Origin of the sequence: Streptococcus suis (assembly GCF_019794555.1) — a bacterium.
In the GTDB taxonomy this organism is placed as follows: Bacteria; Bacillota; Bacilli; order Lactobacillales; family Streptococcaceae; genus Streptococcus; species Streptococcus suis_AB.
Genome location: NZ_JAIMEP010000007.1, coordinates 1 through 106,610, shown reverse-complemented (window position 1 = coordinate 106,610; position 106,610 = coordinate 1). Strand labels below are relative to the sequence as shown.

The following is a 106,610-nucleotide window of genomic DNA, read 5'->3' as shown; positions in this document are numbered from 1 at the left end:
CCCTTCCTCTCCCCGCTACCTCACGATAGTCAGGCTTGGGAGTCGCTTTGGGGTTCACCGGTAGCGGGTGTCCACAGAGGACTTTCACCTCAGATGTACGACATGCCCGTCGTACATAATAAAAGAGGGAACCACTTCCCTCTTTAAAACACATCTACCAAATAGTGAAATAGCTCTCTATGCTGTTTACAGTTATTGTACAAAAATTCTGGATGCCACTGTAGACCAAACAGAGCCTGTTTGCCTTTACTTTCATAAGCCTCAATCGTACCATCTCTTGGATCTAGACCAGTCGCGACTAATCCGGGTGCCAAGTCTTTGATCCGCTGATGATGAAAGGAATTAATTTGACTTCCTTGAGCAAACAACTTACCGACGCGACTTCGTGGTTTGACTTGCAAACGATGGGAGGTGCCCACCAAATCAGTTTGCCAGTGATTAGCAACTTCTTGCTCCAAGCTACCACCAAGTGCGACATTCAGTAACTGCATCCCACGGCAGACTGCAAAAATCGGTTTTCCCTGACATAAGGCTTCAGCAATCAAAGCTAACTCAAATTCGTCACGCTCCAATAGATAATCATCACTGTCAATTAAACGTTTTTGCCCATATAGACTTGGATCAACATGTTGACCTCCTGAAAGGATCAACTTATCAATCATGTCAATGTAATCTTTGGCTAAATCAGGAGTTCCCATAGGAATAACCATTGGTACACCACCAGCCTGACGAACACCGTCTGCCAATTCACGCGCAACAGTCACGTAAACTCGACCAGATTTTGTTGGAAATTCTTGTTCATTTCCTGAAATTCCAATAATCACTTTTCCCATAAAAAGCTACTTTCATTTATTTCGTTCATTGTAGCACGGCTCACTCGCCTTGTCTAATATAGAAGATTTATAGACTGATAAAAATTATTTATCAGCAGCCTGTAATACGAAATGGTCACCGCTGATTTCTTTCCATTCGCCTTCCGTAATGAAATCCTTTAGGAGACCTGTCTGTGACAACTCCTGCAATTGAGTTCTTGCCTGATGAGGATCTAAACTTAAATTGGATTGCAAAAGATAGCGGGTGTAGGGATGTTGGGGATCTTGAAAAATATCCTGCGCAGGTCCAATTTCAACCAAACTACCCTTGTACATGACCGCAATCCTATCAGCAAAATGCCGCACCAAATTTAGGTCATGAGAAATGAAAAGATAGGTTAATCCTAAATCCTCTTGAAGCTGGTTAAGCAAATCCAAAATGGTTGCCTGAATCGAAACATCCAGAGCAGAAGTCGGTTCATCACACACGATAAATTGCGGATTGGATACAACTGCCCGAGCGATTCCAATACGCTGACGTTGGCCTCCACTAAAGGATTTTGGGCGTTTATGTACAGCATCTCCCTGTATACCTACCCTTTCCAACATTGCTAAAGCCCTCTCTTCTGCCTCCTTCTTTGGTAACAAATAAAGCGGTTCTTTGACAAGTTCTAAAGCTGATAGATAGGGATTGAGGGAGGAGTAAGGATCCTGATAGATCACCTGAAGCGCTTGATTGTTTAGTTCCTCAGCTGTCAAACCAGGAAAGTCTACCTGTCCCTGACTTGCTTTTTCCAGTCCCAAAACAATTTTAGACAGTGTCGATTTACCACTGCCAGATTCACCAACCAGACCGAGTGTCTCACCTTTATAAATGGACAAATCAACACCATTTAAAGCATCGACGCGTTGTTCTTGACCTAACCAATTCTTCTTGGAATAGGTCTTTCTCACATCCGAAACTTGTACCAATACTTCTTTAGCCATTTTTCTCCTCCTTTCTCACCCAGTGTTCTGGACCAATTTGAACCAACTGACTGTCATCGCGATCAGCAGGTACAGGACCTTGACTTGCTTCTAAGCGGGCCGCCTTCAATAAAGATTGCGTATAGGGATGCAAAGACTGTGCAAAAATCGTATCAACAGGTGCATGTTCCACCACCAGGCCGTTTCTCATCACATAGACCTGATCACAAATACCAGCAATTACACTAAAATCGTGACTCACAATTACAACTGTCAATCCTAATTGCTCTTGCAATTCTTTAAGCAAAGCCAAGATTTGAGCTTGAATTGTCACATCTAATGCCGTTGTTGGTTCATCAGCAATTAACATGTCTGGCTTGGTCAATAAGGCCATAGCAATCATGATCCTTTGACGCATCCCACCTGAAAACTCAAAAGGAAATTGTTTGAGACGAAGTTCTGGATTAGAAATTCCCACCTTATCCAACATCTCTAAAATGGCCACTTCCCGCTCTTCCTTGGTCAATTTCGGCTGAAAGCGACGAAGAACTTCCCGTAAATGAAACCCAACGGTCCGTAATGGATTCAAAGAGGTCATTGGATCTTGAAAAATCATAGACAAAGGCAAAACCTTTGGATTACGAACTTGCTTTCCATCCATTTCAAATCGATCATAGCTTGCTTCCAAACCTTTTGGTAAAATCCCCATCAAGGATTTCATTGTCAAACTCTTACCCGAACCAGATTCTCCAACAATTCCAACAATTTTTCCTTTGGGAATGGAGAGATCAATCCCTTTGACGAGAATAGTTTGTTCTTTACTTTTTTGATTGATAATGGTGAGGTTACTGATTTCTACCAAGTGCTTTGACATTAGTACACCTCTCTTTCAAGGCAATCACGTATGAGATCACCGATATTATTAAATGAATAGATGGTCAATAGGATAAAAAGTCCCGGTAAGATAGCCATATGCGGAGCACTCTGTAAGGTAGACTGGGCATTTTGTAATAGACTACCCCAGGATGCTAAGGGCTGTTGAATCCCCATTCCTAAGAAACTAAGTGCTGATTCTGTCATAATGGCTGACGAAATACTGGTTGATGCCGTTACAATCAAGGTCGGTAAGATGGCTGGCAGGATGTGTCGCCAAATAATCAATGGTTTCTTTAAACCTATAAAGGAGGCGTAGCCAACATAATCTGCCACCTTTGCTTTTAAGGTTTCAGCCCGTAACATCCTAGCAATACTCATCCATGAAAAACCTCCAATCACAATAATGATTGTGGATAAACCAGGCTTTAAAAAGACACTGAGAACAATCACTAAGACAAGCCAAGGAATGGATGACAGCACATCTACTACCCGCATAATGGCATTATCCCATTTTCCTCCCAGATAGCCTGCTGTGATGCCAACCAAGCTTCCAATGGTCACTGATGCAGCCATTGCCAACAAGCCAACTAAAAGAGAAATCCGTCCCCCATAAATAACCCGAATAAAATAATCACGCCCTACTTGATCGGTTCCAAACCAATGCTCAGCACTAGGCCCTTGGTTCATTTGACTGACATCCGTTACATTTGGATCAATAGGAATCAGCGGTGCAATGAGAGATAAAATAATCAAGAAAAGAATAAAAAGAAGAGAGAAAAGATAGAGTGGCGAACTCTTCAAAGTCTCCTTGAATTGCTTTAGAATCATTGTCCCTCTCCTCCTTTCCAAATACGTGGATCGACGACAGCATAGAGAATATCTGATAAGAGATTCCCGAGTATAACTAAGGTCGCAGACAAAAGCATGACAGCCATAATCACTGGATAGTCCAAACTCTTAGTAGCCGCTGTCAAATAAGGACCTACACCAGGCCAAGCAAAAATAGTCTCTGTGATAATAGCACCCGTTACCAACATTGGTAAGGCCATCCCAACTTGAGTCACGACAGGAATTAAAACATTGCGGGCCACATGTTTCCCAAAAATTTCAAACCGTTTAGCTTTGAAAGCTTCTTGAACGGTTACATAATCTTTTTCAACCTCTACAATCGCTGACGCTCGAATAAACCGAATCAACTCAGGTAAAAATGCCATGGTCAATGTAAGATATGGTAAGGCAAAATGAGATAGAAAATCAAGAATATCTCCTTCCTTTCCCAAAGTGTACATTCCGATAAACGGAAACACCCGCCACTTATAACCAAAGAAATAGATTAAAATCATAGCAAACCAGAAAGTTGGTACCGCAATGCCCACAGATGCAAAGGCATCAATGACTTTATCAGCCCATTTGCCACGTTGGGAAGCAGAAACAAGCCCAAGTGTAATAGCTAAGACAAGAGCCGTCAAATATGCTGGTAAAACCAAGGAAATCGTGTTGGGAATTTTTTCGGCCAAATCTGCCCCAATCGAGTGTTGAGTCATGAGGGAAAACCCAAAATTTCCCGATAAAATACCCTTCAACCATACAAAATATTGAACTAAAAATGGCTGATCCAAACCATATTTTACCTTCAACAAATCAATTTGTTCTTGACTCATATTTGGTGTTGTCATTGAATCAATGACATCAAAAGGGGCTAACTGAATCAACGAAAACACAATGAAAGAAATCAACAGCAAGAGGGGAATTGCCTGTAAGATTCTTTTTAAAATATAACGAAACATACATCCTCCAAAAACGAGAAAAAGAGGGGAGGAGTTTTCGGCAATTTGCCACTCCTTCTCCTCTTTGGGAACAAGGAAAATCCCTCTCCCATCCCATATTATACTTATTCAATTGTTAATTTAGACGGATCTTCAAATGTATAAATTGGAATTAATCCAGCTTCTTCAACATTTTTTACACGATTGTTAACTGCCAAAACTTTTTTGTTATCTACGATAGGGTAGATGGCGGCTTGATTAGCCAATGTTGCTTGCAAATTATCATAAATTCGCTCACGTTTTGTTTGATCCAATTCAACAGCACCTTGTTCAAAGAGACTGTCAACCTCGCTTGATGCCAATTTAAAGTAGTTTGAAGCACCACCAGTTTTAAACAAACGAGCATACTGATCAGGGTCATTTCCCATGATGTAGCCACCCAAGAAGAGGTCATATGCTGTAGAACCTTCTTTTTTCAACTCTGTAAAGAATGCTGTAGAGTCTCCACCTGCCAATTCAACAGTAACACCAATTGCTGCTAATTGTTGTTGAATCAAAGTAGCTTGCAAGGTTTGGGCCGCATCAGATGATGAGTAACCAAGATTCACAGTCAGATTGCTGACACCTGCTTCTGCTAAGAGTTGTTTTGCCTTCTCAATATTTTGTTCATATTTCTCAACATCTTCTGTCACATATGGATTGGCAACATGTAAGAATGAATATGGCGTTTCATAGTATTTCTTATCAAGATAGGCCGCTTGGTTAAACTCTTCTTTATTCAACGCATAAAGTAAGGCTTGACGAACTCTCACATCTTTCAATTCTTCAGTTGAGGTATTGAGACCAAGATAGCCAACACGGTTTTCACTATAAGCATAAGTTGTAATAGTATCTGTGCTCAAATCTTTAATATCTGATGGAAGCACAAAGGCCGCATCTACTTCACCAGTTTGGAGTGCTACTTTTGTAGTATCTGCACTTTCAATGATACGAAGAACGAGGTTATCAATTTCAGCTTTCCCTTTGTAGTAATACTCATTCGCCGCTAATTTGATGTATTCACCATGTTTGTACTCCACAAACTTGTATGGACCTGTACCTACGGGGGTTGCTGTCAACTGACTAGCAGAAAAGTCGGCTTCATCCTTGAACACATGTTGAGGGATGATGTAGGTTTCCGTCACAATATTGTCCAAAGCTGGCGCTGAAACAGCTGGAAGAACAAACTTCACAGTGTAATCATCCACCTTCTCGACTGTTACAGGTTGACCATTGATATATAAACCATCTGATCCACCATTTTCTTCTTTAATCTTTTGTTCATAAGTAAAAACAACATCATCAGCTGTAAATTCTTCACCATCAGACCATTTTACATCTTGACGAAGTTTCACTGTGATACTAAGACCATCTTCAGCTACTTCATAAGAATCTGCCAATTCGTTGACATAAGTACCATCAGCCTCTACACGAATAAGTGGAGAATAGATAAAGTTTGTCAAGGTCAATCCCCAACGATCGCTTGTATTAATTGGGTTGGTTGAACTTGGATCTCCATTAATAGCATATGTAAATGTTTCTGTATCAGCTGATGAGCTAGAACTTGATGTAGTCGTTGATGAACCACCGCTTGCGCAAGCTGCCAAGGTTATCACTGCAACCGTTGAAAGCAAACCTGCAAGCCATTTCTTTTTCATTACATTTTCCTCCATTTTTCAAAAGTAGTACTAGTCTATCAAGGAATACCCTATTTGACCAATATATAAAATTTATCACGACTTAAAGAAAAACTATGGCCTCTGTTTAGTCACACCATCATTCTACTAGCAAAAATAAGCTATCATTTTTAAGTCATTAATATAGAATAAAAAATTAACCTTGGTCTCTTAAAAAAACGATATAGCTAAAAACTATAACTTCCTCTAATTTTTTACAATTATACAAGTGTTCTTTTTTTTGTTAGGATAGGTGCATAAAAATATTTTGGAGGAACTACCATGACGACTACCATTATCGGCTTCCCACGAATCGGAGAACACCGCGAATTAAAATTTATTACTGAAAAATACTTTAGAAATGAAATTCCACAGGAAGAACTTTTGCTTGCTGCTAAAGATCTGCGCGCTAAACATTGGAATATTGTAAAAGAGGCAGGCATTACTGAAATCCCAAGCAACGACTTCTCTCATTATGACAATGTTTTGGATGCAGCTGTTCTCTTCAACATCGTACCTAAAGCAGTACAAAACCTTGATTTGACTGACCTTGAAAAATACTTCGCTCTTGCACGTGGTTATCAAGGTGAAAAAGGGGACGTTCGTGCTAGACCGATGAAAAAATGGTTCAACACCAACTACCACTATATCGTTCCAGCTATTGAAAAAGACACAGAAATCAAACTAGCTGGTCAAAAGATTTTTAATGAATTCCAAGAAGCAAAAGACTTAGGTATCACAACTCGACCAGTCTTAATCGGACCATTTACTCTCTTACAATTAACTGATTTTGAAGAAGGTTTAACTGCTACTGATTTCGCTGACAGCTTAGTTGCAGCCTATGGGCAAGTTTTTGAAAAATTGGCAGAACTTGGCGCTGAAAAAATCCAGCTGGACGAACCGAGCTTGGTCAAGGATTTGACTGCTGAAGAAAAAGCCCTTTTCCTACGTATCTACCAAACACTCTTGGCAGATAAGAAAGGTTTGCAAATCCTCATCCAAACCTACTTCGGTGATGTTCGTGATATTTACACAGAATTGACCAGCCTACCAGTTGATGCCATCGGTCTTGACTTTGTAGAAGGTAAGGAAACTGCTGCACTTGTTGCAACTGGTTTCCCAGCTGACAAGACCCTCTACGCTGGTATCGTCAACGGTAAAAATATCTGGCGCAACAACTACGAGAAGAGCCTAGCTGTTTTGGATGCTATTCCAGCTGAAAATGTTGTCATAACAACTTCTTGTTCCCTTCTTCATGTGCCTTTCACAACAGCAAATGAAGAATTTGAGCCGGCTATCCTCAACCACTTTGCCTTTGCAGTTGAAAAATTGAACGAATTGCGTGATTTGGATGCCATCCGCAACGGTCAAGGCGAAGTTGCTCTCACAGCTAACAAGGAACTCTTCGCCCTTGAGCGTGTTGGTCGTGATGCAGCCCTTGCAGACCGTCTTGCAGGACTGACAGACGCTGACTATACACGCCTACCAGTCTTTGCAGAACGTGAAGCCATTCAACGTGAGAAATTGAACTTACCACTTCTTCCAACAACAACGATTGGATCTTTCCCTCAAACAAAAGAAATTCGCAGCACACGCTTGGCTTTCCGCAAAGGAAATATCTCAGAAGAAGAATACGATACCTTTGTTAAAGCTCAAACAGACGAATGGATTGCATGGCAGGAAGAAGTTGACTTCGATGTCTTGGTTCATGGTGAGTTTGAACGAAACGACATGGTAGAATACTTCGGTGAAAACCTTTCTGGTTATCTCTTCAGTAAGAACGGATGGGTCCAATCATATGGTATGCGTGGGGTAAAACCACCAATCATCTGGGGGGATGTGACGCGCTTGAACCCAATCACTGTTAAATGGTCAAGCTATGCACAAAGCCGTACAAACAAACCAGTTAAAGGTATGTTGACAGGGCCAGTAACCATCCTCAACTGGTCATTCCCTCGTGAAGATATTTCTATTAAAGAATCAACTCTTCAAATCGCCCTTGCTATCAAGGAAGAAGTTCTTGACCTTGAAGCAGCGGGTATCAAGATTATTCAAATTGACGAAGCAGCTTTACGTGAAAAATTACCACTTCGTCGTAGCGACTGGTACAGTGAATATTTGGATTGGGCGATTCCAGCCTTCCGCTTAGTTCACTCAACTGTTGCACCAGATACACAAATTCACACTCACATGTGCTATAGCGAATTTACAGACATCATTCCTGCCATCGACAATATGGATGCGGACGTTATCTCCTTTGAAGCCAGCCGTTCAAATCTCGTTATCCTAGATGAACTCAAGGCTAAGAATTTCCAAACTCAGGTAGGTCCTGGTGTCTATGATATCCACTCCCCACGTGTTCCATCTGTAGAAGAAATTTCTCATACGATAGAAGCCATTCTTGCTAAAGTACCAAAAGAAAAAGTGTGGATTAACCCCGACTGCGGGCTTAAAACTCGTGGTGAAAAAGAAACAAAAGCCAGCCTTATCCATTTGACTCAAGCAGCTAAGGCAGCCAGAAAGGAACTCTAATTTATGATTGGTCAAGCCCCAAGTCTCTCATTTGAAATTTTTCCTCCAAAACCAGAAGTAGGCAATGAAAAAATTATCCACGCACTTAATGAGATGCAGGGTTTGGCCCCTCACTTTATTAGTGTGACTTGTAGCAACAACAATTTGAATGTTGAGGAAACAACTGTTAAGTTGGCAAACCATGTGCACAATGAGTTACATATTCCAACCATTGCACACTTACCTGCGGCTTATCTAACAAAGGAAAAAGTTCGGTCAGTTCTTCATTCTCTCGACGAAATTGGTGTCCATCAGATTTTAGCCCTGCGTGGAGACATTATCAATGGACTTTCTCCAAAGGAGGATTTCAAATATGCAACTGATTTAGTTTCCTTTATCAAGGAAGAAGCTCCTCAATTTGATATCATCGGAGCTTGCTATCCAGAAGGACATCCTGAATCGCCAAACGCAGTATCAGATATCAAGAACCTAAAAAAGAAAGTGGACGCAGGTTGCTCGACATTAGTAACACAACTCTTCTTCGATAATGAAGCCTTCTACAATTTTCAAGAGAAATGCATTCTAGCAGACATCGAAGTGCCTATTATTGCAGGTATTATGCCTATTATCAACAGGAATCAGGCACTTCGACTCTTGAAAACGTGTGAAAACATACGCTTGCCCCGTAAGTTTAAAGCCATTTTAGAAAAATATGAGCACAATCCTGAATCACTTCGGGCAGCAGGTCTTGCCTATGCTGTGGATCAAATTGTTGATTTGGTCACCAATGATGTGGCTGGTGTCCATCTTTATACAATGAATAATGCTGAGACAGCCAGGACTATTCATGAAGCAACTCATGCCTTATTCAAACATTATAGTTAACGCATTCCCCTTGGACCTTTTTTAAGGGGTTTTCTATTTACAAATTTCCTCATATAGCTAATACAAACCATTTTCATTTCTCTAATTTGTCTCAAATTATACTCAATGAAAATCAAAAATAGCCTAGGAAACGAAGCCGATGATAGAACTGGAGTTCATCAAGGCAAGTTGACAACGGATAATTTTGATTTTCGAAGAGTATTAGTCGTAACCCGCTTCCTACATTCTAAATATTTGACAAAAAAACCTGGCTTCTTAGAAACCAGGTTGAGGTATATAAACCATGTTAGATAATGGCCAAAATGATAAAGTTTAAAATAAACAGTGCTGTAGCACCCCAAAGAATTGGGTGAATTTCTTTTGCCTTACCTGTTGAAACTTTTACCAAGCAATAGAAGATAAAGGCTGCTGCAATACCGTAAGAGATAGAGAAACATAGTGCCATAAAGAAGGCTGCAAAGAAGGCTGGAAGCGCATCTTCAAATCGGCTCCAATCCACATCAAGGAATGAGGATACCATCATGACACCGACAACAATCAAGGCTGGAGATGTCGCTGCCGCTGGCACGATTCCAATAAATGGCAAAATAAGAATAGAAAGAAGGAAGAGAACTGCTGTTGTGACAGCTGTCAAACCTGTACGCCCACCTGCTGAGATACCTGCAGCAGACTCAACATAGGTTGTGGTATTTGAAGTACCAAAGATGGCACCAATAGATGTACCAATTGCATCTGCAAAGAGCGCTCTATCCATTTTTGAATTGAAACCTGTACCATTTTCAAGTGCTTTTTCATCTTCAGCAGAGAAGATACCAGTCTTACGACCTGTACCAATGAACGTACCCAAAGTATCGAATGTATCTGACAAACTGAATGCAAAAATGGTCATCAATACTAATGGTAAACGGCTTGAATCAGCAAATAGTGAGCCGATTCCTCCAAAGGCTGCAAGGAAGGTTGTCCCTAATTCTCCAAAGGCTGAACCAATATGATTATCTGCAAAACTAATAGAAGATAAATCAACTACACCTGCTGGAATACCTGCTACAGTTGTTGCGATAATACCAATCAAGATAGCTCCACGTACATTTTTTATAACCAAAACAGCTGTAAGAATCAGACCAAATACAGTAAGAAGTACACTTGGATCAGTGAAGGTTGAGATAGAAGGAACTACACCACCGCCAGCTAAGACAGAGAAAACACCATTTGAGAATGTTTCTGCTGTTGCATCCGCCGGTGCAACACCATTGACTGTAATGATATCTGAACCAGATGTTAGGAAAGTAATCAAGTTAGAATTTTTGAAACCAAGGTAGGCTACAAATACCCCAATACCTCCACCAATAGCATGTTGCAAGCTAACAGGAATCGCCTTAATAATACTTTTACGAACTTTTGTAACTGTGATAAAGATATTAAACAAACCACACAAGAATACCATACCAAGTGCTTCTTGCCATGTGAAGCCCAAACCAATAACTACTGTATAGGTGAAGAATGCATTCAACCCCATACCTGGTGCCAAAGCATAAGGTACATTTGCAAAAAGTCCCATTACTAATGTAGAGACCGCACTGGCAATAATGGTCGCCAAGAAAACAGCTTGTGTTGGTATACCCGCAACACTCAAAATGCTTGGGTTGACAAATAAAATATATGACATTGCAAAGAATGTCGTAAGCCCTGCCATAATCTCTGTCGAAACAGTCGTATTATGTTCTTTTAGTTTAAAAAACTTGTCCATTTTTCCATTTTTCTCCTTTATTCACGAACAATAAACTTATTATATCGGAAATAAAATAATTTTTCAATAGGAATGAACGCTTTTTACAGTATTTTTTACAAAACACTCTTAAATATTTGTTAAAACGTTCGCTTTAAGCGAACTATGTTGCGTTTTCTACCATTAAATAGCTGAACTATCAATTTTTTGATTATCTTACTTGTTTTTGATATACTGTCACTTATTAGCTATAAAACGGAGTAATATTAACATTAAATGATGAAGAAAAAAATGATTGCAATTGATTTGGACGGGACGCTTTTAAATCAAGAAAGCCAATTATCCGAGTACACAATCTCTACAATTAAAAAAGTAAGAAAACAGGGACACCTAGTTTTAATTGCTACTGGACGCCCCTATCGGATGGCTGAAACATTCTATCAACAACTGGAGTTAGATACACCGATGATTAATTTTAACGGGTCATTGGTACACATTCCGAATCGAAGATGGGAATGGGAAAAGAATGTTTTAATCGATAAAAGCTATCTATTAGAATTTTTAAAATCTGAAGATGCATTTGAAGCCGATTTTATTGCTGGTGAGTATAAAAATAAATTCTTTATTACACAAAATCATCTGGACCGAGTTGATCCTACCTTGATGGGAGTTGAACAAATAACTCCTGACACACTTATTAAACCTGAATTAATCACTTCTGACCCACATTCAATCCTCATGCAGACAAGAGCAACTGATAAATACGCACTTGCGGAAGAAATGAGATCTTATTTCAATAATGAATTAGAAATCAATACCTGGGGTGGACCTCTCAATGTATTGGAAACCTGTGCGAAAGGTGTTACTAAGGCTTCAGCTTTGACTTATTTATTGGATATATTTCAATTTGATGCAAAAGATCTGATTGCATTTGGGGATGAACATAATGATGTAGAAATGCTTGACCTCGCTGGAAAAGCATATGGCATGAAAAACTGCAGTGACACACTTCGCCCTCATGCTGATCAGATGACTGAATTTGCCAATTTTGAAGATGGTGTCGCAAAAGAATTAGAAAAATTATTTTTATAAAAAATTATAGGCTCTGAAAAATGATTTTCAGAGTTTTTGTTTTGTACAAAAGCGATGATATCAGGAGTTCTGAGACCAATAAAACATATGTAAAACAATATTGTTTTATAGTTTTTCTGAAATTTTCCCAAAACTTTTCCTAAACTTTTTTTATATTTACTTGACAATCTTATGTAAGCGATTTATAATATACAAGTTCCAAAAAATATGAAAGCCTTTTCCGGTTTTCAAAGGATCAAGAAAAAATTTAGGAGGATCAATAATGAGTATTGGAATCATTATTGCAAGTCATGGCGAATTTGCTGCTGGTATTCATCAGTCAGGTTCAATGATCTTTGGCGAACAAGAAAAAGTACAAGTTGTTACTTTTATGCCAAGTGAAGGTCCAGATGATTTATACGCTAAGCTAAATGCTGCCGTGGACGCATTCGATGCCGATGATGAAGTTTTGGTTTTGGCTGACCTTTGGAGTGGTTCACCATTTAACCAAGCAAGCCGCGTAGCTGGTGAAAATCCAGACCGCAAAGTAGTAATCATCACAGGTCTAAACTTGCCAATGCTTATCCAAGCCTACACAGAGCGTATGATTAATGCTTCTGCAGGTGTGGAAGAAGTTGCGGCAAACATTATTAAGGAAGCTAAGGATGGGGTCAAAGTTCTTCCAGAAGAACTTCAACCAGCTGAAGCTACTCCTGTTGCCGATGCTGCTCCTGTTGCACTACAAGGTGCTATCCCTCCAGGTACTGTTATCGGTGATGGCAAGTTGAAAATCAACTTAGCCCGTATCGACACTCGTCTCTTGCACGGTCAAGTGGCGACTGGTTGGACTCCTGCTTCCAAAGCAGATCGTATCATCGTTGCATCAGATACAGTTGCCAAAGATGAATTGCGTAAACAACTCATCAAACAAGCTGCACCTGGTAACGTAAAAGCGAACGTTGTCCCAATCAAGAAATTGATTGAGGTTTCTAAAGACCCTCGATTCGGTAACACTCACGCCTTGATTCTTTTCGAAACACCTCAAGAAGCTCTTGAAGCAATTGAAGGTGGTGTTGAAATCAAAGAATTGAACGTTGGTTCTATGGCTCACTCAACTGGTAAAACAATGGTCAACAACGTATTGTCAATGGACAAAGATGACGTTGCAACATTTGAAAAATTGCGTGACCTTGGAGTGAAATTTGATGTTCGTAAAGTACCAAACGATTCGAAAAAAGACTTGTTTGAACTTATCAACAAGGCAAACGTTCAATAAATCGATCTGTTAGTATAGAAAGGATTACAACATGTCAGATATTACATTTATTTCTGCAATTCTCGTTGTCATCGTTGCCTTCTTCGCTGGTCTGGAAGGTATCCTTGACGAATTCCAATTCCATCAACCATTGGTAGCTTGTACCCTTATCGGTCTTGTGACTGGTAACTTGGCTGCAGGTGTTATGCTTGGTGGTTCTCTACAAATGATTGCACTTGGTTGGGCAAACATTGGTGCAGCTGTTGCTCCTGACGCCGCTCTCGCTTCAGTTGCTGCTGCTATCATCATGATTAAAGGTGGCGACTTCTCAACTGAAGGTATTGCCGTTGCTACTACAACTGCTATTCCACTTGCAGTAGCTGGTCTTTTCCTTACTATGATTGTACGTACAATCTCAGTTGGTCTGGTACACGGTGCTGATAATGCTGCAAAAAGTGCTAACTTTGCTGCAGTAGAACGTTACCACTTATTTGCTCTCCTTCTCCAAGGTTTGCGTATCGCGATTCCTGCTGCTCTTCTTCTTGCAATTCCTGCAGAAGCTGTTCAATCAGTACTTGAAGCAATGCCAGCATGGTTATCAGGTGGTATGGCCGTTGGTGGTGGTATGGTTGTTGCCGTTGGTTATGCAATGGTTATCAACATGATGGCAACTCGTGAAGTTTGGCCATTCTTCGCACTTGGTTTTGCATTTGCTGCAATTAGCCAATTGACACTTATCGCACTTGGTGTTATCGGTGTTGCAATTGCCTTTATCTACCTTAACTTGTCTAAACAAGGTGGTGCTGGTAACGGTGGTGCTTCATCAAACGACCCAATCGGCGATATTCTTGAAGACTACTAAGAGAAGGGAGATTTAACCATGTCAGAAAAAATTCAACTTTCCGTAAGCGATCGTAAAAAAGTTTGGTGGCGTTCAACCTTCCTTCAAGGTTCTTGGAACTACGAGCGTATGCAAAACTTAGGTTGGGCATATGCCATGATCCCTGCTATCAAAAAACTCTATACGAAAAAAGAAGACCAAGCTGCTGCTCTTGAGCGCCACTTGGAATTCTTCAATACTCACCCATACGTTGCTTCACCAATCCTCGGTGTAACACTTGCCCTTGAAGAAGAGCGCGCAAACGGTGCTGAAATCGATGACACAGCAATCCAAGGTGTGAAAATCGGTATGATGGGACCTCTTGCAGGTATCGGTGACCCAGTCTTCTGGTTTACTGTTCGCCCAATCCTCGGTGCCCTTGGTGCTTCACTTGCGATGACAGGAAATATTGTTGGCCCGCTTCTATTCTTCTTTGGTTGGAACGCAATCCGTATGGCCTTCCTCTGGTATACACAAGAATTTGGTTACAAAGCTGGTAGCGAAATCACTAAAGACATGTCAGGTGGTATCCTTCAAGATATTACAAAAGGTGCTTCTATCCTTGGTATGTTCATCCTTGCTGTGCTTGTTCAACGTTGGGTTTCTATTACTTTCTCTGTAAACCTTCCTGCTAAACAATTGTCAGAAGGTGCCTACATTGTCTTCCCAGAAGGTACAGTTACTGGTACTGAGTTAAAAGGTATTCTTGGTCAAGCTCTTAGCGGACTTAGCCTTGAACCAACTCAAGCACAAACTTTACAAGGCCAGTTGGACAGCTTGATTCCAGGTTTGATGGGACTTCTCCTTACTTTCCTCTGCATGCATTTGCTTAAGAAAAAAGTAACACCAATCACAATGATTATCGGTCTCTTCATCGTAGGTATTCTTGCTCGTTTCTTCGGAATTATGTAATCATGGACCCTGCAAATGCGGGGTTTTATGATATAATGAATATCTAAGAAGGGAGCACTATGGCACAATCACAAAATACAAGCGTTGAGCTACAAACCACAGGAGTTTCTTACATGGGATTTGGTGGTAAGGTTGGCAAATTTTTACTTGGTGACAAGGCTCTAGAATTCTATCCTGATAGCAACGTTGAGCGCTATATCCAGATTCCTTGGTCAGAGATGACTAGCATTGGTGCAAATGTTTCTGGAAAAACAATCAGTCGACATTTTGAAATTTACACCGAAAAAAGTCGCTTCCTGTTTGCTTCCAAAGACTCTGGTAAGATTCTCAAAGTTGCTCGTGAGCATATCGGTAATGAGAAAGTCGTCAAATTACCAACCCTCATACAAACAATTGGAAGAAAAATTTCTAATCTATTTGCCAAAAAATAAAAATTCAAGTATAATAGTAGCAACGGATAAGTAGCATCTGGCTCCTTCCAGAAAGTCTGCGGTCGCTGTGAGCAGATAGGAAAAAGTTGTGAAATTCTACCGTTATGAAATTATCAACATACAATCAAGTGCACAGAATGTGAAGCTGGATGGAACCGCGGTAAATATCGCTCCAGCATCTCTCATTCTGTGTTTTTTATTCTAAAGGAGACATCTATGCTAGATATCAAACGTATTCGTACTGATTTTGACGGAGTGGCTGCCAAATTAGCTACTCGTGGTGTGGCTGCCGAGACCTTGGCAGACATCAAGGAATTGGATGCAAAACGCCGTGAAATCTTGGTTACTGTAGAAGAATTAAAAGCTGAACGTAACACAGTTTCAGCAGAAATTGCCCAAGCAAAACGTAACAAAGAAAATGCAGATGATAAGATTGCTGCTATGCAAAAATTGTCTGCAGATGTGAAAAATTTAGATACAGAACTCTTGGAAATTGATGAAAAACTAAATGCCATTCTTGCAGTTCTTCCAAATACTCCTCATGATTCTGTTCCTGTTGGTGCAGACGAAGAAGAAAACGTGGAAGTTCGCCGTTGGGGGACACCGCGTGAATTCACTTTCGAGCCAAAAGCTCACTGGGATTTGGGCGAAGACCTAGATATTCTGGACTGGGAACGTGGCGCAAAAGTAACTGGTGCTCGCTTCCTCTTCTACAAGAATTTAGGTGCTCGCTTAGAACGTGCCCTCTACAACTTCATGTTGGACGAGCATGTCGCAGAAGGCTACCAAGAAATCATCACTCCTTACATGGTCAACCACGACTCTATGTTCGGTACTGGTCAATATCCTAAGTTCAAGGAAGATACTTTTGAGTTGGCAGACACTAACTTCGTCCTCATTCCAACTGCGGAGGTACCATTGACCAACTACTACCGCAACGAGATTTTGGAAGAAAAAGACTTGCCAATCTACTTCACAGCCATGAGCCCATCTTTCCGTTCTGAAGCTGGTTCTGCTGGTCGGGATACCCGCGGTCTTATCCGCCTCCACCAATTCCACAAGGTTGAAATGGTCAAATTTGCCACACCAGAGCAATCTTATGATGAATTGGAAAAAATGACAGCAAATGCAGAAAATATCCTTCAAAAATTAGGCTTACCTTACCGAGTCCTTGCCCTCTGCACAGGCGACATGGGCTTCTCTGCCGCTAAGACCTATGACTTGGAAGTTTGGATTCCTGCCCAAAATGCCTACCGTGAAATTTCGAGCTGTTCAAACACTGAAGATTTCCAAGCTCGCCGTGCCCAAATCCGCTACCGCGATGCTGCTGACGGCAAGGTCAAATTGCTCCACACCCTCAATGGTTCTGGTTTAGCAGTTGGACGTACCGTGGCTGCCATCCTTGAAAACTACCAAAATGAAGACGGCTCTGTTACTATTCCAGAAGTACTCCGTCCATACATGGGTGGGGTAGAAGTTATTAAACCTTAATCTCTACGGGAGATAAAAATGAAAAAGATTATGTTACTTACCGGAGTTCTCTTGAGCCTGCCCTGCCTCTCTGCCTGTCAAAAGGAGACAAACTCTACTAACAGTACTTCAACCAGTCAAGAAACCTCTAGTACCACTACTATCAGCTCTGAAACTAGTACTAGTTCGAGCAGTCAAGATGAAACAACACAAACTTCTTCCAGCCTTCAAGCCCAGCCTGTCCTTGATATCCTCGGCATTCAAGCAGGCGATTATTCTAGCCTAGTTGGCACTTGGAGAGACAACCTTGGAAATACATTGACTTTCGATAAATATGGAGCGTTGGCAGAATATCCTACTGTAAAAATGGGACCAAATTCCAACATTCGCAACAATGTTTTGGAACTATCTGTCCAAAACTCCGAACAAACGGGTAGCTTCAGGATGGTCTTTATCCCTCAAAACATCACCTACTCTCCTACCTACGAAGATGGCACAAGTAGTCCAGATGCTTCTGACACTAGTAAAGATCGGATCCTCATCGGACAAAATATTATCAATTCAAATCCAGACTATGTCTATTATCGTGTTGACACACCGTAGAAAAGTAAACAATCAGCTCTTCCACCTGAGAAGAGCTGATTTTCTTATGACTTATAAATAGTAAAATGCCACCACCGCCCAGGCATTATTGATAAAATGCACTGCAATAGGGTAAATCAGATAATCTGTCTTATAGTACAAGTAAGCCAAGATAAATCCTGGGCTAGCATAAATAATCCATGAACCCAAATCTGTTGGTCCATGTAGGAAAGCAAACAACAAGCCAGATACCACAATTCCCAAAATCTTGTATTTTTCAAAAAACTTTTTGAATAGATAGCCTCTGACAATGATCTCCTCTGAAATCGCTGCCTGACAGGCAATTCTGACAAAGGCTAACCCAAAGGGAATGGTTCGCAAAGTCTTTTCAATACCAATCTGATTAGCCGTATCTTCAATCCCTTGAAGGTCCATGATAGTATGCCCTAAGACAGTAGAAAGGCTGGTAAATAGTACGGTCAGTGCAACCAACCCAAGTCCCTTCCAGGTCAGGAATTTTCTATCCCAAATGGCAAGCCCTTTCCTTTATGCCAACCAACACATAAAGACCATTATTCCAATAGAAGATAGGCCGGCAGTCCATTGAGCGACTGGCGAGGTGGATTTTTGCAATATGAAAGTTGGAATGAGTTCAAGAAGCAATAATAGAAAGGCCTGCAATAAAATCCAGATTTTCCGACAAAGCCATTCTAACTTTTGACTGAATGATTCTAGCATTTCCAAACTCCTATCCTATCCACTTCTCCATATAGACCATATCCATGCCTTCTTGTTCAGGCTCTGTTTTGAAGGCCTTATAGCCGAGTTTTTCGTAGAAAGCGACCAATCTAGGTTCCTGCAAAACTGTACAGAGTACCCACTGCTTGACTATCGGATAAAGGCTTTCCAATTCGAGCATAGCCTTATGACCATAGCCTTTTCCTCTGTGGTCTGGATCAATGCCAATCAGACCTAGCCAGCCCTGGTCAGCATCTTCAGCGACCGTTGTTCGCACTAAACCGACTGTGTGCCCTTCCTCAACAATCTTGTAGTAGCTGCAATTTGGTCGTGCAAAGCGTGATTGGAAATAGTCCATAGTTTCAATGGCAGGGTTGTACTGGTCCTGATAGGTTTCATACAAAGCTGCAAAGGCTCGGTGCTGAATAGGTAGCAATTCTTCTGCGTTTGATAGATCTGCTTTTACTAACATGGAAAACCTCCTGAAATGATTTTATCCATTGTATCAAATCTAGCAAAAAAATACTAGGTCTTCCTAATATTTTTTTGTTTTTTCACTATCCACTATAAGGGGAGTATATCATCTGAAATGAAGAATCTATCGAACTATTTAAGGCAGTCCTAATCATACGAAGATTTCAAAAAGGCTTTTTATTACTCATTGATGAACGTTTGGTGTTTGGTTTATCTAAATGATGAATATCCCACATAGCCCAGAATGCAATCATCAGCATGATAATGGCAACCCAGACATGAGAAGAGAATTCTAAAACCTTTAAAAAAGCTAATAAGAGGGCTATAAAAAGTGCTACCAAAACAAATACTGCAACCATGAGATTAATGGTTCCTCGAATATTGTTTGGTGCTGCAAAGATATAGAATAGCACCAGCAACATGGCTAAGATTAGATAAAACATGCCTCTCCTTTTTCTTATCCTTCTTCAGTCGCTAATTTTTTCTTTTTAGCAGCCTTATCACGCTCTGCCTTGTTCAAGACTTGCTTACGAAGACGAATGGATTCTGGTGTGACTTCCATGTACTCGTCATCATTCAAGAATTCAAGTGATTCTTCAAGAGTCAAGATTCGTGGTGTCTTAATAACCGCTGTTTGATCTTTCGTCGCTGAACGAACATTGGTCATTTGTTTAGCAGTCGTGATATTAACAGTCAAATCATTTTCACGAGAGTTTTCACCGATGATCATTCCCTCGTATACTTCAGTACCTGGGTTGACAAAGATCGTACCACGTTCTTCGATACGCATGATAGAGTAAGTCGTTGCCTTACCTTGGTCGATAGAGACAAGTGCGCCACGGTGACGACCACCAATTTCGCCAGGAACAACTGGCAAGTATTGGTCGAAAGTATGGTTCATGATACCATAACCACGTGTCATTGAAAGGAATTCTGTAGAATAACCAATCAAACCACGCGCAGGAACGAGGAAGACAAGACGAGTTTGACCATTACCTGTTGAAACCATATCTAACATATCACCCTTACGCTCAGAAAGGGATTGGATAACAGAACCTTGGTATTCTTCAGGAGTATCGATTTGCACGCGCTCAAATGGCTCCATTTTCACGCCGTCGATTTCTTTGATGATAACTTCTGGACGTGATACTTGAAGCTCATAGCCTTCACGACGCATGGTTTCAATCAAGATAGACAAGTGCAATTCACCACGACCTGAAACAGTCCATTTATCTGGTGAATTGGTTGGATCTACACGAAGAGATACGTCTGTCTGCAATTCAGCCAAGAGACGCTCTTCAATCTTACGTGAAGTTACCCATTTCCCTTCACGACCCGCAAATGGTGAGTTGTTCACCAAGAAAGTCATTTGAAGAGTAGGCTCATCGATACGAAGAACTGGAAGTGCCTCAACTGCATCTGTCGGTGTTACTGTTTCACCAACGAAGATGTCTTCCATACCAGAAACGGCAATCAAGTCACCCGCTTTAGCTTCTTGGATTTCTTTACGCTCAAGGCCGAAGAAACCAAAGAGTTTTGTAACGCGGAAGTTTTTCGTTGTGCCATCTAGTTTAGAAAGGGTAACTTGGTCACCAACTTTAACAGTACCACGGAAGACACGACCGATACCGATACGACCTACGAATTCATTGTAGTCCAAAAGTGAAACTTGGAACTGCAATGGCTCATCTGAGTTGTCCACTGGAGCTGGGATATGCTCGATGATGGTATCAAAGATTGGTGCCATTGTTTCTTCTTGGTCATCTGGATTGTCAGACAATGAAGAAGTACCATTAATCGCTGACGCGTAGACAACTGGGAATTCCAATTGATCGTCGTCTGCCCCAAGTTCGATGAAGAGTTCAAGCACTTCATCCACTACTTCTTCAGGACGAGCAGATGGTTTGTCAATCTTATTCACAACCACGATAGGTGTCAAGTTTTGTTCAAGCGCTTTTTTCAATACGAAACGAGTCTGTGGCATGGTTCCTTCATAAGCATCCACGACAAGGACTACACCATCAACCATTTTCATGATCCGCTCAACCTCACCACCAAAGTCCGCGTGTCCTGGTGTGTCCATGATGTTGATACGAGTACCGTTATAAGCTACGGCAGTATTTTTTGCAAGGATGGTGATACCACGCTCTTTCTCAATATCATTTGAGTCCATGGCACGCTCATCCAATTGCGTACGCTCATCCAATGTTTGGGATTGTTTTAATAGTTCATCAACGAGGGTTGTTTTTCCGTGGTCAACGTGGGCAATAATAGCAACGTTACGGATGTCTTCTCTAAGTTTTGTCATAATATCCTCTGTATATTTTAATTTAACTAAAAAAGTATATCATAGATTGGCGTAAAAATCACAGATAATCATGTTGTAAATGTTTTCAACAATGAATTGCAAGTATTCAAAAAGAGAATGAAAACAAAAAAGTTTGGAACTTCTAAAATAAGTCCAAACATTTTTATCATTTTCCTATCGCTGGCAAGGCCATTTTGCATGATTCTTTATCCTGTTTTTAAAGAATATTTTCAAAGGTGTCACGAACATCTTGTGGCCAAACACTTGATTGCACTTCACCGATATGTTTCTTACGAAGTAAGAACATAGCCAGACGTGATTGACCAATCCCTCCACCGATTGTCAATGGGAACAAGCCATTCAAGAGTGCACGGTGCCAGTCATATTCTAAACGGTCTTCATCGCCTGTAATGGCAACTTGACGTTTGAGTGCTTCTTCGTCAACACGAATTCCCATTGATGAGATTTCAAAAGCTGACCCAAGTGCTTCGTTCCATACCAAAATATCTCCGTTAAGGCCTTTATAGCCTGCTTCAGATGGGCTTGTCCAGTCATCATAGTCAGGTGCACGGCCATCATGTGGTTTACCATCTGCCAATTCACCACCGATACCGATTAGGAAGACTGCACCGTATTCCTTGGCAACCACATTTTCACGCTCTTTTGGTGTCAAATCTGGGAAATTTTTCACCAAGTCTTCTGTGTGAATAAAGGTAATTTTCTTCGGTAAGACAGATTCGATATCGTAGCGTGCTTCAACTGCAAGCTCTGTCAATCGAATGGCCTTATAGATTTGTTCGACCGTTTCCTTCAAATAAGCCAAGTTGCGACGGCCATCAGGGATGACCTTTTCCCAGTCCCACTGATCCACATACACCGAGTGAATCGGATCCAAGGAATCCTCATCTGGACGCAAGGCTTTCATATGTACAAAAAGACCTTCTCCTTCGTGAAATCCAAAGCGAGCCAAGGTATGACGCTTCCATTTTGCAAGCGAATGAACCACTTCATAAGTAGCATCTGGTATCAGCTTCACATTAACGGTAACTGCATTCTCCACACCGGACAAATTATCCTGCATACCATCCCCGACACGACTCAAGATCGGTCCTTGCACTTCTACGATTTCTAGCTTATCTTTTAAATACTGGGTAAATGTATTTTTGACAAAAGAAATCTCCTCTTGCTGATGAATGAAGCTTTTCTTCATACCTACTCCTCCTTAAATTTTAATAGTCTTATTATACCGCTTTTTTTGCAGATGTAAAGATTTTTATTAAATATTCTGATAATTTAATAAACATTTATCACTTCCGATGTCAGAACGTCTATCAACTCCTTTGTGAGACGTCTAGGACCACGTACCGCCTTGACACCTAAGTCCAACATACGCTCCCTCGGTAAGACTGCATCAGATAGCTGGGCAATCAATTCCACTTGCATGACTTTCTTCTCTGTAGGAATGTCTGATTCCCCGCGATTTTCTAAGTTCGCCCCCAAGACACGGCAGACATAGCGAATAGCCTGTACAGGCGCCGTCACATAGATGGCTACAATATCTCCAGCTTGAATGGTTGATTTTTGCGGCCAATAGACTATCTTATTTTCCGCAAACTCTGTATCAATATCATAGACCTTTGGATTGGCAGGAATGACCCAGTAATCAGGCCCTTGCTCCGCCTTGTAGGATTTGGGACCAACCTGATAGCGACTTTTCTCAAGGAGGGCCAAAATCGCCTGATCCTCCACAGTATCATCCAGCAAGACCGACACCCAGGTCTTCTTTGACATATGGTAGGCAGGATAGATGCCCGACTGGCTTAGCAACTCTGCTATTTCCCGACCATCGACCTTGAGATTAACAATCTCCACCTCTTCTTGAGAACCGTTCCCGTCTAGCTTGTCCCTCGGAATCTGACTGACCAGGGCGTACCACTTGTTATTAGAAGGATGGCGAAATGCCCCATAGGTCGGCAACTTGGCAAAGGGATAGTCAGGCAGGTCACCCCACTTCTCCTTGATGAGCTGGGCTATGCGGTTGCTTTGGTCCTTGGAAAATGGCAGAGCGACACAACAAGCCTCCTCTACCCGAGCCAAAATGGACTGATAGCTTTCTCTCACCTGCCCCACAAAAGCCCCAGCTGGCGCAGTCACCAGATGGGCGGTATAGACCTCCTCCATCTCACAATCCCAGACAAAGGACGACAACTGCCCAGCCTCATCAACCTCCACCACCGCCTCAAACTGCCCCTCCATGAACACCTCACGGTAGGTGTAACGATTGTCGGCAAAGATGAAACCGAAAGGGATGAGAGAGGGGAGGTGTGCAATTTGTCTAGACATTTTAACCCCTTTAAAGTAATATATATAGAAAGTATAACAAAATCTGTTAAAGAATTTATTGTGGAGGTCAAATCTTGTCAAAAAAAATTATTAATGTCGTAGCAGCGGCAATCGAAAAGGATGGAAAAATCTTTTGTGCCCAGCGTCCTGAAGGAAAAAGTTTAGGAGGATACTGGGAATTTCCAGGAGGAAAGCTTGAGCAAGGTGAGACACCTGAACAGGCTTTAATTCGCGAAATAAAAGAAGAATTTGATTCTGAGATTGAAATCATTTCCTTCATCAACGAAGCCTCCTATGAGTATAATTTTGGTATTGTTACAATGAAAACCTACCGTTCAAAATTAGTTAATGGTGATTTAACGTTATTAGAGCACCAAGATTCAAAATGGCTTCCAATCGAACAATTAGATGAATTAGAATGGGCACCAGTAGATATTCCTGCGGTCAAATGTTTGCAAAAAAGATAGAGATTCTTCCCGAATCTCTATCTTTTTATTGATCTGTCAGGTATTTATACAAGTTTGTCTCCACTGGTGAATCCAGCTTAAATAACATTTGGACTACAGAGTCCCCATTTTTCATCATCTCACTTGCACTATTTTCAACGTATCTTAGTGGACCAAGATAATAAAATTCTCCACCTTCTGAATCATCTTTTATGACAAAAAGTTCTAACCTCAATTCATTTTCATTAGATTGAATAATTGTAGATACATCATTAGAATCTAATGTACGTTTGTTCTTTGAAAACCACTTCAAAGTCGACTCATTCAGCAGCTCATCCTCGTATTTTATGGTATCACTAATGTCTTCACTTTTATGATAAGTGATGAAGATCGGACAAGAATTAGTTTCCTTATCAATTTTGTATCCACCAATATTTAAAGGCGGCTCATCTTTTGCGACATTCATTAATTTAAGCACGTCACGTCGAGTGTATTTCTGCCCTAGTGTAAAAATTTCAGGATACTCTTTTGATTTTAAAATACCAGTTTTAATTGTATCAATAAAAAGTTGAGCAAAAATACTGTTATTTTCTAGTGATTGATAGACCGCATTATTCAATCTATACATATCCCCATCAAAATCAACTAACGGATCACTACCATATTTCTTTTGCTCCTGTGCTTTTAGAAATGATAGGTCCAACACTCTTGTTACCGAATCCAAAACATCTGTTTGAAAATCTAAATCATGCTCAATAATACATTCAAACCATTTATCTGACGAAACTAGTCCCTCATTTTCGACAAGCAAGTTCAACAAATACAGTTCATGTTTTCGTTTGCCATTCAAGATTTCAAATGTAATAAAATTCAAAAATCGCTTTTCAACTTCTGATAGAAGGATTGTTTCTTCTGAAAACTTATTGATGACTTCTCCGTAATTTTGAAAACTAGAGTTTTCAAAAAAGACAAGCGGATCAATGCTGTTTAATTTTACGAAATCTGATAGATACGGAACTCAACCCAACTTATTCTCTAAGTCTTTAAAAGCATCTCGTAAAATTTTAATTGATGAGAGTGTCGTATTTGTGATAGAAGAAAAAATCTGTTCTTTGGCAATCTTTTCAAAGTTAATTGTCGTCAAACCTTTTAAGATATTTGGTTCTCTAACCTCGCGACGATAATTATCTTTGTTCATAGATTGGTCCCCAAAGAGTGCAACTGGAATTAGATAGTTGTTTTGATAGTTTCCAATAAAATCAATTATGGTAACATATTCTTTCGAATCGTGCTTTCGCAAGCCTCGACCTAATTGTTGAATAAAAATGATACTCGATTGGGTATTGCGAAGCATGACTACCTGATTAACACTTGGAATATCAATTCCTTCATTGAAAATATCAACTGTGAGTAGATAATCTAGTTCACCCTTTTCAAGTTCTTGCACTGCCTTTTCACGGACTGTTTGACTATCATCACCTGTCAAGGCCTGTGTACGAAAACCTTTTTGATTTAAGAGAATAGACAACTCTCTTGCTTCATTCTTACTGGAACAAAACATCAAGCCACGAACAGACGCTCCGCTATGTCCATAATAAGTAATTTTATCAATAATATGATTGATACGCTCATCGGAAATTAAATGTGAAAAATCTTCATTCTCACTAATGAGCTCACCATCTACTAGAATATCAGTCACGCCAAAATAGTGGAACGGACAAAGCAAGTCGGCATCCATGGCATCTTGCAGACGAATTTCATAGGCGATATTGTAATCAAATAACTCATAAATATTTTGCCCATCTGTCCGCTCAGGTGTCGCCGTCATTCCCAAAAGAAAATCTGGGGCAAAGTAATTCATCACCTTCTTATAAGACTCTGCACCAGCCTTATGAACTTCGTCAATCAAAATGTAATTGAAAAATTCAGGCGAAAAGCGCTGTAAATGCTCATCACGCGATAGGGTCTGAATGGTCGCAAAAATATATTTTTTCCCTGAAATGTCCACTCCTGACTTATAAAGGCAAGCCTCATCGTCAGAAAAGCCAAGAACGCGTTGAAAACTTTCCAAAGACTTGCTTAAAATCTGTTCGCGGTGCACAATAAAGAGCACGCGTTCCGGATTGACCTGGCGAACATCAAAGGCTGACAAATAGGTTTTTCCAGTCCCTGTCGCAGAAATCACAAGAGCTTTCTTGGCACCATTATCACGCACCTGCTGTAAACCAACCAACGCTTCTTTTTGCATTTTATTTGGCTCAATCTTGCCGACTTGGTAGTCTGCTTTTAGCTCTTCCTCAAAGGTCGTTACCTGAATAACAGACTTCCGTTTTCGTTTATAGGATTCAATAATCTCAACTGTCAATGGTCTAGATAATTCCCAAATCCGGTCAAATTCTTGCTTGGTCTGATAAAGCAAATCCCCATTATCCGTTGAATTGAGCTTGATGTTCCACTCATAATTTTGTTTCAAGGCTGTCGCTGTTAAATTAGACGATCCAGCAATCAAAACCTGCTTGTTTTCCTGCTCAAACAAATAATATTTGGAATGCAGCTGCATGAATTCCTGGGAAATCCAGGCTTCCACATTTGGCAATTTCAACAAGTCATACATGGCTAAAGGGTCATTAAAATCAAGATAAGGTGAAATCAAAATTTTCCCCTGAACCCCACGCGCCGCTAAATCAGCCAATTGCGCCTTAATCATGGAAATCCCAGACTGAGTCACAAAAGCCACCGAGAAATAAAATGCTGAGCTCTTAAGTAATTCCTCCTGTAAATCCGTCAGGATAAATCGCTTCTCCTCAGCATTATTAATCAAAATCTTGGGCGCATAAGTCACATCCCGAAACCGCACCCGGTCAATAAAGCCAAACTGCATCGACTCCAACAACTGAGCCTCAAAAGCTGATCCCATAAAAAATAGTCCTATCTAGTTGATAGAACTATTATCTAATATATTGGGAAGGATGTAAAGATATTGATCGAATTATATACTCTCACAACTGTGAATAATAACCTATTTTTGCATCAATTCTTCTATCAATAATCGTGAATTGCCAAATTCTTTTTCAAACATCTGGTCGATAATATCCAAACATCTCTCTGCAATAGCATTTCCTTTATGTTCATCGTAAAGATTGAGCAATAATCTTACAAGGAGCTCTTCAGTCAATCTATCATAATAAGACTCATTTTCTAATTTAACCTCTTTAGACGTCATATTTGATACCGTTTCAAAAATAATTCCCTCATATTCTAAAATTGATACTTGTTTTTCAAGAAATTTTAAAAAATAATAATACAATTTTCTTTTATATCTAGATGTCAGTAGATTAATAATTAAATTTTTATCTTCCTTGACATCTAATAAATCATCTATAAATAATCGTGACAAAATATTTTCTAAATTCACATCGTCACATACTAAATAATAAGATATAAGTTCCTTCGCTTTTTCCTTACTTTCTTTTCTCTTTAAATAACTAACTGCTATCTGACAAATATTTTCTGCTTGAAGTCCACGTCTACCGTAAACATTCGATTTCATATCTCCTTTATTCAAGTAAATTTCTGTAATCAAAGAAGATGATTTTTTTATAATTAGTTTATCATTTGAGTTAAATCCCAACTGCAATAAACCCTGAATTTTATCCTTATAATCATCATAAAATCTGTACATGATATAGTTACTATTCCAATGTGCTAACATACGCTCATCTCCAGTAAAAACTATTTCAAAAAGCTCTTTAGCAAATTCTTTGTCTATTTCTAAGATAGTAGTAATAAGAAAAATAGAATTAAATCTTACATAGTTATTCCGATCTGCAGCAAGTGAATATATAGTATCTTTAAAATATGGAATAGAGTTGGGTGAAGCTATTATCAATTTATCTAGAGCATGAATCCCATATCCTCTTAACGTTGAATACGATTGTCTTGCATAATCTTCTAAATTTTCGATTTTACTAAATTTATCTAAAGTATCTAATTTTGTTTTTTTAAGATAATCTTTCACTCTCTCTAATACACTGATAGACCAATTAACCTCTGGATGCTTCTCTATTATGGTAAAGAAGTGATATAGGCTATCGTAACTTTCTGAATCAATGTGATTCAGAAGAATCACCTCAATATCAGATAATAAACTATCTGAAATCTCTTCCAGATCTTTGATACCTCCCAACAGACCATAAAGAAAATGTTTATTTATTTTATGCTTATAGGATAATTTTAAAAATAAAGGTACGTAGGTATGAGGTTCTTGAGAAACTACATCTCTAAAATTTCTTGATAATTCAGAAGGTGAAGATTCAACAAAAACATGACGTTTTTCATCCCATTTAGATCGTCTCCTATCTTTTTTATTAATAAGAATCTTCTCCCATGACTTAGTAGAGACTACTTTCCCATTTAATGGCGAAATTACACTTCCACTCCTTGACTCATAAAAAGAATCTTGAAAATTATTACTACGTTCTAAAACTTGCAATAATTCAGTTGCCTCTTTACTCACTCTTTCTTGAGGTAAAATCGACAACAATCTATATTGAAGCTCTCCCCAAAATGGCCAGTAGGCTACATAATCATTTTGCATTTTATTAGTATCAATACGTGATTTAAGCCTTCGTAAAGCTTCTGGTGATGTGTAGTGAATAATCCTATATTCTAATTGATGATATAATTCTGCCGAACAATTTATTGATACTTTACCAATCAGTCGCTTAGCTAAGATCATTTTTCTTTCATATCCTTCTGACTGCTCAAATAGTGTTTTATTAAAGTCGGTTAGTAAATATTCAATGCATTTATCAGCATAATCATCCGGTAAATAGTAAAGTGCATCTAAAATTAATTCATTATAAAAACAATCTCCTTTTCCCATGTAATCTTTATAACATACAAAAAAGTTTTTTGGTTCTCTATAACTAAAATATTTATTTGCCTCATGGAGTAGACTAATATAAAATCTCTGTAACCCATCTCTTTCTATTAACGCAAAATTATATTTCGATACATTAATTTTTGAAAATTTGCTAGCAAACGGCAACAACAAAGAAATAATTTCAGTATAATTTTTACTTATATATTCTTTAGAAACTTCGTCAAATTGTTTAGATTCACTATAAAATCTATCTTTGTTATCTTCCTCTTGATACTGTTCTAGGAGTAAAACTAAAATATCAATCGTATATCTATTAATATTTTTATAAACATCGTCAAGCCAGTCTATATTACTCACACAAGTTTTCCAGTATTCTAATCTTACTTTGAAAAACTCTTCCGAGTCATTATGATAATCACTATAAAAACAACCGCGCCACTCATCTTTATTGTCAGAATTTCTAATTGATTGAGAAATAAATTCAATACTATCACTCGTATAGATTGGTGAAATACTGCTTAACAAATTAATGACTAATATTTTATTTTGACCTAACCACTCAGATAAAATTCCTTCCTTTACTAAAAAATTAACATATGGTGGATGTCCACTAATGACAGATTGACACAAGTGATTTCTAAATTTTGACTCTTGAATTAATGTCCCTAAATATTCTAATATCTTTTCAGAGGGTTCTTTTATACTGCTCAGAAGTTCAAAGAAAACAAATTTAAAATTAAATCTTATATCATCATTCTTTATTAATCTATTTCCGAAATCCAAAAAATCTTCTTCTGATTCTTCCATCAATGATTGAAGGAAAATTTGAAATTGATAACGCCTCATGGGATTTTGCTGAGATTTATCTCCAACTATCTTATCAATATCATCTCCAGAGTAATAGTTATTAACCATCTGAGCTGCAACAAAACAATCTAAAAATGATTGGTGTACAAATAAAATTTTATTTTTTCGTTCCACCAACAATCCTTGACTGATTAAATATCGTAACGCTCTCTCATGATTGAATATTCTTCTCTTACTAAAAACAACGCTTCCTGTTTCTATGAATAACTTGATAAGATTATTTTTAAACTCATTTAATTCACTTTCATTTAAACCAGCTCCTTGACAATTTGCTGATAAATCTCTCCACCACTTATCTACTAGATTATAAGTGCTTGTTATCTGATAATAATCGGATTCATTGCTAATTTGTTCCCAAATATAGAGATTGCTTGGAGTTCGTAATAATTGTCTTAATTTATTTGGATATTCCTTATATCGACTTCCTAAAAGATTTTCAACTTCATCTTCTGAAAATTCATTAACCTCAATTTGATACCAGAATTTAGTCTTATCTTCGGACTTATTCTCAAAAAGTGATTTTATCCCATTATCATTCTCTAAATCATAGCTTCGACAAACAAAAACAATCGATATATTATGTTCTCTTTCCAAATTAATAGTCTGTATTTCTCGAATTAAGTCCAAACAGGTTGCAATAGAATTTTTCGAATTTCCAGCTGTCCACCTTAGTGCATCTAATTGATCTAATATCAATACAGCATGACAATTTTTAGAAAGTGCATCTAAACAATGACTGATACTGGCCGTAAACCCTAATTCTCTTCCCCAGGATTCTGCTGATTTTTTGGGAATATGGCTATCAAGTTTTATATCTAAATGTAAAATATGATTTTTATCACACCAATCAATAATATTCTCTGTTAAACCGCTTTTCCCATTCCCAGCTTTTCCATGAATAACAATAGATTTACCTTCAAGAATATATTTCTTACATTCTTCTAATTGTGAACGAATTTTTAATCCATACTTTAACGAATGAAAACGTTTTCTATAATCAGCATTTAAAGACTTCATTCTAGGTAATATTCTGTCATCTTTGGATAAATTTCGAAATTCAATTTTTTCACTTTTAAAAAATGCGTCTAAATCCGAAAGTGAGATCCACTTTCCATAAATTTCACCTTGTAAAATTAAATTAACAAGTTTCGACTTGATTGTGTTAGCATCACCAGCAAGGTATCGCCTGATATTATCTGTAATAAATTCTTCATTCTCTGGATAAGGTTCTTGCCTGATTTCTGTCCTACTCAGAAAGTTAATAATTTGTTGGACATCAGTTTCAATCGAAAGCCCCAAATATTGAACATAACTTGCAAATATTTTTTTTATCTCTGGTGACCGATTAACTTGGTATTCAAGGAAAGTCTGAACATTGTCATTCGTCTTAGCTCTATAAATCAAATCTGAAAAATTTGTAAATGGAAGTGGACTAACCAGTGAAACTACACTTGAAGAATTTCTTTCTAAATGCTTTTTCCAATTCTCTAAAATACCTTTCTGATGTAAATCAGAAAGTGTCCAGTGTTCTTTACTAGCATTTCTCCCTTTACATTGTTGGGCTTCTGTATGCCCATCCTTATATTTTAACCAAACGTCAATTCCTTGCTCCTCATCACCAATTGCTTCAATTTTAACAGCTTCAATTTTTTCAGAAATAATATCAATGAATTTTAACACTATCCAATTAAATTCATATCGATTTCCTAATTTATCTGATCTTCCTCCTGACTCAAATGGCATAACTAAATCTCCTTCCAGATAATATAAGTACCATCATTATACCAAAAACCCAGCCTTTTTAGGCTGGGCATTTTGTTTATAAACTACCTTACTTCACCAACTTCTCCATCTCTTTAATCCGCTCTACTGTGGCGTCATATTTAGCTTGGTAGTCAGCTTGTTTGGCTTTTTCTTTTTCGACGATTTCTGGTTTGGCGTTGGCGACGAAGCGTTCGTTGCTGAGTTTTTTGCCGACCATATCGAGTTCTTTCTGCCACTTGGCCAGTTCTTTGTTGAGGCGCTCGAGCTCTTCTTCCACGTTGAGCAGGTCTGCGAGTGGGAGGAAGATTTCAGCGCCTGTGATAACGGCTGACATAGCCAGTTCTGGGTTCGCAATACTTGATGAGATTTCAAGTGTTTCTGGGTTTGTGAAACGTTTGATGTAGTTGACATTGCTGTTGAAGAAGGCTTCCAAGTCGCTGTTGCTTGTTTTCACAAGGATTGTGATTGGTTTGCTTGGGGCAACGTTCACTTCCGCACGCGCATTTCGCACGGTACGAATCAAGTCTTTCAGGCTTTCCACGCCTTTGTGCGCAGCTTCATTTTCAAACGCCGCATCAACCGTTGGGTAGTCTGCTGTTACGATAGAGCCTTCAGCGTATTGACCAAAGATTTCTTCCGTCACGAACGGCATGATTGGGTGGAGAAGACGAAGAATCTTATCCAGCGTGTAGAGGAGGACAGAACGAGTGATGACCTTCTCGTCTTCGTTGTCGCTGTAAAGGACTTCCTTAGTCAACTCAACGTACCAGTTGGCGAACTCTTCCCAGATAAAGTTGTATAGGATATGACCTGCCACACCAAACTCAAACTTGTCAAAGTTCTCAGTGACCTTACCGATAGTCTCATTGAGGTTGTGGAGAATCCACTTGTCCGTCACGTTTCCAGCCTCACCACTCGCCACTTTCGCCACATTTGCCGTCGCATCTGCCAGCGTCAAGCCCTCATTGTTCATAAGAATATAGCGGGAAATGTTCCAGATTTTGTTGATGAAGTTCCATGACGCGTCCATTTTTTCGTATGAGAAACGGACATCCTGTCCTGGAGCAGAGCCGTTAGACAAGAACCAACGAAGGGCGTCGGCACCGTATTTCTCAATGACATCCATTGGATCAATACCATTTCCAAGGGATTTAGACATCTTACGCCCTTCTTCGTCACGGATAAGTCCGTGGATAAGGACGTTTTGGAATGGCTGACGACCAGTAAATTCAAGCGATTGGAAAATCATACGAGACACCCAGAAGAAGATGATATCGTAACCTGTTACCAGGGTTGACGTTGGGAAGTAACGTTGGAAGTCTTCTGAGTCCACATCAGGCCAACCCATGGTTGAGAATGGCCAAAGGGCAGAGCTAAACCAAGTGTCAAGCACATCTTCATCCTGTTTCCAGCCGTCGCCTTCTGGAGCTTCCTCACCAACGTACATCTCACCCGCTTCATTGTACCAAGCAGGGATTTGGTGTCCCCACCAGAGCTGACGAGAGATTACCCAGTCATGGACATTTTCCATCCATTGAAGGAAGGTATCGTTGAAACGTGGTGGGTAAAATTCTACCTTGTCATCTGTGTCTTGGTTGGCAATGGCATTCTTCGCCAATTGGTCCATTTTAACGAACCATTGTGTTGACAAGCGAGGCTCAACTACCACACCTGTACGCTCTGAGTGACCAACGGAATGCACACGGTTTTCGATTTCAACAAGGGCGCCCAGTTCTTGTAACTTAGCAACCGTTGCCTTACGAGCTTCAAAGCGGTCCATACCTGCAAATTCACCTGCCAACTCGTTCATCGTACCGTCGTCGTTCATGACATTGACTTGTGGCAAATTGTGGCGTTGACCTACGAGGAAGTCATTTGGATCGTGGGCAGGTGTAATTTTCACAACCCCTGTACCAAATTCTGGGTCTGCGTGTTCATCCGCAACGATTGGGATGAGCTTATTCACGATTGGAAGAATAACGTTTTTGCCAATCAAGTCCTTGTAACGTGGGTCTTCTGGGTTAACCGCCACCGCAACGTCACCGAACATGGTTTCAGGACGAGTTGTCGCAACTTGAAGGGCACGAGAGCCGTCTTCCAACATGTAATTCATGTGGTAGAAGGCTCCTTCTACGTCCTTGTGAATCACTTCGATATCAGAAAGAGCTGTGCGAGCCGCTGGATCCCAGTTGATGATAAATTCGCCACGGTAGATCCAGCCTTTTTTGTAGAGTTCTACAAAAACCTTACGAACAGCTTTTGACAAGCCTTCATCAAGTGTGAAACGTTCACGTGAATAATCCACAGATAAACCTAGTTTACCCCATTGCTCCTTGATGGTTGTAGCATATTCATCTTTCCATTCCCAGACTTTATCGAGGAATTTTTCACGACCAAGATCATAGCGTGTGATACCTTGCTCCCGCAAGCGCTCCTCAACCTTAGCCTGTGTGGCAATCCCCGCATGGTCCATACCTGGAAGCCAGAGGGTATCAAAGCCCTGCATGCGTTTCTGGCGGATAATGATGTCTTGAAGGGTGGTATCCCAAGCGTGTCCCAAGTGCAATTTACCTGTTACATTTGGTGGCGGAATGACGATAGAATAAGGCTTCGCCTCCGCATCGCCTGACGGCTTAAAGACATCTTGGTCCAACCAAGTTTGGTAACGACCAGCCTCAACCTCGGCTGGATTGTATTTTGGTGATAATTTTTTTGACATTATTTTTTCTCCTTTAGTATTCTTTAAGAAAATTGGTTTATACTATCCTCAAGCTAGAAATAGCCCAATTCTTTTTCATATAATCTCCTAGAAATAGTCAGTCCCTTGGGCTGGCTATTTCGTTTGTTCTTGCTCAAGTTCTTCCATTTTTTGGATAATCAGTTGAGCTACTTCATTGGCAGAAAGATGGGTATTATTAATTTTATGATAATGGTCAAGTTGCTTCGGCACAAATTCTGGATTAAAGTTTGCAAACTTTATTGTATCTAAAATATCTTTTTCAGACCACTCAATATTTCTTTTCCAAGGTTTATGTTGCAAACGATTTTCGGTCACATTTCTTCTTAAACGTTCTTGCAGCTCTGTTTCCAATTCAATAAACAGAACAGCTTGATTCCTACTGTGATAAATCTCTTGAATATTCTCTAAAAAAGAAATATCTGCTGGATCATTAAAGTCAATAACAACTGTAAAAATCAAACCCAAATCAGTTTTCGCAGAGGTTTCAAAAAACTTCATACGAATATCATTAATAAGTTCTCTCGCTTCGTCAGACATTGGAAAAATTTTGTTACGAAATCGATTGATTCATGATTATGAAACAAAACCAAATCTGTTAATCTTTCAACCTCCTGCCCAATGGTCATCTTGCCAGAAGCTTGTGCTCCAATAATAATTAGATTCATCTTGCCTCCCCCACCAACTCTATCTTAATCCCATCTGGGTCTTCCAAATAGAGGGCATAATGATCTGGTCCTCCAGCGTGGGGATAGCGGTCATCGTAGAGCAGTTGGACTCGTCTGGTCAAAAATTCCTTCCGCCATTGGTCAATGTCATCTGGTGTTCCCGCATGAAAAGCTAGATGATTGAGACCTGTACGGCACCGGTGATAGCCTGCTCCTAGGAAGTCCTGTGGCGTTTGGACAAAGACCAGGTACTGCTCTGCTTTTTTATAAGATAGCCCGTCCTCCCACTCCTGATAGAGCGAGTAGCCCAGCTTGGTCAGAAGAAAATCGTAGAATGCACGTGACGTTTCCAAGTCTGAAACGTAAATTTCAACATGATGTAGCATATTTCTCCTTTCCAAATGAAAATCCCTGCCTAGACTTGCTAGACAGGGACGAAGTTATTCCGCGGTACCACCCTTGTTCAGATAATTTATCTGCACTTTACTTATTCGATTCACATCATCAGCAACCAGTTTTGACATTTGTGCGGATTTCTCAGTACCACCGCTTCCTGTGACAAATGGGGCTCAAAACACCTCTGATTGGCTTTATTCTATCAAAATATTTTAGAAAAAGCAATTAATTCTCTTTTTTGAAAACAACACCATTTTCTTTTAATTTTTTGACCGTTCCTGGGCCAATTCCTTTTATAGACAAAATTTCCTTCTCTGTCTTTTTCTTAAAATCCGCTTCAGAAGCCAACTTTTGCTCCGTAAAAATACGAACCAAGTCCATTCGAATACCTGCAAATTCAGGTTTATTTAAATTTGAAAACCAGTCATTCGCATGGCTAAGTGTCCTATGTAAGTGTGAAATATTTCGGTGATATTCTACTTCGGAGAAATCATCCTCAAAATCACAATCATTATCCCAATCGTCTGAACATCTCGTCAGGTATTTCTCTAAAATCATATTATTATTTAGAAAATCAAACAGTGGATAAAGAGCTGTTTGCAAGGATTCCTCTGTGAATGGAATATAAACTTCTTTTTCTTCGATTTCCAAAACTCTATCCAACCAATCCACTTCACCAAAGAACAAACTAGTCTCTCCGTTCATTTTTTCAAGTTGGACAAATAGCTTATCCGCTTCATCCCATTTCCCTTGCAAAACTTTCGAAATCAATAAATGTAGCAGCGCCCCGTCATCCTTATTTCCCTTTTGAACTTCTGCATAATAGGCTTGTTCGACCTTGTCGTACTGTCCTAATTGGTTATACAAAGAGAACATGATTGGTAAAAAGTTAGGAGGGAAGCGACGTAACCCATGCGAACGGAATGTTTCAATAATTTCCACGGCCAAACCATAAAAGCCCTCATCAATAAAATATTCCAAACAGTACATCAGCCCCTGATGAATTGGTCGTGTTTCAAAACAACTCCAATCCGCGTAATCTTCAGCCTTCCATAAATCCAGCGCCTGCTGATAGAACTTATATACCTTCTCAAAATAAGAACGTTCAAATGGTTCTTCCTCGATTAAAAGCAGGTGGAAACGTGCCGCAAAAAAATCTGAATTTATCGCCAAAACTTCCTTCAACAGTTTCTTCCTAGCCCTAGCATTTGGAGTGTGCATTGCTTTCCTAAACAAAGCATAGTCTTCCGAAAAAGAAAACGTCCCATCTGCCAACTGATGATTGATCTGCCTATAATCTGGTTCTACACCCGTTCTTTCAAACTCTTGAAATATGGCTGTTTTTTGATCATCATAATTTTGTATCGTCCGCCGCTCAACAATAGTTGGTTTTTTATGGAAAAATTCAAATAATTCCGCTTCCTCTTGTTTCAGGACCTTGATATCCAACTTTTGTTGTTTCTTTAATTCTTTCTTCCTATTTTTCTTCTTTGCCATAAGCTTTTCTCCTTGGATATTCTAATTCCATTATAGCAAGAGAACAAGAAAAAACCAACTCATTTCAGTTGGTTTCTGTTATATTAAGCTTTCAACTCAATCCCTTTTTCTTTCAACTGCTTGATAGTTGCAGGACCGATGCCTTTAAGAGCCAAGAGATCCTTTTCTGTATGGTTTGCAAAATCAGCTACAGATTGAATTCCTGCTTCGTAGAAGGTTTCCAAACGTGCTGTCGCAATGCCTTCCAACTCAGGAAGTGCCAAAAAGTCTTCCAATGAAGCCGCTGAAGAAGTCACCTCTGCTACAACTTCTTTCACTTGTTCCACAGCATGTTCTACGAAAGTTTCAGCCTGATGTGCGACTGTCTCAACAGCTCCGCGAGCAGTTTCAAGACCGACACGCCCTGCTCGTCTCAAGTCTGCTAGTTGTTTTTTCAATTGTTTTTTACGATTTGCTTTTTTCTTTGACAATGCTAAATCCTCTCCTTAATAATTCCGTTGACCAAGCAATTCATCTGGTAAATCATGAAATCCTTTACCAGCATGGTAGTTGGCAAATTTTCCTTGAATAAAGCGATAAGCATCCAGCTTGCTCTCATAACGAATATATGCATCCGCAGCACGCTCATCCTTATCTTCTTCCAAAACACGGCGACTTTCTTCAACAGCCATTTCATTGACCATGATTTGAGTGTTCACCCAAGCTTCAAATTCTTTTAAAAATTCTTGTTCTTTTGTCATTTTTTCCTCTTTCGTCTGTTTCAATTGAAACACACCGACATATTATACCATAAAATCACCATTTGGAAAGTCAAAAAAAATAGTCATTTTTTTTACACAAATATAATTACAACTCTATCAATTGGTGATGAGATAGCATCTAATTGATAAAAATAGGAAAGAGGAATCCACTGAAATCCTGTATTCCTCTTCAACATGACAGTTATTTGTTTTCAATCGCTGCCGTAACAAAAGCTGTATACAAACCTTCTGGACGATTTGGACGAGATTGCAGTTCTGGATGGTATTGACAAGCTACAAAGAATTTATTTTCAGGAATTTCAACAATTTCCACCAAACGGTTGTCAGGTGATACTCCTGAGAAGACAAATCCTGCTTTTTCAAATTGCTCACGGAATGCATTATTAAACTCGTAGCGGTGACGGTGACGACGTTGCACAACCTCTTGGTTATCATAAGCAGCAGCAGCTTTTGAGCCACGTTTGAGTTTACTTGGATACAAGCCTAAACGAAGTGTTCCGCCAAGGTCTTCTACTCCAATTTGGTCACGCATGATGTCAATGATCGGATATTTAGTTTCTGGGTTTAATTCAAAGCTATTAGCACCTTCCAAACCTAGAACGTTCCGAGCAAACTCAACACAAGTCAATTGCATTCCCAGACAAACACCTAGCATTGGCACATCATTTTCACGCGCATATCGAATAGCTTGAATCTTACCTTCTGTTCCACGTTGACCAAATCCACCAGGAACGATAATCCCTTGGGCTTGGCTAAGACGCTCCTCTACATTTTCAGCTGTTAAATCATTGGCATTGACCCAATCCAATTCGATAGCAGCATCATTAGCATACCCGGAATGTTTCAAAGCTTCGACAACTGAAATATAGGCATCCTGAAGTTCAACATATTTACCAACTAGGGCAATTTTCACCGTTTTCTTCAAGTTCAATACCTTGTCTACCATTGCAGTCCACTCTGTCATATCTGCTGGTGGCACATCTAATTTCAAATGGTCGCAAACGATTTGATCCATATTTTGGGCTTGCATATTGAGTGGAATTTGATAAAGATGCTCAACATCCAGTGATTCAATCACAGCTTCTGGAGCCACATCACAGAATTGAGCCAATTTATTTTTAATTCCTTGACCTGCTGGTTGCTCAGTACGAATCACCAACATATTTGGTTGAATTCCCAGACCACGCAGTTCTTTAACAGAATGCTGGGTTGGTTTTGTTTTCATTTCACCAGCCGCCTTAAGGTAGGGTAGAAGTGTCGTGTGGATATACATGACATTATCTGAACCCACATCCGCTTTCATTTGACGAAGCGCTTCAAGGAAAGGCAGACTTTCAATATCACCAACTGTACCACCTACTTCCGTGATGATGACATCCGCATCTGTAGTACGGGCAGCTCGTTTAATTTTATCTTTCAAAGCATCCGTAATATGTGGAATAACTTGAACAGTTGCGCCCAAATACTCACCTTTACGCTCTTTACGAAGGACTTCGCTATAAATTTTACCAGTTGTAACATTTGAATATTTATTGAGGTTGATATCAATAAAACGTTCATAGTGACCTAAATCCAAATCAGTTTCTGCACCATCATCCGTCACAAACACTTCACCATGCTGGTAAGGACTCATGGTTCCCGGATCAATATTAATATATGGGTCAAATTTTTGAATGGTTACTTTCAGTCCACGGTTTTTCAATAGTCGACCAAGGCTGGCTGCCACGATCCCTTTACCAATAGATGAAACCACACCACCTGTTACAAAAATATATTTTGTCATGCAAACTCCCTTTCTACAAATCAAGCTAATCGAAAGATCTTGGGGAAGATCCTTTTACTAACCTGACGAAAAAACAAAAATAGCTCCCTATGAACTAGGGAGCTCCGACCTCAAAAGAGGTGCCCGATATTATCTTATCGCAATTTAGCTATCTTGTCAATGGATTTTAATCTTCCAAATTTTCGTCGTCAGAATAATCATCATCATCGTCATCTTCAGCCAAATCAACATCCTCATCAACTATGTCGTCTTCCGGAATGATTTCATTTATTTCAGAATCGTATGATTCCACTTCATCTTTTTCATCATCAGGATTTTCATCGTCATATCCTGATTCATCCGTATCTTCGTAACCATCTTCATCTTCTGGATCATCATTACCATAATCAATGGCATCATCATCTCCATCCATGAAGGCATTGACACGTTTTTTCTTACGTTTTGGTGCATCATCATCTTCTTCAAGAGTAATCACTTCTTCGTCGATCTCATCGATAGCATACCATGAACGAAGACCCCATTTATTATCCCCAAGTGGGATAAAGCTACCATCCACATTCAAATCTGAATAGAAGATTGGAAGGGCTGCACGAATATCGCTATTTGATTTTTCTAGGTAATTTTGAATTTCATTGACCAAGTCGTTGAAATACATTTCATTGTCACGTCCACGTTCTTCCAAAATAGCACGAGCTACTTCAATCATGGAAAGTTCGCTTTTTTCTTGTCCTGCAAATACGTTAAGTTCCAAGGCTTTTCTCCTTTTTTGTCTTTCCTTTCTATTTTACGCTAAAATAAGCAAATAGTCAAAGAAACTGATGAAATTTTTAGAAAAGGAAAACTCGAATCCATTCGAGTTTTCCTTAATCATCACTATCTATTCGTTGTTAACTGCACTTACTGCAGTCGATTCTTGATGAGCTTCTTCCTTGGTTTTCTCGGGCACAATTGCCTTTTCATCGACAATGTTTCGAGCGCTGTCCTCTTCAGCATGATTCGCCAAAGCGTTTTCTTCACTCTCCTTTACAACTGCTGCTGTAGCATCTTTTGTTGTCCTTTCTGTAGGTGTTTGTGGAGCTGTTTCAGCGGTTTCATTCGTAACTTGGGCATCTGTTTCAGATGGACTTGATTGAGTTGATGGAACTGCTGATTCGGAACTTTCGGATACTTTTGTTGGTTCAGAAACGGTTTCTTTTACTGTTCCCCATCCTTCACTTGAAGCAGGTCGTTCTTGTGGATGAGTCATATAGTATTTTACAGTCGCCAGAAAATCTTCCAAACCATATCCTTGTGGCACTTGGTATTTACCTTGATCAAACCATAAGAAATCGATATAGTGATTGTGATTGTTGTGTGGAATAACTAAACGACCATCTTTCACTTCACTAGCATACCCTGACTGGTAAGGCAGTTGCTCAAAAGGCACAATCTTTTTCGGTGTAACCCTGTTAAAGATGGATGCTGCCGTTTCTTTAACAACTTGTGCTGCATCAGCTGTACTCGACTCACTTGTACTTATGGTTGATGTAGCAGCTGGTTTTTCCAATGAACCCGTAGCTGAGGTTGAACTTGTCGTCGCTTTTTCACGTTGAGCCACCATAGCCTCTGCTGGGATCAGCTCGCTTAAGTAATTCAAATCACTCTTGTTAATCCGACGGTAACCATCTGTAATCACACGTGGGATGCGATAGTTATCCGTACCTATTTTCACTTTGGGATCTAATAGGTCTGCTGGGTCAAAAATATAGCCATCTTTTGTTGTATATTTTCCTGCTGCCTTAGCTTCTGCCAACTCTTCTGCTGAGTGAACAATTTGCCAATTTTTCAAACCTGCACGTTTCTCAATTGGTGTGACATTTTTCGCCAATTCTTCAGCGTCTCGTTTATCAAGAAGAGTTTGTACAGCTTCCAATTCTTCTTTAGATAAATCTTTCTTGGAAATTGAACGCAGAGAACCACCTGTCGCTCTTGGTAGACTGAACGCTTGACTAAAGACAAAACTTGCTGGATCTAGTACGTCTTCCGCCGAGAAGATATAGCCATCATTTGTCGCAAATTTCCCTTTTGCACGTGCATCCATGACTTCTTCTGCTGTGTGAATGATTTGCCAATTTTTCAAGCCTAAGCGGTTTGCTTTAGGTGTTGCATTTAGAATTGGGGGAACAAGATCCGTTGCTTCTCCATCACCATGTCCACTTGTAGTCCAAGCAGATGGACGAATTTCAGGATGTTGCATGATATAGCGGATCGTTGCAATTTGTTCCTTACTCAACCATGTGTAAGGTAGGACGTGGATGTGATCAATGTGTGGAATAATAAAGGATTGTCCAGTATCATAGGTTGCATTCGCTCCCTTCATCGGAATTTGATCCATACCGACCAACATGGCTGGCTTAAGATCTCCTTCTGCAAGCGGTGCAATATCAAATACATACTGCTTATCTTTTTCTGCCAAAGTTAATTCAGCAAATGAAATGTTCATTAAATCCAATTCATTTCGAGAATATGAGTAGGTTTTGCCATTTAACTCAACATCATAAAGCACTTTTTCATCTTGACTGCGTTTCGCAATGACATGCTTGTATTCAAACGCCGGTCTATCTGCTTGTATTGTATCATCAGGTTTTACAGGAGTCTCTTGAATAGGCGTTGATGGCTTGGACTCATTTCCTTGAGCAGAATCCGTTGGCTTAATGTCACCACTAGCTTGTTCAGTAACCTTGGTCGGATTCTGTTTCCCAGATTTCTCATTTACCCATTCTTCTACCTGCTTGATTTCGAAATCTTCTAGCTCTCCAAATCCAACATAATGGAAATGATCACCATGACTAGCCACCAACCCTTGGTCATCAACCGAGGTAATAGATTTTTTACTAAAGACATAACCGTCACTAGTGAAATATGCCTTACCATCCAACCCTTTCCCATAAGCAGGAATCTGGCGTCCCATGTAAGAAACCGTTTTCCCTGTTGTCTGCTTGGGTTGAGTTGGTGATACGGGTAATGCTGGAAGCGTCCCAATTGGTGTGACCGGATTGGTTGGTTGTACCGGTGTATGCTGGGGCTGCCTTGCTTGTTGAGTAGAAGAAATCCCTGCTCCATTTAATCCAATCATTCTGGAAATTTTCTCTTCCAGAGGAGACATCTGGCTATAGGGAACAAAATGATAATGGTCGCCATGTGGAACGATAACACCTGTTGCTGTTTTCTTGGTGATTGCTCTCGGATCAAAGACCAGACCATCAGCCTCTACATGGCGCTGAGATAAAGGTGTGGCATCTAATTGAGCCAGCAAACTAGACAAATCTTGTCCTTGCACCACCTGAATGGTAGCAATCTGCTCTTGTTGACGACTTCCCCCACCATATTGATGACCACTAGCTGTATTGACAGTTCCCTTTTGATTCCAGTAGTCTTGTGCAGCCTTTAATTCCGATGTAGAAAGATCCTTTTTCGGAATGAAATGAAAATGGCTTCCATGAGGAACAATAAATCCATCACCTGTATCCTCAATGACATCCGTCGGGTTAAAGACATACCCGTCATCAGTTCTATAGCGACCATCTGCGCCAGCCTGACCTGTGGCTTGTTTTTTACTATCTGCTGACGAGATTCCCTTTTGTCGCTCTACTTCCTCCTTACTACGGACATTTTTATGCTTATTGGCATCTTTCAAATAGAGGTAATATTTTCCGTCAACTTTTATAACATAGCCATCTTGCACTTCATTGACAATGTGACTATCTTGAAGGACATAATTTGGATCCTTCATAACCAATTCTTCACTGAAAATTGCATCGAAGGGAACCTTTCCATTATAGTAATGAAAATGATCTCCATGTGACGTCACATACCCCTGATCAGTAATCTTAACAACAATCTGTTCCGCATCGATATTTTCCTTGGCAGAAATTTGATCTGGCGTCAGTTCCTCCGCAACCGTACTTTGTTCACTCTGACCGCCTTCGACATAGGCCACTCGGTTCTTCTGTTCTTCCATAGCTTGGAAACGACCAAGCTGATAACTACACAGACTCATCCCTAAAACAAGGGTTGCAACAGAACCAACAACAACTTTTTTCTTCATATTCTCCCCTTTCGGTTATTTAAATCTCTTATTTCAACTCCTGAGCCAGAGTTTCTAAGACCTGCTCTAAATTTTCTAAATACGTCGCATTATTTCCAGGATCTGCTTCAAGAGGATCCAATACTTTCAAATCCACTCCAGTCGAACTGGCCAACGCTTGAGCAAGTTTATTTGAAACACCTTTTTCCGTAAAAATCGTTTTAACGTGGTAGGTATCCACAAATTCTTTGACTTCTGCCAGCTGTCTTGGACTCGGTTCTTCCTCTGAAACCCCGGCTATTCCCAACTGAGTCAATCCAAAACGTTGTGCAGTATAAGAGAAAGCCGTATGTTGGGTTACAAATGTTTTTGAACTTGCTTTAGAAAATACAGTAACATATTTATCAGCTAAGCGTTGAGCCTCTTTCTCTAGATCCTTAGCGTTTTTTCGGTAATAAACTGCATACTCAGGGTCACTTTCTGCTAGCAGTTCCCCAATCGCAACAGCTTCTTGACCCACCAAAACGGGATCCAACCAAGTATGTGGATCATATAGGCTCGCCTCATCAATCCCTTGACCAGCTTCTACATCATCCAAGCCTGGAACCTTTATCAAGGGTAGAGTCGTTGAGGCCTCTAAGACTTTGACGGATGACCCTTGTAAATTCGGTTCCAACCGATTCGCCCACGACTCCAGAATCCGTGAGTGATAAATAAAGACATCGGCATCATAAATAGCCTTAATATCTGCTGCCGATGGTTCATAAGAATGAATCCCCTGCCTTGAACCAATCATTCGGACATCATTCCTTTCACCAGACACTTCCTTAACCAGTGAATAAATTGGGTAAAATGAAGTGACAACCTTCAATCCAGACTGAACCTGACTTGACTCCTTCTGCACTGAACAAGCAACAAGAAAAAAACCAAGTACCATTAAGATACCGCAATGGATTATTTTCTTTATCATAATCTCCTCCTTTTTATTAACCAGTTAACTATACCACAAGATAGTTAACCAGTCAAGTATTTGTTTGGATTTATTTACATCAACCAATCCAACATCAAACTGTTGCTCAAGAACGAACAAGCCCAGTATTCCTATCTCTTATAGAGACAAGTGAGATCAATTTCATTCCTATTTGCAAACGGTATTTCCTAACTCTCTACAGTTTCCCAAATAAAAAACCCGACCATAGGTCGAGTTTTATCATAACCAATTATTTTACAGTTGCAGTGCTTGTGATCACTTCTACTGCTTTCTTCACAGCGATATCGTGTTTAAGCATTTCTGATGAAAGCAAGTTACGAACTTGTTCCACTTCCATGTTGTATGTTGCTGCCAAGTCTTCGATTTCTTTGTTGATTTCTTCTTCAGTTGCTTCAAAGCCTTCTGCTTGAGCTACTGCTTCAACAACCAAGTTTATCTTAGTACGTTTTTCAGCATCGGCTTCGTATTGTTTATGCAAGTCATCTTGAGTTGTACCAGTGATTTGGAAGTACATATCAGGTGAGATACCTTGTTGTTGCAAACCACCTAAGAATTCGTTGATTGCGCGATGAACTTCTTCGTGAATCATTTCTTCTGGCAATTCAACGATTTCAGCGTTTTCAACTGCCAATTCAAGAGCTGCTGATTCAACTGCATCATCAAATGCAATTTCTTTTGCTGCTTCTAATTCTTTACGGTATTTCGCTTTCAACTCATCAAGTGTATCCACTTCTTCGTCGATGTCTTTTGCCAATTCGTCATCCAAAGCTGGAACTTCTTTTGCTTTTACTTCGTGGATTTTTGTTACGAAGAGTGCTGGTTTACCTGCAAGGTCAGCTGCTTGATAATCTTCTGGGAAAGTAACTTCAACATTTACTTCTTCACCAGCTGCATGACCTACCAATTGTGCTTCAAAGCCTGGGATGAATTGACCTGAACCAAGTCCAAGTGAGAAGTTTTCACCTTTACCACCGTCAAATTCAACTCCATCAACAGAACCAACAAAGTCGATGACAACAGTGTCACCTTCTTCAGCAGCACCTTCTTTGATGACCAATTCTGCCAAGTTATTGCGTTCACGTTCGATTTTCGCATCTACTTCTTCATCAGTTACTTCTTTAGTTGCTTCTACTGAAACTGTCAAGTTTTTGTAGTCACCCAATTTTACTTCAGGTTTTGTCACAACTTCAGCATTAATAGTCCAATCTTGGCCTTTTTCCATTGACACTACATCAATTTTTGGTTGTGCAACGACTTCAAGACCAGCTTCAGCAACTGCTGCCTCATAAGCTGCAGGTAAAAGTGCATTCACAACATCTTGGTAAAGTGCTTCTTCACCAAATTTTTGGTTAAATACGGCACGTGGCAAGTGACCTTTACGGAAACCTGGAAGATTGATATCTTTCTTAACTTTGTTGAAAACGCGGTCCAATTCTGGTTTAATCGCATCTTGACCGATTGTGAAAGTCAATACACCGCGGTTTGTTTCTTTTGCTTCAAATGATACAGACATTCTGTCATTCTCCTTAAAATTTTATTGCATACTCTTCATTATAACACAATTGACAAGGATTTCAACGATTTTATGATTGAGTTTTGGGGAATTGGCAGAGCTGGAAGCTAATCTTCTAATCTGGTTGTTGACCATCATGAGCCGGCCACTTGCAGTCAGTCAAGCTCAGTTCGGAAAAGACCGCTTCAAAAGAAGAATCTTCTGGCGAGCAAGCATAGATACCAAAATGGATTTTACCATTACCTTCATGTAAGTGGCAAATCCGCATCTGCTCAAAATGGATACCGTCTTTAGAGTTTTCAATGCAGAAATCGCTACCCCTTCGACTCAAACGGTAATAGATAGACTTGACAGAAGCAGGGATTTCCTGAGTTGCCCAGTCCGAAAAACCGTAATTGGTCACGACGCTACCTAGGTGCTGAAAGTCTTCATTTTCATATTCAATCGAGCCCTTAATCCAGTTTTCCGAGTCCTGATACACCACGACACCGCACTGGTCAAAGCGGGTATGGCTATTGGAAAAATCTGTCTTAACAGTAAAGGAGAAATACTCTTCCTCCGTATCCATCAGGAGCAAGGGACCATTGTCATTGACAAAATGGTAATAGGTCTTCTGCCACAAGTCCGTATGGGCTTGGGTTGTGATTCTGATTTCCTTATCTGAAATCTGGTAGTTTTCTGGCTCTCGTACCCAGTAAAAGTTCTTTGTGTTCATGTTACTCCTTGGTTCGTTCGTCAATAAAAGTCATCATCCGCTCAAATGCTTTGGCAGACACAGGGTCTGTTCGTAAATTCGCCACAAAACCATGAGGCTTTTCAAGCCCTTCTTCTGCCAAAGGATCGACCAATTCATGTTCAACTCCCGCTTGCTTCAAGGCCTTATTAAGCGACACCATATCTGTCCGATACTCGCTTCCCAGAAGGAAACTAGCTGGGTAGTCCTTGTTCACATGGGAAATCGGGTTATAGGCATTGATTTCTTCCTCACTTAGATAAATGGTTTCTGAAACATAATTTCCAACCAACATCTTCGTACCTAAGCTAAATTTGGCATAATCTAAAGGAGCATCGTCAATGACAAGAGCCTTGACATGTTCTTTTGCAATACTTGGTTCAATATTCAATTGCTGAGCATACTCCTGATTGGCTAAGAGGCTACCGTATTGTGCTACCATGATGGCACCTGCTGATGAGCCCATTAAGACGACATTGTCCATGTTCAAATGGTATTCTTCAGCGTGTTCCTTTATATAGGCGATAGCCTGATTCATCTGAATCACAGGCGTTGGGAAATGGTGATCTGGCACAAGCGCATAGTCAACATTGACAACATTATATCCTTTTGACACGATATCGTCAATGAGATAGGTGGCTTGGCTGGCAGCCAGAGTGTCCCCCATATTTTTACTCCCTCCAAAGAATCCACCACCGTGGAAATAGAAGAGGGTTGGACGGTCAGCTTCAAGATTTTGGTCTGGATAAGTAATATCTAAAAAGCTGTTAGGGTAGTCCTTGCTATAGGCAATCTCACTTTTCAAATACTGACCATTTTCTTTCAAGCCGTCAATGGGGTCATATAGGGGACTGTAAGAGTTCGGTGAACTCTCCTTGTACATAAACGATTGAATGACACCGACTACCAACTGCGGATGATTTGTAACAGACACATAAGCAATGATACCGAGACTAGCTACAATCCCAAGGATCCATAAGATGATTTTTTTAATTTTTTTCATGCGTTCTCCTAATCTAATAGTTCTAACCCGTAACTCTTTACCTCTCCGTTAACCGCATCATCCAGCCATTCTGCCACACTCTTGTCTTTAGACATAGGGGTAAAGAATGTTGAGAAGTTAATGGTGGTGTGCTGAGTAGCGGTAGTTTTTTCATCTTGCCCATAATTACAGACAAAAATACCCACGCCATCAATCTTAGATTGCAGTTCTTGAATCATTTTTTTAAGTTCTTTTTGAAAGTGCTCACTGCTCTCTTCTGTTGCATCTGCTAGTTTCCCTTTGTCAATATAGGCCTGATATTGCTGAAGAATTCCATCTCGATAGGAAATGTCAAATAAAATCTTAACGCTATCTCCGCGTTTCTCATGGAGGGCTACTAAGCTATCTAGAACAATATTGTCTGAATGCAGACGGTCACTAATGGTAGTCGGTGTCTTCCAGACATTTTCTGCTATGCTTTTCCAATTATCATGTCTCAAAAAGGCACTGTCAACTGCAACCGTGATATTCTCTGCAGTTGGAAATTGTGAAATCACTTCGTCCGCAAGCAATGACGTTGCAAACCCGCCAGCTGAAAATCCAGTTACCAGAAGCGTATCTGGATTACCTATGTGAGACTTGGCAGCTGCTAAAATGCTCATCAGATTGGAATAACCTTGGTGATGGACTACTTGCTCTTTTCCGTTATCATCTATATAAGAAAAGTTTTGGGTCCCTGCATGAAAATCTCCTGTCCCATACGGAAGCACAATCATAGTCCAGTCCTTAAATGGATTGTCTTCCTGCGGACTTCCAATTCCCCAAGTTGCGACATAATCTTGATGGCCAGTTGTGGTCGCAAAATAACGTGTGCCACCACTAGCAGTCTCTTCATTGATACTCACACCACCACCGAAGAAATAGACCATCACCTTATCCTTCTCTTTACCGATACGAAGCAGGCCATGTGCCTGATTGCCCTGAGAATCTACAACCCCTTCGGGACTGAGGCGGTACCATTCATTCACTTGTGGGGTCTGGTCAACAAGCTCAGGAGCTGACCAGCCAAATGTCTTTTTGTAGGCAATAAAACCAAGCAAGGCTAGAACAACTGTTACAGCCGCTACTATTTTCCAAACTTTTTTCATACTTTCTTTTTTCTGTCCTTTATGGTATATTTTTAGAAACAAGTGTTTCGTTTTTTATTAGTATAGCAAATGAACAGTGGGAAAACTAGTCCCAGCTCTGCTATTTGCCCAAAAGGAAACAAAGGAAAGGAAGTGTTTCGCATGGAAAGAGTGAAGCGGAAAGAGTCATTATTTGTGGAGAGTGTCGTGGAGGCTCTGTGGGAGTTGCTGGAAGACAAATCTTTTGAAAAGATTAGTGTGTCAGAGTTGGTGGAGCGAGCTGGCATCGGTCGGGTGACTTTCTATAGGAACTTTTCAAATAAGGAAGAGGTTCTCGAACGGTCATTTAACATGGGGTTACAAGCCTGGTTGTCAGAACGGCAGATTGACTTATCGGATTGGTCAGATGCTCATCTCTTACTGGCTTTACGGCAATTTTTTGACTTTTGGTATGAGCAACAGGATAAGATTCGATTGTTGACAGTCAACCATTTAGACTACTTGCTCGAGGATGTCTTGGATAGCTATTTCAAAGATAGACTGGGGGACTTGACTGATGATTTTCACCTGCAATTCATTGTTGGAGGATTTTTCCGAGTACTCAAAACCTGGGTTGCTAGAGGCTGTAAGGAAAGCCCTGATGACATCATGCAGTTGATGGGAGAGCAATAGAGCAAGCTTGTCAGCATTCCTAACCAGACCAAGCAAAAAAAGACTTAGACAACTGTTTTTAGTCACTCTAAGTCTTTTTTGTATATAGTGGCATTGTGAAAAGATGACAATTTAAGTCCTTTTCACTTTTTCTTCAATGGCTTTTTCTAGGTCAACCAGAACATCAGACATGTACATGGTTTTCAATTCTTTCTCCATAGCTGTCTGGACCTGGACTAGTTTGTCGTCCACAGCAGCATGGATATTCCCCCCCACGATACAGTCGGGATGGGGATTTTCATGAAAGTTGAACAAGCCTTTCTTATCAATATTGTCAACCGTAACAAAGATGTCATAAAGGCTAATGTCATCAAGTGGCTTTGCTAAACGAAAACCGCCGCTGCCCTGCTTGGCATCTACAATTCCCGCATCCTTCAAACCAGATAGAACCGAGCGAATGATAACAGGATTGGCTTGAATGCTGTTTGCCAAAACCTTACTGGTAACACGTTGCTGGTCTTGAAAGAGATGGATAAAGGCCAAGGCGTGAATGGCAATGGTAAATTTATTTGAAATCTGCATAAAAACCTTTTACTCGCTGACAAGGCTGATACGTGCTTTGAGATGATCGCCTGATGCAATCTCGTCAATCATACCAATAGCATAATCTGCATAGGAAATAACACTTTCTCCCTTGCTGTTCAAGACCAACTCTTCACCGCCAAGAATATAGCGACCTGTCCGTTCGCCGTCTGCTTGGAAATCACCTGCCGGGCTTACATAAGTCCAGTTGACATCATCTACTTGACGAAGGGCCTCAAGTGCTTCCTTGTGAGCATTTAGCACAGGCAATACTTCCGCTGGAAACTCTGTCACATCTGCCACAGTCAAGGTATGTTCTGGATTAACATAGAGGCTTGCTGCTCCACCCACCACAAGTAAGCGTGTTTGTGAATCTTTTAGGATAGCTGCCAAATGTTTAGCTGCATCAGGAACCATATGCACAGTGTCTGCTGTCCAGGCACCTACTGCATCCACTACCGCATCAAAACCAATCACATCATCGGCTGTCAGGTCAAAAACATCCTTTTGAAGAACCTGCTGTGCGACTGTCTTATTTTCACCACGAACGATAGCCGTTACTTCAAAACCACGTGCTACCGCTTCTTTTACAATCAAGCTACCTGCTTTACCATTTGCTGCTACTACTGCTATTTTCATTTTCTTTTCCTCCGAAATGTTTTTGTTGTAAAATGTTTTGTTACAACTTTATGTGCACTAGCATATCCTAACCCCTGATAGTTGTCAATAGTTTTGTTACAACTTTTTTGAAATTGTTGGCAGGTTCATTTATCTTAGAATATCACTGAGGGCTACACGAAGCTTTTCGCTATTTCGCCCGTACAAGAACACTTCATAACCTTCACTAGCTAGTTTCATGGCTAGGTGTTTGCCGATCCCGTCCGTCGATCCTGTGATTAAAATAGTTTTAGGCATTGCTTTCCTCCAAAAAGGAAAGTAAGGCTTTCGAAAACTCTTCTGCATTTTGGAAAATCGAGCCATGTCCTGCATTTGGATAGATGATCAGTTGGCTATTTTTGATTTTCTTATGCATGGTATAAGAATTTTCTGTTGGAACCTGCATATCCTTATCACCGTTGACGATCAGAGTTGGTTGGGTGATAAAGGTCATATCATCTTGCGGCTCTCTTCCCCAGCGTTTAATAGCTTTCAGCTGGGTCAAAAATCCTGGAATATTCATGTCCTTGTCTGCATGAGCAGCACTTCTTTGCTCCATACGACCCAAGACTTTTTCTGCCTCGAGACGACCTGCCTCATCATGATTGTAGAAGATGTAGCGTTTCGGGTCAACACGCTCCAAACCAGCCTTCAGCATATAGCGGAAGGTTTTTCCAGTCACCTTATCAACTTCAAAACCACCACGAGGACCTGTGCCTGCTAAAATCAAGCGGTTGACCAATTGACTATCCAGACGAACGATTTCTTGAGCAATAAAGCCACCCATAGACAGACCTAGCAAATTGATTTTCTCATGACCCAAAGCCTTGATAATAGAAACAGCCTGCTCAGCCATTCCTGGAATAGTTGGAGCCACCTTGCCTTGACTAGCTCCTACGCCAGGAAGGTCTAGGACAATCACATGGTGCTGTTCAGCCAGCAAATCCAGCAATTTGGGATCCCAATTGTCCAAGGTCGCCGCTAGGTGAACTAGCATGACCAAAGGAAGGGCCGACTTGCCCTTGCTGAGCTCACGGTAGGCAATTTTATTGTTTGAAACGGTGATGTATTGGTTTTTAGTTGTAATATATGACATGATGTTTCCCTGTATATTTTATCTTTTAGTTGAAACTGAGGACTGTTTTTCCGCGTGAACGACCGTTGGCAACCTTATCAAGTGCTGCGTTGACTTCTTCAAATGGATACACGGTATCGATAGACGGTTTAATTTCGAGCTTGCTGAAAATGTCTGCTACTTCTTGCAGCTGGCGACCATTGCTCTCTACGAAAATGAAATGGTAGTGAACACCGTATTTCTTCGCCATTTTGTCAAATGAACAACCAGCTAGGCCAAACAAGATTTGTTTCCATTTTGGCAAATTCATGCGTTTGGCAAATTCACCATTTGGCATAGCACGAAGGGAAACCAGCTGTCCATCTTTTTTCATAATCGTCATTTGTTTCTCTGTTTCTGCACCACCAAGTGTATCCAAGACATAGTCAACATTGCTAAGTGTTTTGGTGTAATCTTCTGTCTTGTAATTGATAAAACGGTCTGCACCCAATGACAACACCCGCTCTGCACTTGCCCCATCACCATTTGTGATAACGGTCAAGCCCTTGGCTTTGGCAATCGGAATAGCCATACCGCCGACACCACCAGTTCCGCCTGAGATGAAGATGATCTTGCCAGATTGTGCCCCCATAAGGTCAAGGGCCTGCATGATGGTCAGGGCTGTCAGAGGAACGGCAGCTGCTTCTTCATCTGTCAAGTAGGCAGGAACCTTAGCAAGAGCCTGAGCGTCAACCGCTACATACTCAGCAAAAGCACCGATACTATCAAGCGGAAGACGACCGAAGACACGGTCACCTGCTGCAAAGTTGGTTACAGTTGTACCGACTTCTTCAACCAAGCCGACTACTTCATTTCCAGCTGTTTGAGGCAATTTGTAAGGGACAATCAATTTCACATCTCCGCGTGAAATCATGTTGTCCAATGGATTAACGCCTGCTGCGGTCACTTTGACAAGGACTTGGTTAGGCTTGATTTGTGGCTTAGCAATTTCTGTAAGGTTAAGGGTGATGTTGTTTTTGTTATAAGATGTGTGTTGTGCTACTTTCATGGTTTACTCCTTTTATTTTACAACTTGTATCTGATACAAGTATAATTGTTGTTTTTAGAAAATCTGACACTTGGTCAGATTCGTTCTTGATTGGCTGATTGATAGAGATTGGTAATGACATGATCCAAAGTTTCCTGGCCTAGTTTTTTTTCAAGTTGTTCTTCAAGATTAGAAAAAATTGGGGACATGGCACTCTCAATATGCTTACCAACTGGACATGCCTGGTTAGAATTTTGATGAATTTGGAAGAGATTGATATGTTCTACTTCCTGCGTGGCAAAGTAGATTTCCAATAAGGTCATCTCTTTTGGTGATTTGCTTAACTGGTAGCCTGATCGTCCTTGGTGCGAAGTGATTAAGCCTGCATTTTTCAAGAGTGCAATCACCTTGCGGATGTAGCTGGCATTGGTGCCAACGCTCTCAGCTAAGGCCTGCGAGCTAAGTATTTCCTTACTCTCACTGATCATGGTCAATATATGAAGGGCTACTGAAAACTTTGTATCCATCTAGTCTCCTCTCTGTTCTTGTATCATTTACAGGAACAAGTTTATCACAAGCCAGACTTCTTGGCAAGGATTTCGCTCAAAAAAATCACAACCTTCTGGCTGTGACTAATTTTTCCGTATCTGATCTTCCTGATAAGCCGCACGGGCTCCACCAATCAATTTTGGTCGGCTAGCAAGTGCCGTAACGTGGGCCTGGCCAATTTCACGAAGGCTTGGTCTAACTGGAACCTGCACATGTTTGATATGCATGCCGATAGCCGTATCACCGATATCCACGCCAGCCTGAGCAGTGATAAATTCCACTTCGACTGGGTCTTTCATATACTTGAAAGCCGCCAGCTGTCCAGAACCACCTGCATGAAGACTAGGCAAGACATTGACTATTTCCAAGTCTTTCTGAAGCGCCAATTCTCTTTCTACAACCAAGGCACGATTGAGGTGTTCACAACCTTGGACTGCTAAATAAATACCCTTTGGCTCCAAGATGTCCAAAATCGTTTCAACAATCACCTCACCGACCTCCAGGCTGGAGTTTTTGCCGATATGCCCACCGATGACCTCACTAGAAGACAAACCTAGGACAAATATCTGACCCTTTTGAAGATTGCTGAGTTCTAAGACTTCTTGCACAACTTGCTGGGTTTGAACTTTGATTTTATCGAGTGACATAGTTAATAGCACCGCTTTTCTCAACTAATTTAACCACTGCAAACCCTAAGCCCATCCCGACAAAGTTTTGCATGCTATTGCCAAAAACACTTTCAATGGCTTTGAGGTCATTAAAATAAATCCGAGATGCCAGGTAGTAGCCCCCAACCATAGAGAGTGACGCCAAGACTAGACCGAAAATCCGTTTCTTGCCTGTCCAACCAGCAAAGTAACCTTGTGCACCGTGAAAAACTAGACTAAAGAAAGCCCACTGGGGATAGCCCAACAGAAAATCGATCAAGAGACCTGACAATCCACCAACAATTGCTCCTTCTTTCTTGCCCAAGTAAAAGGCTGTAAAGAAAATACCTACATCTAGCAAAGACGTAAAGCCATTTAGAGTTGGCACATGAATAAAGGCCAAAACCAGGCTAAGCGCCGTCAAAATCGCTAACAAAACGACATCCTGTGTTTTCTTATTTCTCATATTGAACTACTCCATAATCATCAGACGTCTCGATTGCCCGGAAGACAAACTCTTTCGATAACCGAACAGCCTCTAAAGGAGCCTTGCCAAGTAACAGTTGACTGGCAATGCTTGAAGCAAAGGTACAGCCCGCACCGACATTATTACTGGTCAAAATTGGTGATTCCAACACCTCAATCGTTTGCCCATCATAATAAACATCAATCGCCTTATCTTTATCTAAACGATTACCACCCTTAATCACCACATGTTTAGCCCCTAACTCGTACAAATCACGCGCCGCTTGCTTCATCTCTTCGACAGTTTTAATGTCTCTTTGGATCAATAGCTGAGCTTCTGCCAAGTTTGGAGTGATAATAGTCACATATGGGAAAAATTTCAAGAGTTCGTCACGTAATTGGCTAACCTCTGTATCATGCGTTTCCTTGCAGACCAAAACAGGGTCTAGCACCACAGGAATATCTTGGTGGGCCTGAATGACTTCCAAAGCCTGCTCTGCAATTTCAACATTTGGAAGAAGTCCAATCTTAATTGCTGAGAACGGAACGTTCTTCAAGCTAGCAAGCTGATGAGCAAAAATAGTCGAATCTGTCGGAAATACTTCAAATCCTTTTTCTGTCATCGCAGTCAAGCAAGTGACTGCAACAAAGCCATGCAATTTATGAACAGTATAGGTTGTTAAATCTGCATGGAGTCCCCCACCGCTAAAAATATCATTACCCGAAAGTGCCAAAATATAATTAGTCTTCATAAATAATCTCCTTTAAATACAAGCCATTACCAGCAGCGGTAGGTCCAGCCAAATCGCGATTTTTTTCTTCCAAGATTCTCTTGATTTGGTGAACAGGCATACGACCATTCCCAATTTTTAGGAGGGTGCCTACCATATTTCGAACCTGCTTATATAAAAAGCCATTGCCCGAAAAAGTAAAAATCAAAAATTGTCGTCGCTGGTCATATTCTAGTGTTGCAGACGTGATGGTTCGCACCTTATTTTCCACTGAAGTCCCAGAAGCTGTAAAACCAGTGAAATCATGTGTCCCCTCTAAGTCTTTGATGGCTTCTCTGATCAAAGAAAGGTCCAGATCATAAGGATAAAAGGTAGCATAATGCCGCATCATGGGATTTTTAGGTCGACCGATATCCACTAGAAATTCATAAGTTTTACTATGTTTGGCATAACGACAATGAAAATCATCCGCTACCTGCTCCACCTTGACCACATCGATATCCTCCGGAGTTTGCGTATCTAGGGCAAAACGAAGCCTTTCCTCATCTCGAGCACCCAGCAAGTCAAAATGTATGACCTGGCCATAAGCATGCACACCTGCATCTGTCCGACCTGCACCATGCACTGTTACTGAGTGCCCACTGTTCAACCGTTTCAAGGTTTTCTCGATTTCTTCCTGAACTGTCCGAGCATGAGGCTGACGTTGAAAACCAGAAAAATCATGCCCATCGTAGGAAATAATTGCTTTATATCTTGTCATGTTCTGATTGTAGCATAGGTGTATAGGATGAACAATACAGAAAAAACTCAACTGTCCTATCACAGATTTAATCCCATCTATTTTGACTTTTCTAAAATACGCATAATAATGAAGTCAAAAGAATGACATACTGTTCATCAATTTTTCCTGATACCTAGGTACCTCTGTTGAACAACAAATCATAACACTTCAAGAACCCCGCATTACAATAAATTAGGTGCTCACTTCGTCCACAACCGAGTCCATCGTTGACACCTCTTGTAAAAAGGATTATAATGAAATTGCACTTGATTAGAATTATTCTTAAAAAGAGGAGGAGGTACGAATGGAATTACATTCTCATCTTAATGCAGAACACCAGACCGCCTTTGAACATGTTATTCAACATCTGAAAGAAAAAAGAATTCGGATAACCGAAACCAGGAAAGCTGTTGTTGCCTATATCATTGAAAGCGACGATCATCCTAGTGCGGAGATGATTTATTCGGATCTTTTACCTAACTATCCGAATATGAGCTTAGCGACAGTATACAATAACCTCAAGGTTTTGTTAGAAGAAGGTTTTGTTACTGAGCTGAAACGTGCGAATGACACTACTACCTACTATGATTTCATGGGACACGAACACCTCAATGTTATTTGTGAAAAATGTGGAAAAATCACGGACTTTATGGATGTGGAAATTCCTAGCCTCAAGAAAGAAGCACATGAGCAAACTGGCTATAAAATAACTAAAGAAGTCTTATCTATTTACGGAATTTGTCCAGAATGCCAACAGCTTAAAAAATAAATAGTGAAGTGACCGAATCGCACTTCTCATTCAGACAAGCATTGTAATGATGTTTGTCTTTTTGTTTTCACCAATCATCTTTGCCAAAAATCTTAGAATTGTCAAAATTTTGTTATTTAGAATTGTTATAATTAATCTTGACAATTTAATTATAACTGTTATAATTAAATTATAAATAATAATTATTCTAATTAAGGAACTACGATTATGAAACTAGTAACCCTTTTTAAAAACAATATACATATTCTAACGACCAGTCTTTGCCTACTCTTTATTTTGATTGGTGTCTTGTTACTTCATATTGGTCTAGAACCATTTGCTGCACCAGCATTCATTCTAGCTTTTCTAATTGGTGGGTATCAGTCCGCCAAAGATGGTCTTTCCGAACTCATTTTTGATAAACATTTATCAGTTGATGTTCTGATGATTTTAGCTGCTATCGGATCTGGTATTATTGGTTACTGGATGGAGGGGGCCCTTCTCATCTTTATCTTCTCTCTTTCAAATACTTTGGAAGAATTGGCGATGGAAAAAAGTAGAAATGCCATCGCTTCACTGATGAACATGACACCACCCACAGCTCGTAAAATCGAAGAAAATGGGGACATTACAGTTTTAGAAACAGCAGATATTCACATCGGAGATTTCTTACAGGTTCGTAAAGGGGACACTGTTCCCTTGGACGGACGGTTGATGAGCGGTCAATCTATTTTTGATGAGTCAATGATCACTGGTGAGCCTTTGCCTGCTGAAAAATTGATGGGCGCCACAGTTATCGGCGGAACCATTAATCAGGGTCCAACTGTAACCATTCAAGTAACAGCTGAAAAAGGTGATGCTTTGTTTGACAAAATTGTTCAGATGGTTGAAAATGCACAGGAATCAAAGTCTAAAACGGCTACCTTCATTGAAAATATGGAAGATACCTATGTCAAAGTTGTACTTGTAGCAGTTCCCATTTTTATTCTCTTTGTACACTTTGCATTAGGATGGGATTGGTTGAATTCCTTCTATCGTGGTATGATTCTGTTAACCATTGCATCCCCATGTGCACTGGTCGCTAGCTCTTCACCAGCGACACTTTCTGCCATCAGCCGTGCGGCACGCAAGGGTATGATTATCAAAGGCGGTGATATTGCGGATAACATCGCCAATTTAGAAGCCATTGTTTTCGATAAAACAGGTACATTAACCATTGGGAAACCAGAAGTTGTCGGGGCAACCTATCTTGGCGATGAAAAGCTAATCAATGAAATTGTTCAAGCAGTTGAAAAACAATCTAGCCATCCTATCGCTCAAGCTCTTCAGAATTATACCGTTGACAGCTCTGCTATTGTCCTCCAAAACCTTATAGACCTAACTGGTAAAGGTTTGGAAGCCGAGTACGAGGGAAATCGCTGGAAAATCGGTAAATCTGGCTTTGTGGTAGAAACACTGGTCAGCCCACTTTCTACTGACTTGATTGCACACATTGATCAAGCAGAAGGCACGGGTAAAACCTTGGTCTATGTCAGCCAAAACGATCAACTAATGGCTATCTTTTTCATTGAGGATCGTATAAAACCAGAGACTAAAACCCTGATAAGTCAATTGAAGGACATGGGAGTAACGCCTATACTCCTAACTGGGGACCAAGAAAAGACAGCCCGATATGTAGCTAGTCAAGTCGGTATCGAACGCGTCATTGCCAATTGTCTCCCAACCGATAAGGCTTCAATCATCCAAGAGTTGCAAAAAGAGTTTGCTTCCGTTGGTATGGTTGGAGATGGGATTAATGATGCCCCAGCTCTTGCTCAAGCTAATGTCAGCTACGCTATGGGAAGCGGTACAGATATTGCGATGGAATCAGCGGATATCGTACTCATGGAAGACTTGACTCGGATTCCGTATTCTGTCCGCCTATCTAAAAAAATGCGTGGAATTATCAAACAAAATATCATTTTTGCCCTCTCAGTCATCGTAGTTCTCATCATCTCTAACCTCTTCCAATCAATTAATCTCCCACTCGGAGTAGTTGGTCATGAAGGCTCCACAATTCTTGTGATCTTGAATGGACTGAGACTCCTGTATTTTAAATAGCTTCAAACCGCCAGGTAGTTGGCGGTTTTCTTATTATTCTTTTTTTAAAAAAACGCTTGCATTCCAAAAATTATTGTTTTATAATAATTTTGAAGATGATATTATCATAAAACAATAATAATTGGAGGTTTGCTATGAAAACCAATCTACTCAAAACAGCTGGACTATTAGCTGGTTGTGTTCGCTATTTCTTCTATTTCACGATTGCTCTTTATACCATCTTTACATTGGCTGGTCTTGGAGGCGACTCATTTGTGATAGGCTCTTGGGAATACACCTTTAACAAACCCATTGACCAGATTAGTGTTTGGCTCATTCTTTTAACGACTGGATTGATTCTAGTTGTCTTAGTAGCACTCAGTCATATTGCCTACCTGATTCAAAAGCTATGCAAGTTATTTCTGGAAGAAGATTATTTCGCTTCAGCTAGTCTGGAACTTTATCAGAAACTCTTCATCAGTTTGCTCGTCCTGACTGCTGGGCAATTTTGCCTAACCAGCTTGATCGCCTTGACAAATGCTGCTGGAGCAAACAACTTCCTCAATCTGCGTTGGTCAGATTTCATCCTCAATGCCCTCTTTATCTTCCTGACATATTTTGTCTGGACCTTAGTACAAAAGGGGCAACAACTTGAAACCGAGAACAGTGAGTTTATCTGATATGGAAATGATTCGCGTAAACTTAGACAAGGTCCTCAAAGATCGGCAAATGACTTCCAAGGACCTAGCAGAGCAAGTCGGCATCACCGAAGCCAACCTGTCCATTCTCAAGACAGGCAAGGCAAAAGGTATTCGTTTTAATACCTTGATGAGCATCTGCCGCATCCTAGATTGCCAACCAGGAGATATTTTGGAATATGTGAATGAGGGGGAATAGCATGAACAAAAAGATATTTTTCAACATCGTCATACAGTTGCTAACGTTTATTCGTTATGGAATGATTGCCTTAACGGGACTGATAATGTTGGCACTTCTTATTCTACTTATAGGCGGGAAACCTATTCAAAATAGTCTACAATTAGATGTCCCCTTGCCTATCATTGTTATTATTCTAATCATAAGTATCCTATTGGTAGCCTGCTTTATCTACATGGCCACCATACTCAAAAAATTGCTCATCAACTTTCAAACAGGAACTATTTTCTCAACTGAAAATGTGGTCTATACAAAGATAATTTTAGGAACCTTAATCGTATGGACGAGCATACAATTTGCAAGTGCTTTTTTCCTATCTTACCTAGATTTAAAGAATGTAAGTGATCTATATGATTTTTCACTTAGTGACTACTTCATAAATGGTGTGCTGATTATTATTGCACTACTAGCAAAGATAGTGTTGGAAAAAGGTGTGCTTTTACAAGCTGAAAATGATGAAATTATATAAAGGAGCCCATGATGAAAAAGTATATTTCCCTCATTGCACTCTGCATGATGATACCTTGCTTAAGTGCTTGTCACTCTGTCACTTCAGAAGTGAATAAAGAAGTGCAAAACGAGCTAACAGCAGCTTCCATTGAAACAGAAAAAGCTCTAAAAACAGATGAACATCTGGCTAAGATTGAGAACTTTCAGCAAATTTTCGAAATCACCGCATCCAAAGGAGAGTTCTCTCTTGAATCTCTTTTCTCTGGTAAGGTCTATTTAATGGCAACAAAAGAAAATCTTGAGAAACTCTCAAAAGAAGAGTTTACTCTGAATGAAAAGAGCTTCTCAACTATCGATGCTGGTAGTAGCAGCGATTTTAATATCCGCTACAAAAATCAAACTTACTTTACTGTTCAAAGCTTATCCGTGCAAGATCTGGAGGATTTCGAATACACCAAATCCTCTTCCACTTCTGCTATTCTTGTCTTCTATCCAGACTAGCAAAAATTCCTCGGTTCTCTTGAATCGAGGAATTTTTTTAATAAGTCGCCAAGCGTTTTTCTAAATGGACTTGCCCAACCGCATAGAGGGTACAAATAAGCCAGTAGATAAGAGCCACACAGATATAGACTGTCATATAATCAGACTTGGCTCCTCCGACAATTTTTGCCTTATTGAAAATCTCCGGAACCGTAATCATAGCAGTTAGGGAAGTACTCTTCACCATGTCTAATAAAACATTACTTAGAGGCGGAAGAGCAATCCGAAAGGCTTGAGGAATGATGATTTTTCGGTAAATCACATTTGTTCTCAAGCCAAGCGATTTCGCTGCCTCCCATTGTCCTTTATCTATTGCTGAAAGAGATGCACGAATAATTTCAGAAATATAGGCACTAGACATTGAGGTAAAGGCAATGATAGAGGCAGAAATTGCATCCAATTGTAGTCCCATAAATGGAAGACCAAAGTAAATGAAGAAGAGAAGAACCATAAGTGGGATGCCACGCATGAGTGAGATATGCAGCATCGCTAACCAGCGTAATGGTGTAATCTTGGACATTCGTAACAATGCGACGAAAAAGCCACAAAAAGTCCCTAATGTAAATCCAATCAATGACAGGGAGAGTGTATAAGGTAAGCCTTCCAGAATCTGCGGGATTGCTTCCCATGCAATTTCTGCATTAAATACTGCCTGCCAATTGATAGTCATCTTTTCCTCTCTTTTCTTAAAACCTTAAACTGAAACTTAACAATGATCAACATCGATAAGATTGTTGAAGGTTAGCTACTTTGATTTTCATTGGGAATTACTCTACATCGATAACTGGCAATTCATCTGCATTTTCAACTGGCACTGTCAAGTCTTGACCACCATAGTATTTCTCAGAGATAGCTTTTAAGGTCCCATCTGCTTTCATAGCCTCTATGGTTTCATCCAGTTTTTCTTTCAAACTGTCATCGGATTTGCTCATCACAATCCCTTGTTCTGTAGGGTTGTATTGGGCATCTCCCATTTTCACTTTAATGTCTGGGAAGTTCGATTTCACCCATTGAATCGCCATAACCTGAGTGAAGTAATCGTTTGGAATAAAATCTGTACGACCTGTCGATACATCGCGGAGATACACATCATTTGTCACATTGTCATAAATAACTGGCTCTGCACCTTGCTTCTCAGCAATTTTCATATACTGAGTACCAGCTCCACCACCTGCTTTTTTACCAGCCCAGTCACTTAAGTCTGCAGCTTCAATACCAGAAGATCCATCTTCACGAACGATGTAGCCACCAACTGAATACTTGTAAGGGATAGAGAAGTTGTACTTTTCCTTACGTGCTTCTGTCATATCAAAGTTATTCACAGAAATATCAACCTTGCCACTATCTACAGCAGTGAATGCTTCTGCTACACCAATTTCTTGATATTCGATTTCAAGATCTAATCGCTTACCGATTTCGTTGATCATGTCAATTTCATAACCAACTAATTCCTTATTATCATTATAGTATGACGTTGGGAACAAAGTACCTGGTGTTGCTACTTTCAATACACCAGCTTCTTGCACTTTTTCCCACTGCGTTTGTTCAGCAGAGGAACTATTTGTGCTCGAACTACTACTAGAGCATGCTGTCAATGCTAGAGCAGAAACCAGAAGCGCTGAGGCTAAAACTTTTTTCAACATAAACAATCTCCTTTGGAGCCATTGCCCCTATAATCTTTTTTTGGTGTTACCTCACCAACTTTTATAGGTTAACATTTAGAAGTCGTTTTTGCAAATAATTGAACCGAAAAATGTATTCCCTTACATTTCCCAACACTTTGAGACCTCCAGAGTCTCAGCCACTTGAAGTAAGATATCTTCCCTTCCTTTTGCAGCTGTCAATTGAACACCTATTGGTAGCCCATTTTTAGTGTGGTAGGTTGGTAAGCTGATTGATGGTTGACCTGTAATATTGGCTTGTTGGGTAAACGGTGTCCATGCTAAACTATCCTCGAACATGTCCCAAATTAACTGTTGTTGTTCCGACATTGATAATTCCTGCGAATGCAATAAGCGATTTACCATCTGATCTGTGGGAATAAATTGCTCTAAGGTTGGTGCAACATCTGCTACTGTTGGTGTCAACAATAGATCATAGGATTCATGAAAAGTTGCCATTTTTGCACTGTATTGGTCCCAATCTTGCAAGACTTTGGAATAAAGTTTAGCTGGAATAGTTTGTCCACTTTGATAGATAGCCCATGTCATTGGTTCCATATCCTCCACCGTCATCGGCCGTCCGATAAATGCTTCAATATCGTCAAACATTTGGGCAGTCTCCACGCTATTCATGAGATAATAGGCTTTCATCACCTCAATGCCATCTAAAACTGGTGTTTTTAGCTCTTCCACCTCGTATCCAAGCGCCTCTAACTGTGGTAAAAGCTGGATAACAGCATTTTTTGCATCATTTGAAACTAACGTTCCAATTGGAGCTTGAAGGCTAAAAGCGATTTTAATCGGCTTTGTCATCGGACAAAACAGGGAATCTTTGACTAAGGGAGCAAGTGGAAAGGGAGCCTCAACCTGATAGGTTTGTAAGTGAAAAAGAAGACGTTTGGTATCTCTTATGGATTTAGTCAATGCAAAATTGCTGGAAGCACCCTGCCAACCACGATAGGAAGAAGGTCCTACAGGAACTCGTCCTCTACTTGGTTTGAGCCCAATCAAGCCATTAAATGAAGCAGGAATTCGAATGGAGCCTCCTCCATCAGAAGCTGCCGCAATTGGGACCATTCCTGAAGCAACTGCTGCTGCTGCACCACCACTTGACCCTCCTGCATTTCGAGTCCTATCAAGTGGTAACCTTACAGGTCCATGAAGATTTGAATCAGAAATATTTTTAAAACCAAATTCAGGTGTATTTGTGCGCCCCAAGATAAGGAAACCCATGTTTTTAAGGGCTTGTACAAAATAATCTGTTTGGCTAGCAATGCTAGCTTTAAACAATCGTGATCCAGATGTAGAAGGTTGACCACTTTCATTTTGCCCCAAATCCTTCAATAGGAGAGGAACACCCAAGAATGGTTTATCTTCACCACCATGACGATCAAGGTTATCTGCTTCAGCTAAGGCAGTTTCATACTGTTTTGAGACAACAGCATTATAAAGAGGATTCAATTTCTCAATGGTTTGGATAGCATCCTCAATTAATTCTCTTGAAGAAATTCGTTTTTCTCTAATTGCTTGGGACATGGCTGTCGCATCTTTAAATTCCATTTGTTACCTCACTTCTCCCTTTAAGGGTAACATGGATAGAAAAAATCAGCAAGTATTCCTTACTGATTTTTCCAATTATAAGTCATCAAATGCATCTTTTACTTTATCAAAGAAGCCTTTTTTCTGTGGTTTTACATCAATATTCCCAGCTGTAGCGAATTCTTTTAGAGCAGCTTTTTGACGATCGTTTAATCCTGTCGGAGTCACAACATTGACAGTAACATACTCATCGCCCATCGCTCCACCACGAATGCTAGGCGCACCTTTTCCTTTTAGACGGAATGTTTTACCAGTCTGGGTACCTTCTGGAATAACCATGTCCACATCACCGTGAACAGTTGGTACATGAACAGTGTCACCTAAAGCTGCCTGAACAAAGTTCAGATTCAATTTATAGTGAATCGTTGTTCCCTCACGCTCAAACTTGTCTGAGGCTTGAACCTGGATAACGACATAAAGATCTCCATAAGGACCGCCATTAAAACCAGCTTCCCCTTGACCTGCTAAGCGAATACGTTGACCTGATTCAACACCCGCAGGGACTTTAACTGTTACTGTATGAGCTTGTTTTTCATGACCAGTACCATGACAAGTTGTACATGGGTCTTTGATTTGTTTCCCACGACCGTGACAGACATCACAAGTCATTTGGCGACGCATGGTTCCAAGAGGTGTTTGTGTATCCACATTAATGACACCAGAACCATGACAGCGACCACAGGTTACTGGACTAGTTCCTGGTTTTGCACCAGAACCTGAACAGGTCCGGCAGGTTGCTTCACGATTGTAGGAAACTTCTCGTTCCACACCAAAAATCGCTTCTTCAAATTTCAAGTTGACTGCATACTGCAAATCATCCCCTTGACGAGGTGCATTAGGATTACGGCTTGCACCGCCTCCACCAAAGAAGCTTGAGAAGATATCTTCAAAACCGCCGAAACCAGCTCCATCGAATCCACCAAAACCACCTGCTCCACCACCGAAGCCACCATTGGCTCCTGCAGGACCATATTGGTCATAGGCAGCCCGTTTTTGAGGATCACTCAAGGTTTCATAAGCCTCTTGAACTTCCTTATATTTATCCTCCGCACCCGGATCCTTATTAATGTCTGGATGGTATTTTTTTGAAAGCTTCCGATATGCTTTTTTTATCTCGTCCTGAGAAGCATCCTTAGAAACCCCCAGACGATCGTAAAATTCAGTATTGTTCATATAAGATACCAAGCCCGTTAAAAGCAAAGTGAAAATAGGAAATCGGCAGAAAATCCCGATTTTCTAGACGATTTATCTTTTTCACACAGCTTTTAGGGCGGGTTCATTTCCTTTCGTTAAAAAATAGACGAAACTCAGAAAGTAGCCCGTGTTCGATTACGAACACTTTCCTTTTTATAAAACTTAGACAAAGTGAAAATAGGGAGTGAAAGTGTCCAGTGGACACTTTCAGCCCTGTCGTACAAAAATAATAAGCGACAGGTGTTTCTCAAAAAGTCTATCCCCAGACTTTTTGACTTTTTCACAGAGTCGTAGACGTATTCAATTCTGTAAAAGTTAGAAGGCTATTTACCCAAAAACAGAGGCTGGGTTGCAACCTCTGTGATTGGAAATTTTATTGACGAATGATTTCTATTTTCTAGAAAATGAGAACTGAGTTCAAGCTAAGAACTTCGGAAAAAAGATAACTTTCCTTGAATGCAAGCATTCAGCGTCAAGTTCCTATTTTTCTGTCGTTCTTTTAACGCTCTCACATCTTATTTTTCAGTAAACTCGCCGTCTACGACATCATCGCCTGCGTTATTAGCTGTTTGGGCACCTTCTTGACCAGCAGCTGCTTGTTGTGCTGCTGCAGCTTGCTCGTAGAGTTTCACTGCAAGAGCTTGAGCTTTTTCGTTGAGGTTTTCAAGTTTAGCCTTCATGTCGTCCAAGTTGTTAGCCTCTTGGGCTGCTTTCAACTCATCAAGAGCTGCTTGGGCTTGGTCGCGTTCTGCGTCAAAGCCTTTGCCTTCAGTTTCTTTAAGAGTTTTCTCAGTCGCAAAGATTGCTTGGTCAACATCGTTACGAAGATCCACTTCTTCCTTACGTTTCTTATCTGCTTCAGCGTTAGCTTCTGCATCTTTCATCATGCGGTCGATTTCTTCATCTGTCAAACCTGAGTTAGACTGGATAACGATGGTTTGTTCTTTTTGTGTACCAAGGTCTTTAGCTTTTACAGAAACGATACCGTTCTTGTCGATATCAAATGTTACTTCGATTTGTGGAATACCACGAGGTGCTGCAGGGATGTCAGTCAATTGGAAGCGACCAAGAGTCTTGTTGTCCGCTGCCATAGGACGCTCACCTTGAAGTACGTGGATGTCAACAGCTGGCTGGTTGTCTGCAGCAGTTGAGAAGACTTGTGATTTAGAAGTTGGGATAGTTGTATTACGGTCGATGAGTTTTGTAAATACGCCACCCATTGTTTCAATACCAAGTGATAATGGTGTTACGTCAAGAAGGACAACGTCTTTCACATCACCAGTAATAACACCACCTTGGATAGCCGCACCCATAGCAACGACTTCATCAGGGTTTACTGATTTGTTTGGCTCTTTACCTGTTTCAGCTTTTACAGCTTCTACAACGGCTGGGATACGAGTTGAACCACCAACAAGGATGACTTCGTCAATTTCTGACAAGCTAAGTCCTGCATCTGAAAGAGCTTGACGAACAGGTACTTTTGTACGTTCTACAAGATCGTAAGTCAATTCATCAAATTTGGCACGAGTCAATGTCATTTCCAAGTGAAGCGGACCAGCTGCACCTGCAGTGATGAACGGTAAGCTGATTTGAGTTGAAGTGACACCTGAAAGATCTTTCTTGGCTTTTTCAGCTGCATCTTTCAAACGTTGAAGAGCCATTTTGTCTGCTGACAAGTCGATGCCATTTTCTTTCTTGAATTCTGCTACCATGTGGTCGATAATCTTTTGGTCGAAATCATCACCGCCAAGTTTGTTATCACCTGCTGTAGCAAGTACGTCAAAGACACCGTCACCGAGTTCAAGGATAGACACGTCGAATGTACCACCACCAAGGTCGAATACCAAGATTTTCTCGTCTTTGTCAGTCTTATCCAAACCATAAGCAAGGGCTGCTGCAGTTGGTTCGTTGACGATACGTTCTACTTCAAGACCAGCGATTTTACCAGCGTCTTTTGTTGCTTGACGTTGAGCATCGTTGAAGTAAGCTGGAACAGTGATAACGGCTTTAGTTACTTTTTCACCAAGGTATTCTTCAGCGTAGCCTTTCAAATATTGAAGGATCATAGCTGAAATTTCTTGTGGTGTGTATTCTTTGCCGTTTGCTGAAACTTTTTCAGAAGTTCCCATTTTTGATTTGATAGAGATGATAGTATCTGGGTTAGTTACTGCTTGGCGTTTTGCCGCATCACCAACGATGATTTCACCATTTTTGAAAGACACAACAGACGGAGTTGTGCGGTTTCCTTCTGGGTTTGCGATGATTTTTGATTCAGTTCCTTCAAGAACTGCAACTGCTGAGTTTGTTGTACCTAAGTCAATACCGATAATTTTAGACATAATAATGATACCAAGAACGCCGAAAATGCGACTGAAAATTAGGAAACCAACGAAGCATTCGATGAAGGCAAGGCGGTTTATCTATTTTCCGAGCATTTCGTCCGGGTTCAAATCCTTTCAAAAATTTAATTTTCTTTTATTTGATGCACTCTTCTTAAGTAGCGCAGATTTTGCGAGTCATTAACTCGCATTTTCTTATTTCAAGTAGTTTTGTGACATTTCGGTCAAGCTTTTATTCTTTTGGAAAATAGCAAAGCAATTACTCCGACACCACCACCATAGCCGGTCTCAACAGACGTTCATGTAGCTTGTAACCTTTTTGGAAGACTTGTGCGATGTGTTCTGCTGGGCAGTCGTCTGTGGCTGGGACTGTTTGAATGGCCATGTGAAGATTTGGGTCAAAGACATCTGTTGTGACTTCCTCCACCCCTTCTTCTTTAAGGGCTTGAATCAAGCTTTCTTGAACCATTTCCAAGCCTTTTTTGACATCTTCTGTCAGACCTTCGACTTGAAGGGCACGTTCCAAGTTATCCAAGCTTGGCAAGATTTTCTTAGCTAAATCTTGCGAACGGTAACGTTGAATGGTTTGGCGTTCTTCATTGGCACGACGTTGAATGTTTTGCATTTCTGCATGAGCTCTCAGATATTTATTTTCAAAATCGTCTGCACGCTCATTTGCTAAGTCCAATTCTGATTTTTCAGGAGTTTCCACAACATCTTCTGTTGTTTCCACCTCCTCAACAATTTCTTCATTTTTAATTTCTTCTGACAAGTTGTTTACCTCTTCATTTTCTATTATTACTTTGACAAATAATAAATTGAGTTTGGGCTAGAAACTCAGAAAAAAGATAGATTTCCTTGTATCTGATGACACCGCGTCAATCTCCTATTTTTCAATTGTTTCCTTCACGCCCTCACATCTTAATTGACTTCATAATGATTACTACTTAAATATCTGTAGTAATCAGTTAATTTCATAAATAGGACGCGGCTGATGATGTTGATTAAACTCATCTGCCTACGATAGTCCATGTCAACAGGACCAAGCAAACTCATCTGAGCCATACCCCGATAGGGGATAGGAAAGCGATGATGAATCACCGTTATGTCTGCAAGAGCTGGATCTCTGTGCTCGGCTATCACAATACTGGACTGCTGATTCGGTGCCAATCCTTGTCGTAGTTCTGGCGCCAGAAGTTGTGGGCTATCCAATAATTGGTAGGTAGCAAGATTTCCATAAGTTAGCGAAGCAACTTTGCCACTAATAAAGACTGTTTCTTGAAATAGGTTGGAAAAAATGTAATCCATCAAATCTAAGACATTGTCCGTTGTAGTAAAGTATCGCTGTACCACTTGAGGTACTTCCGTCCGCAGTTTATAGTGAATAGACAGAACTGTCTGTCCAACAAATCGTTCATCAACTAGGCGTTTTAGTACTTCCAAATCCCTTGATAAAAAGTTCTTCGGAATCGCAAATTGGACAGTGACTGGCTTGGACTGATCTAGTGTCAAAACTGCCAAAGCATCGTGATTACTTAGCTGTACAATGTCAAAGGAAGTCAACTGTTGACTGGTCGGCTCCACATCTAAAATAACTGATGTGTATTCTGTCAAATCTGCTAAAACCTGACTGGCCCGCTCCAATATATCTTCTAGTTTAAAAGCTTCAAAATCGAAAGCCTTAACTACCTGATAGACATCTTCCTCGTCAATATACTCTAAATTCAGTGAATGATTTACAAAATATTGAAAACCAGCTCGACTCGGTATCCGTCCACTAGACGTGTGTGCTTTTTCCAAAAGGCCTAATTGCTCTAACTTAGCCATATCATTTCGAATCGTTGCTGAGCTAGAAGAAATCATCTCCTGCAGAGCTTTAGAACCAACGGGCTCATGATGGCGCGTAAACAATTCAACAATCAAGTTTAAAATGTCATTTTGACGTTGGGTAATCATCTTCGCTCCTTTCATGAGAATGATATGTTCGTTTTTAGCACTCTCTTACAACGAGTGCTAAACTATATACTCTCATTATACGCTGAAAAAATGGATTGTCAAGAGAAAAAGACAAAAAATTAGCACTCTTTTGCTGAGAGTGCTAAAAATCAGTCTGAGGACCTAGTCAAAAATTTGATTCACTGTTTACACTTCTGGTTTGACAGATCTATTGCATAACCCATTTAATCCAAACTGTAATTAGTATGTATTCTGATCAACTAATTGATTGTATTTTCTTATAGTTGATTTATGAGTAAATAAAGTAATGAAAGCAATCGGAACTACAATCCAAAACTTTAAAACTTCCGTGATAGCTGTAACAATAATAATATGTAGTAAATGAGCGCCAAAATCTGTTCTCGAAGATGTGCTATATCCTCCAAAAAATCCAGCTCTCACCTCACCTTTTCGATAATTAGCAAATAGCGATGAACCCCAACCAAGCTTAGCCGAACCAAAAGGAGTGAAGAACCAAGCAAAAAATCCACCTTTATAGCGCTGATAATCTGCAAACCATGCGTAAGTATAGTTTGAAAGAATAAAATACGCAATTGATATTATTTTTCTAAACAATGTATAGTCTTCATTAAATACAGTTCCAAGTACCCCGATAAGGACATATCCAGTTAGATAAAACATAAATCCAACTTTTGGTGTTCCAAAATAAGATGGATTAGCATACGGATCATAAGTCTGCTGATTACTATATGAAGTATTATCTCCTATAGGCGGAATATTAACCCGCTCATCCGATTCTGAAACAAATTCTTTTTGAGAAGACGAAACATAGTTATTATTTGTTTTTTTAGGTGGGACTACATAGTCATTACTTGTTTTTTTCGGCGGTACTACATAGTCGCTACTTGTTTTTTTTGGTGGAGCTACATAGTCATTACTTGTTTTTTTAGGTGGAGCTACATAGTCATTGCTTGTTTCTTTAGGTGGAGCTACATAGTCATTGCTTGTTTCTTTAGCAGGAGGGGGGGCATACTCTTCTTTTTCCTTCACTAATGGTTTCACGTAATCATTGTCTGACATTTCTAGTTATCCCTCGCATTTTCTATATCTTCCTTTGAAATAATTTCAAAACTATCTCGACCTGACTGAATCAGACGTGCTGACTGGATGCGTAATAATTTTTCATTAAAGTTACGAATCCAACGTCCGTTACTACGATCAGTAGTTATTGCATATGCTTCCTTGACCACATCGCCATAAAACTCCTTGTCAAATTGATATTCTTTCAACCCTAACAAACCAATCTGAACGATTTCATCGGCTATGTAATCTTCAAAATCAAACGTTGTAGGAATCCGACTCGTCAAACCTGAATTCATCTGTAAGAACTCTCCCATTTCTTTGGTATACCCTGCAAAAATGATCACAATATCTCGACGATGATCCTCCATGAATTTTAGAATTTCATCAATAGCCTCTTTGCCAAAATCATTACTACTTGCACCATTCAAGGTATAGGCTTCATCAATAAAGAGCACACCACCTAAAGCAGATTCTAACACTTCTCTAGTTTTAGCTGCTGTTTGACCTATATAGCCAGCCACCAAGTCACTACGGGAAGCTTCAATAAACTTGTTAGTTGCAATGATCCCTTTTTGATAAAGAACCCGACCGATAATGCGAGCAACTGTTGTCTTCCCTGTACCTGGATTCCCTAAGAAGAGTGAATGTAAGGTAAAATCATTCACCTTCATACCTTTTTCTTCTTTTTTCTGATTAGCTTCTACCTGATAGATAAACTCTTGGACTTGACGTTTGACATGATGGATACCAATCAAGCTGTTCAGTTTTTCCATGGCGTCTTCCACTCGACCATTATCTTCAAATCGTCCTTGGTTCATCACCTTATCGATATCACCGTTGAGAATCGTTTCAACATCATCGCTATCAGTCTTCACGACTCGGTTCAGTTGTTCCTTGGTCAGTGCTTCATTGAAATTTCGAATCCAACGTCCATTCGACTTATCCAAAGATTGATTATAGGCCTTAGCAACTTGCTTGGCATAGTAGTCTTTATCCTCTAACACAAACTGATCATTATCCAATAATATCTCTCCCAATTGAATAATCTCATCTGCTGTAAAGTCTTCAAAAACGAAGCGGTTTGGAGCGCGAGAAACAAGTCCTGGATTCGTCTTAAGAAACTCGTCCATCTCCTTGGTATAGCCAGCAAAGATGACCATTATCTCATCTCGATAATCTTCCATATACTTCATGATGGTATCAATTGCTTCTTGACCAAAATTGATTGAACCTCCTTTTTTATTCAACGTATAGGCTTCGTCGATAAAGAGAACACCACCTCTAGCCTGATCCAAATATTTTTTGGTCTGAATAGCAGTGCCACCGACATTTTGTGAAATCAAATCCGGCTCAGATACCTCTATAAATTTAAATTCATCACCAGCCAAAGCCCCATATTGAAAGAGGACTTTACCTAGCAAACGAGCAACCGTTGTTTTACCAGTGCCAGGGTTTCCTACAAAGACAGCATTCAAGGTCTGTTGTAGTGGCTTCAATCCCCTATCAATTCGCTTTTTATTGGCTGCTACCTGATTGACCATCACTTCAATGGTTTTCTTTACCTGGTGCAAACCAATCATGTTTTGCAGCTCTACCATAGCATCTTGCTCAACTTCTCCAAATTCAGCATCCGGAGTTGGAACAGTTGTTGCAGTCCCTTTAATAAAATGGCTACCTTCCGCCTCCTCAACATTCAGCTCCTCAACACTTCCGTTTGAATTCTCGAGTACGGCAATATGAGCAAAAGCCCCTTCTTCTAACCTAAAATTAGGATTCAAAATACGATTCATATTTACCTTCTCTGCAATAAAGGATGAATCTTTAGACAACAATAAGTCAATCTTACTATCCATTTCACCCTTGAAATTGATAGTATTTTTCCCAAAGATATGAGATCGTTGTTCAGCATAAATACCATAATTTATGTCTGAGTTATCAAGATACAGGACTGAATCATAAAGCGAAAATGACGAAATTGTATCCCCTGCACTAGATACTTTGGAACGATTATTTAAAGATATCGCAGCAGTATATTTCTCCTGGGCTACGATGCTATTCTCTGAAACCATCTCTGAGTTTCCTAGCCAAATGGCCGGCCAGTTCTTTTCAGGAGGTACTTGACTAGTAATTGTAGAGTTTATTAATTCAATGAAAGAGCAGTCTCTTCCTTGTAAAACATTGCTGTTGTGATATGTTACAGCACTGTTTTCAAATCTCAAGCTAGCATTATTCGCTATAAAACTACACATCAGACGTTGAGAATCTTTGACATTCAGAGTTGACTCCTCAATAAATCTTAGTTCCTCACCGTTTTCAGTAAGCTTAACTTCCACATCTGCCATTTCAAGGTTAGATTTTTTATCAGCATAAACCAAGTACTTTTTATAATCAGCTAAATCATTTTCCAATACCACGGTTTCTAGATGTAAAATCCCACCTTCTGTCAAATGGAATAGCTCTGTATTTCCCGAAGGATAGAACCATAGGTTCCGAAATGTTACTTCGACACCTTTTGTTATCTTAAAACACGCGCGACAGCCATTATTAAATGTACGACCTCCGCCTTGATTCTGAGTTACCTTACCTTCAAAGATAAGGTTTTTTTCAATAGTAAATATTGTATCGGCTGGCAAAGTATACCAATAATCTTCTTCGAACTCTAATATATCTCCGCCTTGAGCAGCATTATATGCATCCACAAAATCCCATACATCTTCTCCGACTCCTACCTTATATTTTGCCATACTCTCCCTCTCTCCTATAATATATTATTAATATTTCACCTTAAATAAATATTACTTTGAAGATCTTTCTGAATTTTTCTTCATTTTTCACAAGACTTACTTATTTCTCATGGGCAATCAATTCTGCTCCACGATGGCGATAGGATAAATCTCCAACTGCTTCAATGGTGAATTGACCATTTTCATATTTGAGAACAGTGATAGAACCATTGTCCAAGAAGAGATTGGTTGGCCGACTTGGTTCTAAGAGATTGACAAGAGTGGCTATCGTCATACCATGACTAACAACCAAGGCATTGCCTCCACCTTGCTTTTCCAAGTCTAGAGCAATAGATTCAAAACCTGTCAAAATACGATTGCTGAGCACTTCCCATGATTCAGACCAACCAGCTGTGTCTGCTTCTTGAATCCCTGTCGCTATTTCTGCAAATGACATTCCATTCGTATCCACAGTTCCTTTCAAGCGAGGAAGAACTCCTTGAAATAGTTCAGCATCATACATACCCTCAAAACTACCAAAACACCATTCTCGAATGCGTTTATCCTGGTAATATGGAATTTTCCCTAATTTTTCCAATTCCCGCAAAGCAATGGTCATCGTTTGAACTGTTCGTCCCAAGTCGCTTGACACAGCTAATTTGAAATCAACTCCGGTATCTTTCAGTCCAAGTCCTAACTCACGAATACCTTCTTCTCCCTTTTTGGTAAGAGGCGTATCACACCAACCTTGTACCCGACCAATTGTATTAAACATCGTTTTTCCATGACGGGAAATGTATAATCTTGTTTCCGACATATCTGACTCCTTGTCATTTTCTTACTATCTAGTATAACAAAAAACCGACTGCTTGGGGCAATCAGTTTACGTTTTTTAATTCTTAAAACTATGAATTGGCGCAGGAATCTGACCACCTCTGTTGATAAAATCAACAGAAGATGCTTGGTTGACTTTCATAACAGGAGCTGTTCCTAGAAGACCTCCAAATTCAATCATGTCACCTTCCTTACCCAATGGAATAATACGGACTGCTGTTGTTTTTTGATTAATTACCCCAATGGCTGCCTCATCTGCAATCATTGCTGCAATGGTTTCTGCTGGAGTCGTTTCTGGAATGGCAATCATGTCCAAACCGACAGAACAAATTGCAGTCATAGCTTCTAATTTTTCAAGATTGAGCGATCCACTTTGTACCGCTGCAATCATCCCTTCATCTTCAGATACAGGAATGAATGCGCCTGATAAACCACCTACTTGGTTACAAGCCATAACGCCACCTTTTTTCACCGCGTCATTTAGTAAAGCAAGTGCAGCTGTTGTTCCATGTGTGCCAACGGTTTCCAATCCCATTTCCTCCAAGACACGCGCAACAGAGTCCCCGACAGCAGGTGTTGGAGCAAGTGAGAGATCAACGATACCAAATTTGACACCCAAACGTTCGCTCGCCATATTGCCCACTAGCTGACCGATACGAGTTATTTTAAAGGCTGTTTTCTTCACTGTTTCAGCTACTATATCAAAGCTCTCCCCACGAACTTTTTCCAGAGCACGCTTTACTACACCTGGCCCAGAAACACCCACATTAATAACGACATCTGCCTCACCAACACCATGGAAAGCGCCAGCCATAAACGGATTATCTTCAACCGCATTCGCAAAAACCACCAACTTAGCAGCACCCATCTCAGAAGCTTCGGCTGTTTCCTTGATGATTCTTCCCATATCCCTCACAGCAGTCATGTTAATACCGGACTTTGTCGAACCGATATTTACCGATGAACAAACCTTTGAAGTCTGTGCTAAGGCTTGTGGAATGGAGTTGATCAGAATCTCATCACCTTTTTGATAGCCTTTTTGAATAAGGGCTGAAAAACCTCCGATAAAGTCAATTCCGATTTCATTAGCTGCCTTGTCCAAAGCATGAGCCAATGGGAGATAATCTGTCGCATCCGTCGCCGCGCCAATTAAGGCAATCGGCGTTACAGACACACGTTTATTGACAATAGGAATCCCTAATTCTGCTGCTATTTCATCCCCTACCGAAACCAAATTTTTTGCCTTGGTCACAATTTTAGAATAAACTTTCTCAGCAGCTTTTTCAATGTCAGGATCAATACAATCTAAAAGAGAAATTCCCATAGTAATCGTCCGAATATCGAAGTGCTGTTCCTCAATCATGGCAATCGTTTCAGTTACCTGTCTAATATCCATATAAAAATTACTCTCCTTATAGATTATGCATCGCATCAAAAATTGCTGCACTTTGAATATTGATTTTAACGTTTAAAGCCTCACCATAAGCTTCCAATTCTGCACGAAGCTTCGTAAAGTCCTTCTTTTCTTCGGCAGATACCAAGGCCATCATAGTGAAATACTGGTCTAAAACGGTTTGAGAAATATCATCAATATTCAGTCCTAATTCTGCAACTTTTCCTGCCACACCAGCTACAATACCCGATTTGTCTTTACCAACAACTGTAATAATTGCTTTCATTTGTTTACCTCGATATAATTTTTTATTATTCTACCACAAATCTGATAAAATCGAAAGAAATGTTAAAAAAAAGGACAGAATATCCGTCCTTTACTAACATTCATCTATTTTTAGAACGTTGACCGTACAACTGCCAGTCAATACCACGCGCTTGACACCAATGTTGTACAGATGCAGGCAAGATAAGATCTGTCTTCCTCAACGATGCAATATCTTTTGCACCTAAGAGAGTCATAATATCACGAATTTCACCGTTCATAACCGATAAATCATAAAAAGCCTTCTCCATTTGGTCCATTTTACCATCTTTTACATATTGTAAGATACGGTTAGATAATCCGACTAAATCAGCTCCCAAGGCAAGTGATTTCACAATATCAAATGGATTTTTTATTCCTCCAGACGCTATAATCGCTGGACGCTGTTCGATTGGAAGACTAGCTGCTTCTATCAATGATTCAACCGTAGACTGACCCCATCCTTCCAAATAGGTAAACTCATGAAAAATGCGGCGCGCATTCTCAATCTGAGCAAAGTTTGTCCCACCTGTACCAGAGATGTCAACTGTTTCGACTCCGACTGACTTCAATTGCGCTATGGTTTCACGACTCATACCGAAGCCAACTTCTTTAACAATAACAGGAACCTCTAAGCCTCTTACAAGCGACTCAATATTCTTCAACCACATTGAAAAATCGCGATCACCTTCTGGCATAATTACCTCTTGAGGAGCATTGATATGAATTTGAATAGCATTTGCTTCTAAGAGATCAATTGCGCGTTTAGCACTTTCAACTTCATGGTGAGCACCTAAATTTGCAAAGATAATACCATGTGGGTTTTCACGACGCAAAACCGAAAATGTCTTTGCTACACTTGGATCCTTAATCGCTGCACTCACTGACCCAGAAGCAATTGCGATTTTACTGACATGTCCAATAATTCCCAGCAATTGATTGATTTGACCTGTTTTTTCACTCCCGCCTGTCATGGCATTGATAAAAAATGGTCTGTCAAACTCTAAGCCTGCTACCTGTGTCTTTATTGATACATCCTCAATCGCCATTTCAGGTAATGAATGGTGAACAAAACGTGTTTGGGCAAAATCCGCTGCAGATGCATCATTATATTGCAAATCAGCTAATGCAACATGCTGATCTTTACGGTTTAATCCTTCAATTCGTTGATAGATCATATTCTCTCCTAATTTCTTTCTGCAATCGTTAAGGGAAGTGGAAAAATTCCTGCCTGCTCCCAAATAATTTGGATAGCTTCTTTTTGCTCTTGGCTGTCAACTAAACAAATACCACAGTCGCCACCTCCCGCTCCTGATGACTTTGCTACGGCACCATTTGCTTCTGCACTATCACAAAGTTCCGTCAACAAAGGAGTTTCAATGGTCAGACCCATATCTTCCGAAAATTTTCGCAATAAATAGCGATTGCGAGAAACGGCCTGTTTTATACAAGCTATATCTTTATTTTGGCAAGCCCATACCAACAGCTCTACACATACTTTAGAATCATTCAAAAACTGGGAATGAATTTCTTCCTTAGACTGCTGCGTTTTTTTGCTCTCCATATGCGATACTAGGTGCGTTGTCGAGGCAGCAGATCCTGTCCAACCAACTAGTAATTCCAATGGTGCTGGCAACCCAATCTGCTTAATCTGCAAATCTTTCCAATCACTTGCAAGAAGATTACTCAAACCTTGCACAGACATCTGCTCCGATAACCAGGATTTATCAAGAGAATAGTAAGCGACAAGTCCGCGAAAACTAGACGCCGCCAAATCTCCATGCGAGCCCGTCATATTCAATCTTGCCTGAGTCAAAACAGACAATTTGAAAACCAATAAAGGATCCAATTCGTAACCATAATAGAGCAGTATGGCTTCAACAGTCGCAACCGTTACAGCACCTGATGAACCTAGACCATATTTAGTCCCAGAATCTTGGTCATCCAATTCTGATTGAATCGTTACACTGTAGTAGCCCTGACATGATATGCCTTGTTCACGCAGAAATTCTTCTGATACTTGTAAAGCTGTCGAGACAATCTGATAAGGATTTTCTTCCGAAACAAGAATCTGTTCATTTGTGCGGTGCCATGTTAAAAATATATCAGACTGCTGGGTAGAGTGAATCATTCCACTTTCAGCCGACTCAATACTAACCGTTAAATAACGGTCAACTGCTGCTATCACTGCTGGGTTTCCTGACTCAACCACCGCATATTCTCCAGCCAAAAACAATTTACCTGGAACCTTGGTCACTACCTTCATGTTCTAAACTCTTTTCAAAATTTTTTTGTGATGCGTGCCACTCTTCCTCGCTTAAAATATAGGCAGCAGGACCTGGCTTACTGGTAATGATTTTTTCTCTTGGAAAAATCTGAGATAGTTCATTGACAAATTCATCCATCTCACTTTCACGGCAGAGAACTTTAACATTTGGTCCAGCATCCATCGTCATATATGCTGACAAACCAGTCTTTTCACGAACCTGACGAACAGCCTCTTGAGCAAGCAAACTATCTGCCGTCCAATAGGTAAAAGGGGGATTCGCGGAAAGGGTTGTTGCATGCATTTTCATACCATTGTGTTCTGTAATTTGACCAAGTGTCTCAAAATCACGATTAGCAATGGCCACTTTGATATCTGCCAAATCTGATTGGGCGGTCTCCACCCAAGCGGAATAAAAAGGCGAAGTAGCAACTGTATGGTCCATTCCTTCTCGACTTGCAATTTTTTTAGGTCCGGTATTTACAGCCAAGACAATCATGGCAATATCCCAGTCAGCATCATCAATTGGGCGAGCCATGGAATCTTCAGATTCAGTACCCATATCCCACTCGACAAAGCCACCAAATAGGCTACGTGTGCTTGACCCAGACCCTCTCCTTGCAAAGGTTGAAAGCTGAGCTGGTGACAAATCGAGATGTAAAGCAGTTGACGTTGCAAGTGCCAGAGCCGCAAAGGCCGATGCAGAACTTGCCAAACCAGCAGCAGTAGGAACAAAATTTAGACTTTCAACTCTAGCAAAATTCCCTTCACCTATATATTCGCGAAATAAATCCAAAAAACGAGAAATTTTTAAAATTTCTTTTTCATTTTGTACATTTCCATTGAGATAAAATTCATCACCTGTCAATTCTGAGTCAAAAACAACTTTTGTATCTGTATAAAAAGCATCCAGTGTCAAGGACAAACTGGAGTTCATAGGTAAAAATAGCTCCTTATCTCGTTTCCCCCAGTATTTAATCAAAGCGATATTTGTATGGGCGCGGGCAATTCCTATTTTTTTAGTCATTGATTTCTCCTAAATATTGTATCCATGTCTGGCGAGCACCAGCTTGGTCTAATGTTTGAGCTATTTTTTGAGCATCTTCTGCATTTTTTGCCAATGCAATCATGCAACCTCCTCGACCACCACCAGTTAATTTAGCTCCAAGTGCTCCAGACTCTTGAGAAATGCGTACTAGTTGATCAAGACTGGGGTCAGATACACCTAATTCTTGCAGAAGAACATGAGCTTGATTCATTTTACTTCCTAGAAGCTCTGCTTGGTTAGTTGCTAAATCTTCTTTAGCCAGTTTCGCTAAGCTTCCGAGTTCCTCAACAAACTTCATCGCCTCTGGCTTTTTCTCCAACAAATCCGCGACATCTGAAATAGCTTCTAAGGTATTTCCTGTCACACCAGTATCTGCCACTACTAGATAGGCACTGAGTTTGAGTTCTAGTGGCTCTATAGGCTGATTTTTAATAAAAAAGACAGGTGACTTACCACTTGTGGTTGCTGCGTCTATTCCCGACGGATTTCCATGAGCTATTTTTTCCGAGGATTGAACTATTTCCCACAACTCCTTATCGGTCAATATTTTTTCATAATGCGCAAATAGAGCCCGTGCTACAGCAACTGCCACCGCTGCACTTGAACCCATTCCTCTTTCAGCAGGAATAGTCGAGCTAATTTTAATGTGAATGGCCGGATCTGTTGGCGCCCCGATACGATATAGTGAAAAACGTATAGCGTGTTTGAGGCTTTCCCATATTTTGGGCATCTTATGGACAAGGCCCTTATAAAAATCACAGTCGACACTCAGAGCCTCTCCCTGAGCTGTCACTTTGGCAATAATTTCTACAGCAGAAAAAGGCATCGCAATCGCCGGCTGTCCATAAACCACTGAATGCTCGCCCATCAATATAATTTTCCCAGATGCTTTTCCTATTGCCGACATTTTATTCTCCTTATACAATCAGTTCTATTATACCATTTTTACAAAAGAATTGAAGATACGAAAACAGCCGACCATCGTCGACTGCTTTCTAGGAGATTATATGAAAAAGAAGTTGTTTGCTATTTCTAGCTTGAAGATAGTATAGCCCCCATAACTTAAACAGAACTGAAAGATTTCTTATGCAAAACTTAAAGAATGCTCGATTATCTTCAAACAACCTAAGACACGAAAACAGCCGACCATCGTCGACTGCTTTCTAGGAGATTATATGAAAAAGAATTTGTTTGCTATTTCTAGCTTGAAGATACTATAGCTCTCAAAACTTAAACAGAACTAAAAGATTTCTTATGCAAACCTTAAAAAGCAAATCATCCTGTGGAGTATCGGAAGCGAACATATAACAAACTTGCTCGAAAGGCATTATCTACTATCGTTGCAAGCCAAATACTAGGCAAGCCCAATTGATAATTTTTTATTAGAAAATATGCTAGACCTATTCGAACCCCCCACATGCCTATACCAGTCGCATAAAAAGGTAGTCGAGCATTGCCCATACCTTGCCAAAGTCCTGTAAAGACAAGAGTCGCTGCTGTAAAAGGTACCCCAAGGACAGAATAGAGCAAGACCGTCTGACTAGCTTGTGCCACTTGAACATCCATCGTGAAAAGACTAATTAGAAAAGGTCCTGCTAAGTAACTAATGCCTCCTATTACGAACATAAAAATCAGCGAGAGTCCAAGACCATTTCGATAAATCCGTTGAACAGCTAACGAATCTTGCCTACTCTTTGCAGTCATAATAAGCGTTGCTACTGAGATTCCTAAGGTGGGCATATAGTTAAATTGAGTAATGGTTTCTCCAATCGCATTTCCAGCAACAACAGCCGTTCCCAAACTAGTAATCATTCCTACAATGACTACATCACCTGCTCTCATCATCAACCGTTCGCCAATAGCAGGTAGAGCAAGCCTGACTAACTCTTTATCAACAGACCAAGTACTTGGTTTAATAGAGATCGATAGGCGTGACCAAAGTAGACCACACCCGACTATTCTTGACAATATCGTTCCAAAAGCAACTCCGGCCACCCCTGTATGGAGAACAAAAACTGCAATGGCCGAAAATACGGCATTTAGGAGATTTGAAAATAAACTAATATACATTGGATAACGAGGTTGACCAAGAGTTCTCAGTATTCCACCCAAACAGGTCATAAGTCCCAGTAACAAAATACTACCCCCGACCAAGATCAAATAGAGACCACCAAGTTGAGCTACCTCACGTTCTGCCCCCAAGCTAGTCAGCAATGTTGGACCTAGTATAACCGCTAAAATACCCAGAAATACACCTACATAAACAGTCAGCTTGACACTATCGGTGACAATGGCAGTAATCTGCATTCCTTTCTCTTTTCCTAAAACATGGGCCAATTGGGATGAAACGGCTGCAGCTAACGCAATAAAAACCGCCTGATAGACGGCTAATAGATTATTCGCAATCGATACGCCAGATAAAGCTACGATTCCAAGACTGGCGACCAAATAGGAATCCACCATCCCCATCAACATTTGAAGAAGGCTTTCGCCCATTGCAGGAAAGGCAATTGATATTAGTTCTTTGCAAATCTTTTTGTTCATATTCTCCAATTCATTTTTGTGGTATCAACATCAACTCAATTAAATATTTTTACTTTAAAAAACAAACTGTCGTTTAAACAGTTTGTATAAAAATATCCATGAATTAAACACCCAAATATCGTTCTACTTCTGCTTGCATATCCGCAGCTGCAACAACGGTATTGTGACGAACCGGTGCCGTTTCCAAACCATCTACAGCTGGTGGCAAGGCTACACCTGAAATCTCATGTAATTTTGCAAGAGCTTCAAAATCAGTTAAACCTGACTGACCAGTCACAGCTTCAACCGCAACCACAGGGAACTTGTACGGACTAGCTGTTGAAGCAATTACTGTTGGAGTCTGATCACCAGTTTGCTGTACATATTTCTTATAAACTGCAGATGCTACAGCCGTATGTGGGTCTTCAATATAGCCTGACTCGTCATAAACACGTTTGATTTCTGCAGCAGTTTCTTCTTCTGTCGCAAAGGCAGCAACAAAGAAAGATAAAATATCCGCATCAGCCCCCTGTATGTCATACTGACCAGCTGTGTTCAAGGCGTCCATCAGCTCCGCTGTTTTGACAGCGTCATTACCAAAGAGGTGGAAAATCAAACGCTCTAAGTTAGATGAGACCAAAATGTCCATAGATGGACTAGTGGTCACGCGGAAAGTACGGTTCTTGTCGTAAATGCCAGTTGAGAAGAAGTCGGTTAGGACATTGTTGTCGTTGGAAGCACAGATGAGCTTGCCAACTGGAAGACCGATTTGCTTAGCGTAGTAAGCCGCCAAGATATTCCCAAAATTCCCTGTCGGAACAGTGAAATTGACCTTGTCGCCCGCCGCAATCTCACCAGTCTTAACCAGCTGAGCGTAGGCATACACATAGTAAACAATCTGTGGCACTAAGCGACCGATGTTCATGGAGTTGGCTGATGAAAACTGGAGTTTCTTAGCCGCCAACTTGGCACGAAGATCCTCATCATTGAACATGTGCTTCACATTAGTCTGAGCATCGTCAAAGTTACCATCAATGGCCACCACGTGGGTATTAGCCCCTGTCTGCGTAGTCATCTGCAATTCTTGGACCTTAGATACACCGTCACGTGGGTAGAAGACGATGATTTGTGTACCTGGTACATCCGCAAAACCGGCCATAGCAGCCTTACCTGTATCACCTGACGTTGCAGTTAAAATGACAATCTCATTTTCCAAACCATGTTTTTTAGCCGCTGTCGTCATCAAATAAGGCAAGATAGACAGTGCCATGTCCTTAAAGGCAATGGTTGAGCCACGGAAAAGTTCCAAGTTGTACTGACCTTTTAGTTTGACAACTGGGGCAATAGCTGGCGTGTCAAACTTGCTATCGTAGGCATTGTTGATACAGTAGTCCAGCTCATCTGCCGTAAAATCATCCAAAAAAGCCGACAAAATCAACTTGGCAATTTCTTGATAAGAAGCATCTTTGAGTACAGAAAAATCCAACTCAACCCTTGGCATGGAAATAGGGGTAAACAACCCACCATCAGTTGCCAACCCTTGTAAAATGGCTTGGCTTGCTGATACAGTATTCTTGGCATCACGTGTTGATTGATATACTAATGTCATGGTATCCCTCGTAAAAAATCTATTTTTTCTATTCTACCATAAATTGACAGAAAATTGGCAAGATATGAGAAATAGTTCCTTCATTTACTAGAATTTCTTAACGATTGTGAGAGTAGCGTAACACGTATTATGCCAAAAAGACTTGAAACAGACAGTTCCAAGACTTTTTTAGGATCTATAAAAGTATGTTTATCTCTCGATTATTTTCTAGTTTATAAGTCTTCTGAATATTTTGCAAATTCTGCTTTATTTGACCATACAAAATGGCCTGGCTTGATTTCATGCATTTCTGGCTTATCTACAGAATAATCATGCATATTTGGATCATATACTACTAAAGTTTTTTGTCTTTCTAAAATTGGATCCGGAATAGGAACAGCAGATAGCAAGGAACGAGTGTATGGATGCAAAGGATTCTTAAACAATTCCTCTGTCTCTGCCACTTCTACAATAACACCTTTATGAATCACTGCAATCCTATCAGAAATAAACCGAACAACTGACAAATCATGTGCAATAAAGAGATAAGTTAAGCCCAGTTCTTTTTGCAATCTCTTTAATAAATTTAAGACTTGAGCTCTAACAGACACATCTAATGCAGAAATCGGTTCATCGGCAATCACCAATTCAGGATTCATCACAAGTGCTCGAGCTATACCTATCCTCTGGCGTTGGCCTCCTGAGAACTCATGAGGAAAGCGTGTTAAGTGTTCCGCAAGTAGCCCCACTTCTGTCATCATTGACCGAACTTTTGCTTGCCGCTCTTCTTCATTATTAAACAATTTAAAATTGTACAAGCCCTCAGAGATAATATAGTCTACTGTTGCACGTTCATTCAAACTCGCAGCTGGATCTTGAAAAATCATTTGAATTTTCTTAATTAATTCTCGAGACTTCTCATGAGAAATTTTCCCATTTATTTTCTCTCCATTATAAAGAATATCTCCACCACTTGTTTGATTTAGTCCAATTATCGCACGACCAATCGTTGTCTTACCAGACCCCGATTCTCCAACTAAGGAGAATGTTTCTCCACGATTAATAAAGAAATTAGCATTTTTGACAGCTACAAATTTTTTGCGCCCTTCACCGAAAGAAATTTCTAAATCTTTGATTTCAACTAATTTTTCAGTCATTTCTTCCTCCTATTTAATTTCTTCTACTGACATCTTAGATTTAATTTTTGAATGTAGATCCTGAATCACTTCTGGTTTGGCCACTTTTGGAGCTTCAGGGTGTAATAACCAAGTTTTAGCCCAATGATTTTCTGTAACTTGAAAAATAGGTGGAGATTCTTCAAAATCAATCTGCATCGCGAATTCAGAACGAGGTGCAAATGCATCTCCTAAGACCGGCGTAAAAAGTGAAGGAGGTGTTCCTGGAATTGAAAAGAGTTCTCCATTAGAATTGGCTAACTGAGGAAGACTTGAAAGTAGACTCCATGTATATGGATGTCGAGGATCATAAAAAATGTCTTCTACGGTTCCAAATTCAATAACTTCGCCAGCATACATAACAGCAACTTTATCAGCGATGCTTGCAACAACACCCAAATCATGCGTGATGAAAATTGTTGTAAAATTGTATTCTTTTTGTAATTCTTTTAATAAGTCTAAAATTTGAGCTTGTATTGTTACATCTAATGCTGTAGTTGGTTCATCACAAATTAATACATCTGGACGGCATGCTAAGGCAATTGCAATAACAATTCTTTGTCGCATACCACCTGAATATTGAAACGGGTATTCATTGAAACGTTTTTTTGCATCTGGAATACCCACTCGTTCCATATAATTAACCGCAAGTTCTTTTGCCTCAGAAATTGATTTTCCTTGATGTTTAATGATAACTTCGGTAATTTGGCGGCCAATTGTAACCAAAGGATTAAGACTTGTCATTGGATCCTGGAAAATAGTTGCAATTTTTGCACCACGGATTTTTTCCCATTCTTCATGTTTTTTTATATCAGTTAATTCTTCTCCACGATAAATAATACTTCCTGAAGCAATTCGTCCATTCTCTTCCAGCATCCCTGTGAAAGTTTTTGTCAAAACTGACTTTCCAGAACCAGACTCCCCTACAATTGCGAGAACCTCTCCCTCGATTAAATCAATAGAGACACTACGTATAGCTGTCAAAACACGGTCACGAACTTCAAATTCCACGACCACATCTTTTGCGGATAATATTACATTGTTTTTTTCTGCCATATTTTCTCCTTATCTATGTGTACGTGGGTCACTTGCATCAGACAAATTTTGTCCAACAATGAAGAGTGATAGCGAAACTAAGATTAACGCTGTTAAAGGAATCCAAAACAAGTATGCATTGGTAGTCACATTTTGAGCATATTTAGAAAGCAATCGACCTAAACTTGGTGTTGTCACAGGGAGCCCTATTCCAAAGTATGAAAGGAAGGCCTCCATTGAAATATAGCTTGGTAAACTTTGTGAAGCTTGTGTTACTATCACAGATACCAATTGTGGCAATAGGTTTTTCACTACTAATTTAAAAGTTGGAGTACCGAGCGTGCGACTAGCCAAATTATATTCCAAATCGCGATATCTCATAATCTGGATTCGGATTGAAAACGCCACACCAATCCATCCTGTTAAACAAAATGCTAATATCAAATTCCAGAAGCCAGCTCCAAGAGCATATGACATTACAATGAAAATCATTAGTGATGGTATATTTGATATGACATTGTAAATCTCCATCATTATTTTATCAAAAGTCTTTGATACACCCCAGATTCCCCCAAGGATGACACCAATGACAAGGTTAATAACAGTCGCAATAAGTGCAATCAAAATTGAATTTCTTGCTCCATACCAAACTCCATCAAATAGAGACTGTCCATTTGCATCAGTTCCGAACCAATACTCGGCATTTGGCCAATTATAACGAGCGCTGAAATCATTAATTTTACTTACATCATTGAAATCATAATTTGCAAAAATGGGATAAATAAAACTCATAAGGACGATGGCTACCAAAATAATTAACATTACAATGGTTGATTTTTTCTTTAGAAACTGTCGAAATACAGAATTCCAATATGAGTAGGCAGGAGTATCAATTACCTCCGAGGCAAAATCATCACGTTTTACAAATTGAAATTTACTTTTATCAATTGTTGACATCATTTACCCCCTTTCACATCAAGTTTTATTCGTGGATCAACTAAAGTCATTAATAAATCACCCAATAATAGCGCAAAAATATTGATACCTGCAAATATAAATGATAATGCAACGACCATGTTATTATTGCTAACGTTAATTGAATCAATCAACATTTTACCCATCCCAGGAAATGCAAATACTGATTCAGTAAGTGTTGCCCCAACAATTACACCAACAATCGCTGCTGGTACACTATGAATAACTGGGACCATCGCATTTCTAAAAATATGTGTACGTGAAATTTCAGATTCAGATAATCCTTTTGCTCTTGCAAAACGCACATAATCACTAGTTTGTAAATCAATAAAGTAACGACGAATCCAAATTGCTGTCCAAGGTGTACTTAATAATCCTAATAAAAGCGCAGGAAATAGGTATGACCTCGGATCAGAAGCACCAAGCACTGGAAAAGTATCAGGAAGATTAAAAATCTGACCAAAAGCAAATCTGAATATATAAATGAATGCAATACTAGGAAGTGCCATTAGGAAACTAAAAATCGCTGTTGTGACAACATCAAACCCTCTATTTTTAAACCTTGCCATAATTATTCCCAATGGAATACCAAGTATATATGTTATAAATACACTAATTAGCCCAATTATTGAAGAGTTGACTATCATAGATGGATCTTTATATCGACTCTTTGTTGCAGTATATGGATCATCTCCAAAATTTGCTTTATCCTTGGCATCTGCAACACTCGGTGACTTATAGGTTCTGCTATAGATATCAATAGACGATTTCTTTACTTCACCAGTTGGGAAAGTCACATCTGTTGAGATTGTTTTCCCCTGACCATTTGTTAAAACGTCAAGCACTTCAACGTTTGCATATGTTGGATAGGATACACCTAGGTTTAGATTGACAAAATTTTGATGAACAAATGGAAATTGTGAGTTAAAGTAAAGAAGATACTTATGCTCAGTCCCAGAACCAACTAGTGACCAACCAATTGCAGGATCATTTTCAAAGCGAATGTAACGTTCTAAATCAGGATTTTCCGGGTCTTGAACCTTATTGACATGATCAAACTCGAACATATTTCCATAGAAATCAATTACTCGCTCATAAATCGGTATTTCTCTAGTCGCATAGAAAGACTGGCTTCCCTCAAATTGATGAAGTACCCAGTTTTTTCCTAGCTCGAGGACATACTCTTCGTATATTTTTTTATTAGTATCTGTAGGTTCTACAGTCACACTACTATCAACCTCAACAGCAGCTTCTTGTAACTCTTTAGGATTTAGATATTCAATATAGCCCATTTTCTCATAGACAGTATTGACATAGTCAGTCCTACTGTCCGGATCCTTAGCCATTTTAGTGTATGTCGCATCCTTTTCAAAAATTTTCTTTCTAGGAACCATTGTAAAAATGATTGAATAAATCAAAGTGGTAACCATAAAAAGAGAGAATAACGAACGTAGGACACGTTTGAAAACATACTTTTTCATTTAGTTTTTTCCTCTCCAAATTTCAAAAGAACCTTCTCCAAACACAGTAGAGAAAGTCCTCTTGAAAAAGTTCTTTATTATTCTACATGGTTAGCAAGTTCTTCTTGAGCTTTAGCATTTGACTCAGCTTTTTCTTTTAACCATTTTTCACGCTTAGCGTAAACATCTTCTGCCTTGTTTACTTCAGTGCCCACTTCCATATATTTGTAGAATGAGCCACCGCCTTTAATACCAACATCAGACACAGACGCTGTGTAAGGAATAACCTTAGATACACTAGGAGTAGCGCCTAATGACATATACGGGATTACAATCGCGCTATCAGTTAACCAAGCTTGAGCTTCGGCATATTTTTCATATCGTTTTGCAACATCAAGTTTTTCATCAGAAGCTTCTTTAAGAAGCGCGTCGTATTTGTCTAGCCCAACTGTTTTAATCACATCAGTCGTACTTGAATCAATACCCAACTTGCTAGTCATCGCACCAGATGTTGTTTCTAATATATCAAGATAGGTAGACGGATCTTGGAAGTCAGGACCCCATCCACTGTATGTAATGTCATAATCATTTTGATCAGGTGTTTCAGTGTAGAACGCTGCGTTTGTAAACGTATCTTTATCCATCATCTGAAGATCAATTACAATATTTTCAGTGCCTAATGCTGCTTCAACAGACTGTTTCAATGAAGCAGCTTGTTGTGTACCAACCTCACTACTTTGGTTAACTGGCATATCTAAGTGAATAGGGAATTCAACTCCTTCAGCAGAAAGTGTTTGTTTTGCTTTTTCAAATTCAACTTTTGCCTTATCAACGTTGTAAAGCCCATTTTGAGCATCAGAGAAATCTACATCTGCCCACTCATCTCCGTATGAGATTACTTTTTCACTTACTAAATCACCAAATGTTTTTTCGCCTGCACTTACAAAAGTAGGAGGAACCATCAAGTTGCGTAATGGCTTATCTGCAGCGTCCTCACCAACTGATTGTGCTAAGTAATCTTGGCGGTTAAATGCAAAAGTTAAGGCTTGACGAAAATCTTTATTTAATAATGCTTTTCTAGCTGATTCTTTCTGAACATCTGTTGTTTTTGCAGTATGACCATAGTTTGAACGATTTAAGTTCAAAGTAGTGAAATATACTACTGCATCTTGAAGGCTATAAGTGATGTTATCAGCATATTGTTCTTTAACAGATGAATAGCTAGACGAATTTGGAAATACTCGAGCATTAGAATAGATCCCATCCGTGAAGCCCCTTACCAAAGATTCTGGATCTTGCCCATCATAATATGTTAACTTAACATTCTCAATTTTAACATTGTCGGCATCCCAGTAGTTTTCATTCTTTGTATATTCAAGTGAAGATTTAGATGTCATTGCACTGATAAAGTATGCACCATTGTAAAGAATTCCACCTGGCTCTACTTTACCAAAGTCTTCACCTTTTGATTCTAAGAATTCCGCATTGACAGGCAACATGATTGACATGGTTAACTTTGAGTTCCAATATGGTTCTGGATGGCTCAAAGTATACTGAACAGTACGGTCATCTAAAGCCTTAACACCAACAGTTTCAAAGTCATTTGTTTTACCGTTAACGTAGTCATCTAAACCAGCAATTGAATCTTGGATAATATATAAACCTTCAGACTGTGTATCCACAGCATGTTTAATAGCTGTTACAAAGTCATTTGCTGTCACGTCAGCATATTCTTCACCTTCAGCTGTATACCATTTTACACCCTCACGAAGAGTATAAGTATATGTTAAACCATCTTTTGAAACCTTCCAATCTTCAGCAAGAGAGGGGATTAAGTTACCGTACTTGTCATTCTCTAACAAACCATCCACCATATTAGTAACAATATCAGAAACTTGCGCACGGTTAAAAGCAATGTAATCTAAAGAAGTTGGATCTTCAGTATAAACATACGAATAAGTTGTACTAGTTTCAGAATTTGAGCTAGAATTGGAACCACATGCAACCAAGAACGAGGCTGACAGCAGAGTAATTCCTGCAAATGCAAACAATTTACTTCGTTTCATATACACACTCCATTTTGTATTATTTAATAAGCTTACACCTATTATTATACAGAATATAGTACCATATTTTTCACTAAAAAGAAAGCCCTTTTATTTGAAAATTTTACAAAAAACAGATTTTTCAGTATTTTCTAATCTTTTTCTATTTATTTTCAGTTTTTTTCTCACAATTCTTGTGATATAATGGTAAAGAAATGAGGTTTAAAGATCAAAAATGCGAAAAACAATATTAACATTGATAACACTATTCACTATTTTTCTAGGAGCCTTTCCCGTACTTGCTGAGGATTTTTCAGTTGCTGCCAAACATGCTATTGCAGTAGAAGTTTCAACAGGCAAGGTTTTATATGAACAAGATGCCCAAACACCTGCTAGCATTGCTTCCATCAGTAAGTTGCTGAGTGTTTACTTGGTTTATGATGCTTTAGAAAAAGGGGAGATTCAATTAGATACTATGGTGGATATATCAGACTATCCATATAGCTTAACTGCTAATACAGAATTGAGCAATGTAAACCTTGATGCCCGCTCTTATTCTGTCAGCGATTTGCTGAATGCATCTCTGATTACTTCTTCTAATAGTGCGATTATTGCGTTAGCTGAGAAAATTGCTGGTAGCGAAGCTGCGTTTGTTGATAAAATGAAAGCTAAGGTCGCTGAATGGGGAATCACAGATGCGACCATTGTCAACGTTTCTGGCCTTGACAATTCTGACTTAGGGGAGAATATCTACCCTGGTTCAAAACCTGATGATTCCAACCAATTTTCTGCTTTAGACGTAGCAATTATTGCAAGACGTCTAATTCTGGATTATCCCCAAGTCTTAAATATCACTTCATTGAATGCCTACGATTTTGGTGGATATACCTACTATAGTATTAACCAGATGCTAAGTGAAGGTACACATGCCCGAGGTGGTGTAGATGGATTAAAGACAGGAACTTCTGATTCAGCAGGGTCAAGCTTTGTTGCTACAACAAATCAAGCAAATATGAGAATCATTACAGTTGTACTAAATGCTACTGATGGGTTGACAAATTCAGATAATCGCTTTGTAGAAACAAATAACCTAATGAACTATGTATATGAGAATTACTCGGCTATAACTCTCGTAAAAAAAGGTGAGGCTTTTGAAAATAGCTCCGTAAACATATTTAATGGTAGTAAATCATCCAGCCCTGCAGTTGCAACCGCCGATTTGTTAGCTATTCAAAAAAATAACTCTGAACAACCAGTGACTGCTACTTTTACTGCAACTCAATCAGAATTTGATGCACCTATCACTGCTGGAACTGTTGTGGGGCAACTAAAAATTGTTGATAACGATGTTATAGGTGTAGGCTATCTTGACAACATAGCCCAAATTGATATGGTAATACCAACTACAATCAAGACAGCTCCTTGGCCAGTCTCTTGGTGGAATCAATTTGTGAGATATGTCAATGAAAAATTATAAACTACACAAATAGAAATCTGATGTTACATCTTTTTCGTTTGTTAGAACCTTCACAAAGAAAGCTAAATAACTCAATCTATATTATATTTAAAAACGAACAAAGATAACCAGACCTTTGTTCGTTTTTAAATATTATAGTTCAGCTTGAGACTCCAATCATTAACCAAACCCTCAAATGATATATATTAACCCCTCATTTATTCAAAAAAAAAGGGACTAGCCTCAGCTAGTCTACTATGCGGAGAGTGGGACTTGAACCCACACGACCTAAAGCGGTCACAGGATCCTTAGTCCTGCGCGTCTGCCAATTCCGCCATCCCCGCTCAACACAAGAACTAGTATAACATGAGGAGGGGGCCTTGTCAATACTTTTTATTTATTTTTTGAAATCTTTTGAGCTGACATATACTTGCAAAGTATTCAGCCCTCTAAGCAAAATATCATACAAAAGGTATCTAAAATCACAAAGAGGGCTAACAACTTTAACCGTTTGGAAAAAGAAAATCACTACCAAGAAAAACAATAGGCTGTTTGTGAGAAGAAACAATCTCCTTGTTCCAACAAAATAGAGCCAAAACCATCAACATTACATGCATTCGGAAGCCCCTGGCATTCTAGACTAAAGGCGCCATGGAAAGCAGCTAACTCTTCAACCGGGAAATTGTAAGTATAAATAACAACGGATGGTTGATTGGTTACAACACTTAGTTTAATTTTCCCATCAGGACTTAATACTTCTACGGGAGTTGCTACATCTTCCAGTATCCATGGGTGATCATAGCCTTTCACGAGGAGATTCTGAGTGTGTTGGCTATTAAAGCCCTGAGAAAACGGAGCAAAATCTCTAAAATCAAACGGCGTATCAATTACTTCTTCCAAAACTCCAATAGGAAGATTATCCTCACCAAGTGGGGCATAGCGATTTGCTGCAATTCTGATTTGATGTTCCCCTACAGACTGTTGGAAATCACCTGTCAAATTAAAATAAACATGGTTGGTTGGATTAAAAATGGTATCCTTATCAGACTCTGCCCGATACTCTACAAAAAGTTCATTTTCATCCGACAATCGATAAGTTGCTAAAACACGTACATCACCAGGAAATCCATTGAAACCATCCTTTAAGGTAATACCAAAGGTAACTTGGTTATTCTCCTGATCTACACTTGTCTCCCAGTATTGCTCATTTGCAGTATCAGTCCCACCATGGAGGGTTCGACCCGGCTCATTTTCTGTAAGACAGTACTTCACTCCATTTATTTCTGTTTGTGCCCCCGAAATACGACCTGCAACTGGGACAATTGTAGAACCAGGATACAAATCTGTTCGTCTATACTCCTCATCTGTTGAAGCAGAAAGGCTAACATTCCGAACCCCTCCATCTTCCTCAACAGGAAGAAGAACTTCAACGATACGAGCTCCAAAATTTGTCAAACCAACCTTCATACCATTAGCATTCGAAAGGAAGAAATGAAGGGCTTCCCCCTTTCCAAACTGACTTTGTTCAATCATACGAACTCCTATTTTCATTGATTTAATATATGAATAGTATATCATTAATAGACCATAATGAAAAGGAATCTACAAGAATTCCTTTTTCATTTTATACTAATTATTCTAGCGCTCTGCTTGACGTTCTGCAAACTCCTCATCGGTCATCATCGAACCACCAAAGTTGGCCGAAGAAGCAAAACGTGTATAACGACGCAGCCAACCACTTGCTATTTTAGGCTTGAATGATTTTAAGTGACGACGACGTTCAGCAAGTACTTCATCATCCACAAGAACATTTATCGTACGATTGATCAAATCAATCGCAATCTCATCTCCATCCTCTATCAAAGCAATATTTCCACCAGCAGCTGCCTCTGGAGAGACGTGACCAATCGCAATCCCTCTAGTTGCGCCAGAGAAACGACCATCCGTTATAAGTGCAACATCTTTCCCCAAACCTCGACCGACAATTTTTGAAGTAGGAGCTAACATTTCTGGCATCCCAGGTCCGCCTTGTGGCCCCTCGTAACGAATCACGACAACATGACCTTTCTGAACTGTACCATTATCAATTGCCTCAAGCGCTTCATCTTGAGAGTCAAAGCAAAGAGCCTCACCTTTAAATGTTTTTACAGAAGGGTCTACCCCACCTACCTTAATAACGGAACCATCTTGGGCAATATTCCCATAAAGAATGGATAAGCCACCAACTGGTGAGTATGGATGATCTAATGGATGAATAACCTCTTCATTCTTGATCTCACAACCTGAAACATTCTCTTTCAAAGTTCTACCTGTTACAGTTATGCGATCCCCTTTGATAGAACCATTCTTAATCAATTGATTGATAATCGCTGAAACTCCTCCCGCCTCATGTACATCATGCATAGTGTAAGCTGATGACGGAGATAATTTAGAAAGATAAGGTGTTTTTTCAGCGATTTCATTAATATCTTTCAAATCATAGGGAATCCCAGCTTCTCTGGCAATGGCTAGCGTGTGTAATACTGTATTCGTTGACCCTCCCATTGCCATATCCAAAGCAAACGCATCATCTATTGCTTCTTTCGTTACAATGTCTCTAGGTTTAATATTCTTTTTAACATTTTCCATTAAGTATTTGGCCGCTTGACGAACAAGTTCTCGTCGTTCATCCGACACTGCAAGAATTGTACCATTCCCTGGCAATGCAAGTCCCAATACCTCCATCAAACAATTCATTGAATTGGCTGTAAACATTCCCGAACAAGAACCGCAAGTTGGACAAGCATTTTTTTCTAGAAATTCAAACTCCTGTTCTGACATTTCCCCAGCTTGGTAGCTACCAACTGCCTCAAATAGACTAGAAAGGCTGGCATGATGCCCTGTCATATCGACACCACCCTTCATAGGTCCTCCAGAACAGAATACCGCTGGAACATTGGTTCGCATAGCTGCTAAAATCATTCCAGGAGTGATCTTATCGCAGTTTGGGATATAAAAAACTCCATCAAACCAATGCGCATTGATGACTGTTTCAGCCGCATCTGCTATCAATTCCCTTGAAGGTAAACTGTATCTCATTCCAATGTGTCCCATGGCAATACCGTCATCAACCCCAATGGTGTTAAACTCAAACGGAATCCCACCAGCTTCTCTTATCGCTTCTTTTGCCACATCCGCCAACTCTCTCAAATGAACATGTCCAGGTACAATATCAATGTAGGAATTGCAAATCGCAATAAAGGGTTTTTGAAAATCCTTTGCAGACTTCACTTGTCCTGTCGCGTATAATAAGCCACGCGCAGGAGCCTTGTCAATCCCGATTTTTATCATATCACTTCTCATTGGTTTCTCCTTGTATTTAAAATGATTCCTCACATTACATGTTACCACTTTAAAAGTGAATGTCAATAAATTTTCAGAAAATTTGGTCATTTTTGTTTTGATCTTTCTGGGAGTGGATTCATTCACTGGCACATTATTCCTCTCCATAGACTAAGAATGGTAGGAAGGAGTTTCACAATAGGATAGGATAGGATAGGATAGAGCAATGTAACAAGAAATATGACAAATGGTACTCCATACAAAAAGAGACCAGGTTTCCCCAGTCTCAGGATACTTAAAGCCAATTTGACTACAGTATTATTTTTACTTGACGAAGATAATCTCCAACCGAAACAGTCACTGACTGTCCTTGCTTTCCAGTTTCTAGGCTCAGGCTGAAACAGTCACTTGAACTTCCCTCACTCTCCTATTTCTGGGCTCGGGCTTTCTGTGGTCACTTTCTTATTTCAAGGTGACCATCTGAAACAGTTCACCGAACTGTCCTCGCTTTCCAATTTCTAGGCTCGGGCTGAAACAGTCACTTCCCTGACTGTTTCACTCCTCATCATCTTCGCTACTTGTTAATAAGGAATTGACATGAACTAAATTGCTTGTACCAAACTCCACATAGTCTACTGCTTCACCTAATAGAACGCCGTTCAAGAAACCAATGACCATAGGCATGTTCATACCTGCATATAGATCAAACTGACCACCATCGAGTAATTTCCGAGAAACTACATTAGCTGGTGTTCCTCCCAACAAATCTGCAAAAACAACGAAGTCATCAAGCTTAGCAATTGTCTCTTCAAATTTTCTTTGGAAGTCTTCTGGACCTTCTTCTGGCAACAAAGCCACTGTATAGATGTCCTCTTGTGGACCCATAATCATTTCAGTGGATTTTTTCAATTCTTCACAGAAGATGCCATGACTTACTAATACTAAACTTCTAACCATTATGCCATACCAAATACGAAGTGACCAATTGCTGACAAGGCAATCGCAAGGACAATGATTATCAAGATAGCTTTTGTTGAAGTCATACCCTTACGTCCTAGCAACCAGAAGACAAAACCTGTGAAGATAGCTGGAACAAGACGAGGGAAGATAGTATTGAGCAAGTCTTGAATATCAATTACTTTTTCACCAACTGTTGGAGCCCAAGTCACTTCAAAGTTAATCATAGTTGCAATCAATGCGCCCATCATGAAGACACCCATTACAGATGCCGCATCAACAAGTGCTGTCAAACGATCACGCATTGTTGTGATGAGTTTAGTTCCTTCTTTATAGGCAACTTCCAATTGTTTCCAACGGAAAATATCATACGCAACTGCTACTGCTACCCAAAGGAAGATACCTGCTGGGTTACCAGTTGCGGCCATTGTTGCAGCCACTGTACCCATGATAGCTGGAACTAAGGAACCAAAGATAGAGTCACCGATAGGAGCAAATGGACCCATCAAACCAGTCTTGATACCATTTACCGCATCTTTAGATGCTACACCATCGCTTTCTTCAAGCGCCAAATCGATACCCGTAATAATAGTGTGGAAGAATGGAGAAGTGTTGAAGAATTGTGTATGCAATTGCATCATTTCTTTCAATTCAGGAGTTCCATCTCCATACATTTTACGCAATTGAGGCAAAATCATGTAGAGGTAACCAGAACCCTGCATCCGCTCATAGTTCCAACCAAGTTGGAAAGTGAACAAGCTACGTTTGTTGATTTGATTAAAATCTTCCTTTGTTAATTTGTAATTAGATTTCGTCATCTTCAATTTCCCCACTTTCTGAATTTGATGGAGCAACTACAGTTACTTTTTGGCTATTTTTGAAGTGAAGTACAGAAAGGAATGCACCCACAATAGCGATACCAATCATTGACAAGCCTTTGAAGTTGTTTACAAATGCTACACCTGAATCTTCAGGAAGGGTACCAACAATACCAGCAACTGCACCACCTAAAGTAGATACGTTACCGTAAAGAACAGTCAACATAGCTGTCAAAACAAAACCAAATGCCAAATAGTGAAGATTGCGTTTAAGTGGAAGATAGTGAAGCAAGATTGCAAATCCTAGACCAGGAAGCATACGTGCTGCAAGAGTCAAACCATTAGCAATCCATTGGTATTCTTGAATAGCAGAAACCATTGAATCTACAAATTCACCACCAAATGCAAGGGCAAGGAAAACAGGTAGTGCACGAGACAAGGCCCAAGGAATTGCACCAAGTAAATAGTTCCGTTCGATAGCTGCATAGTCAAATTTTTCAACTGCAGCATCCACACGGTGAGCGAAGTAGGTAGTTGAGAAACGACCCAAAATATCAGTATAGACAAGAAGCGCTGCTACTGGAACCGCAATTGTTGCTACAGCAAGCTCAGGGTCAATACCTTGTGAAACTGAGAAAGCAGTTGCCAAAACTGCACCAGAAGTCGCATCAATACGAGATGCACCACCGAAGGTACCAACACCAAGTACCATTAATTGCAAGCTAGCACCAATTGCTAAGCCTGTTGCCATATCTCCCATAATCAAACCAGAGATGAAACCTGCAAAGACAGGTGAACCTGCTGACGATACGATGGTCAACTCATCACAAATCTGGTAAGCAGAGTAAAGCGTTAAAAGTAATATTTGCCACCATTGCATAATAGTGATCCTCCTTTAAAATTTTTCAAAAAATCCGAATGTTATCTAACCTTATCCAATAATGGCATAAAGTCTTTAGGTGTATCACCTGGTACCATTTGAGCAATCAATTTTACTCCCTTAGCAGCCAAGGCATCAAAATCAGCGATATCCTTATCAACCACGTTGATAGAACGAGTCACTGAACGCGTTTCAGGTGTTTGAGACATGTTCCCTACGTTAAGTTCAGGAAGGCTTACACCATACTCCACTAGGCGAAGGAAATTTTCAGGACGACGTGCTACAATAAGCAAGCGTTGAGCATCATATTTTCCTTCTTTAATATTATTTGCAGCTTTCTCAATCGGTAAAATAGAAAGTTTTACCCCTGGAGGACAAGCCAACTTCAATCCTTGTTTTTCAATGTCGTTTTGAGCAACAGCGTCATCAATTACCATAATACGACTAATATTTAATTTAGTCGTCCATAAGTTAGCAACTTGACCATGAATCAAACGACCATCAATACGTGTAGCAATAATTGCCATACTCATTTCTCCTTTATGTTAAATCTTTATAGATGGGTTCTTGAGAAAAAGGTAATCTATCTCTGTATTTCCCTTCCGTCTCAAAGACGACTATTTCATTCTCTCCTTTCTTTAAGTATCCTTTTGGAATATAGAGATAGAGAATCGGACCTTTTTCCCAGAAACGTCCAATATTTACATTGTTTACAAATACAACACCTTTACCAAAGCCTGTCATGTCTATGTAAGTATCCGCCAATTCTGACAAGTTACAAGTATAGCGATAGAATGCAGGCTGATTTTCTTGCCAAGTCTTACTATAATCAACAGCTGAAACCGACTCAAGTGGTAGTGGATAGATTTTCCAGTTTCCAATAAAGTGGAGGTCTGCCATCGCTCCTCTTCCCAATCCCTTAGATTGAGTTGGAGCTGTTAGTTTGTGGCCGTAGTTAACACGTCCCATATTCTCCACAAGAATAGCTAAATCCAATTGCTTGCTTTTGAAATCTAGCGTAATGTCTTCACCAATCTCCGTTTGATATTGTGTTGCTACCTTACGCCCATCAGCAAAAACATGAATTCGATCCCGACCATCAATCACACGAAAACGTTCTGCTTCTTCCTTATCTTGTTCCAATTCGGTTTTATAGAGAATATAGCCAGTGGTTTGATCAAGTTGTTCCATATTCTTAGGATAGAATGAATGATGACACTCGCTGATGGCATCAATGGTTTCAAACAAACTAACTTTATTCACTAACTTAGCTGGCTCAAACGCCTTAGCTTTTTTCACTATTGGTTCTGCATAGTCTAATTCTGGATACCTTTCCATCATCAGCTTTTGAAGAATATAAAACTTCTGCGTTGGATTTCCAGCTTCATCTAGAATTGCATCATAATCATAAGATGTCACCTGAGGCAAATCAATTTGACCTCGGGCAGAGCATCCATTCATGAAACCAAAGTTCGTACCTCCGTGAAACATGTAGAGATTTATCGAACCAAGTTCAATACACTCCATGACTGACTGAGCTAGTTCTTCTGGCTCACGACGAATCACTTCGTCACCCCAGCGATTGAACCATCCATCCCAAAATTCCATGCACATCAGTGGCCAAGTCTTTCCATATTCATCAAAGAAAGCTTGCATCATTTGAAAATTTTCATTCGCTCTTGAACCAAAATTTCCAGTGACCAATATATCATCGGTAATGAGTGAACCCGCACGCAAACAAGCTCTCCATGGCCCATCTGATGTAAAAAATGGAGCAGTCAAACCATGTTTACGCATCAAATTCGTAACCGATTTTAAGTAGTCTTTTTCTTCACCATAGGAACCATACTCATTTTCAACTTGAAACATGAGAATGTTTCCTCCTTGTGAGAGCTGGAACTTGGCTAATTTAGGAAGAAGAGAAGCGTAATATTCATCTAAGTGCTTCAAATACGTAGGATCACTCGAACGTACTCTCAGCTCTTCCTTCATCAACCAAGCGGGGAGTCCACCCCATTCCCACTCTGCACAAATATAGGGGGAAGGACGTACAATTGCATAAAGCCCTAGTTCTTGAGCAATTCTTAGAAATCGTTCAACATCTAGGATTCCGTCAAAACAAAAATGTCCTTTTTTAGGCTCATGCAAATTCCAAGGAACATAAGTCTCAACCGTATTAAAACCTAGAGCTTTGAGATTATACAAAGAATGATACCAGTCATCCGGATGTATTCGAAAATAGTGAATGGCTCCTGATAAAATTTTGAATGGCTTTTCATCTAAATAAAATTCTTCTCTTATATGAAATTCACTCATTATCTACCTCCTTGTAACCGTTTACTATTTCTATTAGTATATTAACACTTTCTCGTGGTTATGTCCAGTGTTTTTGTAAATTTTTTTGTAAATTTTTTTTTGTAAATTTTACCACAGAGAATATTAATATCCAATAATGGGTTAGACAGTAAAAAAGCGTTTTATAATTGCTAAATATTTTGATTTTTACTAGATTATTTAGTATACTAATCACAGAAAGGAGGTATAAAATGAAAGTCCCTAAATACCAACTAATCCAGAATAGCCTTCGTCAACAAATCATTTCGGGAAAATTTGAAAATGGTGATAAATTTTATACAGAAGCGGAATTAACAAAGTTATACAATGTAAGTTCCATTACTGTTATTCGGGCTGTCAATGAGTTAGTTAAAGATGGTTATTTAATTCGCCAACAAGGGAAGGGTACGTTTGTTTCCCGTTCGCGTAAGGGCCGTTTAGTTGAATTTTCTGATGTTGAAATCTTTCCTCTCGAAAACGAGCAAGTAATTGTCCTTGCTTGTCAAAAAGGAAATGACACACGAATTCTCGAGAAATTGAACTTAGATAAGAACGACTACTATTATAAAATTGTTCGTATCCGCAAAGCTGATGAAGTTCCATTTATTTACCATAATTCCTACATACCTCAACGTTATATTCAAACACCTGATGCCCCCCTTGAACATTTCCAATCAATTTATCAGCGATTAAAAATTGATTTTAATATTCATATGTTCGAAGAACCCTTTGTTGAAACAAACGAAGTGAGTTTCCCAACTCCCGTAGAAATCGCTGAAGGGTTAGAAATTGATCCAAATCAGCCAACTATTCTACAAAACAAATTAACCACAAGCAGTGCAAGTGGAGAAGTTATTGAATATACTGAAACCTATAAGCATTGGAAATACTATAAATTTGAAATTTCAGCAAATAATCGGTAATTCCTTCAATCACAAACACTTTTGCTTTTAATAAATAATAAAAAGATTGTATATAACGGTCACAAAATTGACTTTATATACAATCTTTTTATTATTATCATCTTATATAGACTTAGTTTTCATTCATCGGTTTATGAACCATCCGATAACGAAATTGGTCAGCTCTCGCAATACTAAATGTATACTCAATAATACGATTCTTATCATTATATGATTTTCGTAACAAATGAAGGACAGGGCTATTTCCCCGTACCCCCAAAAGCTTCGCTTCATTATCCAAGGCGATACTGGCATAAAACTCCTCGACTGCCAAACGAATAATCTGGTTATATTTCTTTGAAAATACTTCATAAAGTGCCGTATTTTCTAAATCTTCAATCGTCAAACCTTCAAATAAGGATGCTGGGATATACGTCCTTTCTAACATCATCGGAATTCCATCTGCCAAACGCAAGCGTTCCAATTCATAAACCTTTTCACCAATGTCAATCATCAACTGTTGCGAAATATACTCAGACGCATCCATTTCTTGAAAAGATAGAATAGTTGTTTTAGGAACTTTCCCCATGACTTTCATTTGTTCAGTAAAACTATAAACTTGCGACAAATCTACCGCTGGTTCTGATATTTCTGAAACGTATGTACCCTTACCATGTTTTTTATAGACTAGGCCCCTTTTCTCTAACTCTTGCATTGCAAGTCGAACCGTAATACGACTGACTCCATAAAGGTGAGTTAGCTCTCTTTCTGAAAATAGCTTTTCATTCGGTGCCATGCTTTCACGGATTTTTACTTCCAACTCATCTACCAATTGTAAATAGAGTGGCTTTTCTTGGTTATTATTTGACATAGCCCATCCTCACTTCAACTAGATATATCATATTATACTGTTATTATATCATTTTTTAATAAAATAGTCTTTCCAAACCATAAAATGTTCTTTCAGATGAGGAATCTAGTTTCTTCTCGAAATACTATATCTTGCCTAACGAGTATGTTTGTTCATTATATAAAACTAACTTCATCAGGCAATGTTATAGTTTCTTGTCCTTGCTTATCTACAACTAATACTGTAGAAGGATAAAATGGATCGAAACGACTTGACAAATCAACCGCCAACACATTTTTATACCGCTCTTGTGAGAAAACTAGGGTAATTTTACCACCTCGGTTTTTAATAGAAAATTGAATCACACTTTTCAAAGGGATAACTCCCTTTAAATAGTTATCAATGACGTACCAGAAACTATCAATTACTTCACCTGGGAGCGAAGTGACAATACCAAAACTTGCATATCTCCCTACCGTCTTATCAAATGCCATCTTTCTACCTCACAGTAAGAAAAAAGCCTGCTAAACAGGTTTTTCTTGAATAACTTTATCGACTTCTCAGTTCTAAATAGCGCTTATACCAGATATTTACATAGGCAGGAGAGAATGGCCCACGTTGATGATTAATCCAATCAACCAATATTTTTACATTTTCCTTCAAAATATAATCAATATCATCTGAATACTTCATATCCTTGCGATGTCGTTCATATTCATCCACATCAAGTAATCTTTTTTCACCATCCGCAAAGACTTTCACATCCAAATCATAATCAATATATTTGAGTGCTTCGTTGTCTAATACAAACGGACTAGCAAGATTACAATAATAAGAAACACCATTTTCACGAATCATTGCAATGATATTAAACCAGTATTTTTTATGAAAATATACGATAGCTGGTTCTCTTGTTACCCAACGTCTGCCATCATTTTCTGTCACTAAAGTATGATTATTGACTCCAATGATTGCATGTTCTGTTGTCTTTAATACCATGGTATCACGCCAAGTGCGATGGATTTTTCCGTCATGCTTATAACTTTGAATTGTAATAAAGTCGCCTTCTCTTGGTAATTTCACACTGTTACCAACTTTCTACAATTTCAATTTATCTTTATCATTATATCATATTTTTGACTCATGTGGGAATATTTCATCACAGATAATCCCTAAGCACTGCCTGAATCCGATCAAACTCGAAACCTTTCCTTGCTAAAGCCTGAATCAAACGCTGTTTCAACTCATATCCATCATATTTTCGACTATATTTTCGATACTGTTTCTCTAATTCCTTACTAATTAAATCCGCTTCCATACTATCATCTGCAGAAATATCTAACTGACTAACCGTTTTTTTTGCCAAGTCATACGTAAACCCCTTATTCATCAATCCTTGAACAATCTTATCCTGCAGAGCTCGAATAGGTAATTTATCCTGATACTTTCTAAGCAATTTTTCAGCAACCTTTTCAATCAGATCAGAAAAATCTACCTCAACTAAACAACTATCAATAACAGATTTAGAAATCCCTTTCGTGATTAATTTCTGCCGAATCAGAGCCGGACCCTTGTCACCATTCAACCCATTTTGTCGAACGTAGGTTTCCACATAACTCTTATCATCAATCCATTTCTCGTCTTCTAAAGCAGCAATAATTTTTTCAGCATTTGCTTCTTCAATTTCATACTTTTTTAAATAATCCAACACTTCTTTCTTTGTTCGCTGTTTGAAAGAAATATAATATAAAGCTAAATTTTTTCCATAAGAGAACTGAGCAAAATCACGAATTTCTTGAAGTTCATTTTCAGTGATTTCCTTACCCTTACTCAACATAAAACGAACAATGGTATCCTCAGTAATATACAAAGACTCTTGACCATCAAGCTCTAATAAATATAGTCTTTTTTTCTTTTCAATTTTTGTTATTCTCATTCTTTCATTATACAGGAATTTTCGGTAAAATAATAATATGAATCTACAAGTTAATCAACGAATCCCCTTAAAAATTAAACGAATGGGCATCAATGGAGAAGGAATAGGTTTTTATCAAAAAACGCTTGTCTTTGTTCCCGGTGTTCTTAAAGGTGAAGAAATATATTGCCAAATTACCTCAATCAAACGGAATTTTGTTGAGGCAAAGTTATTGAAAATCAACAAGCAATCCAAATTCCGTGTCACACCACCTTGTGCTATTTATGAAGCCTGTGGCGGTTGCCAAATCATGCACCTCCGCTATGATAAGCAATTGGATTTTAAAAAAGACTTGCTACAGCAAGCACTAAAAAAATTCAAACCTTCTGGCTACGAACAATACACCATCCATCCAACCATTGGGATGGATCACCCCAGTCACTACCGTGCCAAATTACAATTTCAAACTCGTACTACTAAAGGGAGCGTCAAAGCTGGATTATATGCAGAAAATTCACATCGTCTAATTGGAATTACTGACTGTTATGTCCAGGATCAAGAAACACAGAGAATTATTAACAGTGTTGCGGAACTCCTCACTAAGCACCGTATCCCAATTTACAACGAACGTAAGGAACAAGGTATTCGCACTGTCATGGTACGTAGAGCTCGTCAGACGGGAGAAGTCCAACTAATTTTTATCACCTCTTGTCAAGTTAATCTTATCAAACTAATTGATGAACTCATCAGTCAGTTTCCAAGTATCGTTACAATTGCCTTAAACTGGAACAAACAAAAAACAAGTGAAGTCTATGGAGAAAAAACTGAAATACTGTGGGGGAAACAAGCTATTGATGAGGCTGTGTTGGACTATGAATTTTCTCTATCACCTCGGGCATTTTACCAATTAAATCCCCAGCAAACCGAAGTACTTTACACTGAAGCAGTAAAAGCTTTAGATATTACTGGAGATGAAGACCTCATTGATGCCTACTGTGGAGTAGGTACTATCGGCTTTGTCTTTGCCAGAAAAGTCAAATCATTACGTGGTATGGATATAATTCCCGAAGCAATTGAAGATGCAAAAGCAAATGCTAGACGAATGGGCCTAACGAATGCACATTATGAAACCGGTAAAGCAGAAGACATCGTCCCAAAATGGTATCAAGAAGGATATCACGCAGATGCTCTCATTGTTGATCCTCCACGGACTGGAATAGACGAAAAACTCCTAAAAACAATCCTTCAGTACAAACCATCAAAAATGGTCTATGTTTCTTGTAATGTTTCAACACTCGCAAGAGACCTGGTTGAATTAACTAAAGCCTATCAGGTTGAATATATTCAATCTGTTGACATGTTCCCTCATACCGCTAGAACTGAGGCGGTTGTGAAATTAACAAGAACCGAATAACTCATCATCATGTAGTCCGAATGCCACTATTCGGACTTTTTATCTAATATTTAAAAGAAATGCCTTTGGTTTCAGGAACTTTGAAAACTTTAAAAAACGGATTTTGATTGCTTTGAACAGTGAAAAGGGCTGGGAAGAGCCCTTTTCAGCTTATCTCCTAAAACAAGAAAGGCTCTATAATTTCTGTAGTGGGTAAAACCACCGTAGAGATTATGGAGCTTTTTTGAGTATAGAAAAAAAGTCCCATATGACCTATAATGAAAAGTGCTCAAACTATCATTTTAGAAAGATTCATATGGAACAACTAAATCTTATCACAAATTTGCTCAGAATTAAAGACAAAAATATCACAATCACTGATGAATATGATATGGGAACTCACTTAGAACTCCACGGTTACTTAGATTACATGGCTCCTAAATGTCCAGAATGCAAGGGACAAATGGCTAAATACGATTTCCAAAAAGCCTCCAAAATCCCCTATCTAGAAACTGCTGGTTATCCACTCCTTATCCGCCTTAAAAAGCGTCGGTTCAAGTGTAAAGATTGTGGGAAAATGGCTGTCGCTGAAACTCCTCTTGTCAAGAAGAACCACCAAATCTCTGTCGCTGTTAACCAGAAAATCGCCCAGTTACTCATCGAAAATCAAGCAATGACACATATTGCACACAGGCTATCTATCTCAACGTCATCAGTTAGTCGAAAGCTTAATGAGTTCAAGTTTGAAACAGATTGGAATACCCTACCTGAGGTGATGTGTTGGGACGAGTATGCCTTCAAGAAGGGGAAAATGAGCTTCATCGCTCAAGATTTCGACTCCCTAAACGTCATCGCCATTCTCGACGGAAGAACTCAAGCAACCATCCGAAAAAACTTTCTACGCTATCCTAGAAAGGTTAGAAATCGGGTCAAAGTGATTACCATGGATATGTTTAGTCCCTATTATCAACTTGCTAAACACCTTTTTCCAAATGCAAAAATCGTACTCGACCGCTTTCATATTGTGCAACACCTTAGCCGTGCTATGAACCGTGTCCGTATTCAAATTATGAATCAATTCGACAGAACATCGCAGGAATACCGGGCCTTGAAACGCTACTGGAAATTGATTCAACAGGATAGTCGTAAACTCAGCGATAAACGATTTTATCGCCCTATGTTTCGAATGCATTTGACTAACAAGGAAATACTGGAAAAACTCCTGTCTTTCTCCGAGGAACTACGACAGCACTATGAACTCTATCAATTGCTCTTATTCCATTTCCAAGAGAAGAACTCAGACCATTTCTTTGACCTCATCGAACAGGAAATAGCCACTGTTAATCCTATTTTCCAGACGGTATTTAAGACATTTCTAAAGGATAAAGACAAGGTTTTGAATGCCCTAGAATTGCCTTATTCCAACGCCAAACTGGAAGCTACCAATAATCTCATCAAAGTCATTAAGAGAAATGCCTTTGGTTTCAGGAACTTTGAAAACTTTAAAAAGCGAATTTTGATTGCTTTGAACATAAAGAAAGAGAGAACGAAGTTCGTCCTCTCTAGGTGTTAGCTTTTCATCTACCCACTACAGTTGACAAAGAGCCATTAATCGGGAAGACAGGATTCGAACCTGCGACACCTTGGTCCCAAACCAAGTACTCTACCAAGCTGAGCTACTTCCCGATATCATTAAAAATAAAGCTCCCCTAACGTCTCCATTAAGCGA

Annotated in this window: 92 protein-coding genes, 2 tRNA genes and 3 pseudogenes; 21 read left to right on the top strand and 76 right to left on the bottom strand. The window is 39.7% G+C overall.

Annotated elements, in window-relative coordinates:
* Positions 1-143: 143 nt before the first annotated feature.
* From K6V48_RS04810 to K6V48_RS04785, 6 genes are all read right to left on the bottom strand, one after another.
* The gene (locus tag K6V48_RS04810) at positions 144-833 is read right to left on the bottom strand and encodes a gamma-glutamyl-gamma-aminobutyrate hydrolase family protein (protein ID WP_222368269.1); all 690 of its coding nucleotides are present in this window, start codon (positions 831-833) and stop codon (positions 144-146) included.
* 84 nt (positions 834-917) lie between these two features.
* Positions 918-1,799, bottom strand: coding sequence for an ATP-binding cassette domain-containing protein (locus tag K6V48_RS04805; RefSeq protein ID WP_024403593.1), 882 nt, complete (start codon positions 1,797-1,799; stop codon positions 918-920).
* Entirely contained in the window at positions 1,792-2,652 is an 861-nt protein-coding gene (locus K6V48_RS04800; protein WP_222368267.1) for an ABC transporter ATP-binding protein, read from the bottom strand. Before K6V48_RS04800 ends, K6V48_RS04805 begins: the two co-directional genes overlap by 8 nt.
* Complete coding sequence (locus tag K6V48_RS04795) at positions 2,652-3,482, bottom strand: ABC transporter permease (RefSeq protein WP_105127417.1); 831 nt, start codon at positions 3,480-3,482, stop codon at positions 2,652-2,654. The genes K6V48_RS04800 and K6V48_RS04795 overlap by 1 nt, the downstream gene beginning before the upstream one ends.
* Positions 3,479-4,441 (bottom strand): ABC transporter permease, encoded by a 963-nt coding sequence (locus K6V48_RS04790; protein WP_222368265.1) that lies wholly within the window; start codon positions 4,439-4,441, stop codon positions 3,479-3,481. The genes K6V48_RS04795 and K6V48_RS04790 overlap by 4 nt, the downstream gene beginning before the upstream one ends.
* A gap of 104 nt (positions 4,442-4,545) precedes the next feature.
* A complete protein-coding gene (locus tag K6V48_RS04785; protein ID WP_222368263.1) occupies positions 4,546-6,117 on the bottom strand; it encodes an ABC transporter substrate-binding protein in 1,572 nt (523 codons plus the stop codon).
* Between the two features lie 300 nt (positions 6,118-6,417).
* Between K6V48_RS04785 and metE the strand changes: the two genes are divergently transcribed.
* Together metE and metF are read left to right on the top strand one after the other, a co-directional pair.
* On the top strand, positions 6,418-8,667 hold the full coding sequence (metE, locus tag K6V48_RS04780; protein ID WP_222368261.1) for a 5-methyltetrahydropteroyltriglutamate--homocysteine S-methyltransferase: 2,250 nt from the start codon (positions 6,418-6,420) through the stop codon (positions 8,665-8,667).
* A gap of 3 nt (positions 8,668-8,670) precedes the next feature.
* Entirely contained in the window at positions 8,671-9,531 is an 861-nt protein-coding gene (gene metF, locus K6V48_RS04775; protein ID WP_172007236.1) for a methylenetetrahydrofolate reductase [NAD(P)H], read from the top strand.
* A 286-nt stretch (positions 9,532-9,817) separates the two neighbouring features.
* On the opposite strand, the gene K6V48_RS04765 is transcribed toward metF, so the two are convergent.
* Positions 9,818-11,278 (bottom strand): NCS2 family permease, encoded by a 1,461-nt coding sequence (locus K6V48_RS04765; RefSeq protein WP_172070916.1) that lies wholly within the window; start codon positions 11,276-11,278, stop codon positions 9,818-9,820.
* A 258-nt stretch (positions 11,279-11,536) separates the two neighbouring features.
* On the opposite strand from K6V48_RS04765, the gene K6V48_RS04760 reads away from it, so the two are divergent.
* From K6V48_RS04760 to K6V48_RS04730, 7 genes are all read left to right on the top strand, one after another.
* Positions 11,537-12,349, top strand: a complete 813-nt coding sequence (locus K6V48_RS04760) for a Cof-type HAD-IIB family hydrolase (protein WP_172016659.1) — start codon at positions 11,537-11,539, stop codon at positions 12,347-12,349.
* A 262-nt stretch (positions 12,350-12,611) separates the two neighbouring features.
* Complete coding sequence (locus K6V48_RS04755) at positions 12,612-13,604, top strand: PTS sugar transporter subunit IIB (protein ID WP_172016655.1); 993 nt, start codon at positions 12,612-12,614, stop codon at positions 13,602-13,604.
* Between the two features lie 31 nt (positions 13,605-13,635).
* Positions 13,636-14,445: a PTS mannose/fructose/sorbose transporter subunit IIC gene (locus tag K6V48_RS04750; protein ID WP_170242385.1), complete on the top strand. Its 810-nt coding sequence runs from the start codon at positions 13,636-13,638 to the stop codon at positions 14,443-14,445.
* 18 nt (positions 14,446-14,463) lie between these two features.
* A complete protein-coding gene (locus K6V48_RS04745) occupies positions 14,464-15,375 on the top strand; it encodes a PTS system mannose/fructose/sorbose family transporter subunit IID (RefSeq protein WP_170242386.1) in 912 nt (303 codons plus the stop codon).
* A 59-nt stretch (positions 15,376-15,434) separates the two neighbouring features.
* The gene (locus tag K6V48_RS04740; protein WP_024403603.1) at positions 15,435-15,806 is read left to right on the top strand and encodes a DUF956 family protein; all 372 of its coding nucleotides are present in this window, start codon (positions 15,435-15,437) and stop codon (positions 15,804-15,806) included.
* Between the two features lie 216 nt (positions 15,807-16,022).
* Complete coding sequence (gene serS, locus K6V48_RS04735) at positions 16,023-17,297, top strand: serine--tRNA ligase (RefSeq protein WP_222368257.1); 1,275 nt, start codon at positions 16,023-16,025, stop codon at positions 17,295-17,297.
* 18 nt (positions 17,298-17,315) lie between these two features.
* On the top strand, positions 17,316-17,879 hold the full coding sequence (locus K6V48_RS04730) for a DUF6287 domain-containing protein (RefSeq protein WP_172066058.1): 564 nt from the start codon (positions 17,316-17,318) through the stop codon (positions 17,877-17,879).
* Between the two features lie 51 nt (positions 17,880-17,930).
* On the opposite strand, the gene K6V48_RS11805 is transcribed toward K6V48_RS04730, so the two are convergent.
* The 7 genes from K6V48_RS11805 to K6V48_RS04700 all read right to left on the bottom strand — a co-directional run bounded on the left by K6V48_RS11805 (position 17,931) and on the right by K6V48_RS04700 (position 23,721).
* A complete protein-coding gene (locus tag K6V48_RS11805; RefSeq protein WP_261311044.1) occupies positions 17,931-18,350 on the bottom strand; it encodes a CPBP family intramembrane glutamic endopeptidase in 420 nt (139 codons plus the stop codon).
* Positions 18,351-18,404: 54 nt separating this feature from the next.
* Positions 18,405-18,596: a hypothetical protein gene (locus K6V48_RS11800; RefSeq protein WP_261311043.1), complete on the bottom strand. Its 192-nt coding sequence runs from the start codon at positions 18,594-18,596 to the stop codon at positions 18,405-18,407.
* 10 nt (positions 18,597-18,606) lie between these two features.
* Positions 18,607-19,068: a GNAT family N-acetyltransferase gene (locus K6V48_RS04720; protein WP_222368255.1), complete on the bottom strand. Its 462-nt coding sequence runs from the start codon at positions 19,066-19,068 to the stop codon at positions 18,607-18,609.
* Between the two features lie 166 nt (positions 19,069-19,234).
* Positions 19,235-19,513, bottom strand: coding sequence for a DUF3165 family protein (locus tag K6V48_RS04715; RefSeq protein WP_172018237.1), 279 nt, complete (start codon positions 19,511-19,513; stop codon positions 19,235-19,237).
* Between the two features lie 14 nt (positions 19,514-19,527).
* A complete protein-coding gene (typA, locus tag K6V48_RS04710; protein ID WP_024403480.1) occupies positions 19,528-21,378 on the bottom strand; it encodes a translational GTPase TypA in 1,851 nt (616 codons plus the stop codon).
* 217 nt (positions 21,379-21,595) lie between these two features.
* Entirely contained in the window at positions 21,596-22,588 is a 993-nt protein-coding gene (asnA, locus tag K6V48_RS04705) for an aspartate--ammonia ligase (RefSeq protein WP_024403481.1), read from the bottom strand.
* Between the two features lie 83 nt (positions 22,589-22,671).
* Positions 22,672-23,721 (bottom strand): MmcQ/YjbR family DNA-binding protein, encoded by a 1,050-nt coding sequence (locus K6V48_RS04700; RefSeq protein ID WP_222368252.1) that lies wholly within the window; start codon positions 23,719-23,721, stop codon positions 22,672-22,674.
* A 74-nt stretch (positions 23,722-23,795) separates the two neighbouring features.
* Between K6V48_RS04700 and K6V48_RS04695 the strand changes: the two genes are divergently transcribed.
* Positions 23,796-24,188: a (deoxy)nucleoside triphosphate pyrophosphohydrolase gene (locus tag K6V48_RS04695; protein ID WP_222368249.1), complete on the top strand. Its 393-nt coding sequence runs from the start codon at positions 23,796-23,798 to the stop codon at positions 24,186-24,188.
* Between the two features lie 25 nt (positions 24,189-24,213).
* On the opposite strand, the pseudogene K6V48_RS04690 reads toward K6V48_RS04695, so the two are convergent.
* The 16 genes and pseudogenes from K6V48_RS04690 to K6V48_RS04615 form a co-directional block, all read right to left on the bottom strand.
* Positions 24,214-27,084, bottom strand: a pseudogene (locus K6V48_RS04690) (DUF3427 domain-containing protein).
* A gap of 102 nt (positions 27,085-27,186) precedes the next feature.
* Complete coding sequence (locus K6V48_RS04685; RefSeq protein WP_222368246.1) at positions 27,187-31,662, bottom strand: NACHT domain-containing protein; 4,476 nt, start codon at positions 31,660-31,662, stop codon at positions 27,187-27,189.
* 88 nt (positions 31,663-31,750) lie between these two features.
* Positions 31,751-34,402, bottom strand: coding sequence for a valine--tRNA ligase (locus tag K6V48_RS04680; RefSeq protein WP_222368243.1), 2,652 nt, complete (start codon positions 34,400-34,402; stop codon positions 31,751-31,753).
* Positions 34,403-34,516: 114 nt separating this feature from the next.
* Positions 34,517-35,088 (bottom strand): annotated as a pseudogene (locus tag K6V48_RS04675) (shikimate kinase).
* The gene (locus K6V48_RS04670) at positions 35,085-35,474 is read right to left on the bottom strand and encodes a VOC family protein (RefSeq protein ID WP_222368240.1); all 390 of its coding nucleotides are present in this window, start codon (positions 35,472-35,474) and stop codon (positions 35,085-35,087) included. Before K6V48_RS04670 ends, K6V48_RS04675 begins: the two are co-directional and overlap by 4 nt.
* Positions 35,475-35,709: 235 nt before the next feature.
* Complete coding sequence (locus K6V48_RS04665) at positions 35,710-36,981, bottom strand: tetratricopeptide repeat protein (RefSeq protein WP_024403488.1); 1,272 nt, start codon at positions 36,979-36,981, stop codon at positions 35,710-35,712.
* 83 nt (positions 36,982-37,064) lie between these two features.
* A complete protein-coding gene (locus tag K6V48_RS04660; RefSeq protein ID WP_172085584.1) occupies positions 37,065-37,451 on the bottom strand; it encodes a helix-hairpin-helix domain-containing protein in 387 nt (128 codons plus the stop codon).
* Positions 37,452-37,466: 15 nt separating this feature from the next.
* Entirely contained in the window at positions 37,467-37,721 is a 255-nt protein-coding gene (locus K6V48_RS04655) for a DUF1912 family protein (protein ID WP_172016916.1), read from the bottom strand.
* 202 nt (positions 37,722-37,923) lie between these two features.
* Positions 37,924-39,525 carry a CTP synthase gene (locus K6V48_RS04650; RefSeq protein ID WP_222368237.1) on the bottom strand — a complete coding sequence of 534 codons (1,602 nt, stop codon included), beginning with the start codon at positions 39,523-39,525 and terminating at the stop codon, positions 37,924-37,926.
* A 166-nt stretch (positions 39,526-39,691) separates the two neighbouring features.
* On the bottom strand, positions 39,692-40,276 hold the full coding sequence (gene rpoE, locus K6V48_RS04645; protein ID WP_172016912.1) for a DNA-directed RNA polymerase subunit delta: 585 nt from the start codon (positions 40,274-40,276) through the stop codon (positions 39,692-39,694).
* Between the two features lie 126 nt (positions 40,277-40,402).
* Entirely contained in the window at positions 40,403-43,612 is a 3,210-nt protein-coding gene (locus K6V48_RS04640) for a pneumococcal-type histidine triad protein (RefSeq protein ID WP_261311041.1), read from the bottom strand.
* Positions 43,613-43,640: 28 nt separating this feature from the next.
* On the bottom strand, positions 43,641-44,561 hold the full coding sequence (locus K6V48_RS04635) for a metal ABC transporter solute-binding protein, Zn/Mn family (protein ID WP_222368234.1): 921 nt from the start codon (positions 44,559-44,561) through the stop codon (positions 43,641-43,643).
* A 250-nt stretch (positions 44,562-44,811) separates the two neighbouring features.
* Complete coding sequence (tig, locus tag K6V48_RS04630; RefSeq protein ID WP_222368232.1) at positions 44,812-46,095, bottom strand: trigger factor; 1,284 nt, start codon at positions 46,093-46,095, stop codon at positions 44,812-44,814.
* A 115-nt stretch (positions 46,096-46,210) separates the two neighbouring features.
* Positions 46,211-46,810 carry a DUF1349 domain-containing protein gene (locus K6V48_RS04625; protein WP_222368230.1) on the bottom strand — a complete coding sequence of 200 codons (600 nt, stop codon included), beginning with the start codon at positions 46,808-46,810 and terminating at the stop codon, positions 46,211-46,213.
* A gap of 1 nt (position 46,811) precedes the next feature.
* Positions 46,812-47,831, bottom strand: a complete 1,020-nt coding sequence (locus K6V48_RS04620; RefSeq protein ID WP_222368228.1) for an alpha/beta hydrolase — start codon at positions 47,829-47,831, stop codon at positions 46,812-46,814.
* Between the two features lie 8 nt (positions 47,832-47,839).
* On the bottom strand, positions 47,840-48,958 hold the full coding sequence (locus K6V48_RS04615; protein ID WP_222368226.1) for a pectinacetylesterase family protein: 1,119 nt from the start codon (positions 48,956-48,958) through the stop codon (positions 47,840-47,842).
* Positions 48,959-49,099: 141 nt separating this feature from the next.
* Here K6V48_RS04615 and K6V48_RS04610 point away from each other — a divergent pair, with 141 nt between their 5' ends.
* On the top strand, positions 49,100-49,609 hold the full coding sequence (locus K6V48_RS04610) for a TetR/AcrR family transcriptional regulator (protein ID WP_172016904.1): 510 nt from the start codon (positions 49,100-49,102) through the stop codon (positions 49,607-49,609).
* Positions 49,610-49,720: 111 nt separating this feature from the next.
* Here the strand turns inward: K6V48_RS04610 and K6V48_RS04605 are convergent, their stop codons facing one another.
* The 10 genes and pseudogenes from K6V48_RS04605 to truA all read right to left on the bottom strand — a co-directional run bounded on the left by K6V48_RS04605 (position 49,721) and on the right by truA (position 56,081).
* Entirely contained in the window at positions 49,721-50,170 is a 450-nt protein-coding gene (locus K6V48_RS04605; RefSeq protein WP_029187645.1) for an Rrf2 family transcriptional regulator, read from the bottom strand.
* A 9-nt stretch (positions 50,171-50,179) separates the two neighbouring features.
* On the bottom strand, positions 50,180-50,809 hold the full coding sequence (locus K6V48_RS04600) for an NAD(P)-dependent oxidoreductase (RefSeq protein ID WP_024382289.1): 630 nt from the start codon (positions 50,807-50,809) through the stop codon (positions 50,180-50,182).
* Between the two features lie 138 nt (positions 50,810-50,947).
* Positions 50,948-51,085: pseudogene (locus tag K6V48_RS04595) on the bottom strand (SDR family NAD(P)-dependent oxidoreductase); the annotation flags it as partial.
* Complete coding sequence (locus K6V48_RS04590) at positions 51,078-51,923, bottom strand: alpha/beta fold hydrolase (RefSeq protein WP_222368223.1); 846 nt, start codon at positions 51,921-51,923, stop codon at positions 51,078-51,080. The pseudogene K6V48_RS04595 and the gene K6V48_RS04590, both read right to left, overlap by 8 nt.
* A gap of 25 nt (positions 51,924-51,948) precedes the next feature.
* Positions 51,949-52,950: an NADP-dependent oxidoreductase gene (locus K6V48_RS04585; protein WP_172016900.1), complete on the bottom strand. Its 1,002-nt coding sequence runs from the start codon at positions 52,948-52,950 to the stop codon at positions 51,949-51,951.
* A gap of 74 nt (positions 52,951-53,024) precedes the next feature.
* A complete protein-coding gene (locus K6V48_RS04580) occupies positions 53,025-53,456 on the bottom strand; it encodes an Rrf2 family transcriptional regulator (RefSeq protein WP_172016898.1) in 432 nt (143 codons plus the stop codon).
* A 105-nt stretch (positions 53,457-53,561) separates the two neighbouring features.
* A complete protein-coding gene (locus K6V48_RS04575) occupies positions 53,562-54,125 on the bottom strand; it encodes a TIGR01440 family protein (protein WP_222368220.1) in 564 nt (187 codons plus the stop codon).
* The gene (locus K6V48_RS04570) at positions 54,112-54,591 is read right to left on the bottom strand and encodes an ECF transporter S component (RefSeq protein ID WP_222368217.1); all 480 of its coding nucleotides are present in this window, start codon (positions 54,589-54,591) and stop codon (positions 54,112-54,114) included. The genes K6V48_RS04575 and K6V48_RS04570 overlap by 14 nt, the downstream gene beginning before the upstream one ends.
* Positions 54,581-55,342, bottom strand: coding sequence for a bifunctional hydroxymethylpyrimidine kinase/phosphomethylpyrimidine kinase (locus K6V48_RS04565; RefSeq protein ID WP_172055219.1), 762 nt, complete (start codon positions 55,340-55,342; stop codon positions 54,581-54,583). Before K6V48_RS04565 ends, K6V48_RS04570 begins: the two co-directional genes overlap by 11 nt.
* Positions 55,332-56,081, bottom strand: coding sequence for a tRNA pseudouridine(38-40) synthase TruA (gene truA, locus K6V48_RS04560; RefSeq protein WP_024391080.1), 750 nt, complete (start codon positions 56,079-56,081; stop codon positions 55,332-55,334). The genes K6V48_RS04565 and truA overlap by 11 nt, the downstream gene beginning before the upstream one ends.
* A gap of 325 nt (positions 56,082-56,406) precedes the next feature.
* Here truA and perR point away from each other — a divergent pair, with 325 nt between their 5' ends.
* The 6 genes from perR to K6V48_RS04530 all read left to right on the top strand — a co-directional run bounded on the left by perR (position 56,407) and on the right by K6V48_RS04530 (position 60,816).
* Entirely contained in the window at positions 56,407-56,871 is a 465-nt protein-coding gene (perR, locus tag K6V48_RS04555) for a peroxide-responsive transcriptional repressor PerR (RefSeq protein ID WP_024391081.1), read from the top strand.
* 207 nt (positions 56,872-57,078) lie between these two features.
* Positions 57,079-58,950, top strand: a complete 1,872-nt coding sequence (locus tag K6V48_RS04550) for a heavy metal translocating P-type ATPase (RefSeq protein WP_172006520.1) — start codon at positions 57,079-57,081, stop codon at positions 58,948-58,950.
* Positions 58,951-59,084: 134 nt separating this feature from the next.
* Positions 59,085-59,609, top strand: a complete 525-nt coding sequence (locus tag K6V48_RS04545; RefSeq protein WP_160863715.1) for a hypothetical protein — start codon at positions 59,085-59,087, stop codon at positions 59,607-59,609.
* A gap of 1 nt (position 59,610) precedes the next feature.
* A complete protein-coding gene (locus K6V48_RS04540) occupies positions 59,611-59,826 on the top strand; it encodes a helix-turn-helix domain-containing protein (RefSeq protein ID WP_024397039.1) in 216 nt (71 codons plus the stop codon).
* 1 nt (position 59,827) lies between these two features.
* Positions 59,828-60,334: a DUF2975 domain-containing protein gene (locus K6V48_RS04535; RefSeq protein ID WP_222368214.1), complete on the top strand. Its 507-nt coding sequence runs from the start codon at positions 59,828-59,830 to the stop codon at positions 60,332-60,334.
* Positions 60,335-60,345: 11 nt separating this feature from the next.
* The gene (locus K6V48_RS04530; protein WP_172019538.1) at positions 60,346-60,816 is read left to right on the top strand and encodes a hypothetical protein; all 471 of its coding nucleotides are present in this window, start codon (positions 60,346-60,348) and stop codon (positions 60,814-60,816) included.
* Positions 60,817-60,853: 37 nt separating this feature from the next.
* Here the strand turns inward: K6V48_RS04530 and K6V48_RS04525 are convergent, their stop codons facing one another.
* From K6V48_RS04525 to K6V48_RS04415, 23 genes are all read right to left on the bottom strand, one after another.
* The gene (locus tag K6V48_RS04525) at positions 60,854-61,525 is read right to left on the bottom strand and encodes an amino acid ABC transporter permease (RefSeq protein ID WP_222368211.1); all 672 of its coding nucleotides are present in this window, start codon (positions 61,523-61,525) and stop codon (positions 60,854-60,856) included.
* Between the two features lie 97 nt (positions 61,526-61,622).
* Positions 61,623-62,498: a transporter substrate-binding domain-containing protein gene (locus K6V48_RS04520; RefSeq protein ID WP_222368208.1), complete on the bottom strand. Its 876-nt coding sequence runs from the start codon at positions 62,496-62,498 to the stop codon at positions 61,623-61,625.
* 120 nt (positions 62,499-62,618) lie between these two features.
* Positions 62,619-64,076, bottom strand: a complete 1,458-nt coding sequence (locus K6V48_RS04515; protein WP_222368205.1) for an amidase — start codon at positions 64,074-64,076, stop codon at positions 62,619-62,621.
* Positions 64,077-64,151: 75 nt separating this feature from the next.
* Positions 64,152-65,288 (bottom strand): molecular chaperone DnaJ, encoded by a 1,137-nt coding sequence (gene dnaJ / locus K6V48_RS04510; RefSeq protein ID WP_222368202.1) that lies wholly within the window; start codon positions 65,286-65,288, stop codon positions 64,152-64,154.
* Between the two features lie 536 nt (positions 65,289-65,824).
* Positions 65,825-67,648: a molecular chaperone DnaK gene (gene dnaK / locus K6V48_RS04505; protein ID WP_002943084.1), complete on the bottom strand. Its 1,824-nt coding sequence runs from the start codon at positions 67,646-67,648 to the stop codon at positions 65,825-65,827.
* A 259-nt stretch (positions 67,649-67,907) separates the two neighbouring features.
* Positions 67,908-68,444 (bottom strand): nucleotide exchange factor GrpE, encoded by a 537-nt coding sequence (grpE, locus tag K6V48_RS04500; RefSeq protein WP_269088581.1) that lies wholly within the window; start codon positions 68,442-68,444, stop codon positions 67,908-67,910.
* A gap of 125 nt (positions 68,445-68,569) precedes the next feature.
* Positions 68,570-69,604: a heat-inducible transcriptional repressor HrcA gene (gene hrcA, locus K6V48_RS04495; protein WP_105147853.1), complete on the bottom strand. Its 1,035-nt coding sequence runs from the start codon at positions 69,602-69,604 to the stop codon at positions 68,570-68,572.
* Between the two features lie 240 nt (positions 69,605-69,844).
* Positions 69,845-70,684: a hypothetical protein gene (locus K6V48_RS04490; protein WP_222368200.1), complete on the bottom strand. Its 840-nt coding sequence runs from the start codon at positions 70,682-70,684 to the stop codon at positions 69,845-69,847.
* 2 nt (positions 70,685-70,686) lie between these two features.
* Positions 70,687-73,431, bottom strand: coding sequence for an AAA family ATPase (locus tag K6V48_RS04485; RefSeq protein ID WP_222368198.1), 2,745 nt, complete (start codon positions 73,429-73,431; stop codon positions 70,687-70,689).
* A gap of 100 nt (positions 73,432-73,531) precedes the next feature.
* Positions 73,532-74,227: a histidine phosphatase family protein gene (locus K6V48_RS04480; RefSeq protein ID WP_222368196.1), complete on the bottom strand. Its 696-nt coding sequence runs from the start codon at positions 74,225-74,227 to the stop codon at positions 73,532-73,534.
* A 75-nt stretch (positions 74,228-74,302) separates the two neighbouring features.
* Positions 74,303-75,640, bottom strand: coding sequence for a PFL family protein (locus K6V48_RS04475; protein ID WP_222368194.1), 1,338 nt, complete (start codon positions 75,638-75,640; stop codon positions 74,303-74,305).
* A 16-nt stretch (positions 75,641-75,656) separates the two neighbouring features.
* Complete coding sequence (locus tag K6V48_RS04470; RefSeq protein WP_024397024.1) at positions 75,657-75,923, bottom strand: ACT domain-containing protein; 267 nt, start codon at positions 75,921-75,923, stop codon at positions 75,657-75,659.
* Positions 75,924-76,023: 100 nt separating this feature from the next.
* The gene (gene fni, locus K6V48_RS04465; protein ID WP_222368192.1) at positions 76,024-77,118 is read right to left on the bottom strand and encodes a type 2 isopentenyl-diphosphate Delta-isomerase; all 1,095 of its coding nucleotides are present in this window, start codon (positions 77,116-77,118) and stop codon (positions 76,024-76,026) included.
* 8 nt (positions 77,119-77,126) lie between these two features.
* A complete protein-coding gene (locus tag K6V48_RS04460; protein WP_222368189.1) occupies positions 77,127-78,206 on the bottom strand; it encodes a phosphomevalonate kinase in 1,080 nt (359 codons plus the stop codon).
* Positions 78,178-79,233: a diphosphomevalonate decarboxylase gene (gene mvaD, locus K6V48_RS04455; RefSeq protein WP_024403520.1), complete on the bottom strand. Its 1,056-nt coding sequence runs from the start codon at positions 79,231-79,233 to the stop codon at positions 78,178-78,180. The genes K6V48_RS04460 and mvaD overlap by 29 nt, the downstream gene beginning before the upstream one ends.
* The gene (mvk, locus tag K6V48_RS04450; RefSeq protein WP_105127358.1) at positions 79,226-80,161 is read right to left on the bottom strand and encodes a mevalonate kinase; all 936 of its coding nucleotides are present in this window, start codon (positions 80,159-80,161) and stop codon (positions 79,226-79,228) included. The genes mvaD and mvk overlap by 8 nt, the downstream gene beginning before the upstream one ends.
* Before the next feature lie 368 nt (positions 80,162-80,529).
* Positions 80,530-81,798: an MATE family efflux transporter gene (locus K6V48_RS04445; protein WP_222368186.1), complete on the bottom strand. Its 1,269-nt coding sequence runs from the start codon at positions 81,796-81,798 to the stop codon at positions 80,530-80,532.
* Positions 81,799-81,901: 103 nt separating this feature from the next.
* Positions 81,902-83,386: a threonine synthase gene (gene thrC / locus K6V48_RS04440; RefSeq protein ID WP_105127356.1), complete on the bottom strand. Its 1,485-nt coding sequence runs from the start codon at positions 83,384-83,386 to the stop codon at positions 81,902-81,904.
* 212 nt (positions 83,387-83,598) lie between these two features.
* Complete coding sequence (locus K6V48_RS04435; RefSeq protein ID WP_024403524.1) at positions 83,599-84,522, bottom strand: ATP-binding cassette domain-containing protein; 924 nt, start codon at positions 84,520-84,522, stop codon at positions 83,599-83,601.
* A gap of 9 nt (positions 84,523-84,531) precedes the next feature.
* Positions 84,532-85,596, bottom strand: coding sequence for an ABC transporter ATP-binding protein (locus tag K6V48_RS04430; RefSeq protein WP_024403525.1), 1,065 nt, complete (start codon positions 85,594-85,596; stop codon positions 84,532-84,534).
* Between the two features lie 9 nt (positions 85,597-85,605).
* Positions 85,606-86,532: an oligopeptide ABC transporter permease OppC gene (gene oppC, locus K6V48_RS04425; protein ID WP_024403526.1), complete on the bottom strand. Its 927-nt coding sequence runs from the start codon at positions 86,530-86,532 to the stop codon at positions 85,606-85,608.
* Complete coding sequence (locus K6V48_RS04420) at positions 86,532-88,031, bottom strand: ABC transporter permease (RefSeq protein WP_024403527.1); 1,500 nt, start codon at positions 88,029-88,031, stop codon at positions 86,532-86,534. The genes oppC and K6V48_RS04420 overlap by 1 nt, the downstream gene beginning before the upstream one ends.
* A gap of 77 nt (positions 88,032-88,108) precedes the next feature.
* Positions 88,109-90,076 (bottom strand): peptide ABC transporter substrate-binding protein, encoded by a 1,968-nt coding sequence (locus K6V48_RS04415; RefSeq protein WP_032535565.1) that lies wholly within the window; start codon positions 90,074-90,076, stop codon positions 88,109-88,111.
* Positions 90,077-90,290: 214 nt separating this feature from the next.
* On the opposite strand from K6V48_RS04415, the gene pbp3 reads away from it, so the two are divergent.
* The gene (gene pbp3, locus K6V48_RS04410) at positions 90,291-91,532 is read left to right on the top strand and encodes a D-alanyl-D-alanine carboxypeptidase PBP3 (protein ID WP_105127355.1); all 1,242 of its coding nucleotides are present in this window, start codon (positions 90,291-90,293) and stop codon (positions 91,530-91,532) included.
* 237 nt (positions 91,533-91,769) lie between these two features.
* Here pbp3 and K6V48_RS04405 read toward each other — a convergent pair.
* The 8 genes from K6V48_RS04405 to K6V48_RS04370 all read right to left on the bottom strand — a co-directional run bounded on the left by K6V48_RS04405 (position 91,770) and on the right by K6V48_RS04370 (position 99,803).
* Positions 91,770-91,855: transfer RNA gene (locus tag K6V48_RS04405), tRNA-Leu, on the bottom strand.
* Positions 91,856-92,039: 184 nt separating this feature from the next.
* On the bottom strand, positions 92,040-93,044 hold the full coding sequence (locus K6V48_RS04400; RefSeq protein ID WP_105127354.1) for an aldose epimerase family protein: 1,005 nt from the start codon (positions 93,042-93,044) through the stop codon (positions 92,040-92,042).
* A gap of 105 nt (positions 93,045-93,149) precedes the next feature.
* Complete coding sequence (gene ilvD, locus K6V48_RS04395) at positions 93,150-94,853, bottom strand: dihydroxy-acid dehydratase (RefSeq protein WP_105127353.1); 1,704 nt, start codon at positions 94,851-94,853, stop codon at positions 93,150-93,152.
* Between the two features lie 534 nt (positions 94,854-95,387).
* Positions 95,388-95,789: a PTS sugar transporter subunit IIA gene (locus tag K6V48_RS04390; RefSeq protein WP_024391488.1), complete on the bottom strand. Its 402-nt coding sequence runs from the start codon at positions 95,787-95,789 to the stop codon at positions 95,388-95,390.
* Positions 95,789-96,607 carry a PTS system mannose/fructose/sorbose family transporter subunit IID gene (locus K6V48_RS04385; protein WP_105127352.1) on the bottom strand — a complete coding sequence of 273 codons (819 nt, stop codon included), beginning with the start codon at positions 96,605-96,607 and terminating at the stop codon, positions 95,789-95,791. Before K6V48_RS04385 ends, K6V48_RS04390 begins: the two co-directional genes overlap by 1 nt.
* On the bottom strand, positions 96,594-97,490 hold the full coding sequence (locus K6V48_RS04380; protein ID WP_105127351.1) for a PTS mannose/fructose/sorbose/N-acetylgalactosamine transporter subunit IIC: 897 nt from the start codon (positions 97,488-97,490) through the stop codon (positions 96,594-96,596). The genes K6V48_RS04385 and K6V48_RS04380 overlap by 14 nt, the downstream gene beginning before the upstream one ends.
* A gap of 38 nt (positions 97,491-97,528) precedes the next feature.
* A complete protein-coding gene (locus tag K6V48_RS04375) occupies positions 97,529-98,014 on the bottom strand; it encodes a PTS sugar transporter subunit IIB (protein WP_105127350.1) in 486 nt (161 codons plus the stop codon).
* A 13-nt stretch (positions 98,015-98,027) separates the two neighbouring features.
* Positions 98,028-99,803: a glycoside hydrolase family 35 protein gene (locus K6V48_RS04370; RefSeq protein ID WP_105127349.1), complete on the bottom strand. Its 1,776-nt coding sequence runs from the start codon at positions 99,801-99,803 to the stop codon at positions 98,028-98,030.
* A 230-nt stretch (positions 99,804-100,033) separates the two neighbouring features.
* Between K6V48_RS04370 and K6V48_RS04365 the strand changes: the two genes are divergently transcribed.
* Positions 100,034-100,744, top strand: coding sequence for a GntR family transcriptional regulator (locus K6V48_RS04365; protein ID WP_105127348.1), 711 nt, complete (start codon positions 100,034-100,036; stop codon positions 100,742-100,744).
* A gap of 112 nt (positions 100,745-100,856) precedes the next feature.
* On the opposite strand, the gene K6V48_RS04360 is transcribed toward K6V48_RS04365, so the two are convergent.
* The 4 genes from K6V48_RS04360 to recX all read right to left on the bottom strand — a co-directional run bounded on the left by K6V48_RS04360 (position 100,857) and on the right by recX (position 103,509).
* Positions 100,857-101,594, bottom strand: coding sequence for a GntR family transcriptional regulator (locus tag K6V48_RS04360; RefSeq protein ID WP_105127347.1), 738 nt, complete (start codon positions 101,592-101,594; stop codon positions 100,857-100,859).
* A 155-nt stretch (positions 101,595-101,749) separates the two neighbouring features.
* A complete protein-coding gene (locus tag K6V48_RS04355; protein WP_024392821.1) occupies positions 101,750-102,067 on the bottom strand; it encodes a DUF960 domain-containing protein in 318 nt (105 codons plus the stop codon).
* Positions 102,068-102,122: 55 nt separating this feature from the next.
* Positions 102,123-102,656 carry a nucleoside tri-diphosphate phosphatase gene (gene ntdP, locus K6V48_RS04350; RefSeq protein WP_024396634.1) on the bottom strand — a complete coding sequence of 178 codons (534 nt, stop codon included), beginning with the start codon at positions 102,654-102,656 and terminating at the stop codon, positions 102,123-102,125.
* Positions 102,657-102,732: 76 nt separating this feature from the next.
* A complete protein-coding gene (gene recX, locus K6V48_RS04345; RefSeq protein WP_222368183.1) occupies positions 102,733-103,509 on the bottom strand; it encodes a recombination regulator RecX in 777 nt (258 codons plus the stop codon).
* A gap of 37 nt (positions 103,510-103,546) precedes the next feature.
* Here recX and rlmD point away from each other — a divergent pair, with 37 nt between their 5' ends.
* Entirely contained in the window at positions 103,547-104,902 is a 1,356-nt protein-coding gene (gene rlmD, locus K6V48_RS04340; RefSeq protein ID WP_222368177.1) for a 23S rRNA (uracil(1939)-C(5))-methyltransferase RlmD, read from the top strand.
* A gap of 295 nt (positions 104,903-105,197) precedes the next feature.
* Positions 105,198-106,454: an ISL3 family transposase gene (locus K6V48_RS04335; protein ID WP_222368173.1), complete on the top strand. Its 1,257-nt coding sequence runs from the start codon at positions 105,198-105,200 to the stop codon at positions 106,452-106,454.
* A gap of 39 nt (positions 106,455-106,493) precedes the next feature.
* Here the strand turns inward: K6V48_RS04335 and K6V48_RS04330 are convergent.
* Positions 106,494-106,567: transfer RNA gene (locus K6V48_RS04330), tRNA-Pro, on the bottom strand.
* Positions 106,568-106,610 lie beyond the last annotated feature (43 nt).

Excerpts from the sequence above, each read along its gene's own strand:
- K6V48_RS04810 (WP_222368269.1), bottom strand. The coding sequence starts at position 833 with ATGGGAAAAGTGATTATTGGAATTTCAGGAAATGAACAAGAATTTCCA.
- K6V48_RS04805 (WP_024403593.1), bottom strand. The coding sequence starts at position 1,799 with ATGGCTAAAGAAGTATTGGTACAAGTTTCGGATGTGAGAAAGACCTAT.
- K6V48_RS04800 (WP_222368267.1), bottom strand. The coding sequence starts at position 2,652 with ATGTCAAAGCACTTGGTAGAAATCAGTAACCTCACCATTATCAATCAA.
- K6V48_RS04795 (WP_105127417.1), bottom strand. The coding sequence starts at position 3,482 with ATGATTCTAAAGCAATTCAAGGAGACTTTGAAGAGTTCGCCACTCTAT.
- K6V48_RS04790 (WP_222368265.1), bottom strand. The coding sequence starts at position 4,441 with ATGTTTCGTTATATTTTAAAAAGAATCTTACAGGCAATTCCCCTCTTG.
- K6V48_RS04785 (WP_222368263.1), bottom strand. The coding sequence starts at position 6,117 with ATGAAAAAGAAATGGCTTGCAGGTTTGCTTTCAACGGTTGCAGTGATA.
- metE (WP_222368261.1), top strand. The coding sequence starts at position 6,418 with ATGACGACTACCATTATCGGCTTCCCACGAATCGGAGAACACCGCGAA.
- metF (WP_172007236.1), top strand. The coding sequence starts at position 8,671 with ATGATTGGTCAAGCCCCAAGTCTCTCATTTGAAATTTTTCCTCCAAAA.
- K6V48_RS04765 (WP_172070916.1), bottom strand. The coding sequence starts at position 11,278 with ATGGACAAGTTTTTTAAACTAAAAGAACATAATACGACTGTTTCGACA.
- K6V48_RS04760 (WP_172016659.1), top strand. The coding sequence starts at position 11,537 with ATGAAGAAAAAAATGATTGCAATTGATTTGGACGGGACGCTTTTAAAT.
- K6V48_RS04755 (WP_172016655.1), top strand. The coding sequence starts at position 12,612 with ATGAGTATTGGAATCATTATTGCAAGTCATGGCGAATTTGCTGCTGGT.
- K6V48_RS04750 (WP_170242385.1), top strand. The coding sequence starts at position 13,636 with ATGTCAGATATTACATTTATTTCTGCAATTCTCGTTGTCATCGTTGCC.
- K6V48_RS04745 (WP_170242386.1), top strand. The coding sequence starts at position 14,464 with ATGTCAGAAAAAATTCAACTTTCCGTAAGCGATCGTAAAAAAGTTTGG.
- K6V48_RS04740 (WP_024403603.1), top strand. The coding sequence starts at position 15,435 with ATGGCACAATCACAAAATACAAGCGTTGAGCTACAAACCACAGGAGTT.
- serS (WP_222368257.1), top strand. The coding sequence starts at position 16,023 with ATGCTAGATATCAAACGTATTCGTACTGATTTTGACGGAGTGGCTGCC.
- K6V48_RS04730 (WP_172066058.1), top strand. The coding sequence starts at position 17,316 with ATGAAAAAGATTATGTTACTTACCGGAGTTCTCTTGAGCCTGCCCTGC.
- K6V48_RS11800 (WP_261311043.1), bottom strand. The coding sequence starts at position 18,596 with ATGCTAGAATCATTCAGTCAAAAGTTAGAATGGCTTTGTCGGAAAATC.
- K6V48_RS04720 (WP_222368255.1), bottom strand. The coding sequence starts at position 19,068 with ATGTTAGTAAAAGCAGATCTATCAAACGCAGAAGAATTGCTACCTATT.
- K6V48_RS04715 (WP_172018237.1), bottom strand. The coding sequence starts at position 19,513 with ATGTTTTATCTAATCTTAGCCATGTTGCTGGTGCTATTCTATATCTTT.
- typA (WP_024403480.1), bottom strand. The coding sequence starts at position 21,378 with ATGACAAAACTTAGAGAAGACATCCGTAACGTTGCTATTATTGCCCAC.
- asnA (WP_024403481.1), bottom strand. The coding sequence starts at position 22,588 with ATGAAGAAAAGCTTCATTCATCAGCAAGAGGAGATTTCTTTTGTCAAA.
- K6V48_RS04700 (WP_222368252.1), bottom strand. The coding sequence starts at position 23,721 with ATGTCTAGACAAATTGCACACCTCCCCTCTCTCATCCCTTTCGGTTTC.
- K6V48_RS04685 (WP_222368246.1), bottom strand. The coding sequence starts at position 31,662 with ATGCCATTTGAGTCAGGAGGAAGATCAGATAAATTAGGAAATCGATAT.
- K6V48_RS04680 (WP_222368243.1), bottom strand. The coding sequence starts at position 34,402 with ATGTCAAAAAAATTATCACCAAAATACAATCCAGCCGAGGTTGAGGCT.
- K6V48_RS04670 (WP_222368240.1), bottom strand. The coding sequence starts at position 35,474 with ATGCTACATCATGTTGAAATTTACGTTTCAGACTTGGAAACGTCACGT.
- K6V48_RS04665 (WP_024403488.1), bottom strand. The coding sequence starts at position 36,981 with ATGGCAAAGAAGAAAAATAGGAAGAAAGAATTAAAGAAACAACAAAAG.
- K6V48_RS04655 (WP_172016916.1), bottom strand. The coding sequence starts at position 37,721 with ATGACAAAAGAACAAGAATTTTTAAAAGAATTTGAAGCTTGGGTGAAC.
- K6V48_RS04650 (WP_222368237.1), bottom strand. The coding sequence starts at position 39,525 with ATGACAAAATATATTTTTGTAACAGGTGGTGTGGTTTCATCTATTGGT.
- K6V48_RS04640 (WP_261311041.1), bottom strand. The coding sequence starts at position 43,612 with ATGAAGAAAAAAGTTGTTGTTGGTTCTGTTGCAACCCTTGTTTTAGGG.
- K6V48_RS04635 (WP_222368234.1), bottom strand. The coding sequence starts at position 44,561 with ATGATAAAGAAAATAATCCATTGCGGTATCTTAATGGTACTTGGTTTT.
- tig (WP_222368232.1), bottom strand. The coding sequence starts at position 46,095 with ATGTCTGTATCATTTGAAGCAAAAGAAACAAACCGCGGTGTATTGACT.
- K6V48_RS04625 (WP_222368230.1), bottom strand. The coding sequence starts at position 46,810 with ATGAACACAAAGAACTTTTACTGGGTACGAGAGCCAGAAAACTACCAG.
- K6V48_RS04620 (WP_222368228.1), bottom strand. The coding sequence starts at position 47,831 with ATGAAAAAAATTAAAAAAATCATCTTATGGATCCTTGGGATTGTAGCT.
- K6V48_RS04615 (WP_222368226.1), bottom strand. The coding sequence starts at position 48,958 with ATGAAAAAAGTTTGGAAAATAGTAGCGGCTGTAACAGTTGTTCTAGCC.
- K6V48_RS04610 (WP_172016904.1), top strand. The coding sequence starts at position 49,100 with ATGGAAAGAGTGAAGCGGAAAGAGTCATTATTTGTGGAGAGTGTCGTG.
- K6V48_RS04605 (WP_029187645.1), bottom strand. The coding sequence starts at position 50,170 with ATGCAGATTTCAAATAAATTTACCATTGCCATTCACGCCTTGGCCTTT.
- K6V48_RS04600 (WP_024382289.1), bottom strand. The coding sequence starts at position 50,809 with ATGAAAATAGCAGTAGTAGCAGCAAATGGTAAAGCAGGTAGCTTGATT.
- K6V48_RS04590 (WP_222368223.1), bottom strand. The coding sequence starts at position 51,923 with ATGTCATATATTACAACTAAAAACCAATACATCACCGTTTCAAACAAT.
- K6V48_RS04585 (WP_172016900.1), bottom strand. The coding sequence starts at position 52,950 with ATGAAAGTAGCACAACACACATCTTATAACAAAAACAACATCACCCTT.
- K6V48_RS04580 (WP_172016898.1), bottom strand. The coding sequence starts at position 53,456 with ATGGATACAAAGTTTTCAGTAGCCCTTCATATATTGACCATGATCAGT.
- K6V48_RS04575 (WP_222368220.1), bottom strand. The coding sequence starts at position 54,125 with ATGTCACTCGATAAAATCAAAGTTCAAACCCAGCAAGTTGTGCAAGAA.
- K6V48_RS04570 (WP_222368217.1), bottom strand. The coding sequence starts at position 54,591 with ATGAGAAATAAGAAAACACAGGATGTCGTTTTGTTAGCGATTTTGACG.
- K6V48_RS04565 (WP_172055219.1), bottom strand. The coding sequence starts at position 55,342 with ATGAAGACTAATTATATTTTGGCACTTTCGGGTAATGATATTTTTAGC.
- truA (WP_024391080.1), bottom strand. The coding sequence starts at position 56,081 with ATGACAAGATATAAAGCAATTATTTCCTACGATGGGCATGATTTTTCT.
- perR (WP_024391081.1), top strand. The coding sequence starts at position 56,407 with ATGGAATTACATTCTCATCTTAATGCAGAACACCAGACCGCCTTTGAA.
- K6V48_RS04550 (WP_172006520.1), top strand. The coding sequence starts at position 57,079 with ATGAAACTAGTAACCCTTTTTAAAAACAATATACATATTCTAACGACC.
- K6V48_RS04545 (WP_160863715.1), top strand. The coding sequence starts at position 59,085 with ATGAAAACCAATCTACTCAAAACAGCTGGACTATTAGCTGGTTGTGTT.
- K6V48_RS04540 (WP_024397039.1), top strand. The coding sequence starts at position 59,611 with ATGGAAATGATTCGCGTAAACTTAGACAAGGTCCTCAAAGATCGGCAA.
- K6V48_RS04535 (WP_222368214.1), top strand. The coding sequence starts at position 59,828 with ATGAACAAAAAGATATTTTTCAACATCGTCATACAGTTGCTAACGTTT.
- K6V48_RS04530 (WP_172019538.1), top strand. The coding sequence starts at position 60,346 with ATGAAAAAGTATATTTCCCTCATTGCACTCTGCATGATGATACCTTGC.
- K6V48_RS04525 (WP_222368211.1), bottom strand. The coding sequence starts at position 61,525 with ATGACTATCAATTGGCAGGCAGTATTTAATGCAGAAATTGCATGGGAA.
- K6V48_RS04520 (WP_222368208.1), bottom strand. The coding sequence starts at position 62,498 with ATGTTGAAAAAAGTTTTAGCCTCAGCGCTTCTGGTTTCTGCTCTAGCA.
- K6V48_RS04515 (WP_222368205.1), bottom strand. The coding sequence starts at position 64,076 with ATGGAATTTAAAGATGCGACAGCCATGTCCCAAGCAATTAGAGAAAAA.
- dnaJ (WP_222368202.1), bottom strand. The coding sequence starts at position 65,288 with ATGAACAATACTGAATTTTACGATCGTCTGGGGGTTTCTAAGGATGCT.
- dnaK (WP_002943084.1), bottom strand. The coding sequence starts at position 67,648 with ATGTCTAAAATTATCGGTATTGACTTAGGTACAACAAACTCAGCAGTT.
- hrcA (WP_105147853.1), bottom strand. The coding sequence starts at position 69,604 with ATGATTACCCAACGTCAAAATGACATTTTAAACTTGATTGTTGAATTG.
- K6V48_RS04490 (WP_222368200.1), bottom strand. The coding sequence starts at position 70,684 with ATGTCAGACAATGATTACGTGAAACCATTAGTGAAGGAAAAAGAAGAG.
- K6V48_RS04485 (WP_222368198.1), bottom strand. The coding sequence starts at position 73,431 with ATGGCAAAATATAAGGTAGGAGTCGGAGAAGATGTATGGGATTTTGTG.
- K6V48_RS04480 (WP_222368196.1), bottom strand. The coding sequence starts at position 74,227 with ATGTCGGAAACAAGATTATACATTTCCCGTCATGGAAAAACGATGTTT.
- K6V48_RS04475 (WP_222368194.1), bottom strand. The coding sequence starts at position 75,640 with ATGGATATTAGACAGGTAACTGAAACGATTGCCATGATTGAGGAACAG.
- K6V48_RS04470 (WP_024397024.1), bottom strand. The coding sequence starts at position 75,923 with ATGAAAGCAATTATTACAGTTGTTGGTAAAGACAAATCGGGTATTGTA.
- fni (WP_222368192.1), bottom strand. The coding sequence starts at position 77,118 with ATGATCTATCAACGAATTGAAGGATTAAACCGTAAAGATCAGCATGTT.
- K6V48_RS04460 (WP_222368189.1), bottom strand. The coding sequence starts at position 78,206 with ATGAAGGTAGTGACCAAGGTTCCAGGTAAATTGTTTTTGGCTGGAGAA.
- mvaD (WP_024403520.1), bottom strand. The coding sequence starts at position 79,233 with ATGACTAAAAAAATAGGAATTGCCCGCGCCCATACAAATATCGCTTTG.
- mvk (WP_105127358.1), bottom strand. The coding sequence starts at position 80,161 with ATGTCGGCAATAGGAAAAGCATCTGGGAAAATTATATTGATGGGCGAG.
- K6V48_RS04445 (WP_222368186.1), bottom strand. The coding sequence starts at position 81,798 with ATGAACAAAAAGATTTGCAAAGAACTAATATCAATTGCCTTTCCTGCA.
- thrC (WP_105127356.1), bottom strand. The coding sequence starts at position 83,386 with ATGACATTAGTATATCAATCAACACGTGATGCCAAGAATACTGTATCA.
- K6V48_RS04435 (WP_024403524.1), bottom strand. The coding sequence starts at position 84,522 with ATGACTGAAAAATTAGTTGAAATCAAAGATTTAGAAATTTCTTTCGGT.
- K6V48_RS04430 (WP_024403525.1), bottom strand. The coding sequence starts at position 85,596 with ATGGCAGAAAAAAACAATGTAATATTATCCGCAAAAGATGTGGTCGTG.
- oppC (WP_024403526.1), bottom strand. The coding sequence starts at position 86,532 with ATGTCAACAATTGATAAAAGTAAATTTCAATTTGTAAAACGTGATGAT.
- K6V48_RS04420 (WP_024403527.1), bottom strand. The coding sequence starts at position 88,031 with ATGAAAAAGTATGTTTTCAAACGTGTCCTACGTTCGTTATTCTCTCTT.
- K6V48_RS04415 (WP_032535565.1), bottom strand. The coding sequence starts at position 90,076 with ATGAAACGAAGTAAATTGTTTGCATTTGCAGGAATTACTCTGCTGTCA.
- pbp3 (WP_105127355.1), top strand. The coding sequence starts at position 90,291 with ATGCGAAAAACAATATTAACATTGATAACACTATTCACTATTTTTCTA.
- K6V48_RS04400 (WP_105127354.1), bottom strand. The coding sequence starts at position 93,044 with ATGATTGAACAAAGTCAGTTTGGAAAGGGGGAAGCCCTTCATTTCTTC.
- ilvD (WP_105127353.1), bottom strand. The coding sequence starts at position 94,853 with ATGAGAAGTGATATGATAAAAATCGGGATTGACAAGGCTCCTGCGCGT.
- K6V48_RS04390 (WP_024391488.1), bottom strand. The coding sequence starts at position 95,789 with ATGGTTAGAAGTTTAGTATTAGTAAGTCATGGCATCTTCTGTGAAGAA.
- K6V48_RS04385 (WP_105127352.1), bottom strand. The coding sequence starts at position 96,607 with ATGACGAAATCTAATTACAAATTAACAAAGGAAGATTTTAATCAAATC.
- K6V48_RS04375 (WP_105127350.1), bottom strand. The coding sequence starts at position 98,014 with ATGGCAATTATTGCTACACGTATTGATGGTCGTTTGATTCATGGTCAA.
- K6V48_RS04370 (WP_105127349.1), bottom strand. The coding sequence starts at position 99,803 with ATGAGTGAATTTCATATAAGAGAAGAATTTTATTTAGATGAAAAGCCA.
- K6V48_RS04365 (WP_105127348.1), top strand. The coding sequence starts at position 100,034 with ATGAAAGTCCCTAAATACCAACTAATCCAGAATAGCCTTCGTCAACAA.
- K6V48_RS04360 (WP_105127347.1), bottom strand. The coding sequence starts at position 101,594 with ATGTCAAATAATAACCAAGAAAAGCCACTCTATTTACAATTGGTAGAT.
- K6V48_RS04355 (WP_024392821.1), bottom strand. The coding sequence starts at position 102,067 with ATGGCATTTGATAAGACGGTAGGGAGATATGCAAGTTTTGGTATTGTC.
- recX (WP_222368183.1), bottom strand. The coding sequence starts at position 103,509 with ATGAGAATAACAAAAATTGAAAAGAAAAAAAGACTATATTTATTAGAG.
- rlmD (WP_222368177.1), top strand. The coding sequence starts at position 103,547 with ATGAATCTACAAGTTAATCAACGAATCCCCTTAAAAATTAAACGAATG.
- K6V48_RS04335 (WP_222368173.1), top strand. The coding sequence starts at position 105,198 with ATGGAACAACTAAATCTTATCACAAATTTGCTCAGAATTAAAGACAAA.